Source organism: Streptomyces sp. NPDC025793 (assembly GCF_055558375.1).
On sequence record NZ_JBVHMR010000013.1, the window covers coordinates 127919 to 241218 of the forward strand.

At 72.5% G+C, this 113300-nt stretch carries 103 protein-coding genes and 3 pseudogenes (2 of these 106 running past the window's edge); 59 read left to right on the forward strand and 47 right to left on the reverse strand.

Features of this window, described 5'->3' with window-relative positions:
- Together ACZ4MF_RS24620 and ACZ4MF_RS24625 are read right to left on the reverse strand one after the other, a co-directional pair.
- A protein-coding gene (locus ACZ4MF_RS24620) for an SPDY domain-containing protein (RefSeq protein WP_467494080.1) crosses the window boundary here: on the reverse strand, positions 1–443 show its 5' portion. 148 nt of this gene lie to the left of the window's left edge; 443 of the gene's 591 nt are visible here — the first part of the coding sequence; its start codon is at positions 441–443; its stop codon lies beyond the left edge, outside the window.
- Between the two features lie 265 nt (positions 444–708).
- Positions 709–2231 (reverse strand): annotated as a pseudogene (locus ACZ4MF_RS24625) (penicillin acylase family protein); the annotation flags it as partial.
- A 104-nt stretch (positions 2232–2335) separates the two neighbouring features.
- Between ACZ4MF_RS24625 and ACZ4MF_RS24630 the strand changes: the two are divergent.
- Positions 2336–3832, forward strand: a complete 1497-nt coding sequence (locus tag ACZ4MF_RS24630; RefSeq protein ID WP_467494081.1) for an acyl-CoA synthetase — start codon at positions 2336–2338, stop codon at positions 3830–3832.
- Here the strand turns inward: ACZ4MF_RS24630 and ACZ4MF_RS24635 are convergent.
- The 3 genes from ACZ4MF_RS24635 to paaK all read right to left on the reverse strand — a co-directional run bounded on the left by ACZ4MF_RS24635 (position 3822) and on the right by paaK (position 6703).
- Positions 3822–4751, reverse strand: a complete 930-nt coding sequence (locus tag ACZ4MF_RS24635) for a TIGR03620 family F420-dependent LLM class oxidoreductase (RefSeq protein WP_467494082.1) — start codon at positions 4749–4751, stop codon at positions 3822–3824. The two genes, ACZ4MF_RS24630 and ACZ4MF_RS24635, sit on opposite strands and share 11 nt — an antisense overlap.
- A gap of 178 nt (positions 4752–4929) precedes the next feature.
- Complete coding sequence (locus tag ACZ4MF_RS24640) at positions 4930–5274, reverse strand: ArsR/SmtB family transcription factor (protein WP_467494083.1); 345 nt, start codon at positions 5272–5274, stop codon at positions 4930–4932.
- Between the two features lie 124 nt (positions 5275–5398).
- A complete protein-coding gene (gene paaK, locus ACZ4MF_RS24645; RefSeq protein ID WP_467494084.1) occupies positions 5399–6703 on the reverse strand; it encodes a phenylacetate--CoA ligase PaaK in 1305 nt (434 codons plus the stop codon).
- Positions 6704–6863: 160 nt separating this feature from the next.
- Between paaK and ACZ4MF_RS24650 the strand changes: the two genes are divergently transcribed.
- Both ACZ4MF_RS24650 and ACZ4MF_RS24655 read left to right on the forward strand, forming a co-directional pair.
- Positions 6864–7730, forward strand: a complete 867-nt coding sequence (locus tag ACZ4MF_RS24650) for an alpha/beta fold hydrolase (RefSeq protein ID WP_467494085.1) — start codon at positions 6864–6866, stop codon at positions 7728–7730.
- A 37-nt stretch (positions 7731–7767) separates the two neighbouring features.
- A complete protein-coding gene (locus tag ACZ4MF_RS24655) occupies positions 7768–8532 on the forward strand; it encodes an alpha/beta fold hydrolase (RefSeq protein ID WP_467494086.1) in 765 nt (254 codons plus the stop codon).
- Here ACZ4MF_RS24655 and ACZ4MF_RS24660 read toward each other — a convergent pair.
- A complete protein-coding gene (locus ACZ4MF_RS24660) occupies positions 8450–10129 on the reverse strand; it encodes an alkaline phosphatase family protein (protein ID WP_467494087.1) in 1680 nt (559 codons plus the stop codon). The two genes, ACZ4MF_RS24655 and ACZ4MF_RS24660, sit on opposite strands and share 83 nt — an antisense overlap.
- Positions 10130–10316: 187 nt before the next feature.
- Positions 10317–11933 (reverse strand): acyl-CoA synthetase, encoded by a 1617-nt coding sequence (locus tag ACZ4MF_RS24665; protein WP_467494088.1) that lies wholly within the window; start codon positions 11931–11933, stop codon positions 10317–10319.
- Between the two features lie 157 nt (positions 11934–12090).
- Here ACZ4MF_RS24665 and ACZ4MF_RS24670 point away from each other — a divergent pair, with 157 nt between their 5' ends.
- The 7 genes from ACZ4MF_RS24670 to ACZ4MF_RS24700 all read left to right on the forward strand — a co-directional run bounded on the left by ACZ4MF_RS24670 (position 12091) and on the right by ACZ4MF_RS24700 (position 18029).
- The gene (locus ACZ4MF_RS24670; RefSeq protein WP_467494089.1) at positions 12091–12891 is read left to right on the forward strand and encodes a crotonase/enoyl-CoA hydratase family protein; all 801 of its coding nucleotides are present in this window, start codon (positions 12091–12093) and stop codon (positions 12889–12891) included.
- A 14-nt stretch (positions 12892–12905) separates the two neighbouring features.
- A complete protein-coding gene (locus ACZ4MF_RS24675) occupies positions 12906–13847 on the forward strand; it encodes a Zn-ribbon domain-containing OB-fold protein (protein WP_467494090.1) in 942 nt (313 codons plus the stop codon).
- Positions 13844–14914, forward strand: a complete 1071-nt coding sequence (locus ACZ4MF_RS24680) for a thiolase domain-containing protein (protein ID WP_467494091.1) — start codon at positions 13844–13846, stop codon at positions 14912–14914. Before ACZ4MF_RS24675 ends, ACZ4MF_RS24680 begins: the two co-directional genes overlap by 4 nt.
- Positions 14911–16077: a thiolase domain-containing protein gene (locus ACZ4MF_RS24685; RefSeq protein WP_467494092.1), complete on the forward strand. Its 1167-nt coding sequence runs from the start codon at positions 14911–14913 to the stop codon at positions 16075–16077. Before ACZ4MF_RS24680 ends, ACZ4MF_RS24685 begins: the two co-directional genes overlap by 4 nt.
- 104 nt (positions 16078–16181) lie before the next feature.
- On the forward strand, positions 16182–16424 hold the full coding sequence (locus ACZ4MF_RS24690) for a DUF397 domain-containing protein (RefSeq protein WP_071385297.1): 243 nt from the start codon (positions 16182–16184) through the stop codon (positions 16422–16424).
- Positions 16425–16546: 122 nt separating this feature from the next.
- A complete protein-coding gene (locus ACZ4MF_RS24695) occupies positions 16547–17449 on the forward strand; it encodes a universal stress protein (RefSeq protein ID WP_467494093.1) in 903 nt (300 codons plus the stop codon).
- 82 nt (positions 17450–17531) lie between these two features.
- A complete protein-coding gene (locus ACZ4MF_RS24700) occupies positions 17532–18029 on the forward strand; it encodes a hypothetical protein (RefSeq protein WP_467494094.1) in 498 nt (165 codons plus the stop codon).
- 13 nt (positions 18030–18042) lie between these two features.
- Here the strand turns inward: ACZ4MF_RS24700 and ACZ4MF_RS24705 are convergent, their stop codons facing one another.
- The gene (locus ACZ4MF_RS24705; RefSeq protein ID WP_467494095.1) at positions 18043–20016 is read right to left on the reverse strand and encodes an N-acetylmuramoyl-L-alanine amidase; all 1974 of its coding nucleotides are present in this window, start codon (positions 20014–20016) and stop codon (positions 18043–18045) included.
- A 270-nt stretch (positions 20017–20286) separates the two neighbouring features.
- The gene (locus tag ACZ4MF_RS24710) at positions 20287–21426 is read right to left on the reverse strand and encodes an aminoglycoside phosphotransferase family protein (protein ID WP_467494096.1); all 1140 of its coding nucleotides are present in this window, start codon (positions 21424–21426) and stop codon (positions 20287–20289) included.
- 282 nt (positions 21427–21708) lie between these two features.
- Between ACZ4MF_RS24710 and ACZ4MF_RS24715 the strand changes: the two genes are divergently transcribed.
- Positions 21709–23199 carry a DNA-binding protein NsdB gene (locus ACZ4MF_RS24715; protein WP_467494097.1) on the forward strand — a complete coding sequence of 497 codons (1491 nt, stop codon included), beginning with the start codon at positions 21709–21711 and terminating at the stop codon, positions 23197–23199.
- A gap of 80 nt (positions 23200–23279) precedes the next feature.
- On the opposite strand, the gene ACZ4MF_RS24720 is transcribed toward ACZ4MF_RS24715, so the two are convergent.
- Complete coding sequence (locus ACZ4MF_RS24720) at positions 23280–24734, reverse strand: PP2C family protein-serine/threonine phosphatase (RefSeq protein WP_467494098.1); 1455 nt, start codon at positions 24732–24734, stop codon at positions 23280–23282.
- A gap of 347 nt (positions 24735–25081) precedes the next feature.
- Between ACZ4MF_RS24720 and ssgD the strand changes: the two genes are divergently transcribed.
- Together ssgD and ACZ4MF_RS24730 are read left to right on the forward strand one after the other, a co-directional pair.
- Positions 25082–25495, forward strand: coding sequence for a spore wall synthesis regulator SsgD (gene ssgD / locus ACZ4MF_RS24725; protein WP_467494099.1), 414 nt, complete (start codon positions 25082–25084; stop codon positions 25493–25495).
- 128 nt (positions 25496–25623) lie between these two features.
- A complete protein-coding gene (locus tag ACZ4MF_RS24730; protein WP_467494100.1) occupies positions 25624–27651 on the forward strand; it encodes a phosphocholine-specific phospholipase C in 2028 nt (675 codons plus the stop codon).
- On the opposite strand, the gene ACZ4MF_RS24735 is transcribed toward ACZ4MF_RS24730, so the two are convergent.
- From ACZ4MF_RS24735 to ACZ4MF_RS24745, 3 genes are all read right to left on the reverse strand, one after another.
- Positions 27641–28675, reverse strand: coding sequence for a Gfo/Idh/MocA family protein (locus ACZ4MF_RS24735; RefSeq protein ID WP_467494101.1), 1035 nt, complete (start codon positions 28673–28675; stop codon positions 27641–27643). The two genes, ACZ4MF_RS24730 and ACZ4MF_RS24735, sit on opposite strands and share 11 nt — an antisense overlap.
- Positions 28676–28746: 71 nt before the next feature.
- The gene (locus ACZ4MF_RS24740; RefSeq protein ID WP_467494102.1) at positions 28747–29841 is read right to left on the reverse strand and encodes a baeRF3 domain-containing protein; all 1095 of its coding nucleotides are present in this window, start codon (positions 29839–29841) and stop codon (positions 28747–28749) included.
- 73 nt (positions 29842–29914) lie between these two features.
- A complete protein-coding gene (locus tag ACZ4MF_RS24745; RefSeq protein WP_467494103.1) occupies positions 29915–30355 on the reverse strand; it encodes a PaaI family thioesterase in 441 nt (146 codons plus the stop codon).
- Positions 30356–30434: 79 nt separating this feature from the next.
- Between ACZ4MF_RS24745 and ACZ4MF_RS24750 the strand changes: the two genes are divergently transcribed.
- Both ACZ4MF_RS24750 and asnB read left to right on the forward strand, forming a co-directional pair.
- Entirely contained in the window at positions 30435–30887 is a 453-nt protein-coding gene (locus ACZ4MF_RS24750) for a MarR family winged helix-turn-helix transcriptional regulator (protein WP_467494104.1), read from the forward strand.
- A 278-nt stretch (positions 30888–31165) separates the two neighbouring features.
- The gene (gene asnB / locus ACZ4MF_RS24755; protein WP_467494105.1) at positions 31166–33007 is read left to right on the forward strand and encodes an asparagine synthase (glutamine-hydrolyzing); all 1842 of its coding nucleotides are present in this window, start codon (positions 31166–31168) and stop codon (positions 33005–33007) included.
- Here asnB and ACZ4MF_RS24760 read toward each other — a convergent pair.
- On the reverse strand, positions 33000–33545 hold the full coding sequence (locus tag ACZ4MF_RS24760) for a DUF4232 domain-containing protein (protein ID WP_467494106.1): 546 nt from the start codon (positions 33543–33545) through the stop codon (positions 33000–33002). The two genes, asnB and ACZ4MF_RS24760, sit on opposite strands and share 8 nt — an antisense overlap.
- Positions 33546–33613: 68 nt before the next feature.
- Entirely contained in the window at positions 33614–35248 is a 1635-nt protein-coding gene (locus tag ACZ4MF_RS24765; protein WP_467494107.1) for an alpha/beta hydrolase, read from the reverse strand.
- Between the two features lie 308 nt (positions 35249–35556).
- Between ACZ4MF_RS24765 and ACZ4MF_RS24770 the strand changes: the two genes are divergently transcribed.
- The 3 genes from ACZ4MF_RS24770 to ACZ4MF_RS24780 all read left to right on the forward strand — a co-directional run bounded on the left by ACZ4MF_RS24770 (position 35557) and on the right by ACZ4MF_RS24780 (position 37629).
- Entirely contained in the window at positions 35557–36195 is a 639-nt protein-coding gene (locus tag ACZ4MF_RS24770) for a chaplin (protein WP_467494108.1), read from the forward strand.
- A 133-nt stretch (positions 36196–36328) separates the two neighbouring features.
- A complete protein-coding gene (locus tag ACZ4MF_RS24775) occupies positions 36329–36778 on the forward strand; it encodes a hypothetical protein (RefSeq protein WP_467494109.1) in 450 nt (149 codons plus the stop codon).
- Complete coding sequence (locus ACZ4MF_RS24780) at positions 36775–37629, forward strand: GNAT family N-acetyltransferase (protein ID WP_467494110.1); 855 nt, start codon at positions 36775–36777, stop codon at positions 37627–37629. Before ACZ4MF_RS24775 ends, ACZ4MF_RS24780 begins: the two co-directional genes overlap by 4 nt.
- Before the next feature lie 12 nt (positions 37630–37641).
- Here ACZ4MF_RS24780 and ACZ4MF_RS24785 read toward each other — a convergent pair whose 3' ends face one another.
- Positions 37642–38118, reverse strand: a complete 477-nt coding sequence (locus tag ACZ4MF_RS24785; RefSeq protein ID WP_467494111.1) for a nucleoside deaminase — start codon at positions 38116–38118, stop codon at positions 37642–37644.
- A 191-nt stretch (positions 38119–38309) separates the two neighbouring features.
- On the opposite strand from ACZ4MF_RS24785, the gene ACZ4MF_RS24790 reads away from it, so the two are divergent.
- Together ACZ4MF_RS24790 and ACZ4MF_RS24795 are read left to right on the forward strand one after the other, a co-directional pair.
- Complete coding sequence (locus ACZ4MF_RS24790) at positions 38310–39086, forward strand: GNAT family N-acetyltransferase (protein WP_467494112.1); 777 nt, start codon at positions 38310–38312, stop codon at positions 39084–39086.
- Positions 39087–39275: 189 nt separating this feature from the next.
- Positions 39276–40742 (forward strand): hydrolase, encoded by a 1467-nt coding sequence (locus tag ACZ4MF_RS24795; protein WP_467494113.1) that lies wholly within the window; start codon positions 39276–39278, stop codon positions 40740–40742.
- A 57-nt stretch (positions 40743–40799) separates the two neighbouring features.
- On the opposite strand, the gene ACZ4MF_RS24800 is transcribed toward ACZ4MF_RS24795, so the two are convergent.
- Both ACZ4MF_RS24800 and ACZ4MF_RS24805 read right to left on the reverse strand, forming a co-directional pair.
- Positions 40800–43520 (reverse strand): glycoside hydrolase family 2 protein, encoded by a 2721-nt coding sequence (locus tag ACZ4MF_RS24800; RefSeq protein WP_467494114.1) that lies wholly within the window; start codon positions 43518–43520, stop codon positions 40800–40802.
- A 126-nt stretch (positions 43521–43646) separates the two neighbouring features.
- A complete protein-coding gene (locus ACZ4MF_RS24805; protein ID WP_467494115.1) occupies positions 43647–44834 on the reverse strand; it encodes an ROK family transcriptional regulator in 1188 nt (395 codons plus the stop codon).
- Positions 44835–44972: 138 nt separating this feature from the next.
- Between ACZ4MF_RS24805 and ACZ4MF_RS24810 the strand changes: the two genes are divergently transcribed.
- Positions 44973–46406: an APC family permease gene (locus tag ACZ4MF_RS24810; protein ID WP_467494116.1), complete on the forward strand. Its 1434-nt coding sequence runs from the start codon at positions 44973–44975 to the stop codon at positions 46404–46406.
- A gap of 111 nt (positions 46407–46517) precedes the next feature.
- Positions 46518–47030 (forward strand): GNAT family N-acetyltransferase, encoded by a 513-nt coding sequence (locus ACZ4MF_RS24815; protein ID WP_467494117.1) that lies wholly within the window; start codon positions 46518–46520, stop codon positions 47028–47030.
- Between the two features lie 58 nt (positions 47031–47088).
- On the opposite strand, the gene ACZ4MF_RS24820 is transcribed toward ACZ4MF_RS24815, so the two are convergent.
- A complete protein-coding gene (locus ACZ4MF_RS24820; RefSeq protein WP_467494118.1) occupies positions 47089–47727 on the reverse strand; it encodes a hypothetical protein in 639 nt (212 codons plus the stop codon).
- Between the two features lie 248 nt (positions 47728–47975).
- On the opposite strand from ACZ4MF_RS24820, the gene ACZ4MF_RS24825 reads away from it, so the two are divergent.
- Entirely contained in the window at positions 47976–48743 is a 768-nt protein-coding gene (locus tag ACZ4MF_RS24825) for an ArsR/SmtB family transcription factor (RefSeq protein WP_467494199.1), read from the forward strand.
- A gap of 108 nt (positions 48744–48851) precedes the next feature.
- Here the strand turns inward: ACZ4MF_RS24825 and ACZ4MF_RS24830 are convergent, their stop codons facing one another.
- The 3 genes and pseudogenes from ACZ4MF_RS24830 to ACZ4MF_RS24840 all read right to left on the reverse strand — a co-directional run bounded on the left by ACZ4MF_RS24830 (position 48852) and on the right by ACZ4MF_RS24840 (position 50974).
- Positions 48852–49286, reverse strand: coding sequence for an SPW repeat protein (locus ACZ4MF_RS24830; protein ID WP_356032272.1), 435 nt, complete (start codon positions 49284–49286; stop codon positions 48852–48854).
- 79 nt (positions 49287–49365) lie between these two features.
- Positions 49366–49952, reverse strand: a pseudogene (locus ACZ4MF_RS24835) (FAD-binding domain-containing protein); the annotation flags it as partial.
- A gap of 116 nt (positions 49953–50068) precedes the next feature.
- On the reverse strand, positions 50069–50974 hold the full coding sequence (locus tag ACZ4MF_RS24840) for a LysR family transcriptional regulator (RefSeq protein WP_467494119.1): 906 nt from the start codon (positions 50972–50974) through the stop codon (positions 50069–50071).
- Positions 50975–51117: 143 nt separating this feature from the next.
- Here ACZ4MF_RS24840 and ACZ4MF_RS24845 point away from each other — a divergent pair, with 143 nt between their 5' ends.
- From ACZ4MF_RS24845 to ACZ4MF_RS24880, 8 genes are all read left to right on the forward strand, one after another.
- Positions 51118–51195: a putative leader peptide gene (locus ACZ4MF_RS24845; RefSeq protein WP_467494200.1), complete on the forward strand. Its 78-nt coding sequence runs from the start codon at positions 51118–51120 to the stop codon at positions 51193–51195.
- A gap of 173 nt (positions 51196–51368) precedes the next feature.
- Entirely contained in the window at positions 51369–52496 is a 1128-nt protein-coding gene (gene sfnG, locus ACZ4MF_RS24850) for a dimethylsulfone monooxygenase SfnG (protein WP_467494120.1), read from the forward strand.
- A gap of 75 nt (positions 52497–52571) precedes the next feature.
- Complete coding sequence (locus ACZ4MF_RS24855; RefSeq protein WP_467494121.1) at positions 52572–53801, forward strand: acyl-CoA dehydrogenase family protein; 1230 nt, start codon at positions 52572–52574, stop codon at positions 53799–53801.
- A 62-nt stretch (positions 53802–53863) separates the two neighbouring features.
- The gene (gene ssuE / locus ACZ4MF_RS24860; RefSeq protein WP_467494122.1) at positions 53864–54418 is read left to right on the forward strand and encodes an NADPH-dependent FMN reductase; all 555 of its coding nucleotides are present in this window, start codon (positions 53864–53866) and stop codon (positions 54416–54418) included.
- A gap of 8 nt (positions 54419–54426) precedes the next feature.
- A complete protein-coding gene (locus ACZ4MF_RS24865) occupies positions 54427–55614 on the forward strand; it encodes an SfnB family sulfur acquisition oxidoreductase (RefSeq protein ID WP_467494123.1) in 1188 nt (395 codons plus the stop codon).
- Between the two features lie 46 nt (positions 55615–55660).
- The gene (locus tag ACZ4MF_RS24870; protein ID WP_467494124.1) at positions 55661–56803 is read left to right on the forward strand and encodes an LLM class flavin-dependent oxidoreductase; all 1143 of its coding nucleotides are present in this window, start codon (positions 55661–55663) and stop codon (positions 56801–56803) included.
- Between the two features lie 115 nt (positions 56804–56918).
- Positions 56919–57266 (forward strand): hypothetical protein, encoded by a 348-nt coding sequence (locus tag ACZ4MF_RS24875; RefSeq protein WP_467494201.1) that lies wholly within the window; start codon positions 56919–56921, stop codon positions 57264–57266.
- Entirely contained in the window at positions 57167–57424 is a 258-nt protein-coding gene (locus ACZ4MF_RS24880; protein ID WP_467494202.1) for a hypothetical protein, read from the forward strand. Before ACZ4MF_RS24875 ends, ACZ4MF_RS24880 begins: the two co-directional genes overlap by 100 nt.
- Positions 57425–57440: 16 nt before the next feature.
- Here the strand turns inward: ACZ4MF_RS24880 and ACZ4MF_RS24885 are convergent, their stop codons facing one another.
- Positions 57441–58475: an acyl-CoA dehydrogenase family protein gene (locus tag ACZ4MF_RS24885; protein WP_467494125.1), complete on the reverse strand. Its 1035-nt coding sequence runs from the start codon at positions 58473–58475 to the stop codon at positions 57441–57443.
- 209 nt (positions 58476–58684) lie between these two features.
- Here ACZ4MF_RS24885 and ACZ4MF_RS24890 point away from each other — a divergent pair, with 209 nt between their 5' ends.
- The 6 genes from ACZ4MF_RS24890 to ACZ4MF_RS24915 all read left to right on the forward strand — a co-directional run bounded on the left by ACZ4MF_RS24890 (position 58685) and on the right by ACZ4MF_RS24915 (position 64112).
- On the forward strand, positions 58685–60007 hold the full coding sequence (locus ACZ4MF_RS24890) for an aldehyde dehydrogenase family protein (RefSeq protein WP_467494126.1): 1323 nt from the start codon (positions 58685–58687) through the stop codon (positions 60005–60007).
- 70 nt (positions 60008–60077) lie between these two features.
- Positions 60078–60995, forward strand: a complete 918-nt coding sequence (locus ACZ4MF_RS24895; protein ID WP_467494127.1) for an aldo/keto reductase — start codon at positions 60078–60080, stop codon at positions 60993–60995.
- A gap of 151 nt (positions 60996–61146) precedes the next feature.
- Positions 61147–61527 carry a BlaI/MecI/CopY family transcriptional regulator gene (locus tag ACZ4MF_RS24900; RefSeq protein WP_356032245.1) on the forward strand — a complete coding sequence of 127 codons (381 nt, stop codon included), beginning with the start codon at positions 61147–61149 and terminating at the stop codon, positions 61525–61527.
- Positions 61524–62450 carry a M48 family metalloprotease gene (locus ACZ4MF_RS24905; protein ID WP_467494128.1) on the forward strand — a complete coding sequence of 309 codons (927 nt, stop codon included), beginning with the start codon at positions 61524–61526 and terminating at the stop codon, positions 62448–62450. The genes ACZ4MF_RS24900 and ACZ4MF_RS24905 overlap by 4 nt, the downstream gene beginning before the upstream one ends.
- A 154-nt stretch (positions 62451–62604) precedes the next feature.
- Positions 62605–62997: a VOC family protein gene (locus ACZ4MF_RS24910; protein ID WP_467494129.1), complete on the forward strand. Its 393-nt coding sequence runs from the start codon at positions 62605–62607 to the stop codon at positions 62995–62997.
- Positions 62998–63032: 35 nt separating this feature from the next.
- Positions 63033–64112, forward strand: coding sequence for an adenosine deaminase (locus tag ACZ4MF_RS24915; RefSeq protein WP_467494130.1), 1080 nt, complete (start codon positions 63033–63035; stop codon positions 64110–64112).
- Here ACZ4MF_RS24915 and ACZ4MF_RS24920 read toward each other — a convergent pair.
- The 3 genes from ACZ4MF_RS24920 to ACZ4MF_RS24930 form a co-directional block, all read right to left on the reverse strand.
- A complete protein-coding gene (locus ACZ4MF_RS24920; protein WP_467494131.1) occupies positions 64094–64609 on the reverse strand; it encodes a mycothiol transferase in 516 nt (171 codons plus the stop codon). The two genes, ACZ4MF_RS24915 and ACZ4MF_RS24920, sit on opposite strands and share 19 nt — an antisense overlap.
- Positions 64610–64637: 28 nt before the next feature.
- On the reverse strand, positions 64638–66140 hold the full coding sequence (locus ACZ4MF_RS24925) for a carotenoid oxygenase family protein (RefSeq protein WP_467494132.1): 1503 nt from the start codon (positions 66138–66140) through the stop codon (positions 64638–64640).
- Positions 66141–66208: 68 nt separating this feature from the next.
- Positions 66209–67135 carry a LysR family transcriptional regulator gene (locus ACZ4MF_RS24930; RefSeq protein ID WP_467494133.1) on the reverse strand — a complete coding sequence of 309 codons (927 nt, stop codon included), beginning with the start codon at positions 67133–67135 and terminating at the stop codon, positions 66209–66211.
- Positions 67136–67246: 111 nt separating this feature from the next.
- Here ACZ4MF_RS24930 and mgrA point away from each other — a divergent pair, with 111 nt between their 5' ends.
- Positions 67247–68239, forward strand: a complete 993-nt coding sequence (gene mgrA, locus ACZ4MF_RS24935; protein WP_467494134.1) for an L-glyceraldehyde 3-phosphate reductase — start codon at positions 67247–67249, stop codon at positions 68237–68239.
- 28 nt (positions 68240–68267) lie between these two features.
- Here mgrA and ACZ4MF_RS24940 read toward each other — a convergent pair whose 3' ends face one another.
- Together ACZ4MF_RS24940 and ACZ4MF_RS24945 are read right to left on the reverse strand one after the other, a co-directional pair.
- The gene (locus ACZ4MF_RS24940) at positions 68268–68729 is read right to left on the reverse strand and encodes a DUF5990 family protein (protein ID WP_467494135.1); all 462 of its coding nucleotides are present in this window, start codon (positions 68727–68729) and stop codon (positions 68268–68270) included.
- Positions 68730–68813: 84 nt separating this feature from the next.
- Positions 68814–69194 (reverse strand): nuclear transport factor 2 family protein, encoded by a 381-nt coding sequence (locus tag ACZ4MF_RS24945; protein ID WP_402067490.1) that lies wholly within the window; start codon positions 69192–69194, stop codon positions 68814–68816.
- Between the two features lie 317 nt (positions 69195–69511).
- Between ACZ4MF_RS24945 and ACZ4MF_RS24950 the strand changes: the two genes are divergently transcribed.
- From ACZ4MF_RS24950 to ACZ4MF_RS24965, 4 genes are all read left to right on the forward strand, one after another.
- The gene (locus ACZ4MF_RS24950; RefSeq protein WP_467494136.1) at positions 69512–69922 is read left to right on the forward strand and encodes a hypothetical protein; all 411 of its coding nucleotides are present in this window, start codon (positions 69512–69514) and stop codon (positions 69920–69922) included.
- A gap of 104 nt (positions 69923–70026) precedes the next feature.
- Entirely contained in the window at positions 70027–72369 is a 2343-nt protein-coding gene (locus tag ACZ4MF_RS24955; protein WP_467494137.1) for an ABC transporter ATP-binding protein/permease, read from the forward strand.
- A gap of 66 nt (positions 72370–72435) precedes the next feature.
- Entirely contained in the window at positions 72436–72987 is a 552-nt protein-coding gene (locus ACZ4MF_RS24960; RefSeq protein WP_467494138.1) for a hypothetical protein, read from the forward strand.
- Entirely contained in the window at positions 72987–74009 is a 1023-nt protein-coding gene (locus ACZ4MF_RS24965; protein ID WP_467494139.1) for a serine/threonine-protein kinase, read from the forward strand. Before ACZ4MF_RS24960 ends, ACZ4MF_RS24965 begins: the two co-directional genes overlap by 1 nt.
- Positions 74010–74020: 11 nt before the next feature.
- Here ACZ4MF_RS24965 and ACZ4MF_RS24970 read toward each other — a convergent pair whose 3' ends face one another.
- Positions 74021–75298, reverse strand: a complete 1278-nt coding sequence (locus ACZ4MF_RS24970) for a streptophobe family protein (RefSeq protein WP_467494140.1) — start codon at positions 75296–75298, stop codon at positions 74021–74023.
- 137 nt (positions 75299–75435) lie between these two features.
- Between ACZ4MF_RS24970 and ACZ4MF_RS24975 the strand changes: the two genes are divergently transcribed.
- The 4 genes from ACZ4MF_RS24975 to ACZ4MF_RS24990 all read left to right on the forward strand — a co-directional run bounded on the left by ACZ4MF_RS24975 (position 75436) and on the right by ACZ4MF_RS24990 (position 78342).
- Positions 75436–76743 (forward strand): DUF6777 domain-containing protein, encoded by a 1308-nt coding sequence (locus ACZ4MF_RS24975; protein WP_467494141.1) that lies wholly within the window; start codon positions 75436–75438, stop codon positions 76741–76743.
- Between the two features lie 114 nt (positions 76744–76857).
- The gene (locus tag ACZ4MF_RS24980) at positions 76858–77310 is read left to right on the forward strand and encodes an ATP-binding protein (protein WP_467494142.1); all 453 of its coding nucleotides are present in this window, start codon (positions 76858–76860) and stop codon (positions 77308–77310) included.
- Positions 77311–77377: 67 nt separating this feature from the next.
- Positions 77378–77779, forward strand: coding sequence for a helix-turn-helix domain-containing protein (locus ACZ4MF_RS24985; RefSeq protein ID WP_467494143.1), 402 nt, complete (start codon positions 77378–77380; stop codon positions 77777–77779).
- A gap of 80 nt (positions 77780–77859) precedes the next feature.
- A complete protein-coding gene (locus ACZ4MF_RS24990) occupies positions 77860–78342 on the forward strand; it encodes a VOC family protein (RefSeq protein WP_467494145.1) in 483 nt (160 codons plus the stop codon).
- 81 nt (positions 78343–78423) lie between these two features.
- Here ACZ4MF_RS24990 and ACZ4MF_RS24995 read toward each other — a convergent pair whose 3' ends face one another.
- The 3 genes from ACZ4MF_RS24995 to ACZ4MF_RS25005 form a co-directional block, all read right to left on the reverse strand.
- Positions 78424–79299 (reverse strand): geranyl diphosphate 2-C-methyltransferase, encoded by an 876-nt coding sequence (locus ACZ4MF_RS24995; RefSeq protein ID WP_071385249.1) that lies wholly within the window; start codon positions 79297–79299, stop codon positions 78424–78426.
- 64 nt (positions 79300–79363) lie between these two features.
- Entirely contained in the window at positions 79364–80416 is a 1053-nt protein-coding gene (locus ACZ4MF_RS25000) for a family 2 encapsulin nanocompartment cargo protein terpene cyclase (protein ID WP_376293174.1), read from the reverse strand.
- A gap of 16 nt (positions 80417–80432) precedes the next feature.
- On the reverse strand, positions 80433–81869 hold the full coding sequence (locus tag ACZ4MF_RS25005) for a family 2B encapsulin nanocompartment shell protein (protein WP_467494146.1): 1437 nt from the start codon (positions 81867–81869) through the stop codon (positions 80433–80435).
- 393 nt (positions 81870–82262) lie between these two features.
- On the opposite strand from ACZ4MF_RS25005, the gene ACZ4MF_RS25010 reads away from it, so the two are divergent.
- Together ACZ4MF_RS25010 and ACZ4MF_RS25015 are read left to right on the forward strand one after the other, a co-directional pair.
- On the forward strand, positions 82263–83057 hold the full coding sequence (locus tag ACZ4MF_RS25010; protein WP_467494147.1) for a VOC family protein: 795 nt from the start codon (positions 82263–82265) through the stop codon (positions 83055–83057).
- A gap of 38 nt (positions 83058–83095) precedes the next feature.
- Positions 83096–83800 carry a ribonuclease H family protein gene (locus ACZ4MF_RS25015; protein WP_467494148.1) on the forward strand — a complete coding sequence of 235 codons (705 nt, stop codon included), beginning with the start codon at positions 83096–83098 and terminating at the stop codon, positions 83798–83800.
- A gap of 21 nt (positions 83801–83821) precedes the next feature.
- Here the strand turns inward: ACZ4MF_RS25015 and melC2 are convergent, their stop codons facing one another.
- Together melC2 and melC1 are read right to left on the reverse strand one after the other, a co-directional pair.
- Positions 83822–84643, reverse strand: a complete 822-nt coding sequence (melC2, locus tag ACZ4MF_RS25020) for a tyrosinase MelC2 (protein WP_467494149.1) — start codon at positions 84641–84643, stop codon at positions 83822–83824.
- A gap of 35 nt (positions 84644–84678) precedes the next feature.
- Complete coding sequence (melC1, locus tag ACZ4MF_RS25025) at positions 84679–85068, reverse strand: apotyrosinase chaperone MelC1 (RefSeq protein ID WP_467494150.1); 390 nt, start codon at positions 85066–85068, stop codon at positions 84679–84681.
- A gap of 334 nt (positions 85069–85402) precedes the next feature.
- Here melC1 and ACZ4MF_RS25030 point away from each other — a divergent pair, with 334 nt between their 5' ends.
- The 4 genes from ACZ4MF_RS25030 to ACZ4MF_RS25045 all read left to right on the forward strand — a co-directional run bounded on the left by ACZ4MF_RS25030 (position 85403) and on the right by ACZ4MF_RS25045 (position 89738).
- Positions 85403–86599 carry an FAD-dependent monooxygenase gene (locus tag ACZ4MF_RS25030; RefSeq protein ID WP_467494151.1) on the forward strand — a complete coding sequence of 399 codons (1197 nt, stop codon included), beginning with the start codon at positions 85403–85405 and terminating at the stop codon, positions 86597–86599.
- Positions 86600–86711: 112 nt separating this feature from the next.
- The gene (locus ACZ4MF_RS25035) at positions 86712–87533 is read left to right on the forward strand and encodes a lipase family protein (RefSeq protein ID WP_467494152.1); all 822 of its coding nucleotides are present in this window, start codon (positions 86712–86714) and stop codon (positions 87531–87533) included.
- A 115-nt stretch (positions 87534–87648) separates the two neighbouring features.
- Positions 87649–89145: an MFS transporter gene (locus ACZ4MF_RS25040; protein ID WP_467494153.1), complete on the forward strand. Its 1497-nt coding sequence runs from the start codon at positions 87649–87651 to the stop codon at positions 89143–89145.
- Positions 89142–89738, forward strand: coding sequence for a TetR/AcrR family transcriptional regulator (locus ACZ4MF_RS25045; RefSeq protein WP_467494154.1), 597 nt, complete (start codon positions 89142–89144; stop codon positions 89736–89738). The genes ACZ4MF_RS25040 and ACZ4MF_RS25045 overlap by 4 nt, the downstream gene beginning before the upstream one ends.
- A 96-nt stretch (positions 89739–89834) precedes the next feature.
- Here ACZ4MF_RS25045 and ACZ4MF_RS25050 read toward each other — a convergent pair.
- Positions 89835–90359: pseudogene (locus ACZ4MF_RS25050) on the reverse strand (FAD-binding protein); the annotation flags it as partial.
- A gap of 179 nt (positions 90360–90538) precedes the next feature.
- Here ACZ4MF_RS25050 and ACZ4MF_RS25055 point away from each other — a divergent pair.
- The gene (locus tag ACZ4MF_RS25055; protein ID WP_467494155.1) at positions 90539–91522 is read left to right on the forward strand and encodes an aldo/keto reductase; all 984 of its coding nucleotides are present in this window, start codon (positions 90539–90541) and stop codon (positions 91520–91522) included.
- Between the two features lie 55 nt (positions 91523–91577).
- Positions 91578–92156: a DUF6328 family protein gene (locus ACZ4MF_RS25060; RefSeq protein WP_467494156.1), complete on the forward strand. Its 579-nt coding sequence runs from the start codon at positions 91578–91580 to the stop codon at positions 92154–92156.
- On the opposite strand, the gene ACZ4MF_RS25065 is transcribed toward ACZ4MF_RS25060, so the two are convergent.
- The 9 genes from ACZ4MF_RS25065 to ACZ4MF_RS25105 all read right to left on the reverse strand — a co-directional run bounded on the left by ACZ4MF_RS25065 (position 92128) and on the right by ACZ4MF_RS25105 (position 102322).
- The gene (locus ACZ4MF_RS25065) at positions 92128–92541 is read right to left on the reverse strand and encodes a VOC family protein (protein ID WP_467494157.1); all 414 of its coding nucleotides are present in this window, start codon (positions 92539–92541) and stop codon (positions 92128–92130) included. The two genes, ACZ4MF_RS25060 and ACZ4MF_RS25065, sit on opposite strands and share 29 nt — an antisense overlap.
- A gap of 202 nt (positions 92542–92743) precedes the next feature.
- Entirely contained in the window at positions 92744–93832 is a 1089-nt protein-coding gene (locus tag ACZ4MF_RS25070) for a hypothetical protein (RefSeq protein ID WP_467494158.1), read from the reverse strand.
- A gap of 64 nt (positions 93833–93896) precedes the next feature.
- Positions 93897–95501 (reverse strand): serine/threonine-protein kinase, encoded by a 1605-nt coding sequence (locus ACZ4MF_RS25075; protein WP_467494159.1) that lies wholly within the window; start codon positions 95499–95501, stop codon positions 93897–93899.
- A 146-nt stretch (positions 95502–95647) separates the two neighbouring features.
- The gene (locus ACZ4MF_RS25080; protein WP_467494160.1) at positions 95648–96616 is read right to left on the reverse strand and encodes a threonine/serine dehydratase; all 969 of its coding nucleotides are present in this window, start codon (positions 96614–96616) and stop codon (positions 95648–95650) included.
- 104 nt (positions 96617–96720) lie between these two features.
- Entirely contained in the window at positions 96721–97737 is a 1017-nt protein-coding gene (locus ACZ4MF_RS25085) for a polyprenyl synthetase family protein (RefSeq protein WP_467494161.1), read from the reverse strand.
- Between the two features lie 11 nt (positions 97738–97748).
- Complete coding sequence (locus tag ACZ4MF_RS25090) at positions 97749–98789, reverse strand: tetratricopeptide repeat protein (RefSeq protein WP_467494162.1); 1041 nt, start codon at positions 98787–98789, stop codon at positions 97749–97751.
- A 182-nt stretch (positions 98790–98971) separates the two neighbouring features.
- A complete protein-coding gene (locus ACZ4MF_RS25095) occupies positions 98972–99649 on the reverse strand; it encodes an AIM24 family protein (RefSeq protein ID WP_467494163.1) in 678 nt (225 codons plus the stop codon).
- A 56-nt stretch (positions 99650–99705) separates the two neighbouring features.
- A complete protein-coding gene (locus tag ACZ4MF_RS25100) occupies positions 99706–101052 on the reverse strand; it encodes a CAP domain-containing protein (protein WP_467494164.1) in 1347 nt (448 codons plus the stop codon).
- A gap of 85 nt (positions 101053–101137) precedes the next feature.
- A complete protein-coding gene (locus ACZ4MF_RS25105; RefSeq protein WP_467494165.1) occupies positions 101138–102322 on the reverse strand; it encodes a serine hydrolase domain-containing protein in 1185 nt (394 codons plus the stop codon).
- A 309-nt stretch (positions 102323–102631) separates the two neighbouring features.
- Between ACZ4MF_RS25105 and ACZ4MF_RS25110 the strand changes: the two genes are divergently transcribed.
- The 5 genes from ACZ4MF_RS25110 to ACZ4MF_RS25130 all read left to right on the forward strand — a co-directional run bounded on the left by ACZ4MF_RS25110 (position 102632) and on the right by ACZ4MF_RS25130 (position 111180).
- The gene (locus tag ACZ4MF_RS25110; RefSeq protein WP_467494166.1) at positions 102632–104410 is read left to right on the forward strand and encodes a M4 family metallopeptidase; all 1779 of its coding nucleotides are present in this window, start codon (positions 102632–102634) and stop codon (positions 104408–104410) included.
- Between the two features lie 159 nt (positions 104411–104569).
- Positions 104570–105757: an ROK family protein gene (locus ACZ4MF_RS25115; RefSeq protein ID WP_467494167.1), complete on the forward strand. Its 1188-nt coding sequence runs from the start codon at positions 104570–104572 to the stop codon at positions 105755–105757.
- 37 nt (positions 105758–105794) lie between these two features.
- Positions 105795–107597 carry an alpha-galactosidase D gene (locus tag ACZ4MF_RS25120; RefSeq protein ID WP_467494168.1) on the forward strand — a complete coding sequence of 601 codons (1803 nt, stop codon included), beginning with the start codon at positions 105795–105797 and terminating at the stop codon, positions 107595–107597.
- Positions 107598–107611: 14 nt separating this feature from the next.
- Entirely contained in the window at positions 107612–109963 is a 2352-nt protein-coding gene (locus ACZ4MF_RS25125) for a glycosyl hydrolase family 95 catalytic domain-containing protein (RefSeq protein WP_467494169.1), read from the forward strand.
- On the forward strand, positions 109960–111180 hold the full coding sequence (locus ACZ4MF_RS25130; RefSeq protein ID WP_467494170.1) for an SGNH/GDSL hydrolase family protein: 1221 nt from the start codon (positions 109960–109962) through the stop codon (positions 111178–111180). Before ACZ4MF_RS25125 ends, ACZ4MF_RS25130 begins: the two co-directional genes overlap by 4 nt.
- Positions 111181–111202: 22 nt before the next feature.
- On the opposite strand, the gene ACZ4MF_RS25135 is transcribed toward ACZ4MF_RS25130, so the two are convergent.
- The 3 genes in view from ACZ4MF_RS25135 to ACZ4MF_RS25145 are tightly spaced (at most 36 nt apart) and all read right to left on the reverse strand, a layout consistent with a single transcriptional unit that may run on beyond the window.
- Positions 111203–111562: a UBP-type zinc finger domain-containing protein gene (locus ACZ4MF_RS25135; protein WP_467494171.1), complete on the reverse strand. Its 360-nt coding sequence runs from the start codon at positions 111560–111562 to the stop codon at positions 111203–111205.
- Positions 111559–113013 (reverse strand): ATP-binding protein, encoded by a 1455-nt coding sequence (locus ACZ4MF_RS25140; protein ID WP_467494172.1) that lies wholly within the window; start codon positions 113011–113013, stop codon positions 111559–111561. The genes ACZ4MF_RS25135 and ACZ4MF_RS25140 overlap by 4 nt, the downstream gene beginning before the upstream one ends.
- Before the next feature lie 36 nt (positions 113014–113049).
- Positions 113050–113300, reverse strand: the 3' end of a protein-coding gene (locus ACZ4MF_RS25145; protein WP_467494173.1) for an NAD(P)/FAD-dependent oxidoreductase. It continues 1426 nt past the right edge of the window; the window shows 251 of its 1677 coding nt (coding positions 1427–1677); the start codon falls outside the window, past its right edge — the gene reads right to left on this strand; its stop codon occupies positions 113050–113052.

The window sequence follows — 113300 nt, forward strand, 5'->3', positions numbered from 1 at the left end:
CGCGTTACCTCGACGATGCTCTCTTCGGTGATGGGGCTGCCGTCGGTGTCCCAGGCATCGCCGGAGGCCAGGACGGTGAGCAGGGCTTTCACGATCGGGGCGGGGGTGGCGCCGGTCATGGTGAGGTGCCACATGCGGTGCGAGACCGGTGTTTTGTATCCGGCCACGGTCCAGGCTGTCTCGCGGGGGTGGCTTTCGTGTACGCGTTCGATGCGCAGGGTCTGGGACTCGTGGATCGCGTGAGTGGTGTCGTCGGAGAAGGTCCGCCACTTCTCAAACTCATCGTGTGCGGCGAGGAATTCGTCGAGGACGGCGTCGTGGTCGCCCGGGTCGGCGGCGTAGGTCGGTACGCGATCCGGTTTCGGGGCTGGGGGTTCGGGTTCGGCGGTCGGGGCGCTGAGTGAGGTGCGGGCTTGGGCGGCCTGGCGCTCGCTGTGGGTCATCGGTGCGTCATCCGCACGGCCGCCGTCGCGCCGGACGACCTCACCGGTGATGCCTGGGACTCGATGGAAGAGCGGCTGCGGTTCTCGTCGGGAGTGTCGCGGCCTAGATCGGACATGCCCCGGCTCCGGTACCAGGGGGGATTGCTGCCGGGGCCGTGACGTGCCGCCCAGGGAGAGATTTGTGGAGGACCGCAAGCCCCTGGTGCAGCGGGGTCTCTCTCGGCAGGTTGGCGATGCACAGTAATCACGACTTGATCATGGTCTTGGAGTTCTCGGCGTACGGGGCGTCCTTGAGCGTGGGCATGCGGGCGGGCCCGAAGATGCCGGGCTGGACGGCGTCGGGGTCACTGCCGGGCGCACAGGCGCCGCGCGAGCCGTCGAGCACCGCGAGACCCGCCTGCGGGTAGGTGACCTTGCCGAGGTCGGTGGAGCAGCGGGCCACCAGGTCGTCGGTGATCCGGGGCAGCACCTGCGACTGGGTGTAGAGGCTGTGGCCCGAGGAGTCCGCGGCGATGGTGTTCACCCAGGGCAGACCCTGGTGCCGGCCGAGGGACGCGAGGACGTCCGCCGTCGAGCGCGCCCTGCCGAAGTCGAGGGAGGTGTCCGCGAACCGCATGTTCGCGGCGTTCGCGTCGCTGAGCGCGTAGGCCGTCGTGGTGGTCCACGGCAGCGGCGGCCCGCCGGTCCCGCTGTCGGCGACGACCGGGCCGTAGCGCGTCCACCACTGGGTCCGGGTGACCGGGGCGCCGTGCTCGACGGGCACCGTCACGCTCCGCCTGGTCATCCGCTCCGGCCTGCCGTCCACCCGGTAGACGGTGGGGTCCAACGGGTCCAGGGTCAGCCGGGTCAGGTTGTACGGGACACCGGTGGACACGGTGTGGCTCCACGCCACGTACGCGTTGTAGCCGATGGAGATGGTCGGCCAGCCGAGGAGCGAGGCGCCGGCGACGTTCAGTTCGCCCGGGATGGTCTGCTGTGCCTGCCAGAACCGGCGTCCGCCCTGCCACGGGTAGTGCGGGTTGCCCAGCAGCAGGCCGCGGCCGTTCGCCGTCGCGGCACCGCTGAAGGCGACCGCGTTCGAGCCCATGTCCGCGTCGGCGGTCCGGGCTCGCACGGCCTTGACCAGCGCCTGGGCGTCGGCGCCGCGCGCGTGGGCGGTGGCGCCGGCGGGCGGCTGCGCGCCGGTGATGTCGTCCACGGCGCCGCCCTGGCCGCCGAGCACGGCGATGGCGTAGAAGCGGGCGGCCCGTCCAGCGTCGTGACCGGCCGCACCCAGGCGGCGCCCCGGCACGCCGGGTCGGTGATCCGGTTCTGCCGCAGCCAGGCGTCGTAACCGGCGGCGAAGCCCCGCATCAGGTCCCGCACGTCCTTGCTCGGGCCGAGCGGCGCCGGTGCGGCCATCAACTTCCGTACGGTGCCCGCCTGGTGCACCCCGCGGAAGTACAGGTCGCTGGACAGGTTGCCGGAGGCCGACGACAGCGACCTGTCGGTCGTCGCGTCCGGGCCGAAGAAGCGGGAGCGTTCGCCGCGTACGGTCACGAAGCCGTCGGCCAGGGTGCACACCTGGTCGGCGGCCTGCGCCCAGCCGGTGCCGAAGCCGAGGTCCGCGTAGTTCCCGGCGACGATGTGCGGAATGCCGTACTCGGTGTAGCGGATGACGGCGGACAGCCCGCCCTGTGCGGGGTGTTCCTGGTGGCCCGGCCGCGCGGCCGCGGCGGCCGGCAGCGCGGACGAGGCGGTGAACAGGGCGACGGCGGCGACGGCCAGTCGTCTCAGGTGGCTGCGCAATGGTGCCTCCCAACCTCATTGAGGGAAGGAGCTGTTGAGCCACCGGAGGGCGCGTGCCCCCCGGTGCTTGACCTGCCCCGGTGACGGACCGAGGATCATGAGTCATGACGCAGGGACACGGCAGCACGGTTGACGGGGTGCTGCGGCGCAGCGCCCGGCGCACCCCGGCGCGCCTCGCGCTGGAGTACGGCGAGCGACGGTGGACGTACGAGGAACTGGACGACGCCGTCTCCCGCGCGGCCTCGGTACTGCGCGCGCAGGGACTCGCGCCCGGCGACCGGGTCGCCGCCTACGGCCACAACTCCGACGCCTATCTGATCGCCTTCCTCGCCTGCGCCCGGGCCGGCCTGGTCCATGTGCCGGTCAACCAGAACCTCACCGGCGACGACCTGGCGTATCTCCTCACCCAGTCCGGCAGCACCCTGGTGTTCACCGACCCGGACCTGGCGGACCGACTCCCGGACGGCGTACGGATGTTGCCGCTGCGGGACGCCGAGGACTCGCTGCTGGCCCGCCAGGCGCAGGCACCGCCGTACGACGGCCCGGAACCCCGCACCGAGGACCTGGTGCAACTGCTTTACACCTCCGGCACGACGGCCCTGCCCAAGGGCGCGATGATGACCCACCGGGCGCTCGTGCACGAGTACCTGAGCGCCATCGCCGCCCTCGACCTGAGCGCGGGCGACCGTCCGGTGCACGCGCTCCCCCTCTACCACTCGGCGCAGATGCACGTGTTCCTGCTGCCCTACCTGGCGGTCGGCGCGACCAACGTCATCCTGAACTCCCCGGACGCAGACCGCCTGTTCGACCTGATCGAAGCGGGCCGTGCGGACAGCCTGTTCGCGCCGCCCACGGTGTGGATCGCGCTCGCGGGCCGGCCCGACTTCGCCACCCGTGACCTCGACGGGCTGCGCAAGGCCTACTACGGTGCCTCGATCATGCCCGTCCCGGTGCTGGAGCGCCTGCGCGCACGCCTGCCGGGGCTGGCCTTCTACAACTGCTTCGGGCAGAGCGAGATCGGCCCGCTGGCCACGGTGCTCGCCCCCGACGAGCACGAGGGCCGCCTGGACTCGTGCGGCCGCACCGTGCTCTTCGTGGACGCGCGGGTGGTGGACGACCGGGGCGAGGACGTGCCCGACGGCACCCCCGGCGAGATCGTCTACCGCTCCCCGCAGTTGTGCGAGGGCTACTGGGACAAGCCCGACGAGACCGCCGAAGCCTTCCGCGACGGCTGGTTCCACTCGGGCGACCTCGCGGTCCGCGACGCCGACGGCTACTTCACGATCGTGGACCGGGTGAAGGACGTCATCAACTCCGGTGGGGTGCTGGTGGCTTCACGCCAGGTCGAGGACGCCCTCTACACGCATGAGGCCGTCGCCGAGACCGCGGTGATCGGCCTCCCGGACGACCGCTGGATCGAGGCCGTCACCGCCGTCGTCGTCCCGCGCGGTGAGGTGACGGAGGACCAGCTCATCACCCATGTGAAGGAGAAACTCACCCCCTTCAAGGCCCCCAAGCGCATCGTGTTCGTGTCCGAACTGCCCCGCAACGCCAGCGGCAAGATCCTCAAGCGCGAACTGCGGGACCGCTTCAGCCGCTGACACCGGTGTGCGCCCGGGACGGAGCCGGCAGCAGCGCCTCGGCCAGCAGCCGCCAGTGCGGCAGGGCCGACTCGCCCGGGGCGACGCCGATCACCTGGACGGCGACATGGTCGGCGCCCGCCGACACATGGGCGTGCAGCCTGCGGGTGATCGTGTCCGGGTCGCCCCAGAACACCAGGTCGTCCACGAAGCGGTCGCTGCCGCCGGCGGAGAGGTCGTCGTCGGTGTAGCCGAGGCGGCGGAACTTTGCGATGTTGTACAGGGTTTCGAGGTAGCCGCGCAGATGCGCGCGGGCGGCGGCGCGGGCTCGGGCCGGGTCGGTCTCGAAGAGGACCGCGTGCTCGACGGCGAGGAAGGCGTCCGGCCCGAGGATCTCCCGCGCCTGCGCCGTGTGGGCCACGTTCACGTGGTAGGTCTGGGCGCCGTCGGCGCGGTCGCGGGCCAGCTCCAGCATCTTCGGGCCGTATGCGGCCAGCAGGCGCCGCAGCGGGGCGGCGGGGCGCGGGTTGGGGAGCGCGGCCGGGTCCGCGGTGGCCGACTCGTCCAGCCGGTCCAGGTATTCGGCCATGGCCGCGAGCGGCTTCACCCCGGGCCGGGGCTCGCCGCCGAAGCCCAGGCCGAGCACGTGCCGGCCCGGGTAGGCGTCGGCGAGCAGCAGCGCGGCACCGTACGTCGAGCGGGCGCGGCGGGGCCAGATCTGGGCGATGCCGTTGACCACGCTCAGCCGGCGGCTGGACGCCAGCAGGAAGCCGGCGTGGGTGAGCGCCTCCCGGCCGAGCAGCTCGGGCACCCACAGCGCCGGCCAGCCCAGGTCCTCCAGCTCCTGGACCGCGTCCCGGATCCCGGCGGCCGGCTGGTGCTCGAAGTCGAAGGTGTAGATCCCGAACGTGCCGAGATCCAAGCCGTGCCGTCCCGTCATGTGTCTCGCTCCCCGCGCGTCGGCCGATGTGTTCGTGCCCGATGGCGACCGTGCCCGATGTGATCGATGAGGCGTGATGTCGATGAGGCGCGATCGATTAATCGAAATATCGCAGATTCTCGATATGAGGCGCAAGCGGGCGCGCCCGAGGTGTCCGGGGTCCGACGTGTGCCCTCGGCTAGAGAGCGCGGCCGAGCTCGCTGACCAGGTCGGCGATGCGCCGCTCGTCCCGTTTGTAGTGGGTCCACTTGCCCACCCGGGTGGCCCGGACCAGGCCCGCCCGCTGGAGCTCGGCCATGTAGGCCGACACCGTCGACTGGGCCAGTCCGGCCTTCTCCTGGATGTGGCTCACGCACACGCCCACCTCGGCCGGGTCGGCGATGGCCCGGTCCATCGGGAAGTGCCGTTCGGGCTCGCGCAGCCAGCGCAGCATCTGCAGCCGCATCGGGTTGGAGAGCGCCCGCAGTGCGTTGACCAGGTCCGGGTCCGGGGTGGGGGCGGCGTCCATGTCCGTGTCCGTCATGGCTCCGGAGTATAGGGAGATGCCGACGTTTCGAGGTACGTCGATACGACTGCCCCCTGACCGAAGCCGAAGTCGGAGCCGGAGCCGGAGCCGCAGCCGCAGCCGAAGCCGGAGCCGAAGCCGATCACCCCGCGTCCCGCGACCGCAGGTCGACGATCCGGCGGATCTTGCCCACCGACCGCTCCAGCGACTCCGGATCCACGATCTCCACGTCGACCGAGACCCCGATGCCGTCCTTCACGGCCAGGGCGATGGACCGGGCCGCCGTCTCCCGGGAACGCGCCGGTGCGTCCGGGCGGGCCTCGGCGCGGACGGTCAGCCGGTCCAGGCGGCCCTCCCGGGTCAGCCGGAGCTGGAAGTGGGGCGCCACCCCCGGCGTGCGGAGCACGATCTCCTCGATCTGGGTCGGGAACAGGTTCACCCCGCGCAGGATCACCATGTCGTCGCTGCGCCCGGTGACCTTCTCCATCCGCCGGAAGACCCGCGCCGTGCCGGGCAGCAGCCGGGTCAGGTCCCGGGTCCGGTACCGGACGATCGGCATGGCCTCCTTCGTCAGCGAGGTGAACACCAGCTCGCCCCGCTCCCCGTCCGGCAGCACCTCGCCCGTGATCGGGTCGACCACCTCCGGATAGAAGTGGTCCTCCCACACGGTCAGCCCGTCCTTGGTCTCCACGCACTCCTGCGCCACACCGGGGCCGATCACCTCCGAGAGCCCGTAGATGTCGACGGCGTCGATCGCGAAGCGCTCCTCGATCTCGCGCCGCATCTGCTCGGTCCAGGGCTCGGCCCCGAAGACGCCGACCCGCAGCGAGGTGGTGCGCGGGTCGACGCCCTGCCGCTCGAACTCGTCCAGCAGCGTCAGCATGTAGGACGGGGTCACCATGATCACGGCCGGTTTCAGGTCCCGGATGAGCTGCACCTGCCGGGCCGTCATCCCGCCGGAGGCCGGCACGACCGTACAGCCGAGGCGCTCCGCGCCGTAGTGGGCGCCCAGGCCGCCGGTGAAGAGCCCGTAGCCGTAGGCCACGTGCACGATGTCGCCGGGCCGCGCGCCTGCGGCGCGCAGCGAGCGTGCCACCATGTCGGCCCACATGGAGAGGTCGTCGTCCGTGTAGCCGACCACCGTGGGCAGCCCGGTGGTGCCGCTGGACGCGTGCAGCCGGCGGATCCGCTCCCTGGGCACGGCGAACATGCCGTACGGGTAGTGCTCCCTGAGGTCGGCCTTGGTCGTGAACGGGAAGCGGGCGAGGTCCGCGAGCGAGCGGCAGTCCTCGGGGCGTACGCCGGCCTTGTCGAAGGATTCCCGGTAGAACGGCACGTGGTCGTAGGCGTGCCGCAGCGAGGCGCGCAGCCGCTCCAGCTGAAGTGCTCGCAGCTCGTCGAGCCCGAGCCGTTCGCCCGCGTCGAGCAGATCCGTCGCATCCGTCATCGGGACGTCTCCCTTGCCGACCGTACATTCCGGGCGACCGATCGTTCGGTCGTCCTGTTCGGGGTCAGTAATTCAGGTCATGCGCTCCGAGGCAAGGGGTGCGAGGACTTTCCGCGGAAAGTTGTTGCCCCCACTGCCGCGGACCGAAATGATCGTGCTCATGCTGACCTGCACCGCGACCGATGGCACCCGGCTCGCCTACCACCTGCGGGGCGCGGGCGCGCCCCTCGTCGTCCTGCCCGGCGGCCCCATGCGCGCCTCCGCCTACCTCGGTGACCTCGGCGGGCTGACCACACACCGCCGGCTCGCCCTGCTCGACCTGCGCGGTACCGGGGACTCGGCTGCTCCGGCGGACCCGGCGACGTACCGCTGCGACCGCATGGTCGAGGACGTGGAGGCATGGCGCGCCCACCTGGGCCTGGAGCGCATGGATCTGCTCGCGCACTCGGCGGGGGCCGCCCTGGCGATGCTCTATGCGGCCCGTCATCCGCACCGGGTCGGACGGCTGCTGCTGATCACCCCCAACCCGTCCGCGCTCGGCCTGCGTGCGACGCCCGAGGACCGGCTGGCCATGGCCCGGCTGCGCGCGGCCGAGCCGTGGTTCGCGCAGGCCTTCCCCGCGTTCCGGGCATGGCTGGCGGGCGAGGCGGACTTCGACGACGTGTTCCTGCCGTTCTTCTACGGCCGCTGGGACGACGCCGCCCGGGCGCACACGGACGCCGAGTCGGAGCAGACCAACGACGAGGCGGGGGAGCGGTACTTCGGCGCCGGCGCCTTCACCCCCGACGTGACCCGGGCCGCCCTCGCCCACCTGACCGCACCGGTCCTCGTGCTCGCCGGAGAACTCGACGGCGGCCCCCGTCCCGACCTCGCCCGCCGGGCCGCCGAGGCCTTCCCGAAGGCCGAGTTCAGCGTCCAGCCCGGTGCCGGTCACTACCCCTGGCTGGACGATCCGGAGTGGTTCGCGGGCCGGCTGCTCGCCTTCCTCGACGGGCCTGCGGGCTGCGCTCTGCCCTCGGCAGAGTAGGCGGCCCGGACCTGGCCGCCCGGCTAGCGTGCCGGGCATGGACACCACAGAGCCGTGCCCCGCCGAGCCGCAGCCCACGAAGCTGCCCACCGCCGAACCGCCCATCGCCGACCTGCTCACCGTCGAGGCGAACGGCATCACCCTGGCTTGCCGGACCTGGGGTCCGCCCGATGCCCCGCCCCTCCTGCTGCTGCACTGCCGCGGCGCGGACGGCGCCGACTGGACGCCCGTCGCCGAACGCCTCGCGGCACTCCCGGCTCCGCGCCGCGTGTACGCCCCGGACCTGCGGGGCCACGGGCGCAGCGACTGGCCGGGGCAGTACACCTGGGAGGCGATGTCGGACGACGTGCGGGCCCTGCTGGCCGCCCTCGGTGTCGAGCGCGCGGACGTGGTGGGCCACTCGCTGGGCGGCCACGTCGCGTGCCTGCTGGCGCAGCGCCACCCCGGAGTCGTACGACGCCTGGTGCTGGAGGACGTCTGCGCACCGGTGCCGCTCGACCCGCCCAGGCCGCCCACCCCGCGGCCCGAGGGGGAGCTGCCGTTCGACTGGGCGATGGTGCGGGCCACCGACGAGCAGCGCAACGCACCCGATCCCGTGTGGCGGGACCGCATGGGCCGGATCACCATGCCCACGCTGGTCATCGCGGGCGGCCCCAGCAGCCACGTCCCGCAGGAGCAGGTGGCACAGCTCGCCGGCCTGATCCCGGACGCCCGGCTCGTCACCCTCGACGCGGGGCATCTGGTCCATGAGACCCGCCCGGAGGAGTTCCTGGCCGTGCTGGGGGAGTTCCTCGGCCGGTAGGCCGGGGCCCGTACGCGGTCAGGAAGCGGTCGCGGAAGCCGTCCATCGGCCAGACGGGGGCGTTCGTGGCGGGCTTCAGCCCCTGCGTCCATCCCCAGCCGGAGATCCGGTCCAGCACCGCGGGATCGCGGGCGACGATCGTGACCGGCACGTCCTTGCGGGGGCTGTTCCCGGTGACCGTCGGCACGGGCTGGTGGTCGCCGAGGAAGACCATGACGGTGTTCTCGTCGCCGTAGCGGCGGAGGAACTGGACCAGGCTGCGCAGCGCGTACGCGATCGAGGTGCGGTATGCGGTGCGCACGCTCTCCGGGGTCCGCCAGACCTCCTCCTCGGGCTGACCCGCACGCCTGACCGGCCCGAAGACCGAGCCGTCGCCCAGGTTCTCCCAGTCGACCAGGCGCGGGACGGGAGCCCAGGGGTAGTGGCTGGAGGTGAGGATGATCTCCGCCATCAGCGGGCGGCGGCCCCGCCTGCCGAGCTCCGCGCGCCGGAAGGACTCCAGGGCGAACTGGTCCGGCACCTGCGACCAGCCGAAGTCCGGGCCGTGGTACGCGAGATGACGGCCGTCGTGGACATGGTCCAGGCCGAAGAACCGGCCCTCCGGCCAGGCCGTCAGCACACCCGGCACGATGCCGACCGTGCGCCAGGCACCGGCCCTGCGGAAGGAGCCGGTGAGGGTGGTGCGGTCGCTGGAGGTGAGGCTGCGGAACCGCTGCTGGTTGCTGATCCACAGGCCGGACAGGAAGGTCGCGTGGGCGAGCCAGCTGCCGCCGCCGGTCACCGGCGAGCGCAGCCAGCCGCTGCGCGCACCGAAGCCGGCCGCCGCCAGGCTCGCCGAGCCCTCCTTGAGGACCGCGTCGATCTGCGGCGCCATCGCCGGGTCCTCGATCGCCGAACGGCCGTAGCTCTCGACGAACGTGAACAGCACGTCCTTGCCGCGCAGTCCCGTGAGCAGTCGGTCCGGCGGGGTGTGGGCGAAGGCGTCGACGGCGGCCTGGCGGCGGAAGAGCCGGGCGTCGGCGAGCGAGGTGCGGACCTGCTGGGCGCGGTCGCCGAGCAGGTCGGCGTCGAGTGTGGCGGCGACGGGCTCGCCGGCGCTGTGCAGGCCGAACAGGACGCAGGTGACCCACGCGGTGCCGAGCACCAGGGTGCCGCGGACCGACCGGGCGCGGTGCCGGGCCAGCAGGGTGGTCAGCCGCAGCGTGGCGCCCGTGGTCAGGACAAGGACCGCGACCGCGAGCAGCACGGCACCGGCGATCGCGGCCAGCTCGCCGGACCGCCCGGACGTCTCGCGCAGATAGTCCGCCGCGTTGCCCAGCAGCCCCCAGTCCAGCACCAGGTCGAAGGGGCGGAAAAGTACCGAGTAGAAGCCGATGTCGAGGCACTTGAGCAGGGTGACCAGCCCGATCAGCACACCGAGGGCCACCGCCCCGGCCCGCCGGGCCCGGCCGGGCACCACGAGCAGCAGGGCGGCGAGCAGAACGGCCTCGGCCGGCAGGCGCAGGAACGCGGCGGGGGCGAGCAGGTCGGGCCGGTCCGGCAGGAGGAGCGAGGCCAGCAGCAGGACGGCGGCGAGCACGGTCGTGCCGACGGTCACCCCCCGCCCGATCCGAGGGTGCCGACGGCACCACGCGAGCCAGGAACGAGGCGTGGGGTGCGGCACCTCAGGATCCTTCCGTGCGCAGAACTCCTACGACCAGATGTCACCATGAGTCATCGAATGACGGTGATCGGGCACACAGGGTAATCCTCTGGTGTCGCGGGCGGGGCGGGACACCCCGGGGTCACGGCCGGTCGGCCGCCACCGCCACCTCGCGTGCCCAGCGGTAGTCGGCCTTGCCGCTCGGGGAGCGCCGGATGGAGTCGGTGATCACCAGCTGGCGAGGGATCTTGTAGCCGGCCAGACGGGCCCGGCAGTGGGTCTGGATGTCGGCCAGGGAGGGGAGCGTCGCCCCCGTGCGCAGCTGCACCACGGCCGCCACATGGTTGCCCCACGTGGTGTCCGGCACCCCGGCGACGAGCGCGTCGTACACGTCCGGATGCGCCTTGAGCGCCTGCTCGACCTCCTCGGGGTAGACCTTCTCACCTCCGGTGTTGATGCACTGCGAGCCCCGGCCGAGCACGGTCACCACGCCGTCCGCGTCGACCGTCGCCATGTCGCCGAGCAGCGCCCAGCGCTGTCCGTCCTTCTCGAAGAACGTCTCGGCCGTCTTGCGCGGGTCGTTGTAGTAGCCGAGCGGTACATGGCCGCACTGCGCGACCCGGCCGACCTCGCCCACCGCGACCGGCTCGTGCGTCGCCGGATCCACCACCCGCGTACGGGAGTTGACCCGGATGCGGAAGCCCCGCTCGGGCCCGGAGTCGTCCGTCGCGGTGCCGTTGAAGCCGGACTCGGAGGAGCCGAAGTTGTTCAGCAGCATGGCGTTCGGGACCAGCTCCCGGAACTGCCGGCGCACCGTCTCCGACATGATCGCGCCGGACGAGGACACGCTGAACAGGGCCGAGCAGTCGGTGCCCTTCAGTGGGCCGCCGAGTGCGTCGATCAGCGGCCGGAGCATCGCGTCGCCCACCAGCGACACGCTGGTGACCTTCTCCCGCTCGATCGTCCGCAGCACTTCCTCGGGCACGAACTTGCGGTGCACGACGACGCGTTGGCCGAAGTTGAAGCCGATGAACGCCGTCAGTGTCGAGGTGCCGTGCATCAGCGGGGGAGTGGGGAAGAACGTGATCCCGGTGCCGCCGGCAGCGACCCGCTCGGCCAGCTCCTCCGGCGCCTTCACCGGCTCCCCGGTCGGCGCCCCGCCGCCCAGCCCCGCGAAGAACAGATCCTCTTGACGCCACATCACGCCCTTGGGCATCCCGGTCGTGCCGCCGGTGTAGATGATGAACTGGTCGTCCCCGGAGCGCGCGGGAAAGCCGCGTCGCGGCGACCCGGCGGCCTCCGCCCGGGTGAACGGCACCGCGCCCGGCACCCCGCACGCGTCCGCCCCCACGCACAGCAGATGCCGCAGCCCCGGCGCCCGCGGCAGCGCCCCCGCCACCCGGTCCGCGAACTCCGCGTCGAAGACCAGCGCGACGAGGTCGGCGTCCCGGTAGAGGTACGCCAACTCCTCTTCCACATAGCGATAGTTGACGTTGACCGGGACGACGCGCGCCTTCAGGCAGGCCAGCACCGTCTGGAGGTACTCGACGCCGTTGTAGAGGTGCAGGCCCAGATGCTCCCCGGGGTGGATCCCGCTGTCGATCAGGTGATGGGCGACGCGGTTGGCGGCCGCGTCCAGCTCCGCGTAGGTCAGCCGGCGCTCCGCGCCGGTGCCGGGATGATCGACGTACACGAGCGCCTCGCGGTCCCCGGCCACGTCGACGACCGACTCGAACAGATCGGCAAGGTTGTACTCCACCGCTCCTCCTGACCGTCGCTTCGCCGGTCATCAGAGCAAAGGGCGGCGCAACTGTGAAGGGTCCGCGCCAATAAATCTGACTGTCTGTCAGAAAACCCTTGAAGTGCCTCCCCGCGTACTGCAACCTGTTCTCGTTCTCACCGAGGGGAGAAGGCCCATGGGCGGGACGGAACACCTCACCGTGCGGCGCGAGGGCGCCACACTGGTGCTCACACTCAACCGGCCCGACGCCCGGAACGCGCTCTCGCTTCCGATGCTCGTCGGCCTGTACGACGGCTGGGTCGAGGCCGACGCGGACGACGACATCCGCTCCATCGTGCTCACCGGCTCCGGTGGCTCCTTCTGTGCCGGCATGGACCTCAAGGCGCTCGCCGGGAAGGGGATGGCCGGCGAGCACTACCGCGACCGGCTGCGGGCCGACCCCGATCTGCACTGGAAGGCGATGCTGCGCCATCACCGCCCGCGCAAACCGGTGATCGCCGCCGTCGAGGGGTACTGCGTGGCGGGCGGCACCGAGATCCTCCAGGGCACCGACATCCGGGTCGCGGGCGCCTCCGCGACGTTCGGCCTGTTCGAGGTCCGGCGCGGACTGTTCCCGATCGGCGGCTCCACCGTCCGGCTCCAGCGCCAGATCCCACGCACCCACGCCCTGGAGATGCTGCTCACCGGCCGGCCGTACACCGCCCGGGAAGCCGCGGACATCGGCCTGATCGGCCATGTCGTCCCCGACGGCACCGCCCTCGACGAGGCGCTGGAGACCGCCGAGCGGATCAACGCCTGCGGCCCGCTCGCCGTCGAGGCCGTCAAGGCGTCGGTGTACGAGACCGCCGAGCTGACGGAGACCGACGGCCTCGCGGCCGAACTCGCGCGCGGCTGGCCGGTCTTCGACACCGCCGACGCGAAGGAAGGCGCCCGCGCCTTCGCCGAGAAGCGGCCCCCCGTCTACAAGCGCGCCTGACCCGAGGAGTCACCGTGCCCGAAGTCCTCAAGGCCCCCCTCGTCGTCGAGTTCCCCTTCACCCGCTCCCTCGGCCCCGTCCAGAGCGCCTTCCTCACCGGCCTGCGCGAAGGCGTCGTCCTCGGCGTGCGAACCGCTGACGCACGCGTCCTCGTCCCGCCCGTCGAGTACGACCCGGTCACCGCCGAGGAGATCCGTGACCTTGTCGAGGTAGCCCCGACGGGAACCGTCACCACCTGGGCGTGGAACCACGAACCCCGCCGCGGCCAGCCCCTCGCCACCCCCTTCGCCTGGGTACTCGTCCGGCTCGACGGCGCCGACACCGCCCTCCTGCACGCCCTCGACGCCCCCGGCCCCGACGCCGTGCGCACCGGCATGCGGGTGCGCATCCGCTGGGCCCAGGAGCGCACCGGCGCCATCACCGACATCGCCTGCTTCGAGCCGTACGCCGGAGAGGCCGGGCAACCGAGGGGCCACACCGGCGAGTTCACCGACCCGGTCACCGGGATCGTCACTCCCGCCCGCCTCGACTACACGTACGCGCCCGGCCGCGCCCAGTCCGACTACATCCACGCCCTGTCCGGCCGGCGGACCGTCGGCGAACGCTGCCCCTCCTGCCGCAAGGTGTACGTCCCGCCCCGGGGCGCGTGCCCCACCTGCGGCGTGGCGACGGACGAACACGTCGAGGTCGGGCCGCGCGGCACCGTGACCACCTTCTGCATCGTCAACATCAAGGCGAGGAACCTCGACATCGAGGTCCCCTACGTCTACGCGCACATCGCCCTCGACGGCGCCGACCTCGCCCTGCACGCCCGGATCGGCGGCATCCCCTACGACCAGGTGCGCATGGGCCTGCGCGTCGAACCGGTGTGGACCGAGGGCGCCCGCTACCCCGACCACTACCGGCCCACCGGCGAGCCCGACGCGGACTACGAGACGTACAAGGAGCTGCTGTGACCAGCGAAGAGGCCCGCGCGGGCCGGGACATCGCCGTCGTCGCCTTCGCCCAGACCGACCACCGGCGCTCCACCGAGGAGTCCTCCGAGGTGGAGATGCTCATGCCGGTGCTGCACGAGGTGCTCGCGCGGACCGGCCTGAGGACCGCCGACATCGGCTTCACCTGTTCCGGCTCCAGCGACTACCTCGCCGGCCGCGCCTTCTCCTTCACCATGGCCCTGGACGGCGTCGGCGCCTGGCCGCCCCTCTCCGAGTCGCACGTCGAGATGGACGGCGCCTGGGCCCTGTACGAGGCCTGGACCAAACTGCTCACCGGCGACGCCGACACCGCGCTCGTGTACTCCTACGGCAAGTCCTCACCCGGCTCGGTGCGCGACGTCCTGACCCGGCAGCTGGACCCGTACTACGTCGCCCCCCTGTGGCCCGACTCCGTCGCCCTGGCCGCCCTCCAGACCCAGGCACTCCTGGACGCCGGCCACACCGACGAGCCCGCGCTCGCGGCCGTCGGCGCCCGCAGCCGGGCCGACGCGGCGGCCAACCCGCACGCCCAGCTCCCCGGCCGGACACCGCAAGGGGACTACGTCGTACGGCCGTTGCGCACCGGCGACTGCCCGCCCGTCGGCGACGGCGCCGCCGCCGTGATCCTCGCGGCAGGGGAGCGGGCCCGCGAACTGTGCGCGCGGCCCGCCTGGATCCGGGGCATCGACCACCGCATCGAGGCCCACGGGCTCGGCGTGCGCGACCTCACCGACTCACCGTCCACGCGGCTCGCCGGCGAAAAGGCGGGCGCCTTCGAACGGCCTGTCGACACCGCGGAGCTGCACGCCCCGTTCAGCTCCCAGGAAGTGATCCTGCGCAGGGCGCTGCGCCTCGGCGACGACGTGCGCGTCAACCCCTCCGGCGGGGCGCTCGCCGCCAACCCCGTCATGGCCGCGGGACTCATCCGCATCGGCGAGGCGGCCGCCCGCGTCCACCGCGGCGACTCCGACCGCGCGCTCGCCCACGCCACCTCCGGACCCTGCCTCCAGCAGAACCTGGTCGCCGTACTCGAAGGGGATCCACGATGAGCAAGGAGCCCGTGGCCGTCGTGGGCATCGGCCAGACCAGGCACGTGGCCGCCCGCCGGGACGTGTCGATCGCGGGACTCGTCCGCGAGGCCGCCCGACGCGCCCTGGACGACGCCGAGTTGACCTGGGCCGACGTCGACGCCGTCGTCATCGGCAAGGCACCCGACTTCTTCGAGGGCCTGATGATGCCCGAGCTCTACCTCGCCGACGCGCTGGGCGCCGTGGGCAAGCCGATGCTGCGGGTGCACACGGCCGGTTCGGTCGGCGGATCGACGGCACTGGTCGCCGCCAACCTGGTCGCCGCCCGCGTCCACGGCACCGTGCTGACCCTGGCCTTCGAGAAACAGTCCGAGTCCAACGCCATGTGGGGCCTGTCCCTGCCCGTCCCCTTCCAGCAGCCCCTGCTCGCCGGGGCGGGCGGCTTCTTCGCCCCGCACGTGCGCGCGTACATGCGGCGCAGCGGCGCCCCGGACACCATCGGTGCCCTCGTCGCCTACAAGGACCGGCGCAACGCCCTGAAGAACCCCTACGCCCACCTCCACGAGCACGGCATCACCCTGGAGAAGGTGCTGGCCTCACCCATGCTGTGGGACCCCATCCGCTACTCCGAGACGTGCCCCTCCTCCGACGGCGCCTGCGCCATGGTCCTCACCGACCGCGCCGGAGCCGCCCGCGCGCCCCGGCCGCCTGCCTGGCTGCTCGGCGGCGCCATGCGCAGCGAACCCACCCTGTTCGCAGGCAAGGACTTCGTCTCCCCGCGGGCCGGCCGGGACTGCGCCGCCGACGTCTACCGGCAGGCCGGCATCGCCGACCCGCGCCGGGACATCGACGCCGTCGAGATGTACGTGCCGTTCTCCTGGTACGAACCCATGTGGCTGGAGAACCTGGGCTTCGCCGAGGAGGGCGGCGGCTGGAAGCTCACCGAGTCCGGGGTGACCGAACTCGACGGCGACCTGCCCGTCAACATGTCGGGCGGCGTGCTGTCCGCCAACCCCATCGGCGCCTCCGGCATGATCCGCTTCGCCGAGGCCGCGCTCCAGGTGCGCGGCCGGGCCGGAGAACACCAGGTGGACGGCGCCCGCAAGGTCCTCGGGCACGCCTACGGCGGCGGTTCGCAGTTCTTCTCCATGTGGCTGGTGGGATCCGAGCCGCCCGACGCCTGACCGGCCGGCCGGCGAGCCGCCAAAGTCCTTCCCAGGTGGCCTGTCGGCAGTCGGGACCGGTCGCTAGGCTGAGCCGCGGACGACGAACCGGGAGGAGCACGGACGTGGCCGAGACCACCATCCAGCAGCAGCCGCTCGCGGGCTGGGACAAGCCGGACCTGGACCTCAGCAGCGCCGAATGGCAGTCCAGCAGCCGGGGTCTGGGCGATGTCCAGATCGCGTTTGTCGAGGGCTTCATCGCGATGCGTAACAGCGGTCGCCCGGAGAGCCCCTCCCTGATCTTCACACCCGCCGAATGGGGCGCCTTCGTCTCCGGTGCGCGCGAGGGGGAGTTCGACCTGACCTGAGCCGGGCCCGGAGGCATTCCGGGCGGGATTTCCGGACACGCGACCAGCAGCGCCCCGCCGGGGCCGACCCTGCGTCAGGCTGGCCCCAGCAAGGGGAAGGTCGTGTTCCGGAGGTGAGAACGATGAGCACTGCGCCGGTCATCGCCGCGGTCGACGGTTCGGACGACAGCCTGCGTGCGCTGGACTGGGCCGTCGACGCCGCCCGGCGCCGCGCGGCACCGCTGCGGGTGGTGCACGTACGGCAGTACGCCGCCTGGGGCCAGGCCGACGTGCTGGTCGCCGGTCCGCCCGACGCGGAGGGCGACCCGGTCCTCGACGAGGTCCGCGCCCGGCTCGCGGACAGCGCCGGGAACCTCGCCGTGGAGTACGTCGCCCTGGAAGGCGTGCCGGGCGCGGTGCTGCCCGAACTCGGCACCGACGCCCAGCTGTTGGTTCTCGGCTCCCGGGGCCGCGGCGGCTTCGCCAGCCTGCTGCTCGGCTCCAACGGCCTCGCCGCCGCACGGGACTCCGAGTGCCCGGTGGTCGTCGTACCCCGCCCCGGCCGGGAGGTCCACGGCGAGGGCCCGGCCGAACCCGGGCCGCGCGTGGTCGTGGGCCTGCACGTCGACAGCCCCGACGACCGCACACTCGCGTTCGCCTTCGCCGAGGCCGCCCTGCGCGCGGCCCGCGTCCAGGTGATCACCGCCTACCCGTGGCCGGTGCAGACGTGGACCGCGCCCGGACAGCTGGTGCCGCCCGCGATCGACCAGGACGCCGTCGAGAGCGAGACCCGCACGCTCGCCGAGGGCTTCCTCGCCCCGCACCACGGGCGGCACCCCGAGGTCCGCGTCGCCACCGAGGCGCTGCCCGGCGACGCGGCCGGCCACCTCGTCGCCGCCTCCAGGGACGCCGCCCTGGTGGTGGTCGGCCGCCACCGCCGCCGCCTGCTCGCGCCCGCGCGCATGATGGGCTCGGTCACCCAGGCGGTCCTGCTCCACGCGGCCAGCCCGATCGCGGTCGTACCGCCGGGGCCGCCGCAGGAGTGAGGCGCGCCATCGCGTCCTGGGGGACCTGCCGGCACCCGGTGCCCAGGTCACCCCCTGCGGCCCGGGCACGTACCATGGCCGCATGTCGTTCCTCCGCCGCCGCAGCGCCACTCCTGCCGGACCCGACTTCGACGTGCTGGCCATGGACCCGGGCGACTGGCCGGGCAATCTCGGCGCGGGTCTGCTGCCCGCCCCCGACGGCACCTGCCAGGGTGTCTTCCTGCGCTACGACCTCTTCGGCGGCCGCGGCCCCGCGATGATCATCGGTAACCTCCCCGAGGGCTCCCCGGCCCGCGAGGTCGCCGAGGACGAGATCCCCTTCGAGGTGGGCCAGCTGCTGCTCGCGCTGGACAACGACGAGGACGTCAGCGTCGTCGGCACCGAGGACACCCCCGTCCTCCAGGGCGACAACCTCCTCATCGTGCGGCGGCTGAAGCTCTCCGAGAGCCGGATCTCCTGCGTCCAGTTCGACCGCAGCGACGGCGTGCTCGTGACCATCGCCGCCTGGGACCGCCCCATCACGGACGACCTGTACGCCCTGCTGAAGCCGCTCCCGGCGGAGCTTTTCCAGCAGGGCTGAGGCACCGCGGCCCCTAGTGGGCCGAGCCCTCCAGGGTGACGTCCGCGGCACGGACGTAGCCGACCCGGTGGCCGTACTGGATCTCGTAGTACAGGTCCTTGCCCACCACGACCCGGTGCGCGTCGGTGGTGAAGGTGACCGAGTAGTCGTACTCGCCCGGTACCGCGTCACCGGCCACGTACCGCTGCCCGGCCGGAATCGTGTACGGCAGGGGTACGACCGACTGGACGGGGACGCCCGTCGGATAGGCCTCCTTCTCCGGGTAGGCGCGGCCGTACACCGGGACGCTTGCGAGCCCCTTCTTCGGCGTCACCAGCAGGGCCTTGGCCGGGACCGCCGTCGGCGCCTGCGGCGGGTTGCGGAACCAGGCCTTCTGGCCCAGGTACCAGATCGCCGTCCAGTCGCCCCAGCGGCCCGCGACCGCGTACTGCTGGCCGGTGGAGACCCGCGAGGACACGTCGTTGACATCGATGGTCGGGTCCTTGCCCAGGCCGATGTCCTTGATCAGCGGGGCGCCGGTGTCGTGGTCCGCGTACAGCCGCACCTCGCCGGAGCCGTGCGCGGCACAGGGCTCGCCCGACGCGGTGCAGCCCGTGTACTCCGGCTGGTTCACCGCGTACTCCGGCAGGATGGTCACCACGCCCGACTTCCTGCCCGCGGTGCGCTTGAAGGGGTGGCCCAGCAGTTCGAAGTAGTGCCGCCAGTCCCAGTACGGACCCGGGTCCGTGTGCATACCGGGGATGGTGGACGTGGTCGGGCCGGGCACGTTCTCGTGACCCAGGATGTGCTCGCGGTCCAGCGGGATGCCGTACGTGCGGGCCAGGTATTTCACCAGCCTGGCCGAGGAGCGGTACATCGCCTCCGTGTACCAGGCGTCCGGATCGGCGAGGAAACCCTCGTGCTCGATGCCGATCGAGGCGGCGTTGATGTACCAGTTGCCCGCGTGCCACGCCACGTCCTTCGCCTTCACATGCTGGGCGATCAGACCGTCGGTGGAGCGGACCGTGTAGTTCCACGACACATAGGTCGGGTCCTGGATCAGGTTCAGCACCCCGTTCCAGGTGCCCTCCGTGTCATGGATGACGATGTACCGGATGCGCTGCGACACCGGCCGGTCGCCGAGGTCGTGGTTGCCGTAGTCGTTGTTGCCGAACTGGGCGTACGGCGCCCAGACCGCCTCGCAGGACACCGACTTCGGGCACTCGACGCCGTCCGTGGGCAGCGTGCGCAGGCCGGCCCGCTTCAGCTGGGCGGTGTCGGCGGACAGCCGCGGCTCGGCCGCCAGCACGACCTGCTGACCGTCGTCCGTGGTGCGCTCCTCGCCCGAACGCAGCACGTCGTACACGTCGTTGGCGTACGCCGCCGCGGTCGCCGTGTCGTCCGCGCCGGAGAAGCGGGCCACCGCGGCGTACCAGTCGGCCGGGTCGGTGCTCAGCGGTTCGCCGAGCTGCTTCTGCGCGGCGGCGAGCAGCGCGGCCCCGCCGGCCACGTTCGCCGCCGGGTCGGTGCGCAGCTCCTCGGCGGACCGGCCCGTCAGCTGCGCCGCCTTCGGCAGCGTCTTCAGCCGGGCCGGGACCTGCGACGCGGCCGGCACCTTGACGGCGGGACGGACGGCCGGGCGGGATCCGTCGCCGCGGGCGTCCTCCGCGCCCTCGGCGTGGTGCTCCGTGGTGGCCAACGCGGTCCGGGTGTCGGTCAGGTGCATGGGGCCGTAGCCGCCGGTCACGCTCGGCGCGCCGCCGTGCCAGTCCCAGCGGGACTGGAGGTAGGAGACGCCCAGCAGAACGCTCTGCGGCACGTGGTACTCGGCCGCGGCGCCGGCGAAGGCCTGCTGCAGCCGGTCCGCGGACGAGCCGGAGGCGGTGCTCTGCGCGGGGGCCGCGCCGAGCAGCGGCAGCAGCAGCGCCGCCGAGGCGAGCGGAACGGCAGCCCGCCGTAGATGTCTGTGGCCGGGAGTGGACAGGGAATCGGTGGCGGAACCTCGCAATGCGGCCTCCTGTGACAGGCGGGCGTGCAGGGTCGTACGGCGCCGGGCTCGGTCAGTGGTATCGGCTTGCCGACGATCCGTCAATGATGCATTCGGGCCGTTGATTTCCCCTGCCACGAGGGGGTTTCGGCGAGTTTCGCCACGGCGGGGCACGGGCCTGCGGGGCGTCACTGGCATACACCAGTGGTGGCCCGTGGCGGATGGTGCGCCCGGACGCACGAAGGTCCGCGGTGCGCCGCCGCTCTGGCGCACCGCGGACCTTCGTGCCCGTCAGCGAGTGCCGACCGCCGCTCGGACGGCCTTGCGGGCCAGCTGACAGTCGTCGTGCAGCCGCCGGAGCAGCAGCCGCTGTTCCTCGCCGGACGGCGCGGCACCCGGCTGGGCCGGGGCCGCCGGAGCGGTGTCCTGCATCGAGCGCTGCACCGCGGTCTCGTACGTCCGGATCTCCCGGGTGAGCAGCAGCATCAGGTTCACCAGGAAGGCGTCCCGGGAGGCCGGGCCCGCCGACTGGGCGATCTGGCTGATCTGCCGCCGGGCCACCGGCGCGTCCCCGAGGACCAGCCACAGCGTCGCCAGGTCGTACCCCGGCAGATACCAGCCCGCGTGCTCCCAGTCCACCAGCACTGGACCGGCCGGTGACAGCAGGATGTTCGACAGCAGGGCGTCGCCGTGGTTGAACTGGAGCATGCCGTGCCGGCCGACCTCGTGGGCGATGCCGTGCAGCAGCTTCTGGAGGTCGCCGAGGTCCCGGTCGGTGAGCAGGCCCAGCTCGTGGAACCGGGCGATCCGGGCGCCGTACTCCAGCGGCTTGTCGAACGTACCCGCGGGGGGCCGCCAGGCGTTCACCCGGCAGATCGCGCCCAGCGCGGCCCGGATGTCCGGGCGGGGCGGCGCCTCCACCGGATGCCGCTGGAGCGCCGCCACCCGGCCCGGCATCCGCTCGATCACCAGGGTGCAGTTGTCCGGATCCGCCGCGATCAGCCGGGGCACACGGACCGGGGGCCGGTGCCGGACGAACGAGCGGTATGCGGCTATTTCATGACGGATCCGATCGGCCCAGGCGGGTGAGCGGTCCAGCAGGCACTTGGCCACGGCCGTACTGCGCCCGGTCGTCCCGACGATCAGGACGGACCGCCCGCTGCGCCGCAGCACCTGCACCGGAGCGAACTCCGGGCAGATCCGGTGCACCGAGGCGATCGCGGCGCGCAGCTGGGTCCCCTGGGGACCGGACAAGTCGAGTCTCCCGCTGAGCGGTGGCGTACCGGGCTGCCCCGGCACGCGCCGCAGCCGGCCCGCGACCGGGACGGGTCCGCCCGGACGCGCCACCGGGTCGAGGTACGGCCCGCCGCCCGCCGGGCGGGAGCGCAGCGGCCGGGGCGGGGCGGACACGGAGGACGATGCTGCGTACATGGGAGAAACAGATCCCTTCGTGTGCCTGCGGTGCCTGCCTGTGCAAGTCCTTGCGCGCAACCCGGCCCGATCGCCCGAGGCACCCTGGGGAATGCCCCTGTCATATCGACGTCCGTCGGCTCTCGCCGACTTGGGGTGACCGGGTCGGGGTGGCGCATTCCTACCTGACACCCGATGGGCAGTGGCACACCATCTGGCGCACCCTGGCGAACCGTGGCGAATAGTCGCTCGGCAACCTCCACCGGGCTACTGTCAAGTCAGCCGAGAACCTGGGGGCTTGAAGTGAGCGGACAACCCAACACCCGCCTTTCGGACCTGTTCGGCCTGGCCGGCTGGTCCAAGGGCGAACTCGCGAGGCTGGTCAACAAGCAGGCGGCGGCCATGGGCCACCCCCAGTTGTCGACCGACACCTCCCGGGTGCGGCGTTGGATCGACATGGGAGAGATCCCGCGCGATCCGGTGCCGCGGGTGCTGGCGGCCCTGTTCACCGAGCGTCTCGGCCGTGTCGTGACCATCGAGGACCTCGGTCTGGTGCGGCACGGGCGTAACGGGAAACGGCAGGACGGCGGGATCGAGGAACATCCCGACGGCGTGCCGTGGGCGCCCGAACGCACGGCCGCGGTCCTCACCGAATTCACGGGAATGGACCTCATGCTCAACCGACGCGGCTTGGTGGGCGCGGGTGCCGCGCTCGCCGCGGGATCCACACTCAGCAGCGCCATGCACGACTGGCTGCACACCGACCCGGCCCTGAAGGCCGACGCCCCCGTCCTCGACGACCCCCTGCACGCCGACCCCGCTGGGTTCGACCGCTACGAGGCCGCCCCCATCGGATCGCAGGAGGTGGAGGAGCTGGAGCGCTCGGTCGAGGTGTTCCGTGCCTGGGACGCGGCCCGCGGCGGCGGGCTTCAGCGCAAGGCGGTCGTGGGCCAGCTCAACGAGGTGGGCGGCATGCTCGCCTACCACCATCCACCCCATCTCCAGCGCCGCCTGTGGGGCGTCGCGGCCAACCTCGCCGTCCTCGCGGGCTGGATGTCGCACGACGTCGGTCTGGAGCCCACGGCGCAGAAGTACTTCGTCATCGCCGCCCATGCCGCCCGCGAGGGCGGCGACCGCCCCCGTGCGGGGGAGGCCCTGTCCCGGGCGGCCCGGCAGATGGTGCACCTGGGCCGGCCCGACGACGCCCTGGACCTGATGAAGCTCGCCCAGACCGGCTCCGGAGACCGCCTCCAGCCGCGTACGAAGGCGATGTTCCACACCATCGAGGCCTGGGCGCAGGCCTCGATGGGCAAGGGCCAGGCGATGCGCCGCACGCTCGGTCAGGCGGAGGACCTCTTCGTCGCCGACCGGCACGACGTGGAAACGCCGGACTGGATGCAGACCTTCAAGGACGAGGACCTGTACGGCATGCAGGCCCTCGCCTACCGCACGCTGGCGGACTTCGACCCGAGTGCGGCCGCGCACGCCCAGTACTACGCGGAGAAGGCGCTCGCCCTGCGCGTCGACGGGCGGGAGCGGTCGAAGATCTTCGACCATCTCTCCATGGCGTCGGCCTGCTTCATCGCCGACGACCCGGAACAGGCCGACCGCTTCGCCCGGCTGGCCCTGATGTCGATGGGGTCGAACTCCTCGCGTCGCACCTGGGACCGGCTGCGCCAGATGTACCAGCTCACCGCCCAGTACGCCGAGTACCCGAAGATCCACCAACTGCGGGAGGAGATCAGGAGCGCCCTGCCCAGGCCGAGGGCCAAGGGCAGCAGCGCCGAGGCGTGAGCGCACGGGCGCAGGGGCCCGCGTGCTCAGTTCCCTTACCGGTTACAGCGGTTGTACCGGTTGGTTCGACATACCCGGGTTCACGCGGTGATTCTGGCGACGAGCACGCACGCGTCGTCCTCGCGCCCGGCTCCGCCGAACTCCTCGACCACCGTCCGCACACAGTCCTGCGCGGTGCACGCCGCGGCGAACCGTGGGCCGAGGTCGAGCAGCCGGTCCACGGCCGCCGTCGTGGTCTGCCCGGGTACCAGCCCGTCGGTGTGCAGCAGCAGGACGTCGCCCGGCCGGAGAGCCTCCTCGGCCTGCCCGTAGACGGCACCCGAGGTCGCGCCGAGCAGCACGCCGTCCGGCGCGGTCAGCATCCGCCCCGTCCCGCCGCGGTACAGCAGCGGGGCGGGGTGTCCTGCCTGTGCCCAGACCAGGGTGCGGGTCTTCGGCCGGTAGCGGCAGCAGACGGCGCTGCCCAGGACGGGCTGCACGGTGGCGTCCAGTAACTGGTTGAGCAGGCCGAGGAGTTCACCCGGACCGGTGCCGGCCAGCGCCATGCCGCGCACGGCGCCGAGCAGCATCGCCATGCCCGAGGCGACGGCGACCCCGTGTCCGGTGAGGTCGCCGACGCTGAGCAGGGTCTCGCCGCCGGGCAGGTTCAGCGCGTCGTACCAGTCGGCGCCGATCAGGGTGCTCGCCGCCGCGGGGAGGCGCTGGGCGGCGAGGTCGAGAGGGCTCGGTCCCGGGGGCGGGAGCCGCAGGGAGCTGAGCGAGGGCGGCAGCACGGCCTGTTGCACCTCGGCGGCGATCCGGTGCTCGGTCTGTTCCTGCCTGCGGCGACGGTGCAGCGAGTCACGGGTCTCGCGCACCGTCCGCTGGGTGCGGCGCAGTTCGCTGACGTCGCGCAGCACGGCCCACATCGAGGCGGTGCCGCCGTCGGCGCCGAGCACGGGCTCGCCCATCATGTGCACCGTGCGTTCCGAGCCGTCGGGCCGGGCGATGCGGAACTCGCCGTCGATCGGCCTGCCGTCGACCAGGCAGCCCGTCACCATCCCGGTCAGCTTCGGCCGGTCCTCCTCCAGGACCAGCGAGGGCAGCTCGTCCAGGGTGAGGGCGGGGTCGGCCGGGTCGCGGCCGAGGATCTGGTAGAGCTCGCCGGACCAGGTCGCCTCGTCGGTCAGCAGGTTCCACTCCGCGCTGCCGACCCGGCTGAGCAGCGAGCCGTGCGGGAGGTCGGACGGGGCCGTGCGCGGCCCGGACTCTGCGCCGGGCCGGGCCGGGCCGGGCTCGGCGGAAGCGGACGGCGTGGGGTCCGGACCGTCCCGGAGCTGCGCCAAGTGGGTGTCCAGGTCGTCCAGTTGGTGCAGGGCGAGGTCGTACAGGGCGCGCTGCCAGCGTTCCTCGGGGTCCGCGCCGTCGATCCGGGTGTCCCGCCGTACGGCGTCCACGTCGCCCTTGAGCCGCCGCGTCTGCGTGATCAGCGCCTCGACCGAGCCGCGCCCGGAGGGCTGGGCGGCTGGGCGGCCCGCGGAGACTGGGGACGGCATGACGCACTCCGAAGGGGGACGATACGGCCAGGGCAGGACGGGGGACCGTTACGACTGTTGCACAGCCCGCGACGCCCTGTAAGGGATTTGGCAACACACGATACGGTGGTGCTTCCGGCATATGCCAGAGTCTTCCCGGAGTGATTCGCGGGCACGAATGACGTACGCGTCGGGCAGGGCAAGTCGTAGGAGTGCTACGAGAGTTGACCCGTGTGAGCGATCTTCGTGTCGCGCTCACGCGTGTGTTCGACGCTCGCGTGTTCGCCTGCCTGTCGAGCGGCCTGTACCCATCGAACTCTGACCGGATTTGGCGGCATGCGAAGGGCCCCCGCGCACTCCATATAAACATGGAGACCACTGTCGAACAGCCCGTGCTCGCCCGGCTCGTCACGGCCGAGGATCAGGAGATCCCGGTGTCGGCCACCCTGCGGTACACCGCCGACGATCCGCTGGCCGTCTTCGTCGACTTCCCCGCCGAGGCGTCCCTGGAGGGCGAGGACGTCACCTGGACCTTCGCGCGCTCCCTGCTCGACGACGGGCTGCGCGCCCCGGCCGGTCACGGGGACGTACAGATCTGGCCGTACGGCCGCACCCGGACGGTGCTGGAGTTCCACTCGCCCCACGGGATGGCCCTGCTCCAGTTCCAGACCCCGGCCCTGCGCCGGTTCCTGTTGCGGACCTACGCGGCGGTGCCGCCCGGGCAGGAGGACGTGGCGCGGGTGGTGGAACGGGGACTGAGTGCTCTGTTCGGCGGGGTGTGAGCGACGCCCAGGTCTTTTGACTTTTGTTCACCTCCGCCTCACCGCACGGGTATGGACCCTGACGATCACCCCGTGCACCCTGTCGCGCGGTGTGCCGCACGGGCGCACCGGTGACGAGGACGGGGCGAATGACACCGATCAGCCGCAGAGGCTTCGTGGGACTGGGCGCGTCCGTCGCGGCGGGTGTGGCGCTGGGCGCCGGCACCGCCCGTACGGCGTCGGCCGCAGCGGCCACGGCGTCGGGCACGATCAAGGACGTACAGCACGTGGTGATCCTCATGCAGGAGAACCGCAGCTTCGACCACTACTTCGGCCGTCTCAAGGGCGTGCGCGGCTTCGACGACCGCAGCGGCATCACCCTCGGCGGCGGATACCCGGTCTTCAACCAGCCGAACGGGCTGGGCCGGCAGTACCCGTGGAAGCTGAGCGCGACCCCGTCCGCCGGCGGCAAGGACGGCGAGACGCTGGCCCAGTGCAACGGCGACCTGCCGCACTCGTGGTCCTCGCAGCACTCCGCCTGGAACAAGGGCCGGATGGACAACTGGGTCGCGGGCGTCGGCAACGTCCGCTCGCTCGGCTACCTGGACCGCTCCGACATCCCGTTCCACTACGCGCTCGCGGACAACTACACCATCTGCGACGCCTACTTCTGCTCCACTCTCAGCGCCACCGGCCCCAACCGCACCTTCCTGTGGAGCGGCAAGGTCGACTCCTCCTCCTACGACGGCGGCGACGAGTCCGGCCTGACCTGGCAGACCTACGCCGAGGCGCTCCAGGCCGCCGGGGTGTCCTGGAAGGTCTACCAGAACGCGGCCGACAACTACGGGGACAACGGCTGCGCCTACTTCAAGAACTTCGCGAACGCCAAGGCCGGCGACCCGCTGTACGACCGGGGCATGTCCTCGGTGCCGAGCGTGACCGGCTCGACCCCGGACGACATCGCCGCCGCGATCAAGGCCGACGTCGTCGCGGGCACCCTCCCCCAGGTCTCCTGGGTCGTCCCCAACCAGGGCTTCTCCGAGCACCCCTACGCCCCGCCCGGCGACGGCGCGCACTTCGTCAACCTCGTCTACCAGGCCCTCGCCGCCGACCCGGACGTCTTCGACTCGACCGTGCTGTTCCTCAACTACGACGAGAACGACGGCTACTTCGACCACGTGCCCCCGCCGGCGCCGCCCGCCGGCACGGCCGGGGAGTTCCTGAACGGCGTGCCCTACGGCTTCGGCTTCCGGGTGCCGATGATCGTCGTCTCGCCCTGGACGCGCGGCGGCTGGGTCTCCTCGGAGGTCTTCGAGCACACCTCGGTGCTGCGCTTCCTGGAGACCTGGACGACCGCGCTCGGCACGCCCGTGCGGTGCGCCAACATCAGCGACTGGCGGCGACAGGTCAGCGGCGACCTCACCGGCGTCTTCGACTTCGCCAACCCGGTCCACGGCGCGGTCTCGCTGCCCGCGACCGGCGTCATCGGCATCAACACCTGCGGCCCGCTGCCCAATCCGGTGCCGACGGACAACGCCCTGCCCGCCCAGGAGCCCGGCACCCGGCCCGCCCGCGCGCTGCCGTACCAGCCGAACGGCTACCTGGACCACCTGGAGTTCGACGCGGCAGGCAAGACCCTCGCCTGGTTCACCATGACCAACCAGGGCACCCCGGCCTCCCGCGCCGCCCACTTCTCCATCCACCCGAACGCCTACCGCGACACCACGCCGTACCCGTACACGGTGGACGCGGGCGGCACCGCCTCCGACTTCTTCAACATCGGGACCGGCTTCGGGGGCGGACAGTACGACCTGACCATGGTCGGCCCCAACCGCTTCCTGCGCCGCTTCCAGGGGGACGCCACGAAGGCGGGCAAGTCGGCCGAGGTGCGCGCCCGTTACGCCGTCGAGCCCGGCACCGGCAAGCTCGCGCTCTACATCAGGATGACCAACTCCGGGTCGTCGTCGGTGACGTTCACCATCACCTCGGGCCACTACCGCGGCGACGGCCCCTGGACCTACACCGTCGCCGCGGGCGCCTCGACGGAGGACTTCTTCAACGCCGTCGCGTACCAGAACGGCTGGTACGACTTCACGGTGGCCGTCGACTCCGACGCGACCTGGTCGCGCCGGCTCACCGGGCACCTGGAGACGGGCGCCGCGAGCGTCAGCGGCTGACCCCGGCGCAGACGTCGTACAGCTCCGGGCGCGGGGCGAGGCCGACGGCCACCCGGCCGCCGTGCTCCAGCGCCCGGACCCCCGCCTCGGCGACGGCGGAGGCCGCGTAGCCGTCCCAGGCGCTCGCGCCGGTGACCTCGCCGCGCCGGGTGGCGTCGACCCATGCCTGCACCTCGCGGTCGTAGGCGGCGGCGAAGCGCACGAGGTAGTCCCGCGCCACCTCCTCGCGGGCCGCGCCGCCGGTGGTGACCACCATGGTGTGCTCGTCGCCGATCCGGGCGCTGCCCTTCTCGCACACGGCCTCGCAGCGCACCTGGTAGCCGAAGCCGCAGTTCACGAACACCTCGACGTCCACCAGCGCGCCCCGGTCGGTCTCGAACAGCACGAACTGGGGGTCGAGCAGGCCGGCCGGGGCACCCGAGGAGGGCGTGGGGCGCAGCACGGTCACCGCCGTCAGCTCCTGCCCGAGCAGCCAGCGGGCCGCGTCGATCTCGTGCGAGACCGAGCTGTCGACCAGCATCGCGCTGGTGAAGCCGGGCGGTGAGGAGACATTGCGGTGGGTGCAGTGGAGCATCAGCGGCCGGCCGAGGCTGCCGCCGTCCAGCAGCGTCTTCAGCCGCCGGTACTCGGCGTCGTGGCGGCGCATGAAGCCGATCTGCGCGAGCCGGCGGCCCAGCCGGGCCTCGGCCTCCACGATCCGCAGCGCCCCGGTGGCGTCCGGGACCATGGGCTTCTCGCACAGCACCGGCAGGCCCCGGGCGAACGCGGCGAGCAGCGCCTCCTCGTGCGCCGGGCCGGGTGAGGCGATGAGCACGGCGGCGACACCGGGCGCGTCGAGCGCGGCCTCGGCGTCCGTGTGCACGCTGACTCCGGCGAGGCCGGCCACCGCCTCCTTCGCCCGCTCGCCGTCCGGGTCGGCCACGGCCGCGACCCTGGCACCGCTCACCACCTGATCGAGCCGTCGTATGTGATCGGCCCCCATGTGCCCCGCACCCAGTACCGCCACACCCAGCAGGTCACCCATGCGCGCGCTCCCTTACACCGACGATCACGCCGTAGCGTACGCCGCGCGGGGAGCGCCGCCGGGGGAGTGGTTCAGTACCGCAGCACGCCCGCGATCCCGTCGGCGTCGCCCAGGGCGCCGTCGGGTACGAAGCGGACGTCGGCGCCGGTCTCCAGGCACTGCTCGACGATCTCGTCGACGATGTCCTCGCGGGCCTCCAGGTCGCCGGACACGGCCGGCACCAGATGGTCGCCGAGGTCGTTGACGGTCGCCCGGAAGTTCTCCTCGACGGCGAGCAGCCGCACCCGGCCCTCGCGGGCGCTCTGCCACAGCTCGTCCAGACCGGCCGCGTAGGTCTTGTGACCGCGTGCCGCGGTCAGCTCGCCCATGACGGACGTGGTGTCCCTGCGGGCCTCGGCCTCCAGCACCGGCCGCAGCGCCTGCCACACGGCCTCCGGACCGGCGTGCGCGAGGCCGCCGTGCGGGACCTGGACGGCGTTCCCGGCCACGCTGCCCGCCTCGTCCAGCAGGGACAGCGCCGCCTGCTCGCCGGTGACGTACAGGGGCCGGGGCTGCTCGCGCAGGAGCGCGGCCATGGCGATGTCGGCGTCGCGCAGGAACTGGCGGGTGGACTCGTCGCGGTACGCGCTCGGCGTGTCGCCGATCTGCTCCTGGCGCTCCGGGTCGAAGTTCCGCTCCGGGCGCTGCAGCGGGAAGCCGCCGGAGTCGTCGGCCACCACGCGGCCCTCGCCGCCGCTCCACAGGCTGACGCGGTCCGCGGAGACCGACAGCACCCAGAACGGCCGCTCGGCCGCCTGTGCGGCGACCAGGTTGCGGGTGAGGAAGGTGTCCGAGAGCACCACCCGCTCGGGGACGGTGCGGGCCAGGGACCACACCTGGTGCTCGCCGGGGGCGGCGAAGATCACCAGGCCGTCCTCGGCGTGCGCGAGGTCGACCTCGGACAGGGCCCGGTCGAGCTGGGCCTCGACGTCGTTGCGTCGTTCACGGGTGACGGCGGGGTCGGCCTCCAGGCGTTTGCGCGCCTCGGTGAGGACATTGCGCAGCCGGACGGGATCCTGCCCGTTGTCCGGTTCGCGGCGGTGTGTCGGGGTCAGCACGGACACCGCCGGGTAGGGACGCGGGCGCCGCAGTTCGGCCAGGGTCGCGGGACTCAGTGCGTGCTCCATGACAGCACGATAGGACCGATTCACGGATGGGGCATTCGGGGCAAGCCCGCCGGGCAGGAGGGTGATTCCCGGGTCAGGCCGTGGTGGCGGGGACGGCCGGCACGTCCACCGCGATCGATCCCTGGGCCACCGCGCACAGGGTCCGCGCACCGTCGTCGTCGAGCGTGGAGAGGTCGCAGCGGCACACGACCCGGCTGCGCCCCGCGCGGATCACCCTGGCATCGGCGCGCAGCGTCGCACCCCGCGCCGGGCGCCGGTAGTCGATGCTGTACCCGGCGGTGATCAGCCGGGTCCCGGCCACGCTGCCGGCGGCGAAGGCGAGCGCGTTGTCGGCCGCGTAGCCGAGCACTCCGCCGTGCAGGAAGCCGTACTGCTGGAGCAGTTCCTCGCGGATGTCGACTTCGAGCGTCGCCCCGCCGTCGCCGAAGGCCACGAGGCGGGCCCCGAGCAGTGCGCTGAAGGGCTGTGCGGCCAGGACTTTCCGGGCGACCGACAGGTCAGGGATGTCGTGCACGGCACGCCTCGCTCTCGCGACTCACTTCACTAGTGAAGTGAGGGTGGCGCCGGTCTGCCGCCTCTGTCAACATCGGCCCATGTCCGAGCCCGTCCGGCCCGAGCCCGACCAGCGCCTGTTCTTCCTGCTCCAGCGGGCCGCGCACCAGCTGCGCACCGCCGCGGACCGCCGGCTGCTGGCCGCCGCCGGGATCACCTCGGCGCAGCTCGGCGCGCTGTACGCGGTGCGCGACCGGCCCGGGATCACCCAGCGGGAACTCGCCGCGGACCTGGGCCTGCGCGAGTCCGGCGTCACCGCGCTCGTCACCCGGCTCACCGCCGCCGGTCTGCTCGACAAGCGTGCCCACCCCCGCGAACACCGCGCCGTGGTGCTGGAGTTGACCGAGGACGGTGCCGCGGCGCTGACCGCCGCCGGGCCGGAGGTCGACCGGTTCAACGCGGGTCTGCGCGCCGCGCTCGGCGCGGACGGCTTCAGCCGGGCGGCCGGGGCGTTGCGGACGCTCACCCGCTGGGAGCCGCCCACCGCGCCGTGACGCCGCAATCATGGTGAAGTCTTTGCCCGTGGCCGGTTCGTGGCGGCCGTGGCCCGGCAGGACCGGCCTCACCGGATTTCGCGCGGGCAAAAAGCGGCCGAAAGCGTGGGGTGAGGGGGTCGTCCGTGTTACGCCCGCATTGACTGCCTCGGGCAACTGACGGACGCTCGACTGGTAGGTGCTCGATACAACTGGTTCCTCGACCGGAATCCGTCTCCCATAAAGACAGTGCAGGTGAGCACGGGGTACGGGCGCGAACCGGAGGCAGGAGGTAGCGCATGTGCGGCATCACCGGATGGGTCTCCTTCGATCGTGATCTGACCATCGAGGCCACCACATTGGATGCAATGACCGAGACGATGGCCTGCCGGGGTCCGGACGACCGCGGCACCTGGTCCGAGGGCCCGGCCGCCCTGGGGCACCGCCGTCTTGCGATCATCGACCTTCCCGGCGGCAGGCAGCCGATGTCCCTGTCGACGCCCCAGGGGAACATCGCCATGGTCTACTCCGGGGAGGCCTACAACTTCACCGAGCTGCGCCGCGAACTCGAAGGCCGCGGGCACCGGTTCACCACCGACTCCGACACCGAGGTCGTCCTGCACGCCTACCTCGAATGGGGCGACCAGGTCGCCGAACGCCTCAACGGCATGTACGCCTTCGCCGTCTGGGACGGCCGTCACGACAAGCTCGTGATGATCCGCGACCGCATGGGCATCAAGCCGTTCCACTACTACCCCACCGCCGACGGCGTCCTGTTCGGCTCCGAGCCCAAGGCGATCCTGGCCAACCCGCTGGCCCGCCGCCGGGTCACGCTGGACGGCCTGCGCGAGCTGTTCGTCATGATCAAGACGCCCGGGCACGCGATCTGGGACGGCATGCGCGAGGTGGAACCCGGCACCGTCGTCACCGTCGACCGCACCGGCATCGGCACACGCGTCTACTGGCGGCTGCGGACCCTCGCGCACACCGACGACCGCGCCACCTCCATCGCCACCGTCCGCTCCCTGCTCGACGACATCGTGCGCCGCCAGCTCGTCGCCGACGTGCCGCGCTGCACCCTGCTCTCCGGCGGCCTCGACTCCTCCGCGATGACCGCGATCGCCGCCCGCCAACTCGCCGAACAGGGAGAGAAGGTACGCAGCTTCGCCGTCGACTTCGTCGGCCAGACCGACAACTTCATCGCCGACGAACTGCGCGGCACCCCCGACACCCCCTTCGTGCACGACGTGGCCCGGCTCGCGAAGACGGACCACCAGGACATCGTGCTCGACTCCCAGTCCCTCGCCGACCCCGCCGTGCGCGAGCAGGTGATCCGCGCCCGCGATCTGCCGTCCGGCCTCGGTGACATGGACTCCTCGCTGCTGCTGCTCTTCCGCGCCATCCGCGAGAAGTCCACCGTCGCCCTGTCCGGCGAGTCCGCCGACGAGGTCTTCGGCGGCTACCTCCAGTTCTTCGACGAGGACGCGCGCCGCGCCGACACCTTCCCGTGGCTGGTGCGCTTCGGACGGCACTTCGGCGACGACACCGACGTCCTGCGCACCGACCTGGCCAAGTCCCTCGACCTGGAGACCTACATCGCCGACGGCTACCGTACGGCCGTCGCCGCGATCGACCGGCTGGACGGCGAGAGCGACTTCGAGTACCGGATGCGGCAGATCAGCCATCTGCATCTGACCCGCTTCGTGCGCGTCCTGCTCGACCGCAAGGACCGGATGAGCATGGCCGTGGGCCTGGAGGTCCGGGTGCCGTTCTGCGACCACCGCCTGGTCGAGTACGTCTACAACGCGCCCTGGGCCGTGAAGTCCTTCGACGGCCGGGAGAAGAGCCTGCTGCGCGAGGCGGCCGCGGACGTCCTGCCGCGCTCGGTGTACGACCGCGTGAAGAGCCCGTACCCCTCCACCCAGGACCCGCTGTACGCAGTCGCGCTGCGCGAGCAGGTCAAGGACCTGCTCTCCCGGCCCTCGCACCCCGTCTTCGACCTGCTCGACCGGGAGCGGGTCCGGGCGGCCGCCGAGCGCGACACCCCGGTCAGCAACCAGACGGAGCGGCGCGGTCTGGAGCGCACGCTGGACTTCGCGCTGTGGCTGGACGCCTACGCGCCGGAACTGGTCCTCAACTGAGACCGATGGCCCGGTCCGCGGCCGCCGCGCTCGGCTGCCACCACGTCGTCACCGGCTCCCACACCAGGACCCGCGTCCCGGTGCCGAGCCGGCCGGCGGTGAAGGTGCGGCCCGCGTGCGCGGCCGAGGCGGCCACGGTGAGGCCGTCCGTCCGGCGGGCCTCGGGGTCCGCAGGGTCACGGATGGTGCGCACGTCCGCGTAGGCGCTCTCGCCCGCCGCGAGCCGGTGGTCGCCGGTGCCGCCCGCCGGAACCGGCACGGCCGCCCCGTCCAGGTCCCCGAAGGTCACCGTGGGCACCCGGTCGACGGCACACGCGCGAGTGCCGCGGTTGGTGACGCTGATGCGCACCGTGCCCGGCCGGCCGGGCACGGCCCTCGCCCGGACCGTCAGCGACGACTCGGCGCAGCGGGCGGTCCGCGCGTGTTCGGCAGGGGCCGCGGCGGTCGCGGTGGCGGCCCGGCCCGGCGCCGCGGTCAGCAGCAGGGCCGCCGCGGCGGCCGAGGCGGCGGGTACGGCGAGGGCGGCGCGGATGCGCATGATGGTCTCTCCCTGTCGCGGTCACGTGCGGCGGCGCCGGCGTGCGGGCCGCCGGGGCGCGCCTGTCGTCAGTCGCCGGAGTCCGTGGTGTCGCTCCAGTCCTTCCCGTCGGCCGGGCAGGAGCTGCCGTTCGGTGGCAGCGAGCCGTACAGCAGGAAGTCGTCGACCGTATCGTGCACGCACGTGGAGGAGGTGTACCCGGTGTGGCCGTCGCCCTTGTTGTCCAGCACCACCGCCGGCGACCCCAGCCGCGCGGCCGTCTCCACGGTCCACCGGTACGGCGTCGCCGGGTCGCCGCGCGTGCCCACGAGCAGCATGTCGCCGGTGTCGACGTTCTTGACCCGGTCGCGGACGAAGTCGGTGCCCCTGGGGCGGCCGTAGCACATGAGCAGCTGGGTCAGCCGGTAGCGGCCGAAGACCGGGGAGGCCTGCTCGTACCGGGCCAGCAGGTTCTTCAGGTCCGCGACGATCCGGTTCGCGGTGGGCCGGTCGGGGTCGTCCGCGCAGTTGATCGCCATCAGCGCGGCCGTCAGGTTGTCGGTCGGGACGTCCTGCGGATCGACGATGCCGCCCTTCCTGTGGTGCCCGCCGGAGGCCGCCCACGCCGCCGCGCCCGACCGCACGGGCAGGCTGGAGCCGCTGGTCGCGAAGGCCAGCACGCCCCGGGTGTCGCCCTCCTGCGTCAGCGAGGCCAGCGCCCGCTCCAGCGAGGGCCACAGCTCCTTGCTGTACAGGCCCTGCCCGATGGCGCCCACCAGGTCCTGCCCGGACAGGCTGCCGCCGAGGTCCGTCGGTACCGGGTGTGCGTCGAGCGAGCGCACCAGCCGCACGATCTGCTCCCCGGCGGCACGCCGGTCCTGGCCGAACGGGCAGGCGACGTCCGTCGTACACCAGTCCAGGAAATCGTCCAGCGCGGTCTGCTGACCCTCGGCTCCCGCCACTCCCTGCTCGGACAGCGGCTCCGTCAGGGTGTCCACGCCGTCGAGGGCGAACCGTCCGACCTTGTGCGGGAACTCGGCCGCGTAGACCGCGCCGAGCCTGGTTCCGTAGGAGAAGCCCAGGTAGTTGAGCTTCTTGTCGCCGAGGGCCTGGCGGATGACGTCCAGGTCGCGGGCGGCGTCCACGGTGCCTATGTGGGCGAGCACCGGGCCGGAGTGCCGGGCGCACTCGGCGGCGGCCAGCTTCAACTGCCGCAGCAGCTCCTGGGGATGGTCGAGGCCGGCGCTGTCGTCCGCCGCGTCCGAGGCCTCGCCGGCGCCCTCGCCGCAGCTGACGGGGGAGGAGCGGCCGACGCCGCGCGGGTCGAAGGTGACCACGTCGTAGCCGTTGGTCAGGTCCATGAAGTCCCGCCCGTCCGACGCGAGTTCGCTGATCCCGGCGGCGCCGGGACCGCCGAAGTTCAGCAGCACCGAGCCGTGTGAGGGGCCGGTCGCCCGGTAGCGGGCCAGGGCGATGTCGAGGGTTCCCGAGCGCGGACGGGCGTAGTCGAGCGGGACGGTGACCGCGGTGCACTGGAGGTCCTTCGGCATGTCCGGGCTGTCGCAGGACGACCACGTCGGCTTCTGCCGGTAGAACCGGGACAGGTCGGGCTGCGGCCGGGCGGCGGCGGCCGCGGGCAGTCCGGCGCCGAGCAGCGCCAGGGCGAGGAATCCGGCCCCCGCGCAGCGCCGCACGGCGGACCGTGTGGTCGGCTTGGCCAGCATCGTTCGCCTCCCGGGACGCCTGTCGCGGACCGGGGGACGGCGCCCTCGGATCACCATAAGCGGGCCCTGCGGCGCCCGCCTCCGGGCGAGCGGGCAGTCCTTCGGTGTCGTACGATTCGCGTTTTATGTTGCCTGTTATCGATCATTGAGCGGCTTTACGTGCGGTTCGATAACAGTGTCGCTCGACGGGGTGAAAGACCGATACGCCATAACTCGGATGGTTCACCTGCGTTTTACGGGGTGCGGGTGAGTGCCCGCGACGATGTCTGGAAGGCAGGGAACCTATGAGACGGGCTACCCGAAACGGTGTGATCGCCCTCGTCACCGCCTCCGGAGCGATGGCCGTGGCGCTGCCGGTGTCCGCCGCCTTCGCGGCCGACGGCAGCGCCGCCGACGGCACCGCGGCCGGCTCGCCCGGGCTGATCTCCGGCAACGGCATCCAGCTCCCGGTGGATCTGCCGGTGAACGCGTGCGGCAACACCGTCGACGTGGTCGGACTGCTCAACCCCGCGACGGGCAACCGCTGCGCCAACACCGGCGGCCACACGGAGGACCGCGCGGCCACGTCCGGCGGAGCCGCCGCCCACGGCGCCGCCCATGACTCGCCGGGGGTGCTCTCCGGCAACGGCGTCCAGCTCCCCGTCGACCTGCCGGTGAACATCAGCGGCAACAGCGTCAACGTGGTCGGCATCGGCAACCCGGCCGTCGGCAACACCTCCGTCAACGGCCCCGTCGGCCACCCCCGCACCCCCCGGCACCCGCACACCCCGACCCCGGCGCCCGTGCGGCACGGCACCGTCCCGTCCGCACCCGTGCCGGAGCCGTCGGTGTCCACGCTCGCCCACACCGGCAGCGACGCGACCCTCCCCGCCGCGGCGGGGAGCGCCGCGCTCCTGCTCGGCGGGGCGGTCCTCTACCGCCGCTTCCGCCCGGACCGCACCCGCTGACCTCCCGGCACCCGGCGAGGGCCCCACCGGACGCCGGCCCGGTGGGGCTTGATCGTGTGCAGTACGTTGTCCCGGTGACGGCGGCATACGCGGGCGATGGCGGGCGCTGCCGCGCCGGGCGCGGGCGGCTCTCGTGCTCTACGCCGCGGGGTTCCTGGAGGGCACCGGCCACCAGGCACTGAATCTGGCCCGCGGCGGCCTGCACGTCTATGCCGCCGCCGGCCCACTGCCGTTGCAGGTGTTCTTCGTCGCCCTGGTCGCCCTCGGCCCGCTCGCCGCCGCCCTGATCCTGTGGCTGCGCCCTTGGGGCTTCCGGCTGGCGGCCGCCGTGATGACACTGGACGTCCTCGCCAACTGGTACGTCAACTGGCCCTGGGTGACGGCGCATCCCTGGGCGGTGCTGCGGCCGGTGGGGCCGCTGCCGATCACCCTCTTCGGGCTGTTCGTCGTCGCGACGGCACCCGCGCTGCTGCGCGCGGCGCGTGGTTCCGCAACGGCCGATCTTGTCATGGCGCGGCCCCCGTCGATCCGGAAAGATGCGGGACGGCAGCCCGGCCCCGACGGAAATGGAGCGCACCGATGACCCCTGCAGCCCCCCACGACCTCGTCGTCACGCAGGCCACACTCGACGACTGGCCGATGATCGCCGCATGGGCGGCGGCGGAGGGCTGGAACCCCGGAGTGTCCGACGGGCCCGCGTTCTTCGCGCAGGATCCCGACGGGTTCTTCCTCGGCCGGATCGACGGGGAGCCGGTGTCGGCCATCTCGGTCGTCACCTACGGCCAGGATTACGCCTTCCTGGGCTGCTACCTGGTCCGCCCCGACCTGCGCGGCCACGGCCATGGCCTCACCACCTGGAAGACCGCCCTGGCGCACGCCGGGAGCCGCACCGTCGGCCTGGACGGAGTCGTCGCCCAGCAGGACAACTACCGCCAGTCCGGCTTCGAACTCGCCCACCGCACCATCCGGTTCACCGGCATCGCGCCCCGGGGCGAGGTGCCCGGAGACGTCCGCCCGGCCGGTCCCGGCGTTCTCGCCGCGCTCACCGCCTACGACAGCGTCTGCTACCCGGCCGACCGGCCCCGCTTCCTCACCGAGTGGCTCACCGGCCCCGGCCACCGGGCCTTCGTCCGCCACGACGGCGGGCGTCCGACCGGGTACGGCGTGCTCCGCCCCGGCCACGACAGCCTGCGCATCGGCCCGTTGTTCGCCGACACCGCCGAGGACGCCCGGGCCCTGTTCACCGCCCTCACCGCCGAGGCCGAAGGCCGCGAGGTGGCCATCGACGTGCCCGAGCCGAACGCGGCCGGCATCGCCCTCGCCGAAGAGGCCGGATTCCGCGCCTCCTTCGAGACCGCCCGGATGTACACCGGCCCGGTCCGCGAACACGCCCGGCACCGCGTGTTCGGCGTGACCACGCTCGAACTCGGCTGACCGGCAGGGGACTTACGACCGAAGACGGCGCCGGTGCAGCTCGCGCACCTCGTCCACCGGCTCCGGCACCGGCCCCTCCACGGCCACGCCGGGCGCGACCTCCTGGACGGGCAGCGGCCGCACCGGCGCCTGCGGCGCACCCGACTCGGCCGGCCAGGCGGTGAGTTGGGCGGAGGAGGCGACGTACACGATGCGGCCGAGTCCCACCCACGCGTGCGCGGCCGCGCACATCGGGCTGTGCTCGCCGGAGGTGTAGACGGTGGCGCCCGCCCGCTCCTCGGCCGTCAGATGCGCGGCCGACCAGCGCGCCGGCTCGAACTCGGGATGCCGGGTGTGGTCCCCGCCGGCCACCCGGTTGCGGTCCTCGGCCGGCACCGTGCCGTCCGCCGCCACGAGCACCGACCCGAACGGCTCGTCACCGTTCTCCAGCGCCTCGACGGCCAGCTCCACGCAGCGGCGCAGATGCCGCAGCTCACTGTCCTTCACCATCCTCCACCGACCTCCTGACCGCATGATCTCCGGAGGCACACGCCACGGCCACCGGGACCGGCCCGGCCAGCGGCTCTGCATCCGGGGCAACAGCGCGCCACACGGCCGCACCGGGCGGTCGTACGGCCGCACGGGGCTGTCGTACGGCCAATTCCGTTGCCCGGCCGGAGCCGATCTGCTCAGCTGGGCGCATGGATCACACAGCGGTGCTCGCGCTCTACGACCGGGACGTGCGCGAGCGAGCACGTCCCGACGACCCCGGCGCCCGGGTCGAGCGGGCCGGCGCGGTCGTGCGGCAGGTCGCGGACGCCCATGGCTGGAACGGCGTGCTCTGGAGCGACCTGGACGAGGCCGGTGCCGACCGGGCGATCCGCGACCAGATCGCCCGCTTCACCTCCCTGGGCCGGGACTTCGAGTGGAAGCTCTACGGCCACGACCGGCCGGCCGACCTGGGTGCCCGGCTCACCGCCGCGGGATTCCGGGCCGAGTCCGAGGAGACGCTGCTCGTCGCCGAGACCGCGCGGCTCGCCCTGGACGCCGAACCGCCCGCCGGCGTCCGGCTCGTGGAGGCCGCCGACGAGGCCGGGGTCGACCTCGTCGTGGACGTGCACGAGAAGGCCTTCGGTACCGACGGTACGCGGCTGCGCCACCGGCTGCTGGCGCGGCTGGCCGCCGATCCCGGCACGGTCGTCGTCGTGGCCGCGCTCGCCGGTGACGAACCGGTCAGCGCGGCCCGCATGGAGCTGGTGCCCGGCACCCCGTTCGCCGGACTGTGGGGCGGCGGCACCGTCGAGGCCTGGCGCGGCCGGGGTCTCTACCGCGCCCTGGTCGCCCACCGCGCCCGCGTCGCCGCCGCCCACGGCTACCGCTATCTCCAGGTCGACGCCTCCCCGATGAGCCGCCCGATCCTGCAGCGCCTCGGCTTCCACGCACTGAGCACCACCACCCCATATCTGTACGGGAATTGAGCGCGCTCCCGCCGGGCGGGGGCGGGGAGAGGCCCCGTCCGTTCATTGCCGGGACTTTCTGTTCACCGGGCTGTCATGCCATGTACCTTTCAAACAGTCCACGCGTGTAGAACCCTCAACCCGGCTCTACGCGCGCAGATTTGGCGGCCCCCCAACCGCCTCTCCCCACCCCTCATGGAGGTTCGCCGGATGCTTGGATCCAGGAGATCCCGCCGCAGACTCACCACCGCCCTGGCCGGTTTCGGGCTGCTCCTCACCGGAGCCGCCGTCCAGGTCGGCAGCGGCAGCACCCCCGCCCACGCGGCCACCACGCACCGCGTCCTGTTCGACAACGCCCACGCCGAGACGGCCGGCAACGCCGACTGGATCATCTCCACCAGTCAGCCCGACCCGCTCGGTGAGAACTCCTCCCCGTCCGCCGAGACCGACTGGACCGGCGCGCTGTCCTCCTGGGGCGTGGCGCTCCAGAAGACCGGCGACTACAGCCTGAAGACGCTGCCGTCGGGCTCCAGCCTCAGCTACGGCGGCTCGTCCTCGACCGACCTGTCGAACTTCGACACGCTGGTCCTGCCGGAGCCCAACACGCTGTTCACGAGCGCCGAGAAGACGGCGATCATGAACTTCGTGAAGAACGGCGGCGGCCTGTTCATGATCTCCGACCACACCGGCTCGGACCGCAACAACGACGGCTACGACTCGGTCCAGATCCTCAACGATCTGATGACCAACAACAGCGTCGACTCCAGCGACCCGTTCGGCTTCTCGATCGACTCGCTCAACATCAGCTCGGACCACCCGGCCGCGATCAGCGACAGCACCGACCCGGTCCTGCACGGCTCCTTCGGGACCGTCACCAAGAGCCTGATCGCCAACGGCACCACCGCCACCCTCAAGCCCGGCGACAACTCCGCCGTCAAGGGCCTGCTCTACCGCACCGGTTACTCCGGAAACACCGGCGCCTTCTTCCTCACCAGCACCTTCGGCAGCGGCCGCGTCGCCTACTGGGGTGACAGCTCCCCGATCGACGACGGCACCGGCCAGGCCGGCAACACCCTGTACGACGGCTGGAACGACTCCAGCGCCACCAACGCGGCCCTCGCGCTCAACGCCACCGCCTGGCTGGCCGGTTCGGGCACCAGCAGCGGCGGAGGCGGCGGCACCGGTGGCGGCGGCACCGGCACCTGCACCGCCGCCCAGCTCCTCGGCAACAACGGCTTCGAGTCGGGCAACTCCACCTGGAGCGCCTCCAGCGGCGTCATCACCAACTCCAGCGGTGAGGCCGCCCGTTCGGGCTCGTACTACGCCTGGCTCGACGGCAACGGCACCGCCACCACCGACACCCTCTCCCAGTCGGTGAGCATTCCGTCCGGCTGCACCTCGGCCAAGCTCAGCTTCTACCTGCACATCGACACGGCCGAGACCACCACCAGCACCGCCTACGACACCCTCAAGGTCCAGGTGCTGAACAGCTCCGGCACGGTCCTCGGCACCCTGGCCACGTACTCGAACCTGAACGCGGCCTCCGGCTACACCCAGCGCAGCTTCGACCTGAGCAGCTACGCCGGGCAGACCGTCACCCTGAAGTTCACCGGCACCGAGGGCTCCAAGTACCAGACCTCGTTCGTCGTCGACGACACCGCGCTCGACGTCGCCTGAGCCGAACAGCACCACGGGGGCGGGCCGTTGGAGCCCGTCCCCGCACCGTTGTCCCCTTCATCCCGCCGGAATCGTCCGCTCGGGCGTGTTCCAGCCGGAGAGCCGCACGCCCGGCGCCGAGCCGTGCAGGTCGGCCGTCCGGCAGGTGGCCGTCAGCGTCACCGACTCGCCCGGCCACAGGCTCACCTCGTTGTCCGACCAGCGCACCGGAAGCACCGGCCTGCCCTGCGCGTCCACGAGACGGACGTCCGCCAGCAGGACCGGGGTCCTCCCGCCCCCGGTGCCGCGCAGGGTGACCGTCGTGGTCGAGGTCCCCTCCGAGGCGGTCGTGGCCGCCGTCGCCGACACCGGCACCTGAGGCATCGACGCGAGCCCGGTGAGGTCGGCGTAGCTCGTCGTCGGCGTGTAGTACCAGGTGGTGCCGGACCAGTCGAGGGTGTCGGGGCGGGTGGACAGCCAGTACACGTTCCGGCTCACCTCCCTGCCCGCCGCGTCCGTCAGGTCCAGCCGGAGCAGGTACGTGCGCGCCAGTCCGCTCACCGAGGCCGGGAGGGTCAGCGGGGTCGTGTGGGCGCCGTCGCCGTCCACCGAGACGTCGCGCACCGACGTGGCGTACCTCTGGGTACCGTCGGGGTCGAAGAGGGCGGCCCGTGCGGTGAGTCCGTGCGCGGCGTCGTGCCGGTTGTTCACGACGGCGACCTGGCGGTTGTCGTACCCGTACTGGATGTGCAGCGGTTCGTTCGCCTTCTTCGCGCCGAAGTAGGCGCCACCCTGGTCGAGATAGCGGTCCGTCAACTGCCAGTGCAGGGACGTCCAGCCGCTGTCGAACATCCAGTGGATCACCCCGGTCGCGGGCTTCGAGGCGTCCGTCGCGTTGCGCCCGTACGCCTCGAACTGGGCGCGGACGTCCTCGTACTGGGCCAGCTGGGCCTTGCGGACGTAGTCGACGAGGCTCTTCGGGGCGCCGTAGCGGCCGGTGAGGGCGTAGTCGTAGATCTTCAGCGTGCCGAAGACGGAGGACGGCGAGCGGTGGTACTGCCGGGCGCCCGGATCCTGCCAGAGGGTGTCGAGCTCGGCCGGGGTGAGCATGCGGCGCAGGGTGTCGAGGGTGGGGATGCTCGGGCCCGCGCTGGTCTCGGAGTTGAAGCCGGTGGCCCCGCCCTCGCGCTTGGCGTACCAGTAGCCGGGCGGCACCCAGTCGTACGGTCCGGTCATCTTCAGGCCCGAACGGCCCAGTTGCGGCGAGGAGTTGTCCGAGGCGGCGGAGACGACGGGGTCCGGCCAGTCGGCCGCCTTCAGGGCGTCCAGGTAGGTCTTCTCGATCCTCGCGTCGGGTGCGAAGTCGCTGCCGATCAGGAAGGAGATCACGCTGGGGTGGCCGCGCAGCCGGGCGGCCTCGGCGGCCATGGACGCCTTCGCCACCGGATAGTCGGCGTCGGTCCACGGCTCCCCGGGCTCGTCGGCGCCGTTGACGTTGCCCTCCCACTTGTCGCAGCACTCCCAGCCGGGGAGCGTGAGGACGCCGTAGCGGTCGGCCAGGTCGAAGAACTCGTCCGGTTCCAGGTGCCCTTCGAGGCGGATCGTGTTCAGCCCGAGGTCGACGGCGTACTTCAGCCGGTCCTCGACGTAGCGGCCGTCCCAGCGCAGGAACTCGTCGGGCGACCAGCCGCCGCCCTTGATCAGCAGCGGGCGGCCGTTGATCCGGTACCGGCGGGCGCCGTCGGTGTTCAGCGGTGCCTGGACGTCGCGGATGCCGAAGCTCTCGTGCGCGGTGTCCGACGTCGTACCGGCGACGGACGCGGTGAGGCCGAGGTCGTACAGCGGCTGCCCGCCCATCCCGGCCGGCCACCACACCTTCGGTGCGGTCAGGTGCAGGCCCGGGGTGTCGGCGGGGGAGAAGGTGACCGTCTTCGTCTCGTGCGCGGCGAGCGGGACCCGACGGGTGAAGGTCGTCGTGCCGAGGGTGCCGGTGACGTCGGCCGTGACCGGGCCGCCGGTGTCGTTGCGGGCCTGTGCCGTCACCGTCAGGTCGGCGGCGGCCAGCGACGGCACGGCCAGCCTGGTGTCCACGTGTGCGTCGCGCAGCGCGACCGGGCCGCCCCTGCGCACCAGGACGTCCCGGACGATGCCCATGTTCCGGTCGGGCGGTGGCTGGAGCCAGTCGATCCAGCCCGTCGTGAGGTCCTTGGCCGGGTCGTTGGGCCGGATACGGAAGGCGACCGTGTTCGTGCCGGGCCGCACCAGCGAGGTGACGTCCAGTTCGTGGTGCGTGTAGGCGCCGGTGACGTCCTCGGTGGTCGCGACCCGGTGGCCGTCGACGTACACGTCGGCCGCCGAGACGACCCCGCTGAAGTCGAGGTAGGTGCGCCGGGAGGTGTCCTGGACGGTGAAGTCGGCGCGGTACCACCAGGGGACCCGGAAGTCGGCCGTCGGGATCTTCTGCTGGTTGGTGGAGAAGAACGGGTCGGCGTAGACGCCGTCGGCGAGCAGCGCGGCGAGCACCGTGGAGCGGGCGCCCGCCGGATACCAGCCCGTCGCCGGATAGCCGGGGGAGGAGACCGTGGCGGCGGCGTCGGTCACCTTCGCCGAGGACTGGATGGCGTAGCCCGTGAGCGCGGTACCGGTGCCGGCCGCGGTGGCGACGCGGGTGACCGGGGCCGGTGGCGGCAGTTGCCGGGCACCGGCCCGGGCGCCGCTCGTCAGCGAGCCGCCGAGCAGGCCGAGGACCAGCGCGGTGACGGCGTACCGGCGTGCCGAGGGGATGGGGCGAGGGAACACGGCGGTCTCCAGGCTCGCTCGTAAAGTTAGGAAACTTTACTAACGTCGGTCACGCTAGGGCGCCGCACGGGGCGTGTCAATGACCCTGGCCGGAACGGGACTTCGACCGGGCGGCCGGTCGGATGACTAGTGCGCGCCGGCCGCCCTACGCTCGAACACCAGGTCCCGGGCCGTGTCCAGCGCCGTGGCCACCGCGCCCAGCAGCACCGCGTCCTCGCCGAGCCGGCTCGGGGCGATGCGCGGGCGCAGCGGGGTGAGAGTGCGCACCCGCTCCTGGACCGGCCGCAGCAGCAGGTCGACGCTGTGGCCGACCCCGCCACCGAGCACCACGAGGTCCGGGTCGAGCACGGCGGCGGCCGCCGCCACGGTGTGCGCGATCCGCTCGGCCTCCAGCTCCACCGCCTGCCTGGCCGCCGGATTGCCCTGCCGGGCCGCGTCGAAGACGGTCTTCGCCGTGAGCTGCCCGCTCATCCCGAACCGCCGGGCGGCCTCCACCACGGCCTCCCCGGACACCGCGTCCTCCAGCCGCTCCGGCTTGTGCCGGCCCGGCCACGGCAGGAACCCGATCTCACCGGCCAGCCCGCGCGCTCCCGTGAACAGCCGCCCCTCGCTGACCACGCCCATGCCGAGGCCGGTGCCGATGAGGATGTACGCGAACAGCCGGCTGCCGGTGCCGACGCCGTACGTGTACTCGCCGATCGCGGCGAGGTTGGCGTCGTTGTGCACCTCCAGCGGTACGCCCAGCTCCTCGCGGATCCGGTCGACGAGCCCCGCCCGGCCCCAGCCCGGCAGATGCATCGCGTACCGCACGCGCCGCTGCTTCTCGTCGTAGACACCCGGCGTGCCGACCACCCCGTGCACCACCTCGGCCGGATTCACCCCGGAGCCCGTGATCGCCTGGCGGGCGGTGCCCACGACCAGGTCGGCCAGCGCGCCGGAGGTGCGGGCGCGGTTGCGTACGTCGCAGCGGGCGACGACCGTGCCGTCCAGGTCGGCGACCGCCACCCGCAGCCAGCCCCGGCCGATGTCGACGCCGAGCGCGTGCCCGGCGGCGGGGTCGGGGGCGTAGAGCACGGCGGTGCGGCCGCGCTCCGGGGCGTGGGTGCCGACCTCGTGCACCAGGCCGGCGCCGGCGAGCGAGGCCAGCGCGCTGGACACCGTCGGCTTCGACAGGCCGGTCTCGCGCGCCAGTTGGGCGCGGGAGGCGGCGCCCTGGGCGCGCAACCGGTCCAGCAGCAGCCGCTCGTTGGTGCTGCGCAGCCGTCGGCGGTTCCAGGGCTGTTCCCGCTGCTCTACGACATCGCTCCCGGCCATCGCACCATTCTCGTGCATTCTTCACGCCTACTTGACGCCGCTAGTAAGGCTCCTTAACTTTATCGCCCAGTCAGCCCGGCCCGGGCGGAGTCGTCGCGCAGGAACGCGGGCCGCGCGCCCGTCGCGTCAGGAGTCCCCATGTCCGGTAGCCCGCCGCCCCCGGGCGGTTTCGTCCGCCGTGTCGGTCTGTTCCAGGCCACGGCCATCAACATGAGCCAGATGTGCGGCATCGGCCCGTTCGTGACGATCCCGCTGATGGTCGCCGCCTTCGGCGGGCCACAGGCGGTCATCGGCTTCGTGGCGGGCGCGGTCCTCGCGCTGTGCGACGGACTGGTCTGGGCCGAGCTGGGCGCCTCGATGCCCGGTTCCGGCGGGAGTTACGTCTATCTCCGCCAGGCCTTCCAATACCGCACCGGACGGCTGATGCCGTTCCTGTTCGTGTGGACGGCGATGCTCTTCATTCCGCTGATCATGTCGACCGGTGTGGTCGGTTTCGTGCAGTACCTGGGCTATCTGGCCCCCGGTCTCGGGCAGACGGCGGGCGATCTGATCGGTCTCGGCGTGATCGTCCTGGTCGTGCTGCTCCTGTGGCGCGGTGTCGAGCACATCGCCCGGATCACCGCGGTCATGTGGACCGTGATGATCGCCTCGGTCGTCCTGGTGATCGTCGCCGCGGCCACCGACTTCAGCCCGCACCGGGCCTTCACCTACCCGTCCGGCGCCTTCGACCTGACGAGCGACCACTTCTGGCTCGGCTTCGCCGCGGGCCTGACCATCGGCATCTACGACTACCTCGGCTACAACACCACGGCCTACATGGGCGCCGAGATCAAGGACCCGGGCCGCAACCTCCCGCGCTCGATCCTCTTCTCCATCCTCGGCATCATGGCGATCTACCTGCTGCTCCAGATCGGCACGCTCGGCGTGATCGACTGGCACCGGATGACCGACCCGCACGACATCGCCTCGACCTCGGTGGCCTCGGCGGTACTGGAGGAGACCTGGGGCAAGGGGGCCGCCGACGTGGTGACCGCGCTGATCCTCGTCACCGCGTTCGCCTCGGTCTTCACCGGACTGCTCGGCGGCTCCCGCGTCCCCTACGACGCCGCCCGCGACCGCGTCTTCTTCCGTCCCTACGAGAGGCTGCACCCCAGGCACCGCTTCCCGATGCTCGGCCTGGCCACCATGGGCGTGATCACCGCGGTCGGCTTTCTGATCGGCCGCCACACCGACCTTGCGACCCTGATCCAGTTGCTCACCACGGTCATGGTGATCGTCCAGGCGCTCGCCCAGATCGTCGCGCTGACCGTCGTGCGCAAGCGACAGCCGGACCTGCGCCGCCCCTACCGGATGTGGTTCTACCCGCTGCCGAGCATCGTCGCCTTCGCCGGCTGGTGCGTGATCTACGGCTACGCCGACAAGAACTCCCCGGGCCGCCACCCCATCGAGTGGTCCCTGGCCTGGCTGGCCCTCGGCTGCGTCGCCTTCGTGGTCTGGGCCCGGCTGGAGAAGGTGTGGCCGTTCGGCGCGAAGGAGATCACCGAGGAGTACAAGGTCCTCGAACCGAGCTGAGCCGGCCGGCTGCGCTGGGCAGCACAACACCCTTGTGATGAGCTAGAGTTGCATCAGTCTTTGTGAGCCTCCCCGGACCGGACGCCATGTCCGCCGGGGAGGCTTTCGTTCATGAACGACACATTCCCGGCGGACGTGACCGTCCGCCCCACGATCCCTGAAGACCGGCCCACCGTCGAGCGGCTGTGGCTGATGTTCCATCACGACCTGTCCGAGTTCCGCGGGACGCTGCCCGGCGTCGACGGCACCTTCCGCAACGAGCGGGTAGAGCACGCCTTCACCCGGCCGGGCTGGGCGCCGTACCTCTTCCTCACCCACGGCCGCCCGGCCGGCTTCGCGTTCGTGCGCGCGCTGGACACGCCGGTGCGGGTGCTGAACGCCTTCTTCGTCGTGCGCGGTGCGCGGCGGCTCGGGCTCGGGACGCGGGCCGTACGGGACGTGCTGCGCCGGCATCCCGGGAACTGGGAGATCCCCTTCCAGGACGAGAATCCGGCCGCCGCACGGTTCTGGGCGCATGTCGCCCGGGACATGGCCGGGGACGCCTGGACGCGCGAGCCCCGGCCGGTGCCGGACCGGCCGGGGCTTCCCCCGGATGTGTGGATCTCGTTCGCCGTGACCGGCTGAGCCCGGCCCGGTCACCGGGCCTGGTCACCGGGCCCGGATCGGCCGGAACCGGGCCTGGTTACCGGCCCTGCGCGTGGTCCGACGCGCCCTCGACCCAGGAGACCAGCCGGCCGTCCGGGTTGAGGACCACGTGCAGGCCGTTGTTCTCGCCGTGGGCGGCGCGGCCCTTGGCGGCGAGGGTGTCGAGCTTGTGGCCGTGGGCGTAGATGTCGGCCTCGTAGTGATGGGGGCCGAGCTTGTAGACCTTGCCGGTCGAGGTGTCGTCGGCCAGCGTGCTGACGGAGACGAGGATGCGCTGGGCGACGGGCTGCGGCTTGGGCTTCGGCTCGGCCCGCTCGACCCAGGACGTCACCTCGCCGTTCGTGCGCAGCGTGACGTGCAGGCCGTTGTTCTCGCCGTGGGCGGGCTTGCCCTCGGCCACGAGGGTCCCGAACTTGGTGCCCTTCGCCCAGATCTCCGCCTCGAAGTGCTGGTGGTGCTTGCCGGTCTTGTAGAGCTTGGCGACGGAGACCTTGTCCGCGAGCCGGACCGTCTTGACGAGGACCCGCTTGTCCTTGCAGTGGTGGTGGGCCGCGGCGTGGGCGACGGGCGCCGACTGGGGGGCCGCGGCGGCGAACGCGCCGGAGGCCGAGCCGGCCAGGACGGCGGTGGCGCCAGCGGCGACGAGGGTGGTGCGCAGGGTGCGACGTGCACGCATCGGTGAACAGTCCTTCGATCGGTTTCGTTCGTCGGTGTGTCTTCGACGCTACGGACCGTCCATCAAGGTCACCCATACGACATGTAACAGATGTTCGTATCGTTCCCCTCGAATCACCTCATATTCCATCATTGAACGGGTGGATTCGCAGGAGATTCCAAGGGTGTGCCTGCGAATCTGCTGGTCACCTTGACATGCAAGTAATTGCCTGCATAACGTTGGGTGTGCGATCAGAGGACGACACCGGGATGGACAAGGTCTTCAAGGCGCTGGCCGACGACACACGCCGACGCCTGCTGGACCGGCTCCACGAGAACAACGGCCAGACCCTGGGCGCGCTGTGCGAGCACATCGCCATGACGCGCCAGTCGGTCACCCAGCACCTGGCCGTCCTGGAGGCCGCGAACCTGATCAGCGTGGTGCGGCGGGGGCGGGAAAAGCTGCACTACCTCAACCCCGTGCCGCTCCATGAGATCCAGGAGCGGTGGATCGAGAAGTTCGAGCGCCCGCGCCTGAGCGCGCTCGGTGCCCTGAAGCGACGAGCCGAGGAAGCCATGACCGACAAGCCCAGCTTCGTGTACGTCACCTACATCGCGAGCACGCCCGAGAAGGTCTGGGAGGCGCTCACCGACGCCGACCTGACGGCCGCCTACTGGGGTCACCGCAACGAGTCCGACTGGCGGCCCGGCTCCCGCTGGGCACATGTGCGGACCGACGGTTCCGGCGTCGAGGACGTCGTCGGCCGCGTCGTCGAGAGCGAGCCGCCGGCCCGGCTGGTCACCACCTGGGCCGCGCCCGCCGACGAGGACCGGGAGGACCGGCACTCCCGGGTCACCTTCGAGATCCAGCCGTACGAGGACATCGTCCGGCTGACCGTCGTCCACGAGGAGCTGGGCGGCGAGGAGGAGCGCTCGCAGGTCGGCGCAGGCTGGCCGGCCGTGCTGTCCAACCTCAAGTCGCTGCTGGAGACCGGGCGCGCCCTGCCGCAGGAGCCGTGGCTGGTGCCGAGCCGCTGAGCGGGCGCGGTGCGGCCGGCCCGCTCGGGCGGACCGGCCGCACCCGGTCGGCTGTCCCTCCTTGTCCCTCCGTGTCTGCTCGCTCTCTCCTGCCGCTCGCGGCTCCTGCTACGGCCTGGGTGTGCTCCTCGCCGCCGTGCCGGCGCAGACCAGTCCGAGCACGAGCGCCAAAGCGCCGATGACGATGTTGTTGATGATCACGCCCCGGTCGGGGCTCGTGCCCACGATCCACGGCGCGATGATCATCCAGATGCCCAGGGCGCACATGGCGTAGCTGAGGCCGTACATCCGCTCGGGGGCACGCGTGAAGCCGAGAGCCAGCAGGCCTATCGCTATGCCCATGATCAGGTTGTGGGCCACGAGCGAGGGCTGGCTCGTCGTGTAGTGCACGATCCACGGGGATGCCGCGCAGTACAGGCCGAGCAGGAAGACCGGCCCGTCCACGAGCGCCACATCGCGACCGCCGAGCATGCGGGCGTAGCGTTCCCGCATTTCGGAGACATCGGGGTGGGTCGTCATATCACCCCTGTGCAGGTTGGCCATGACTCGTCTCCTTTGACTTCGCAGGCCAGGCCGTGTCTGGTGCGGCGTGAGATAAGCGCCGCTTGCTTCCATTTTGCCCTTATTTCGGCTTTATGTGTAGGGCTCGGCGGTCGGGCTCCGTCCCGGGCGGAGGCGGGGCCCACCGGAAGCGGGCCGGACCGTCGGCGAGGTCGGCGATCGGGTCCGGGTAGCCCCCGAGGCGGGGGCGGGTGCCGGTGCCGGCCACCCACTGCCGGTTCGGCTGGTCGTTCGCCAGGTCCCCGTCGGACTGCAGGCCCAGGAAGTGGCGCGCCCCCACACGCCGGTCGACGTACGGCGTCTTCGTCGGGAAGCCGCAGTCAGCACGCCCGCGGTGGTGCGTCCAGCCGTCGTGGCGCAGTTGGCGCAGCGCCGCGTCGATCACCGGATCGCCGGTACGGCCCTCCCGCCACGCCTCGATGTCCGCCGTGACGGGCCGCGCGTCGGCACCTGACAGTGGGAGTCCCGCCAGGCGAGCTGCCGGACGAACGCCTCCTCGCCGGATCCGCCCGCCTTCCGCGCGCGGTGGGCGAGTTCGACGGGCGAGAGCGTGCCGCAGTGCAGACGGGGCGACCGCCGTGAGGTCGCGTCGCCGGCCGGGTCCTCGTCCCGGTCCTCGTACGCGGCGACGCCCGAACGGAGCCACGCGGTCGGTGGGTGGTCGTGCAGCCGCAGATCGGCGGTGAACAGGACGATCGAGACGGTCATGACGCGGCTCAAGTGCGCGGGCGACGACGAAGGCGGCGCGGGGCGCGCTCCGCCGGTCAGCCCGCCGTCAGTTCCCGTGCCCGCCGCACGAAAGCCGCGTGCAGGTCGCGTGCCGCCTGTGGTATCGACTCCGCGCGGCGGCGCTGGAGTGTCAGCAGCACCCTGGTCGTGTCGTCGGTCAGCGGCCGGCTGGTGAGGACGCCGGAGCGCTCCAGGGGGTCACCGGCGACGCTGAAGTCCGGCAGTACGGTCGCCCCGAGCCCCTCGGCCACCATCAGCTTGCCCATCTCCGCGCCGTCCGTCGAGTACGAGAACGCCGGGACGCGGCCCGACAGCAGCCGGTGGACGTACCGGTGCATCACGTACCCGGCGCGCATCGCGATCAGCGGGACGCCGAGCAGGTCCTCGACGCCGACCACCGCGAGCGTGGCGAGCGGGCTGTCCGGGCGTACGCACACCACCGGGCGCCCCCGCAGCAACTGTGTGCACTCCATGCCCGCGGGGGCGTCGTCGCCGTCCAGGTGGTTGACCAGGCCCAGATCGAACCCGCCTTCCGCCAAGCCCCGTTGGATCTCCGTCTGCTGCGCGCCGACCACCTCGACCTGGGTGACGGGATGTGCCGCCCGGAACGCGCGCAGTACGGGGATGAGCAGCGGCACGGTCGCCGCGTTGACCGTGCCGACCCGCACCATGCGGCTGATGCGGTGCTGCTCGCCGGCCGCCGCTCGCAGCCGGTCCACCGCCTCCAGCACGCTCACGATGTGCGGCAGCAGCTCCCGGCCCGCCGCGCTCATCTTCGCGCCCGACCGCTTCCGCTCCAGAAGGTCGACACCGAGTTCCCGTTCCAGGTTCCGCACCGTCTCGCTCAACGCGGGCTGGGACAAACGCAGTTCGTCGGCCGCTCGGCGCAGGGAACCCAGCCGGGTCACGGCGGCTATGTATTCCAGCTGTTCGGTACGCACCGCCGCAGAATGCGGGGCCGGGTGGAACAGGTTCAAGGGTTTTCCTGTCACACCTTCGTGAAATTCAATGGTCCGCGATACGAGACCGGTCGGGTTCTCCTTGACGGCTGTCGCCGACGGCTGCCACGATCGACGGCATGACGATGCGACTGGACCTCACGCGGCGACGCCACGTCGACCTCGTACGCGTCTCCAGCGCCTCCTGTTGCGCCGCGGCCTGATCACCCCTCCGCGATCCGCCGCGCTTTCCCCTTCTCCTCGCTCTCGGCTTCCTCTTTCTCGCCTGAATTCACCGCGCCCGCACCTTCGTTGAAGTGCGCCCGCGCCCTTTGCGGCGACCGTGCCTACGCCTGAATTCGGCGTGCCCGAAAGCATGACGCACCAGGAGTTCCGCATGCCCGCAGCACCCCTGCAATTCGCCTACTGGGTCCCCAACGTCAGCGGGGGACTCGTCACCAGCACCATCGAACAGCGCACCGACTGGGGATACGAGTACAACCGCCGGCTCGCCGTGCTCGCCGAGAACAACGGGTTCGACTACGCCCTCAGCCAGGTCCGGTACATGGCCAGCTACGGCGCCGAGTACCAGCACGAGTCGACGAGCTTCAGCCTCGCCCTGCTGCTGGCCACCGAGCGACTGAAGGTCATCGCCGCCGTCCACCCCGGCCTGTGGCACCCTGGCGTCCTCGCCAAGCTCGGCGCCACCGCCGACCACCTGTCCGGCGGGCGGTTCGCCGTGAACGTCGTATCGGGATGGTTCAAGGGGGAGTTCACCGCGCTCGGCGAACCCTGGCTGGAGCACGACGAGCGCTACCGGCGGTCCGAGGAGTTCATCACCGCCCTGCGGAAGATCTGGACCGAGGACCACACCGAACTCGCCGGAGACTTCTACCGGTTGCGGGACTTCACCCTGAAGCCCAAGCCGCTGGACGTCCCCGGGCGCGCTCACCCGGAGATCTTCCAGGGCGGCAACTCGACCGCCGCCCGGCGCATGGCGGGCCGGGTCTCGGACTGGTACTTCTCCAACGGCAAGGACTACGACGGCGTCGTCGAGCAGCTCGCCGACGTCCGCGCCGCCGCCACCGAGGTCGGCCGCGGCGCACCGAAGTTCGGCCTCAACGGCTTCCTCATCGCCCGCGACACCGAGGCGGAGGCCCGCGAGACCCTGCGCGAGATCGTCGCCAAGGCCGACACCGAGGCCGTCCACGGCTTCCGCGCCGCCGTCCAGCAGGCCGGTCGGTCCACCGCCGACGGCAAGGGCATGTGGCAGGACTCCGCCTTCGAGGACCTGGTCCAGTACAACGACGGCTTCCGCACCGGCCTGATCGGCACTCCCGAGCAGATCGCGGAACGCATCGTCGCCTACAAGAAGCTCGGCGTCGACCTCTTCCTCCTCGGCTTCCTCCACTACCACGAGGAGGTCGAGTACTTCGGCAAACGCGTGCTCCCCCTCGTACGGGAGCTGGAGGCACAGCTTCCCGGGAGCGAGCCCGAGCCCGTCCCGGCACCCGCCCACACCTGACCGTCCCTTCCCCCCGCCTTTCGCGCCGCACCGGAAGAGCACCGGGCCGCACCGCGAGAAAGAGGTCACCCCCGAATGAGCAGCACCGACGGCACCGACGCGCACACCGACTGGACCACCCGCCCCGCCCCCGCCACCGCCGAGGACTGGATCGCCCGTGCCACCGAGGTGGCGGCCGTCCTCGCCACCGACGCCGCAGCCCGCGACCGGGCCGGTGCCACCCCGCACGCCGAGGTCCGGCTGCTGAAGGACTCCGGCCTCGTCACCCTGCTCGGCCCCGTCGAACACGGTGGCGCGGGACAGGACTGGCCCACCGCCTACCGGGTCGTCCGCGAGATCGCCAAGGCCGACGGCTCGATCGGACAGCTCCTCGGCTACCACTACCTGTGGTTCTGGGCCGCCCGGCTCGTCGGCACCCGTGAGCAGTGGGAGCACGTGGAGGCCGAGGCCTCCCGTGACCGCTGGTTCTTCGGCGGCGCCGTCAACCCGCGCGACAAGGACGTGATCGTCACCGAGGACGGCGACGACCTGGTCTTCACCGGCCGCAAGTCCTTCTCCACCGGCAGCAGGGTCTCCGACGTCACCGTCCTGGAAGGCGTCCTGGAGGGCACCGAGAAGCATGTCTTCGCCATCGTGCCGTCCGACTCCGAGGGGCTGACCTTCCACGACGACTGGGACAACATCGGCCAGCGGCTCACCGAGAGCGGCGGCGTCACCCTCGACGGGGTCCGCACCCCGTGGTCCTCCGCCGCCGGGTACGTGGACAAGGAGTTCCGGCCGCGGGTCTACAACACCCTCAACGTCCCCACCATCCAGCTGGTGTTCGTCAGCTTCTACCTCGGCATCGCCGCCGGCGCGCTGGACACGGCCATCACCTACACCGGCACCAAGTCCCGCCCCTGGCTGCACGGAGGCCACGAGCGCGCGGTCGACGAGCCGTACGTCATCGACACCTACGGAGACCTCACCGCCAAGCTCTGGGCCGTGGAGGCGCTCGCCGACGCGGTCGCCGCCGAGGGACAGAAGCTGCACGACGACCCCGACGCGGTCACCGCCCGGACCCGCGGCGAGTTCGAGGTGCGGGTCGCCGCGGTCAAGGCCCGCGCCACCGAGGTCGCCCTGGAGATCACCAGCCGGATCTTCGAGGTCACCGGCGCCCGCGCCACCGCGACGGCGGAGGGCCTGGACCGCTTCTGGCGCAATGTGCGCACCCACACCCTGCACGACCCCGTCGCCTACAAGCGACGCGAGGTCGGCCGCTGGGTCCTCGAGGGCGAACTGCCCGAACCCACCTGGTACTCCTGACCGCCCTCCGCCCGGGCGCCCGTCCTCGCCCGGGCGCCCGGCGCACCAGAAACGAGGCACGCATGGCCACCGTCCTGTCCGTCTCCGGCAGCCCCTCCGCCACCTCCCGCACCGGCCGCCTGCTGCGCCACCTGGACCAGCAGCTGACCGCCCACGGGCACGAGGTGATCACGCTCGACGTCCGCGCTCTGCCGGCCGAGGCACTGCTCGGCGCCGACGTACGCCACCCGGCCATCGCCCGGGCCGCCGAACTGTTCGCCCGCGCCGACGGCGTCCTGATCGGCACGCCCATCTACAAGGCGTCGTACTCCGGCGTGCTCAAGGCGCTCCTCGACCTGCTCCCGCAGTACGCGCTCACCGGCAAGACCGTGCTGCCGCTGGCCACCGGTGGCTCCACCGCCCATGTCCTCGCCATCGACTACGCGCTGCGCCCGGTGCTGAACTCCATGGGCGCCGCACACATCGTCCAGGGCTGGTTCACCCTCGACAAGGACATCACCGTGCGCGAGGACGGCTCACTGACCGTCGCCCCGGCCACCGCCGAGGCGCTCGGGCAGGTGGTGGACCAGTTCTCCGCCGCCCTCGGCCGGACCCCGCTGCTGGCGGCGGCGAGCTGAGCCGTCCCATGACCGCCGCACACGTCATCGCCGACGACGCCGAGGCGCTCGCCGTCGCGACGGCCCTGGCCGCGGAGTTCCGCGCCGGGGCCGCCGAGCGGGACGCCGAACGGCGCCTGCCCCGGGCCGAACTGGACCGGCTGTCCCGCTCCGGGCTGCTCGCCGTCACGGTGCCCGCCGACCACGGCGGCGCCGACGTCACCATGGGCACCCTCGCGGAGATCTTCCGGCTGCTCGGCACGGCCGACGCGAGCCTCGCCCAGATCCCGCAGAGCCACTTCGTGTACACCAATGTGATCCAACGTCAGGGAACCGAGCGGCAGCGGAAGTTCTTCTTCGCCGAGCTCCTGGCCGGACGCCGGTTCGGCAACGCACAGTCCGAAGCGGGCACCAAGCACGTGCAGGACATCCGCACCCGCCTGGAGCCCCGACCCGACGGGTCGTACCGGCTGACCGGCGTCAAGCACTACTCCACCGGCGCCCTGTTCGCCGACTGGATCCCGGTGCTCGCCCGGGTCCCGGACGACACCCTGCACGTCGCCTACGTCCCCCGGGACGCCCCCGGACTGAGCGTCGTCGACGACTGGGACGGCATGGGCCAGCGGACGACGGCCAGCGGCACCGTCCGCCTGGACGCCGTACCCGTGCCTGCCGACCGGGTGCTGCCTCACCACCTCACCTTCGAGGGGCCGCAACTGCACGGCGCCGTGGCGCAGTTGCTGCACGCCGCCATCGACACCGGCATCGCGGGCGGGGCGCTTGAGGAGGCCGCGGAGTTCGTCCGCACCAAGAGCCGCCCGTGGTTCGAGAGCGGTGCCGACGCCGCCGTCGAGGATCCGCTGCTCGTCCAGCGCTTCGGTGAACTCGCCCTCCGGGTGCGGACGGCCCAGGCGCTGCTGAAGGAGGCGGCCCGCGCGGTCGACGCGGCCCGCGGTCGGCTCACCGACGACACGGCGGCCGAGGCGTCCCTCGCCGTCGCCGCCGCCAAGGTGCGTGCGGGAGAGGCCGCGGTGGAGGTGGCGGGTGCCCTCTTCGAAGTGGCCGGCACCCGTTCCGCGCTCGACTCCCTCAATCTGCACCGGCATTGGCGCGACGCCCGCACCCACACCCTGCACGACCCGGCCCGCTGGAAGATCCAGCACCTCGGCCGGTACGCGCTGACCGGCACCCCGCCGCCCCGGCACGGCCTGCTCTGACGGGCCGCACGGCCCGCTGCGACGGACACCAGAGAACGGAGCCCACGTGTCCCTCACCTTCCACTGGTTCCTGCCCACCAACGGCGACAGCCGCCATGTCGTCGGCGGCGGCCACGGCACCCCGGCCACCGCGTCGGGCCGGGACCGGCCGCCCACGGTCGCCTACCTGAGCCAGATCGCCCGCGCCGCCGAGCAGCTCGGCTTCGCCGCCGCGCTCACCCCGACCGGCGCCTGGTGCGAGGACGCCTGGCTGACCACCGCCATGGTCAGCCAGAACTCCGAGCGGCTGAAGTTCCTGGTCGCCTTCCGGCCCGGCTCCGTCTCGCCCACGCTCGCCGCGCAGATGGCCTCCACCTTCCAGCGGCAGAGCGGCGGCCGGCTGCTGCTCAACGTCGTCACCGGCGGCGAGAGCCACGAACAACGGGCCTACGGCGACTTCCTCGACAAGGACGCCCGGTACCGCCGTACCGGCGAATTCCTGCACATCGTGCGCCAGTTGTGGGACGGCAAGAGCGTCGACCTGGACGGCGAGTTCCTGCGCGTCGAGGACGCGAAGCTCAGCCGGCTGCCCGACCCGGTGCCCGAGATGTACTTCGGCGGCTCCTCGCCTGCCGCGGGAGAGGTCGCGGCCAAGTACGCCGACGTGTACCTGACCTGGGGCGAGCCACCCGCGCAGGTCGCCGGGAAGATCGCCTGGATCCGCGCGCTGGCCGCCGAGCACGGCCGTACCCTGCGCTTCGGCATCCGCCTGCACGTCATCACCCGCGACACCGCCGCCGAGGCCTGGGCGGAGGCGGACCGGCTGCTCGCGGGCTTCGACCCGGAGACCGTCCGGGCCGTGCAGGCGGGGCTCGCGCGCAGCGAGTCCGAGGGCCAGCGGCGCATGCTCGCGCTGCACGGCGGCAGCCGGGAGAGCCTGGAGATCCACCCGAACCTGTGGGCCGGCATCGGCCTGGTGCGCGGCGGCGCGGGCACGGCGCTGGTCGGCAGCCACGACGAGGTCGCGGAGCGGATCAAGGAGTACCACGCGCTCGGCATCGACGAGTTCGTCCTCTCCGGCTATCCGCACCTGGAGGAGGCGTACTGGTTCGGCGAGGGCGTGCTGCCCCGCCTCGCCGCCCAGGGGCTGTGGACACACCCCGACGACCCCTCGGCCGTCCCCTCGGCGCAGGTGCCGTTCACGAGTTGACCAACTCGCCCTGGCGGACTGCTGGTTCATGACGCGGCAACCGAACGAGGCCTCCGCCGCAGTCACGTGGGGCCTGCCGGCGGCCTGGGCGCTGCACGACACCGAGGAACTGGTCATGGTGCCGCGCTGGGTGCGCACGCAGGTGCCCGAGCTGCGGCGGCGGTTCCCCCGGGTGCCGGAGGCGGCGTGGCGGCGGCTGGAGTCCGTGGACGCGCGGGAGTCCGCCACGGCGGTCGCCGCGATGGCCGTCGCGGCCGCCGAGGTCACCGGACCGGGGGCCGTTGCGCCGCGTACCGGACCGCGGTCAACGCCTGCGGTCCGCACGGCCTGGTCCATCTGGCGCAGGCGGCCACGCCACCATGCGTGGCTACACCGCGGCCCAGGGCCTGTCGCCACATTTCCGTCGTCCGCCCGTACGGCAGGCGGGAATGTGACGACAGCCCCTGGGGGACCACACCCCTGATCGTCCTGCCCTTCACCGTGTGGGCCCGCGGCCGGCTGCGCCGCTCCGGCGTCCTGCGCCCCACCCGGCCCCGTGACCTGGCCCAGGGCGTCGGTTTCGTCGCGGCCGCCGCGGTCGTCACGCATGCGCCGGCCCAGGGGACACTGCGACGGCGCTGACGCCCGCTCGCGTGCCTCAGCCGGCCACCAGCGCGCGCAGATGCGCCGTACGGGTCTCCGTCGTCTGCCCCTGGACCAGCAGGAACAGCGCCTCCCGGGCGAGGCGCTGGGCCCGGCTCGACAGGGCCATCGACCGGCCGCCCCCGACGACCACCGCCGCCGTGGTGGCCCTGCGCAGCACCTCGTACGCCTCCGCCCGCACGGCCAGCCGCTCCTCGGCCCGCTCCCGCGGCACCGGATGGTCGGCCAGGGCGTAGGCCCGGCGGCGCACATCGTCGAGCCGGGCGCGCAGCGGGGCGGCCGGCTCCTCGTCCAGCAGGTCCAGGGCGGCGCGCGCGACGCCGAAGACCGCCGGGTTGGCGTTCAGCGTCCGGGCCCGGTCGCCGGGTGCCCAGCGTGCGTACGGCATCCGCAGGGCGACCGCGTCCTCGGGCAGCCGCAGTCCGGACAGTTCCAGCGACACCGTGCGCGCGGCGGTGAGCGCGGCGAGGCGCATCGGCTCCGAGGCGCGCAGTCCCGGCTGCTCGCGGGCCTCGGCGAAGGCGAACAGCACCTCGCCGGCCTCGGTCACCCCGGCGAGCAGCAGCACGTCGTTCAGCCCCCACCCCGTGTACCAGGGCACGGTCCCGTCGAAGCGCAGGCCGCCGGCCTCCCGTCGGACCCGCACCGGCGTCCGCGGATACGACCGCAGATGCGCGTACGCCACCCCGGCCAGCAGCTCGCCGCGCGCCAGCGGGCCCAGCAGGCGTTCGCGGACCGGGAGTTCGCTCTGCGCGAGGGTCTGCACCGGGGAGTGGTGCTGGGTCTGCACGAACCACGTCGAGCAGCAGGCACCGGCCAGGATCTCGGCGGTCTCGCGCAGCACCGCGGGCGGCGCGCCGGAGCCGCCGTACGCGACGGGTGCCCCCACGCCGAGCAGCCCCGACCGCTTCACCGCCGCGATATGGCTCGCGGGCACCCCCTGCTGGTCCACCCGCTCGGCCTCGGGGACGAGCAGCTCGGCGGCGAGCCGGCGGGCGCGGGTGACGAGCGGATGCGCGGTGGTGGTCATGGTGAGGATTCTTCCGGACCATTCCGGGCGATCCGTGGACGGGGGCCGATCCGGGCGGGCGTATCGGGGCGGCGCGGGGGTGGCCCGGGCGTGTGAGCGTGATCACTTCTGCCCGCCGGAATCAACTTGAGGACCTGAAAGGTTGGCGACTACATCCAATGAGTCCTAGGCTCGGGCCGTAACCGCCCGGCACCACCAGCGAGGCATCCGTGAACCACCCCGCCATCGAGCAGCCCGCCGACATCGTGGCCCGGCTGCGCGCCACCTTCGCCACCGGCCGCACCAAGCCCGTCGACTGGCGCACCGAGCAGCTGCGCCGCCTGCGCGCGATGCTCACGGAACGCGGCGCCGACCTCGCTGCCGCCCTCCACGCCGACCTCGGCAAGAGCGGCACCGAGGCCTATCGCACCGAGATCGACTTCACGATCCGCGAGATCGACCACACCCTGGACCACCTCGCCGACTGGCTGCGCCCCGAGCCCGCGCCCGTCCCGGCCCACCTCGGCGCCGACGCGACGGCCTGGACGCAGTACGACCCGCTGGGCGTCGTCCTCGTCATCGCCCCCTGGAACTACCCGGCGCAGCTGCTGCTCGCCCCCATGGTCGGCGCGCTGGCCTCCGGCAACGCGGTGGTCGTCAAGCCCAGCGAGCTGGCCCCGGCCACCTCGGCCGCCCTCGCCGAGCTGATTCCGGCCTACCTCGACACCGACGCGGTCGCCGTGGTCGAGGGCGGTGTCCCGGAGACCACGGCCCTGCTGGCCGAGCGCTTCGACCACATCTTCTACACCGGCAACGGCACCGTCGGCCGCATCGTGATGCGCGCCGCCGCCGAGCACCTCACCCCGGTCACCCTCGAACTCGGCGGGAAGTCACCGGTGTTCGTGGACCGCGACGCCGACCTGGACGTGGTCGCGGACCGGCTCGCCCGCGGCAAGTTCCTCAACGCCGGACAGACCTGTGTCGCCCCCGACTACGTGCTGACCGACCCCGAGACCGCAGCCGCCCTGGAGACCAGCCTGGTGCGGGCGGTCGAGACGCTGTTCGGCACCGACCCCGCGCAGTCCCCGGAGTACGGCCGTATCGTCAACGAGCGCCACTTCGACCGGCTGTCGACGCTGCTCGGCTCGGGCCGGGTGGCCGTGGGCGGCGCGAGCGACCGTACCGCCAAGTACATCGCCCCGACCGTCCTCTCGGACGTCGACCCGGCGTCGGCGGTCATGCAGGAGGAGATCTTCGGCCCGATCCTGCCGATCGTCACCGTGTCCGGCCTGGACGAGGCGATCGCCTTCATCAACGACCGCGACAAACCGCTCGCGCTGTACGTCTTCAGCGAGTCCGAGCAGACACGCGGACGCATCGCCGCCGAGACCTCCTCCGGCGGCCTCGGCTACGGCCTGCCCCTCGCCCATCTCACCGTCTCCGACCTGCCGTTCGGCGGCGTGGGGGAGAGCGGCATGGGCAACTACCACGGCCGCTACTCCATCGAGACGTTCAGCCACCGCAAGGCGGTCCTGGACAAGCCGCTCGGCTGAGAAGGCACCGGCGCGGCCGCCCTCGCTCAATTCGCTTGCGTGGACGGCCGGATGTGCGACACTCCGCCGAATGACCGCTGAAACGATCACTGCGGAAGCGTCCGGCACCGTCACGCTCGGCGATCTGCCCGTCCACCGCATCGGCTTCGGAGCCATGCGGCTGACGGGCAGCGCCGCGTTCCACCTGGGCACTCCCAGCAGCCGGGAGCGCTCCCTGTCCGTACTGCGCCGGGCCGTGGAGCTGGGCGTGAACCACATCGACACCGCCGCCTTCTACTTCTCGGCCACCCGCTCCGCGAACGAGCTCATCAACACCGCCCTCGCGCCGTACGCCGACGACCTGGTCATCGCCACCAAGGTCGGCCCCTTCCGCGACTACTGCGGCGAGTGGGGCACCTCGGCCCGGCCCGACCAACTGCGCGGCCACGTCGAGGAGAACCTGCGCCAGCTCGGCCGCGACCACCTCGACCTCGTCTATCTGCGCCGGATGCGCCAGGACTCCGTCGCCGAGCACTTCGGCGCCCTCGCCGAACTGCGCACGGCCGGGCTCGTCCGCCACCTCGGCATCTCCGGCGTCGAACCGCGCCACCTCACCGAGGCGCTGGAGATCGCCCCGGTGGTCAGCGTCCAGAACCGCTACGCCCTGGACCGGCCGGATCCCGTCGACGACGAGATGCTCCGCCTGTGCGGCGAGCACGGCATCGCGTTCGTCCCCTTCTACGCCGTCGCCGGAGAGGCGGGCGCCCACGCGGCGGCCGACACCCACGACGAGGAGGTGCGCGCCATCGCCCGCGCCCACGGCGCGACCCCCGCCCAGATCCGCATCGCCTGGACCCTCCACCAGGGCCCGCACGTCCTCGCCATCCCCGGCACGGGCAACCCCGACCACCTCACGGAGAACGTGGCCGCGGGGGCGCTGCGCCTGACGGCGGACGAGACGGCGCGGCTGGACGCCCTGCACACCGGGCCGGGCACCGGGGCGAGCTGACGCGGGCGGGGGATCCGGCCCGGCCACTCCGGGCCCACCCATAATGGGCGGGTAAGGGACAAGGCGGGCGCACAGCCGTACGAAGGCGGTTGACTACCATCGTGTAGACGGATTCCCTGGCCGCATACGTAGACGGGGTGAGGATCGTTCCATGACCGAGGCGAAGGACGAGCGCCGGCCGGCCGGTGAGCTCGAGGCGAGTGTCATGGCCACGCTGTGGGCCGCCGGGGGGCCGCAGACGCCCGGCCAGGTCCAGTCGCGCCTCGGCGCGGACCTGGCGCGGACGACCGTGACGACGATCCTCAGCCGGCTGCACGACAAGGGGGTCGTGGAGCGGCACCGCCAGGGTCGCGGTTTCGCCTACGTCCCGGTGCGCGACGTCCAGGACGCCCAGGGGCTCACCGCGCGCCGCATGCACAGCGAGCTGGACCGCGACACCGACCGCGAGACCGTGCTCGCCCGGTTCGTGGCCCAGCTCAGCCCCGACGACGAACGTGTCCTGCGGGACCTGCTCGAACCCGAAGAACGATGACCGCACTGCTCCTGCTGCCCCTGCTGCTGCCCTTCGCCCTGCCGGCCCTCGCCCGCCGGGCCCTGGGCCGGCTGACCCCGGTCGTCGCGCTGTGGGTCGTCACCGTCTGTGCCGTCGTCCTCGCCGGCTGCTCGCTGGCCGCGCTCGGCTCGTTCGTCCTGATCGGGCTGTTCAAGGTGCCGCTCTTCGCCGCGCTCGGCGAACTGGTCCGCCCGCTGCACACCGCCTCGGACCTCGTCGTCCTGCCCGCCGCCGCGACCTCCGTCGGTGTGCTCGCCGTGTGCGGCTGGACCCTGGTCCGGTCCGTGCTCCGCCAGACGCGCGCCTTCCGCGTCGCGCGTACACAGGCCGGGCGCGGCCCCGCCGCGGGCGACCTGTGCGTGGTGGACTCGTCCCGCCCGGACGCCTACGCGCTGCCGGGCCGCCCGCACCGCATCGTCGTCACCACCGCGATGCTGCGCAGCCTGGACGGCCCCGAGCGCGAGGCGCTGTTCGCCCACGAGCGGGCGCACAACGACGGCGGCCACCACTACTTCCTCGCCGCCGCAGAACTCGCCGCACACTGCCACCCGGCGCTGCGCCCCGTCCGCGAGTCGATCCGCCTCGCCGCCGAGCGCGCCGCCGACGAGGCCGCCGCGGCCCGGGTCGGCGACCGGCGGCTGACCGCCCGTGCCATCGCCCGCGCGGCCCTCGCCGGGCACTCCGCGCCCGCCGAGCGCCCCGACTTCGTGGCCGCCGCGACCTCCGGTCCCGTCCCGCAGCGCGTCCAGGCCCTGCTGGCCGCCCCGCGTGCCCCGCGCACGGGCCGCACGATCGCGGCCCTCCTCCTCGCCTGCACCGCCGTCTCCTGCGTGGCCTCGGTCGCCGGCATGGCCGACTTCCACCACCGTGTGGAGATCGCCCAGGGCGACGAGACGCCCTGACCCGGACCACCGGCCGACCACCGGCCGACATCCCGCGGCAGCCCTGAGGCGACGCATGGAAGCACCCGAGGCGCAACGCGCGTAGAACGGGACTGGCGCCCGCAAAGTTTTACGTATAACCTCACCCGCTAACCAACCCCACCGGAAGGTCCCGATGCGACGCGTCGCCCTGGTCACCCTCGTCGTCGACGACTACGACGAGGCCATCCGCTTCTACACCGAGGCCCTCGGCTTCCGGCTCGCCGAGGACGCCCCGCGCCCCGACGGCTCCCGCTGGGTCGTCGTGGAGCCCGGCGGTGCCGGAGCCGGCACCGGTCTGCTGCTCGCCCGCGCCAAGGGCGAGGACCAGCGCGCCCGCGTCGGCGACCAGACCGGCGGACGGGTCGGCTTCTTCCTGCACACCGACGACTTCGCCCGCGACCACGCCCGCATGACCGCGGCCGGAGTGACCTTCCTGGAGAAGCCGCGCCACGAGCCGTACGGCACCGTCGCCGTCTTCCAGGACCTGTACGGCAACCGCTGGGACCTGCTCCAGCCCGCCGCCTGATCACCGCTGAACCACTCGCCGAGGAACGCCCTGCCATGACCGTGTCCCGCATCGACACCGAGACCCTCCGCCGGCTCCCCAAGGCCGTGCTGCACGACCACCTCGACGGCGGCCTGCGCCCCGCCACCGTCGTCGAACTCGCGGCGGAGATCGGTCACACCCTGCCCACCACCGACCCCGACGAACTGGCCGCCTGGTACTTCGAGGCCGCCAACTCCGGTGACCTGGTCCGCTACATCGCCACCTTCGAGCACACCCTCGCCGTCATGCAGACCCGCGAGGGCCTGCTGCGCGCCGCCGAGGAGTACGTGCTGGACCTCGCCGCCGACGGCGTCGTCTACGCCGAGGTGCGCTACGCCCCCGAGCTGAACACCAAGGGCGGGCTGTCGCTCGCCGAGGTCGTGGAGACCGTCCAGGAGGGCCTCGCCGCCGGCATGGCCAAGGCGGCCGCCGACGGCACCCCCGTCCGCGTCGGCACCCTGCTGTGCGGGATGCGGATGTTCGACCGGGTCCGCGAGGCCGCCGACCTGGCCGTCGCCTACCGCGACGCCGGGGTCGTCGGCTTCGACATCGCCGGCGCCGAGGACGGCTTCCCGGCCGCCGACCACCTGGCCGCCTTCGAGCACCTGCGCCGCGAGAGCGTGCCGTTCACCATCCACGCCGGCGAGGCGCACGGCCTGCCCAGCATCCACCAGGCCGTCCAGGTGTGCGGCGCCCAGCGCATCGGCCACGGCGTCCGCCTCACCGAGGACATCCCCGACCTCGCGGCCGGCAAGCTCGGCCGGCTCGCCTCCTGGGTGCGCGACCGCCGGATCGCGCTGGAGATGTGCCCCACCTCCAACCTCCAGACCGGCTGCGCCACCTCGATAGCCGAGCACCCGATCACGGCCCTGAAGGACCTCGGCTTCCGGGTCACCCTCAACACCGACAACCGGCTGGTGTCGGGGACGACGATGACCCGGGAGATGTCCCTGCTGGTCGAGGAGGCCGGCTGGACCGTCGAGGACCTGCGCACGGTCACGGTGAACGCCGTCAAGAGCGCGTTCATCCCGTTCGACGAGCGCAGGGCCCTCGTCGAGGACGTGGTCCTGCCGGGTTACGCGGCCGCGCTCTGAAGCAGCCCCCTGAGGTAGGCGGCCTGTCCGACGTGCTGGAGATCGTCGGACAGGACGCTCACCAGGCGGACCCCCAGCGTGACCGGGGGATCCCAGCCCTCGTCCACGACCCGTTCCAGATCCTTGGCGGCGAGCCCCTTGAGCGCCCCGAGGGTCTGCTCGTGGACGGCGTCGTAGTACCCGGTCAGCAGGTCCGCGGCGTCGACCCGGACCTTGGCGACCTTCGCCGGGGTGTGCCCGTAGCCGTGGTCGCGGGGCGGCAGGTCGAGGCCGAAGCGCTTCTCCCAGCCGTCGCTGAGCCAGACCTGCTCCAGGCCGAAGGCGTCGGCGACGTGGTCGTCCTGTACCCGGGTCAGGTGCCAGACCAGCCAGGCGAGGGAGTTGGCGTCGGGCGCCGGACGGTGGTTCAGCTCGTCCGGTCCGAGGCCGTCGAGGGCGGCGTGGACTTCTTCCTGGATGCGGCCGTAGCCGTCGATGAGGATGTCCTTGGCATGCATACGGTCCACGATCGCGTATCCGGCGCCCTCACGCGTCCGGAATCCAGCTTCCGTGGAAGCCCAGCGGCACCCGCCCCGGCAGCTGGATCCGCGCCACCGGCTCGCCGGTGAAGTCCTGCGCCGCGAGGATCACCAGGTCGGCCAGGCCGCGGTCCGGGTTGTGGACGTAGGCGAGGGTGTACCCGTCGTCCTCCGCCGCCCGCCGGTCGTCCGGGTCGCGCGGGACGAACACGGCCTCGCCCGCCGCCGCGCCCCTCGGCAGCCGGTGCACCTGGGTGGTGCCGCGCAGCAGGTCGTGCTTGACCAGCGCGTCGGAGAAGGCGTCGTCGGGCGGGGCGGCGCCGTCCGGCGTCAGATACGCGGCGGTCATCCCGGCGGCCGCCGCCGTGTAGCCGTAGCGGTGCCGCCGTGCCACCCGCGCCTCGTTGACCCGCGGGAACTCCTGCGGCCGGTCGTCCAGCACCCGCTGCCGCACCCGCCCGTGGCGCAGGTCGACGGTCCAGCGCTCCAGCCTGGCCGTGCGCGCGTCGTACGGCCCGTCCGAGCCGCGCCCGGCGACGTAGAACGGCGCCGGGTAGGCCATCAGGTCGATCACCACCGACTCGCCCTCGTCGTAGGCGTTGAGGGTGTGCGAGTAGAAGACCGGATCGATGCCGAACCAGCGGACCGGGCCGCCGGTACGCGGCATGACACCCACCCGGGTCGGGTGCTTCCGGTTCCAGACGTACGGCACCGGGGCGCCGGCCCCGGCCGCCGCCGCGTCGAAGGTGACCGGCAGGTCGAAGACGACGACGTACCGCTCGGTCAGCGCGAAGTCGTGCATCATCGGCGCGCCCGCCACCGGGATCCGGTGCGTCCGGGCGATCCGGCCGGAGCCTTCCACGACCAGGTGTCGGACGTGGTCCCAGTCCGGGTGGTAGGCGATCGCGTGCAACTCGTCCGCGAACGCGTCGTACTTGGTGTGCGCCGCGAACGCGCCCTCCAGTGTGCCCCGGAAGTCGTACGTGCCCACCGTGCCCAGCTCGCCGTCGAGTTCGTACGGCAGCGGGCCGCTCTCCTGGAGCGCGAGGATCCGCCCCCGGTGCGGGATGACGTGCGTGTTGCAGGCGAAGTCCTCCGCGGGCACCGGGCCGGGGTACGTCTCGCCGAGCTTCCGTGCGACCTGCGAGGAGCGCACCCAGCGGTTGCGATACCACTCGGCCCTGCCGTCGCGCAGCCGCACACCGTGCACCATGCCGTCGCCGAGCATCCAGTGGTGGGCCCGGGGATCCTCCAGGCCCAGCACGTTGGGGCCGTTGCGCAGGAAACGGCCGTTCAGCTCGCGCGGGACGCGGCCGCTGACCGGCAGGTCGAAGGCCGTCAGTTCCTCGGTGACCGGGGCGAACACCCCTTCCAGAAAGGGGTAGTGACGTTCCGTCAATTCCCTTGCGGGGTCCGCCGCTACGGCGCTCGCGCCCGCGCCCACGAGTGCGCCCGCCGCCGCGAGCCCCGCCGTGCCGCGCAGCACGTTCCGCCGTGTGTGTTCCGCCATGACATGTCTCCCTGAACCGTCGTCAGTCGTGCCGACGGTTCCGAGTCTGCGGCGGCGGGCGGCCCGGATCAGGAGGCCTGGGGCCCCTCCTGGGGTGGTGCAAACCCCCCTGTCCCGCCTCCCGTTTCGAGGAGGGTGACGAGCGCGCGGGCGGCGGGGCTGGTGGCGCGGTCCGGCGGCAGCAGGGCGACCGTCTCGTACGCCGCCTCGCCCGCGCCCTTCAGCGGGAGCGCGGTGAGCGCGGGCCGCTTGTGCCGGAAGTGCCGGGGCACGACCGCGATCCCCAGGTTCTCGTCCACCAGGTCCAGCAGGCTGTGCACGTCGTTGACCTCCAGCGCCACCGTGCGCCGTACGCCCGCGGCGGCGAACGCGGCGTCGGTCGTGCGGCGCGGGCCCCAGTCCGGATGGAAGTCGACGAAGACCTCCCCGGCCAGGTCCTCCGGGGTGAGCGCCGCGCCCGCCGACGCCAGCCGGTGGCCGGGATGGCACAGCACGGTCATCGGCTCGCTCGTCAGCGCCACCGAGCGCAGCTGATCGGAGTCCGCCCGGGTGCGGTAGGCGAAGGCCAGGTCCAGCCGCCCGGCCGCGACCTCCTCGGCCAGCGCGCCGGAGCCCGCCTGCCGCAGCCGGATCTCCACGTCCGGATGCCGCCCCCGGAAGCCCGCCAGCAGCCGTGCCACGTGCACCCCGGCGATGCACTGCTCGGTGCCGAGGGCCAGCGTGCCGCGCAGCACGCCCTGCACCGCCGCCACCGCCTCGTGCGCCGAGCGCACCTGCGACAGGATCCGCTCGGCCTCCGTCAGCAGCGCCCGCCCCGCCTCGGTGAGCGTCACCCGGCGTGTGGTCCGCACGAACAGCGGCGCCCGCAGCTCCCGCTCCAGCGTCCGGATCGAGGCCGACAGCCCCGACTGGGACACCATCAGACGCTCGGCGGCCCGGGTGAAGTGGCGGTCCTCGGCGACCGCGACGAAGTGCTGGAGATGGCGCAGTTCCATGATTGAGAAGCCTAGCCGCACAATTCCATCGGATTCTCCTGTTGGACCGCTGCGTGCGGTACGCGCAAGAGTGGTCCCGGCAGACCATGTGCCCATCCCTCTGGAGTCGCGTTGTACACCGCACACCCCGACCGCTACGACGGCATGCCCTACCGCCGCACCGGACGCAGCGGGCTCAAGCTTCCCGCGCTGTCCCTCGGCCTGTGGCACAACTTCGGCCCGGACCGGTCCGTCGAGACCCAGCGCGCCATCCTGCGCCGCGCCTTCGACCTGGGCGTCACCCACTTCGACCTCGCCAATAACTACGGCCCGCCGCCCGGCGCCGCCGAGTCCGCGCTCGGCGAGGCCCTGAAGGCCGACTTCGCGCCGTACCGCGACGAGCTGGTGATCTCGACCAAGGCCGGCTACCTCATGTGGCCCGGCCCGTACGGCGAATGGGGCTCGCGCAAGTACCTGCTCTCCTCGCTCGACCAGAGCCTCACGCGGATGGGCCTGGAGTACGTCGACGTCTTCTACTCGCACCGCCCCGACCCGGACACTCCGCTGGAGGAGACGATGGGCGCGCTGCACTCGGCGGTGCGGCAGGGCAAGGCGCTCTACGTCGGTGTCTCCAACTACTCCGCCGAGCAGACCCGGGAAGCCGTCCGCATCCTGGCCGACCTCGGCACCCCGCTCCTCATCCACCAGCCGCGCTACTCGATGCTGGACCGGCGCCCCGAGGACGAGGGCCTGCTCGACGCCCTGGACGAACTCCAGGTCGGCTCCATCGCCTACTCCCCGCTGGAGCAGGGCCTGCTCACCGGCCGCTACCTCGACGGCATCCCCGAGGACTCCCGCGCCGCCGGCGACAGCCCCTTCCTGAACTCCGACGCGGTCACCGAGGACCTCGTCGCGCGGCTGCGCGCCCTGGACGAGATCGCGAAGTCCCGCGGCCAGACCCTGGCCCAGCTCGCCCTGGCCTGGGTGCTGCGCGGCGGCCGGGTCACCTCCGCGCTGGTCGGCGCGAGCAGCGCGCAGCAGGTCGAGGACAGCGTCGGCGCGATCCGGAACCTGGACTTCGACACGGAGGAGCTGGCCCGGATCGACGCGATCGTCCGTCCGTAGCCCCGCCGCAGGGCAGTGGGACGCGGGCTCACGTCTGCGCCGGCTCGCCCGCGCTCCACACGATCGCCGGGGGCACCACCCGCCCGCACAGCGGACGGCCCTTGGCGTCGGTGAGGGCGAGCCGGCCCACCAGCGTGCCCCGCCGCCGAGCCTCGGCGAGCACCTCGGGCGGAACGTCCGCGAGCATCAGTTTGGCGCGCCTGAACATCCGGGACGCCTCCTCCTGCGGCTGCCTGCCGACCCAGGAGAGATAGACGAAGCGTCCGCCGAGCCGGTTCCGCACGTACGGGCCGCGCAGCTCGCCGTCGGCCGTGAACGTGCACGGGAGCGTCCATGTCGCCGTCGCGGCGTCGCCGGGCTGCGGATCGAGCAGCTCGGCCGGCCGGTCCTTGCGCTGGACCGCCACCTCGATCGCGCTGACCCCGTGAAAGTCCCGCCCGGGCCCGCAGTCGCGGCCGGGCAGGGAGTGGGCTTCGATGCGCAGGTGCATGCCACTCAGTGTGGGGGGAAGCCGGGCGGGAGGGCAGCCCCTCGCCCAGGCCGCCGGCCGGCCTAGGCCATCGGCCGGCCGGCGTCAGGCGCCCTCCGGCACCCGGTCCAGGAAGCCCAGCACCTGCCGGATGCGGCCCTCCTCGTCCAGGGTGACCACGTCGAACCCGGCGACCGGAGTCGAGCCGTCCTCGCTCACCAGCTCCCAGCCGAAGCGCGCCGTGTCGTGGTGGCCGTCCACCGTGCCGAGCGGGCGGAAGACGAACCCCGGGAACTGCTCGTGGGCGGCGGTGATCACGGCCGCGACGCCCTCGTGGCCGCGAACGTCGGCGAGGGGGTCGGTGTAACCGCCGTCCGCGGTCCACGCGGCGGCGACCGCCTTCTTCAGCGCCTCCGGCTCGGTGGCGTTCCAGGCCTCGAAGTAACGGGCGGCCGCGGTCTCGTAACGGTCGGTGTTCACGGACATGGTGAATCAGCCTCCATCGAGGTCGTCAGTGCTGGTCGGGCCCGGACCCGGTGCTTCGCCGATCCGGTGTGACCACCATGCCGGAGGCCGGCGGGGCGGGTCGATTACCTCTCCGGTAATGCCGCAGGCCCGCGCACACCTCGGTGCATTCCGGTCACAACGGGCGCCGAATATGCCAACAGGCTGGCCGGAAAGGCATGGTGACAGTGTTTCGGGAGAGGCGATACTCGAACGCCAGGGGCACTTCACCGCACAGGAGCCGCACGGGAAGGCGGGGCTTCGGCCGGCACACCAGCGAGGCGACGGGGGAGTGAGACGTGCACGACGAATTCCTGTGCCATGTCACGGCGTACGGCATGTGCGACGGCCGCCGCATCGGCGTACCGCTCGGCACCTATCGCGCGCCGACACTGGCGCTCGCCCTGTGGTGGTTACGGGACCGTGCGTCCTGGATCGCCGAGCGGCTCGACCCGAGCCCCGGGCATCCCTCCTTCCCCGTGGGCGCGCTGGTGCCCGTCGCCGAGACGGTCGCCGACGTGCCCACGCTGCTGCGCGCCTGGTGCGCCGACGACGTCGGGCAGGAGCGGGTGGCCGACGAACTGGCGGTCGGCCGGCTGGTGCGGATCGCCGCCAGCGACGACACCACCGAGTACGAGCTGCTCGCCGAGTCCGTCGACGCGCTCCGGATGCAGCGCACCCTGCCCGCCCTCGTCGTACCCGTCGCCTGACACGTGTCCATGCGCCGCGGGCGGGGCTGCGGGGAGACCCGAGCGGGGGGAGAGCGGAGGGAGCGGAGAGGCCTATAGCGGGGCTAATCGGTAGAATTCTGGCCATGGCGGAGCGGCCGGTCGCCCCGACGGCGCCCGAGCTCGTCCTGGAGACCGACACGGGTTCCACGGTGATGAGCCCGGGGCGTGACTACCACGTCGGACGCGACCCGTTGAGCGACATCGTCTTCGACGATGCCCGGGTCTCGTGGCACCACGCCGTGCTGCGCTGCGACCACGACCGCTGGACCCTGGCCGACCAGCACAGCACCAACGGCACCTACGCCGACGGCCGCAGGATCGAGCGCTGGGACGTCCGCCCCGGCAGCGAGATCCGCTTCGGCAGCCCCGCCGACGGCCCCCGCGTGATGCCCGCCGACGCCCCGGAACCGGCCCCCGACCGCCCCTCCGCCGTGTCACAGCCCCGGCTGACCGGCACCTTCCGCCGCCCCACCAGCGTCCGCCCGCTGCCCCCGCGCACCGTCCGCATCGGCCGGGCCCCCGACAACGACCTGGTGGTGGACGACCTGACCGTCTCCCGCCGGCACGCCGAACTGCGCGCCCACCCGGACGGCACGTACGAGATCGCGGACCTGGACAGCCACAACGGCACCTACCTCAACGGCCGACCGGTCACCGGCGGCGCCCGTGTCGGCCCCGGCGACATCATCGGCATCGGACACTCCGCGTTCTGCCTCGTCGGCACGGAACTCCAGGAGTACGTCGACACCGGCGAGGTCTCCCTCGACGTGCAGGAGCTCACCGTCGCCGTCGACGGCGGGCGCACGGTGCTCCTCGACCACGTGTCCTTCCCGGTGGGCGAGAAGTGCCTGCTCGCCGTGGTCGGGCCGAGCGGCGCCGGCAAGTCCACGCTGCTGAACGCCCTGACCGGACAGCGGCCCGCCGACCGCGGCACCGTCCTCTACGACGGCCGCGACCTCTACCGCGACTACGCCGAACTGCGCGGGCGCATCGGCCTGGTCCCGCAGGACGACATCCTGCACCCCCAGCTCACCGTGCGCGCCGCCCTCACCTACGCCGCCGAACTGCGCTTCCCCGAGGACACCGCCCCCGCCGAGCGGCAGGCCCGGGTGACCGAGGTCATCCGGGAACTCGGTCTCGAACACCGCGCCGACCAGCCCGTGCACCGCCTGTCCGGCGGACAGCGCAAGAGGGTCAGCGTCGCCCTGGAACTGCTCACCAAACCCTCGCTGCTCTTCCTCGACGAGCCGACCTCCGGGCTCGACCCCGGCATGGACCGCTCGGTGATGACCATGCTGCGCGGCCTCGCCGACGACGGCCGCACGGTCGTCGTGGTCACCCACAGCGTGCTCAGCCTCGGCGGCTGCGACCGCCTGCTGGTCCTCGCCCCCGGCGGCAGAGTGGCGTACTACGGTCTGCCCGACGACGCCCTCGCCTTCCTCGGCCACGAGCAGTGGCCGGAGGCCTTCGAGGCCTTCGACCGCGAGCCGGACCGTGACTGGGCCGGGGAGTACCGCGCGTCGCCGTTCCACCGGCACTACGTCACCGAGGCCACGACCCAGCCCCACCACCCCGGACCGGCCCCCGTCACCCCGGCACCGCCGCCCCGCCCACGCGGCTGGGGCGCCCAGCTCGGCACCCTGGTCCGCCGCTACACGGCCGTCCTGAGCGCCGACCGCACCTTCCTGGTCGTCATGACCGCCCTGCCGTTCGTCATGGGCGCCATGGCCCGTGCCCTGGCGGGCGGGCGCCTCACCCCGGACACGGCGATGAACGCACTGCTCATCCTGTGTGTCGGCGCCGTGCTGACCGGCGCCGCGAACGCGGTGCGCGAACTCGTCAAGGAACGCCCCGTCTACCGGCGGGAACGCGCCGTCGGCCTGCCCAGATCGGCGTACCTGATGTCCAAGATCGTGGTACTCGGCACGGTCACCGTCGCCCAGGCCGTCGTCCTCACCCTGGTCGCCCTGCTCGGCGTCGACCTCGACGCCCCCGGCGGCAAGGGCGTCCTGCTGCCGCCGCTCGCCGAGATCGCCCTGGCCGTCGCCCTGCTGGCGTTCACCGCCATGATGTTCGGCCTACTCGTCTCCGCGCTGGTGCGCAAGGAGGAGGTGACGATGCCGCTGCTGGTGCTCCTCGCCATCGTGCAGGTCGTCTTCTGCGGGGCCCTGCTCACACTCCACGGTGTGCCCGGTCTGGAGCAGCTGTCCTGGCTCGTGCCCTCGCGCTGGGCGCTCGGCGCCATGGCCGGCACGGTCGGGCTGTCGCGGCTCGTGCCCGGCAAGCCGGCCGCCGACCCGCTCTTCCGGCACGCGCCGGGCGTCTGGCTGCTCGACCTGGCCATGCTGCTGGTGCTGTCCGCCCTGTGCGGCCTCGCCGTCGCCCGGCTGCTGCGCCGGCAGGAGCCCGCCCTCATGCGGAAGTAGCCGGAGGCAGAGCACGACGACCCGCACCCGCAGGCATCACGAGCCCCACGCGGAAGGAGGCGCCCGATGAGCAGAGCGCCCGGTCCCGGATTCCGGCCCACGCACGTCGTCCCGCCGCGCGGCATGCCCGCCTGGGAGGCCCCCGACCCGGCCCGGCCCACCGTGCCCCTCGACCCCCTGCTGCCCGTCCAGCTCCTGGAACGGCGCGGCGACTGGGCGCACATCGGCTGCGCCAACGGCTGGGCCGCCTGGGTCGACGGGCGCGGGCTCGTCGCCGTACCCGAGGACCCGCCCGTCGCCGGCGGACCGGCCGGCGCCGCCGACCCCCGGCCCCTGCTGGCCCGCGCCGCCGAGGCCCTCGCCGCCTACCGCTCCGCCGTGGACGAGCTGGCGGCCGGCTCCCTCGCCGGCGAGGACTTCGCGGACCGCACCCACGGCCTGCGGATCGGGATCGTCGTCGACGGCGAGGCCGTCTGGCTCTACGACCCCGAGGAGAGCCGCTGGATGTACGGCGACGGACGCCGGCTGACCACCTACGCCACCGACCACGCGGTCACCGGCGACACCGGGCCCGGGCACGCCCCGACCCGGCTGGTGACGCCCGACGGTGAGCGCTGATGGCCCGCGAGACCAGCCTGTTCTCCGGTCGGCCCGCGGAACTGATCGGCCGGACGGTGGCGAACTACCGGGTCGAGAGCGAGGTCGGGCGCGGCGGCATGGCCGTCGTCTTCCGCGCCCACGACCTGCGCCTGGACCGCACCGTCGCCCTGAAACTGCTCGCGCCCGAACTCGCCCGCAACGACACCTTCCGCAAGCGGTTCACCCACGAGTCCCAGGTGGCCGCCGCGATCGACCACCCGCACATCGTGCCCGTCTACGACGCCGGCGAGACGGACGGCGTGCTCTACATCGCCATGCGGTACGTCTCCGGCAGCGACCTGCGCCATCGGCTGGACGTCCACGGAGCGCTGGCCGTGCCGGACGCCGTCCGCATCGCCGGACAGGTGGCCTCCGCCCTCGACGCCGCCCACGAACACGGTCTGGTCCACCGGGACGTCAAACCCGGCAACATCCTGATCGCCGAGGGCACCGACCGCGACCACCCCGAGCACGTGTACCTCACCGACTTCGGGCTCACCAAGAAGTCGCTGTCCCTGACCGGCTTCACCAGCGTCGGCCAGTTCGTCGGCACCCTCGACTACGTCGCGCCCGAGCAGATCTCCGGCCGCCCCGTCGACGGCCGCTGCGACGTCTACGGGCTGGCCTGCGTCGTCTACGAGACCCTCACCGGCCGCCCGCCCTTCCGGCGCGAGGACGACATGGCGCTGCTGTGGGCCCACCAGTACGACGAGCCACCCCCGCCGAGCGCGGCCCGCCCCGGACTCGCCCCGGCCGTCGACGCCGTCTTCGCCCGGGCCCTCGCCAAGAGCCCGGACGAGCGGTACGTCACCTGCCTCGACTTCGTCGCCGCGCTGCGGGCCACCACCGCCACCCCCGTGCACCCGCCGGCCGACGGCCCCCGGGCGACCGAGACGGAAACGGAGACGGAAAGGGAGACGGACGCGGGCTCGGGCTCGGGCCGCACGATGACCGACACCCGGCGGCCCCCGCACTGGGCCGACCCGATGTTCCACACGTGAGCGAAGAGCGCTCAGGGCCGAGGCTGTTCACCGACATCGCCCCGCCGCCGCACCGGCAGCGCGAGCAGCCCGCCCAGCAGCCCGGCGACCAGTCCCCACAGGGCGCCCAGGCCCACCGCCTGCCAGAGCCGCGGCTCCAGGAACAACTCGCCGGACAGTCCGCCGCCGAGGTTGCCGATGCCGAGCAGGGACAGGCCGTAGTGCGCCGAGACACGGCCCGTCAGGCAGATCATCAGCACGGTCAGCGCCAGCGCGACGGCCAGGTGCAGGGCGTGCTGCCACAGCCGGATCCGGGCCGGTGAGCGCGCCGCCATCCGGAACGCGACAGCCAGCAGCAGGACCGCGTCCACGACCGCCAGCCACCACCAGCGGCCGTCGTGGGCGGTGAGCGTGCGCAGATTCAGCTCCGATGCGCCCGGGGTGCGCAGCAGCTCGTCCAGGACATGGGGCACCGGCAGCCCGAACGGCCCGTCCACCCGGCCGTTCCAGGTGGCACCCAGACCGACGGTGAGGGCCAGCCAGGCCAGGTTGGGCAGGCCGAGCAGGATCAGCGCCAGGGTCGCGGCGACGTGCCCGCGGGTGGCCGCGGTGATCAGCGCGATGACGAGGCCGACGACGACGTAGCCGAGGAGCAGCACGACCACCGCGTGCGCCGCCGGGCGCACCGACTCCTGGAAGCGCAGCAGCCGCCCCGGCAGCGGAGCTCCCCGCGCGACCAGCACCGCCAGCAGCAGCACCCCGGCCAGCCACAGCAGCCCGAACAGCACGGTCAGCGGCACGTCCGCGGTGAACCCGACCTTCGGCGCGGCGTTGAACAGCCCGGCCAGATCGCTGAGGGTGCCGCTGCCCACGTCGACGGCGAAGGTCTGCCGGGCACCGAGGGCCAGCCCGATCAGCGCCAGCAGCCACAGCACCGCGAGCCGCGCCGCCCACCCGGCCAGTTCCGTGGCCGAGGCCACCGCCCGGTGCCGCAGCGGACGCAGAAAACCCGTCCCGATCGCGAGGGCGCCGACGAGTGTCACCGACAGCGGGATCACGGTCAGACCGGCGTGGCTCTCCGCCAGCACCCCCGCGTTGCCCGACAGTGCGACGGTGCCGCCGACGGCCGTCACCAGCGTCGCGACCACCACCCTCGGGAACGCGCCGTCCGGCAGATCCGCCGCGCCGGCCGCCCACAGCCCGAGTGCCGCCACGAGTGCCATGACGGCCAGTCCGGTCAGCACCGCGCCGAGGGCCTGCGCCCAGCCGTGGCGGGCGGCGGGCCGCGCGGGGGCGGTCGGAGGGCTCACACCGTTCACGCTAAGCAGCGGCCGTGCGTCTCGCCCGTCGGCTTGCGACCGCCGCGACTCTGCGACACACAATGGGCTCAATGTGCAGCCGAACGAACTAAAGGCACCGAACGGTACTGCGACGGGAAGAGGTGCTCGTGAGCGTCGAACCTCCGTCCTCCGGCCGCCCCTCCGGCCCGCCCCCCGGCCCGCTGTCGGGTTCCTCCCAGCCGCCCTCCGGCCCGCCCGGGGGACCCTCGGGCGGCGCCGGCGGGCCCAAGGAGCCGCACGGGCCGTGGTGGAGGTCCGTACCGGGCATCGCCGCCCTCAGCGCCGTCGTGGTCGCCGCCGTGGTGCTCGCCGTCGTCTTCACCCGTTCGGGTGGCGGCTCGTCCGCCAAGGGCGGCGAGGTCTTCCTCCAGCCGGCCGCCAGCGCCGGCCAGGACCCCTTCACGGCATCGACGGCCAAGCGGAGTTCCGTCCCGCCCCCCGCCTCCGCCTCCGCCGCGCCCTCCGCGCCGACGGGCACGGTGCAGGGCGTGCAGGGCGGGGCGCCCGGCCTGTACGGCGGCACGCAGAACGTGGCCGCCTGCGACGTCGGGCAGCAGATCAAGGCCCTCCAGGCGGACTCGGCCAAGACCCGGGCGTTCGCCTCCGTGGCCGGCGTCCAGCCGTCCGGCGTACCCGCCTATCTGCGCTCGCTCACCCCGGTCCAGCTGCGTGTCGACACGCGCGTCACCAACCACGGCTACCGCGACGGCGCCGCCACCAGCTACCAGTCCGTGCTCCAGGCGGGCACCGCCGTCCTGGTGGACAGCCACGGCGTCCCCCGGGTGCGCTGCGCCTGCGGCAATCCGCTGACCTCGCCCGTCGCCGAGAAGAACACGCCTCGGCTGGTGGGCCCGCGCTGGCCGGCGTACCGGCCCTCGAACGTGGTCGTCGTGACGCCCGCGCCGACGGTCGTCGACGTCTTCGTGCTCTACGACCCCCACCACGACGACTGGATCCACCGCCCGCACGGCGACCAGGGCTGGCAGCACGACCAACACGCCAGGCCGCCGAAGGACCCGCACCCCTGGAACCCGCCGCCCTCGCCCTCGCCGTCGGCGTCGCCGTCGTGCCCGCCCGGCGCGCGCCACTGCCCGTCCCCGTCGGGCAAGCCGAGCCCCTCGACGGCGACCTCGTCCCCGACCTCGCCGAGCGCGTCCCCGACGTCCCCGTCGCCCCCCTCGTCCTCGCCGTCCGCCTCCCCCTCGTCGACTCCTGCGTCGCCGAGTACCTCCCCGCCGATCTCCCCGTCGTCCTCCCCGTCGTCCTCCCCGTCGTCGTCTCCGCCCTCCTCCGGCGCGTCGCCGGAGTCGGCGTCGGCCGGGTCGCCCCCAGCGGCGTCCTCCTCGCCCCCCTCGACCTCCACGCCCTCCTCCGCCGGGCCGGTATCACCGTCCCCGAGCCCGTCCGGAGGGTGACCATCGCCACTGTGCGCGCTCGGCGAACGCTTCGGGGGACTGCCGAGCCCGGCTCGGGGTACGAGATCTGGTGCAACGGACGAAAGGCCGGATCCGGCATTCGAGAGAGACAGCATGACCGAGTACGTGGGCGGGGACGTGATACCGACTGGTTTCGATGTACCCGTGGAACCGCTGCGGCGCGCCGAGCACTACACCGGCGAACCCGGCTCCATAGCGGAGGCGCGGGCCTTCGCGGCGCGGTTCCTGGAGCAGCTGAAGACCGAGTGGTGCGCCGTGCCCGACCGCGGCGCCGACGGCGAACTGCTCCTGCTCGTGAGCGAGCTGGTCACCAACGCCGAGCGGCACAGCAACGGCCCCTACATCCTGGAGCTGGAGGGCACGGACAACGCGGTCACGGTGTGTGTCTACGACAGCAGCTCCGCGCTGCCCCTGCGCTACCCCAGGGACCCGGCACGCGTCGGACGGCACGGCCTGGAGATCGTCGACGCCCTGGCCGTGGAAGTGACCGCCGAGCGCGTCCCCGTCGGCAAGCGGGTGCGGGCCCGCTTCGTGCTCAGGCGCTGAGCCGGTTTCCCTCAGGGCGCAACGCCGGGCCCTTGCCCCGTGGCCTGCGGCTCCTAGGCTGACGTGGGTGACCAACCAGGTGAGCAACGAAGCCCGAGTGATCCCGCTGCGGCCCGCGCCCGTCCGTCCGCAGGCGCCCGAGACGCGACCGGCGGAGGGGGCCGGCAGAGAGCCCCTCTGGCGTGATCTGGTCGGAGAGGTGCTGCGGCGCGAGCGGCGGGCGCAGGACCGCACGCTGAAGGACGTGGCCGACACGGCCCGGATCTCGCTGCCCTACCTCTCCGAGATCGAGCGCGGTCGCAAAGAGGCCTCCTCGGAGGTCCTCGCGGCCGCCGCACACGCCCTCGGACTGGGTCTCGGCGACCTGCTGTCGCTGGTACACGGCGAGTTCACGCGGCGCACCGGCGTGCACCGACGCCCGGCCGTCGCACCGTACCGGCCGTCCAACGCGCTCTGCCTGGCGGCCTGACCGGCTCCGCCCTGGCCGATGAGTTTCGCCGCGCGGTCCGGTCGGTACTGATGACCGCGTTCCCCGCCCAGGAGGTACTCATGACCACCGACGGTTTCACCACCTGTCTCTGGTTCGACGGCAAGGCCGAGGAGGCCGCCGAGTTCTACGTGTCGGTCTTCAAGAACTCGTCCATCGGCCACGTCACCCGCTACACCGAAGCCGGGCCCGGTCCGGCCGGATCGGTGCTGGTGGTCGAGTTCACGGCCAACGGCCAGAAGTTCATCGCCCTCAACGGCGGCCCCCAGTTCACGTTCAACGAGTCGATCTCCTTCCAGATCTCCTGTGCCGACCAGCACGAGATCGACTCCTACTGGACCAGGCTCACCGAGGGCGGCGGCGAGCCCGGCCCCTGCGGCTGGCTCAAGGACCGGTACGGCGTCTCCTGGCAGGTCGTCTACGACCGGATGACCGACCTCCTGAACGACCCGGACCCGCAGAAGGCGGCCCGCGTCACCAACGCCATGCTGAGCATGGGCAAGCTGGACGTCGCCGCCCTGGAGAAGGCGTACGCGGGGGAGTAGGGCAACAGCCTTACGACCGGTCGGCGGGGCGTCGGGGCACACCTCCGCGTGCCTCGACGCCCCGCGCTGCCGACCTCGGGATCAGACCCGGTCGGCCACGATCAGCAGGTACTGGAAGCTGCCGTTGCGGTAGGCGTCCAGGAACGCGTCCTCGATGCCCGTCACCAGGTGGTCGGCCTGCTTGCGCAGTTCCCAGTACGGGATCGTCGCCGCGGTCAGGTCCTCCACATGGACCGGCACCAGCCGGTTCTTCGCCATCGACCGGAAGTACTCCGACCTCGGGTGGATGTCGCAGATGTAGTGCGCGTTGATCAGCGACACCTCGCGCGATGCCCGGCCGTAGGTGTCGTTGTAGCAGCCGGTGACCGTCACATAGCGTCCGCCGCGGCGCAGCAGCCGGGCGTGCTCGGCGAACAGCAGCTCCAGCTCGACGTACATCGTGGACTCGTTGTTCCACGAGGCCGCGTACGCACCCGTCTCGAAGCCGGTGTCCAGCATGTTGCGGTGGTGGTAGCGCACCTTGTCGTCGACGCCCCGCTTGCGGGCCATCTCGTTGGCGAAGTCGCACTGCTTGGCCGAGATGGTGACTCCGTCGGCGTGGCAGCCGTGGCGCAGGTTCGCCACGATGCTGCCGCCGCCCCGGCCGCAGCCGGCGTCGAAGACCCGGTCGGCGGGCGTGAGCGGGCCGAGGTGGGAGGCGAGCAGCTCCGCCTGGGCGTGCTCCAGCCGGTGCAGCTCGCTGGTGATGCGCTCCTTGCGCAGCTCGGGGTCGGGCTCCTCCAGCACCGACCGGTCGGCCTCACCGATGCCGTAGTGATGGTGGTACAGGTCGTCGATCCTGCCGAGTTCGAGGTTGACCGGATTCTCCTCGGCGTTCCAGTAGTCCGCGACCCGGGTCTGGTAGATGGACTGGGTCGGGACCGGAACGGTGGTGGTGCGGGCGGGGGCGGTGGTCAACGAAGACTCCTCTGGATAATGTGACGGCGTTGCGGTGCGGCCGGACTGCCGGTGATCGGGTGATTCACCAGTAGTCGGGCAGGTGGTAGCGGTTGGTGTTGGTGGCGTGCCACTCGTGGTTGCCGGAGACCCAGGCGGCCAGGCCCTCGGCGTAGCGTGCGATCACGGGTGAGGTGGCGGACAGGGCGGCCGACTCCTCCTCGAAGGCCTCCATGACCTGGTTGTGGATCTCGACGGACTTCAGGTAGGCCGCCTTCAGCCCGCGTCGGTCGTTGGCGGCGACCACCTGGGGCAGGTTGAGGTGGTCCGGATCGCTCGCCAGCTCCTTGGTGAAGGAGTACAGGTCGTTCACGATCGTCGTGGCGTTGCACGCGAGGGCCGTGATCCGCTGGATCTCCGGGCGGGCGTAGACCTGCTCGGGCAGCTCGTAGCCGTCCACCGCGTCCACCAGCGACAGACAGGGGCGGAAGTTGTTGAACTGCCGCATCACCAGGTACTCCCAGATCCGCGGCATGTACCGGGACTCCATCCAGGCGGCCTCGCCGAGATAGCCGAGGTGCAGCCGGGCGATGTCGTGGACGAACCGGTCGGTCTGGCTGGGGGTGGCGAAGGTGGCGTAGTCCGCGAGGGCGTGGTGGTACGAGCGCAGCGGGCCGTCGGCCTGGATGCCCTCGCGCCACTCGGCCTCCAGCTCCGGGATGCCGTGGTAGGGGTCGAGGGCCGACTGGGCGATGATCAGCGGGCCGCCGAGGCCGCTGCGCGATCCGCCCCGCCCCTCGTCCTCCTCGCAGTAGCAGGAGTCCACGATGTTCTCGGCGAGCAGCAGCTTGCCGGCCGCGGTGAGCCGGTCCAGATCGAGGCCGCCCGGGTGCTGCAGGACGACGGCCCGGCCGAACTGGAAGCCGGAGAAGTCCCCCGTCCAGGACTCGGGGAACAGGTCCAGCTCCCGGGCCCATTCCTCCAGTCGGCGGTCGATCTCGGCGGCCTTCTCCGGGTCGGCGGGCACGGCCGGTCGGCAGCGCAGGCCGGGGATCACGCCGGTGCGCCGCACCGGGCGCAGGGCCTGGGCGAGGTTCGGCGGTCCGGGCAGCGTGTAGGCGGTGGTGGGTGTGCTCATGGCGCGCTCCAGGCCGTCAGTCGGCGGTCCGGCCGAGCTGGACGTTCTCCAGGATCCCTGCCGCGTCCGGGACGAGGATGGCCATCGAGTAGTAGGCCGTGACCAGGTAGTTGATGACGGCCTGTTCGTTGATGCCCATGAAGCGGACGTTCAGGCCGGGCTGGAACTCGTCCGGGATACCGGTCTGGTAGAGGCCGATGACGCCCTGGTCGGCCTCGCCGGTGCGCAGCGCGAGGATGCTGGTCGTGTGGTCGTCGCGGATCGGGATCTTGCTGCACGGGTAGATCGGCACCCCGCGCCAGGCCGGCACCTCGTGCCCGTCGACGCTCGCGGTGCCGGGCACCAGACCGCGCCGGTTGCACTGCCGGAAGAACGCCGCGATCGCCCTCGGGTGGGCGAGGAACACCTTGGTCTTGCGCCGCATGGACAGCAGCTCGTCCATGTCGTCCGGGGTCGGCGGGCCGGTGAAGGTGCTGATCCGCTGGCCGTAGTCGACGTTGTGCAGGAGCCCGAACTCCCGGTTGTTGACCAGCTCCCATTCCTGGCGCTCGCGGATCTCCTCGACCGTCAGGCGCAGCTGCTGCTGTGTCTGGTCCATCGGGTCGTTGTAGAGATCGGCGATCCGGGTGTGCACCCGCAGCACGGTCTGGGTGAGCGACAACTCGTATTCGCGCGGGGCGAGTTCGTAGTCCACGAAGCCGCCGCGCAGGGTCGGCTCGCCGACATGGCCGGCCTGCACCGGCACCTCGGCCTCGCCCTTGCGGTTCATGGGCATGCGCTGCTGCTCGACGTACGCCTGCAGATGCGCGGCGAGGGCCGGCACTCGCCGGGTGACCTCCTGGATGGCGGTCCAGGGCAGTGAGAGCACCACGCCCGCGGTGTCGGCGCGCACCGAGGACAGCCACAGCGGGTCGGACTGGCCGACCGCCTCGTCGCCCATCTGGTCGCCGGCGGAGACGATCCCGGTGATCTCCTCGGCGCCGTACTTGCCGTTGGTGTAGCGGGTGAACCGGCCGTGCACGACCAGGTACGCCTCGGTCACCGGCTGGCCGGCCTCGAACAGCACCTGCCCGGCGCGCACCTCGCGCGGCTGGAAGCGGCCCGCGAGCTCCCGCAGCACCTCGCCGTCGGGATAGCCGCGCAGGACCGGCAGTTCGGTCAGGGTCTCCGGAACCACCCGGATGTCGTCGGCGCCGTTGTGCTCGAAGTGCACCCGGCCGCGCCCGGTGCGCAGCTGGAGACGGCGGTTCACCCGGTAGGTGCCGCCCTTCACGTCCACCCACGGCAGCGTCTTCAGCAGCCATCGGGAGGTGATGGCCTGCATCTGCGGTTCGGACTTGGTGGTCGTGGTGAGCTGGCGTGCCGCCCGGGTGCTCAGACTGCTGAGCTGCCCGTCCGGGTCGGGGGCGGGTTCTTCGACGACGGAACCGGTGGCGCTGTCCGGTGTGGACACTTTCCCTCCAGGCAGGGCGGAACGGGGGTGACGGGATGGGGCAGTGGTGTGCCAGTGGCGTTGCGCACGCCCAGCCAAACAGGCCGGATGATCACCGGGTAAGGCGTGAAAGGGGGCGGGTGTGCGCGCGGGTTGTGCAAACCCGCCGTTTGTGTCAAACATGCGGCGCGCTGCTGAATGCACGCTTCCGCTCGCCGCCGCAGCTGGGTTTCTTCTGCGTCGTTCACTCTCAAGGGCGACCTGAAGTGTCCAGACCACTACTTTCCGTGACCGGTCGGTGTCCCGCTTCGGTCCCGGTCGCTCGGCGCGCGGGCCGACGGCGGCATGGCTAGCGTGAGCAGCGGGGCGGCAAGCGCGAGTGTCCGGACATACCGCACCAGGAGGGTCGTCAGCATGGCCGTGCAACCCGAGGGAACGCCCTGTTGGGCCGACGCGATGTTCAGTGACGTCGAGGGAGCCAAGCGCTTCTACGGCGACGTCCTCGGCTGGACCTTCGGCGAGTCGTCGTCGGAGTACGGCAACTACACACAAGCCTATGTGGACGGCAAGGCGGTGGCCGCCGTCGTCCCGCCCATGCCGGGCCAGGAGGGGCAGTCGCAGTGGTGCCTGTACTTCGCCGCGCCGGACGCCGCCGCCACCGCGCAGAAGGTCCGGGACAACGACGGGGAGGTGCTGATGGAGCCCATGCAGGTCGGGGACTTCGGCACGATGTGCCTGGCCCGGGAGCCCAGCGGGGCCGTGTTCGGCGTCTGGCAGGCGGGCAGTCACGGGGGCTTCGAGGCGACCGGCACCCCGGGCGCGTACTGCTGGGCCGAGGTCTTCACGCGGGAACCGGAGAAGGCCGACACCTTCCTGTCCGCCGTCTTCCCGTACCGGATGAAACAGATGGAGGACCACGCCGTCGACTACCGGATGTTCGACGTGGGCGGCGACCCCGTCCTCGGGCGGATGAAGATGACCGACGACTTCCCGCCCGAGGTGCCGTCGTACATCAACGTCTACTTCACCGTGGACGACTGCGACCGGGCGGTCGAGCGTGCCGTCAAGCTCGGCGCCGTCCTCCGCTTCGGGCCGATGAGCAGCCCCTTCGGCCGGTTCGCGGCGCTGAGCGATCCGCAGGGCGCGGACTTCTCGGTGATCGACGTCACGACCACCGAAGGAGAGATGCCGTCGGTCAAGGACGTGTGAGGTCAGGGCGCCGGAGAGGCCGCCCGCGCGCCCATGGCATGATCGTGCGTATGCGTGAACGTGTGGTGGCCGCGTGCGACGGGGCTTCGAAGGGAAACCCCGGACCGGCCGGATGGGCATGGGTGGTCTCCGACGACGAGCGGACCCCCGCCCGCTGGGAGGCCGGCCCGCTCGGCCGGGCCACCAACAACGTCGCCGAACTCACCGCTCTGGAGCGGCTGCTCGCGGCGATCGCGCCGGACGTGCCGCTGGAGATCCGCATGGACTCCCAGTACGCCATGAAGGCCGTCACCACCTGGCTGCCCGGCTGGAAGCGCAACGGCTGGAAGACCGCCGCCGGCAAGCCGGTCGCCAACCAGGACCTGGTCGTGCGCATCGACGAGCTGCTCGACGGCCGGTCCGTGGAGTTCCGCTACGTCCCGGCCCACCAGGCGGACGGCGACCCGCTGAACGACTTCGCCGACCGCGCCGCCAGCCAGGCGGCCTCCGTGCAGGAGGAGGCCGGCAGCGCGCTCGGCTCCCCGGCGCCGCCGCCCTCGCCGGACACCCCGAAGGCCGCGGCCCCGCGCAGGAAGGCGCCCCGCCGCACCGGCGGCGGGGCGGCCGGCGGCACGTCCTCGCGCACGATCAAGGCGAAGTTCCCCGGCCGCTGCCTGTGCGGCCGCTCCTACGCGGCCGGCGAGTCCATCGCCAAGAACGCGCAGGGCTGGGGCCACCCGGAGTGCCGCACCGCCGAGGCCTGACCGGGCGTCGGCGGCCGGCCGTCAGCTGTCGAAGGTGTAGAACTTCGTGTGGTCCAGCAGTTCCGCCGGACGCACGTCGTTCCACGGCTTCATCGTCTCGTTCAGGTCGACGACGTCAGGCGTCCCGCCGGTCGGCACATAGCCCGCGCCCGGGTGCCGGCTCTGCCACTGCGCCCACAGCTTGTCGACATAGGCGTGGTGCAGCCAGAACACCGGGTCGTTGGGGGAGACGCCGGTGGCCATCTGTCCGCCGACCCAGACGTGGACCCGGTTGTGCAGGTTGACCCCGCGCCACCCCTCCAGGTTGTTCCGGAAGCCGTCCGAGGCGCTGTTGTACGGCGCCATGTCGTACGTCGATATGGACAGCACCGACTCCACCTCGGCGCGGGTCGGCAGCTCGCGCACGCCCGTGCCGAGCGAGCGGCGCAGGAACGTACGGCCGTCGACCCGCACGGTCAGCGGCCAGTTGCCGGCCGCCGCGGCGAACGGGCCGTCCATCACCCGGCCGTCCGAGCTGCGGCCGGTACCGCCGAGGAAGTCCGGTGCCCACAGCGAGGCGCGCGGGGTGCGGTCGGTGCTCCAGTCCCAGTACGGCAGGGCGACCGACGAGTCCACCGACTGGAGCGCCCGCTCGAAGTCGAGCAGGAATCTGCGGTGCCAGGGCAGGAAGGACGGGGAGCGATGGCCGGTCCGCTCGCCGGTGTCGGTGTCCGACATGATGAACTCGTTGTGCGTGCGGACGAATTCGTCGTAGCGCCCGCTGCGCTTGAGCGCGAGGACGGCGTCGACGAACCGCTTCTTCTCGTCGGCGGTCAGGGCGGCCTGGTTCTTGCGTACGGTCATGGTGCGCGATGCTCCGAAAGTCCTTGTGCGGGCGGTCAGTTGGCGGGGAAGGGCAGCAGCGGGGCGCCCTGGAGCTCGTCCACCGCGGCGCGGGCGGCGGCGCGCGGGGTGGCCACCGGGTCGTAGTGGCTGACGACGCTGATCCAGGTGCCGTCGGCGTTCCGCATCACGTGCAGCTCGACGCCGTCGATCAACACCTCGAATCCGCCGCCGTGTTCGGCGTGGTGGCCGCCTCCGCTCATCGGACGCCCCTGTATCCGGCGGCCCTTGTAGACCTCGTCGAAGGTGTCGGGGTGCGGCGGCATCGGCATGGGGTGCTCGTGGCCGGCGGCCGAGGCGGCGGGTGCGACGAGGGTCGCGGCGGTGGCCGTCGCGGCCAGGGCTGCCGCGGCGGTGAGCGCGCGGCGACGGCTGATGTCGGGCATGCGGGTCCTCCTGAAGGGTGCTTTTGGTGGTGACGACGCATGCCTATCGAGGGGGTGGGTACGGGGAGAAATCTCCCGGAACCGGTTGGCCGTGATCCGGACAATTGGCCACATGTCATACAGGGTTGAACGAAGTTGATCTTGTCGCGTCGGGAGGTGGATCTTCTCCGGAACGGCCAATTCCTTGCCGCGCCGACCGCCTTTTCGACGATCTTTCGCTGGTTCCGTCTGTCCGAGTGGTGCTGCTCACCACGCCAAACTGACGCGATCGAAAGGCTTGCCCGCACTGCTACCCTGCGGTCCCGTTCGACCACGTTCAGTGACAGACAGGGGTATGGCTGTGAAGGTCGTCTGCGCCGGAGGCGGGCCCGCGGGCCTGTGTCTCGCCATCCTGCTCAAGCGGCAGGACCCGTCCCACGACATCACCGTCCATGAGCGCAACCCCGAGGGGTCGACGTACGGCTGGGGTGTGACGTACTGGCGCGGCCTCCTCGACCGGCTCCAGGTCCACGACCCCGACGCCGCGCGGGCGGTCGAGGACGCCTCCGTCCGCTGGAGCGACGGAGTCGCCCACGTCCGGAACCTGACGACCCGTCATCATGGGGACGAGGGCTTCGGCATCGGCCGCCACCGGCTGCTCGACCTGCTCGCCGAGCGGGCCCGCGCGCTCGGCGTACGGCTGGAGTACGAGAGCGAACTCACCGAACCGCCCGCGGACGCCGACCTCGTCGTCGCGGCCGACGGGGTGCACAGCGCGCTGCGCACCCGGCACGCCGACGCCTTCGGCACCGAGATCGCCGCGGGCCGCAACCACTACATCTGGCTCGGCACCACCAAGGTCTTCGACGCCTTCACCTTCACCTTCGCCGAGACCCCGCACGGCTGGATCTGGGCCTACGGCTACGGCTACAGCGACGCGCACAGCACCTGCGTCGTCGAGTGCTCCCCACACACCTTCACCGGCCTCGGCCTGGACCGGATGGACGAGGCCGAGGGACTCTCGCTCCTCGAAAAGCTCTTCGAGGACGTGCTCGACGGCCACGGGCTCATCGGCCGCCCCGGCGCCGGCTGGCTGAACTTCCGCACCCTCACCAACCGCACCTGGCACCACGGCAACCTGGTGCTGCTCGGCGACGCCGCCCACACCACCCACTACTCCATCGGCGCCGGCACCACCCTCGCCCTGGAGGACGCCATGTGCCTCGCCGACGCCCTGCGCACGCACCCCGGCCTGCCCGAGGCGCTCGCCGCCTACGAGCGCCGGCGCCTGTCCGAGCTGCTGTCCGTCCAGAGCGCTGCCCGCTACAGCGCCCGCTGGTACGAGAACCTGCCCCGCTACATCCACCTGCCCCCGCACCGGATGTTCGCCCTGCTCGGCCAGCGCCACTCACCGCTGCTGCCGTACGTCCCACCGCAGCTCTACTACGGCCTCGACAAGGCGGCCGGGCAACTGGAGGTGCTGCGCCGGTTCAAGCGCTGGCTCGGCCCGCGCGCGGCCCGCGCGCTGCACGTCCGTGCGCGGGGCCGCTGAGACTCGGCACGTCGGTCCTCCGCGCCCCCACCGCATTCCCCCACCCGCCTCTCCCTGAATTCCCCCCCGCCCGCCTCTCCCTGAATTCCCCCACCCGCAAGGAGCCCCGCCCATGGCCATGCCCGACACCTTCGACCAGACCTCGACCGGCTACAGCGTGCGACGCGCCTACTGGCTCGCCCGTGCGTCCGACCTCGCGTACAAGGACGAAGCCACCATCGAGGAACAGGCCGCGAAGTGGGGCTTCGATCAGGTGCGGCACCATCGGACCCGGTTCACCCCGCCGTTTCCGTTGCAGGACACCCAGGCCTACACGATGGCCGGCGACCGGATGATCGTCATCGCCTTCCGCGGCACCGAACCCACCCAGATCAAGGACTGGCTCACCGACGCCTCGACCCCGCCCGTCACCGGCCCCGGCGGCAGCGGGCACGTCCATCACGGCTTCGCCGCGGCGCTGCGCTCGGTGTACCCGGACGTCGAGGCGACCCTCAAGGACCTGCGCACCGACGGACAGATCCTGTACTTCACCGGGCACAGCCTCGGCGGCGCCCTCGCCATGCTCACCGGCGCCCGGATGTACCTGGAGCACCCGAACCTCGCGGCGGACGGCATCTACACCTTCGGCCAGCCGCGCACCTGCGACGCGGTCCTCGCCGAGGCGTTCCACCAGGGACTCGGGGGCCGCACGTACCGCTTCGTGAACAACAACGACATCGTGCCCCAGCTGCCGCCCGAGCCCGTCTTCACCCATGTCCGGGCCCTGCGCTACATCGATTCCAAGGGCAAACTGCACGACAGCATGCCGATGTTCTCGGCACTCACCGACCGGATCGCGGGAGCGAGTGCGGACGTCTTCGCGCCCGCGTCCGACGGAATCCGCGACCACTTCATGCGCAACTACCTGAAGGCGCTGGAGCAGAACCTGGGCTGACCGGAGCGCGGCTCGGGCCGGGGCGAAAGGCGTCGGTGAAACATCATTCACTCGATACGGTGAATGGGTATTCACTCTTTCTCACCATGCCCTCGCACCGTCCCCGGGAGCGCCGATGGACCAGCCTGCCCCGATACCCCAGCCGTCCGGCACCCCGGCCGCGCCCCGCGCGCCGCGGGACCGGTGCACCATCCCGGTGCTCGCGTCGGGCGGCATCCTCATGGCGGTCATGCAGACCGTCGTCGTCCCCCTGCTGCCGGACCTTCCCCGGCTGACCGGCGCGTCCGCCGCGGCCGTCTCCTGGACGGTCACCGCGACCCTGCTCTCCGGCGCCGTCCTCACCCCGGTGCTCGGCCGGGCCGGCGACATGTACGGAAAGAAGCGGGTCCTCACGGCCGCGCTCGTGCTGATGACCCTCGGCTCGGTGATCTGCGCCCTGACCTCGGACATCGGCGTGCTCATCGCCGCCCGCGCGTTCCAGGGCGCCGCAGCCTGCGTCGTCCCGCTGTCCATCAGCATCCTGCGCGACGAACTCCCGCCGGAGCGACGGGGCGCGGCGGTGGCCCTCATGAGCTCCACGGTCGGCATCGGCGCCGCGCTCGGCCTGCCGCTCGCCGCGCTGGTCGTCCAGTACGCCGACTGGCACACGATGTTCTGGCTCACCGGCGCCCTCGGCGCGCTGGGCGTCGCGGCGACCTGGTGGGCGGTCAGGGAGTCGCCGATGCGCGAGCCCGGCCGGTTCGACGTGCTCGGCGCGCTGGGACTCGCCGCCGGGCTGGTGTGCCTGCTGCTGGGCGTCTCGCAGGGCGGCACCTGGGGATGGGGCAGTGCACAAATCCTCGGGCTGTTCCTCGCCGCCCTCGCGATCCTCGCCCTGTGGTGGTGGCAGCAACTGCGCACCGAACGGCCGCTGGTGGACCTGGGGCTGGTCAGCCGGCCGCGGGTGGGGCTGTCGCACGTGGCCGCCCTGCTGACCGGGTTCGCCTTCTACGCCAACTCCCTCGTCACCGCCCAGCTGGTGCAGACGCCGAAGACCACCGACTACGGCCTCGGCCTGTCAATCGTCGCCACCGGTCTGTGCCTGCTGCCCGGCGGAGTGACCATGCTGCTGTTCTCGCCTCTGTCGGCCCGGATCTCCGCCGCCCGTGGCCCGCGCATCACCCTCGCCCTGGGCGCCGCCGTCATCGCCTGCGGCTACGCCGTGCGCATCGCCGACAGCCGCGACCTGTGGATGATCATCGTGGGCGCCACGGTGGTGGCGACCGGCACCACCCTCGCCTACTCGGCGCTGCCGACCCTGATCCTGCGCGCGGTCCCAGCGGGGCAGACCGCCTCCGCCAACGGCGTCAACGTCCTCATGCGCACCATCGGGCAGGCCGTCTCCAGCGCCGCCGTCGCCGCCGTCCTCGTCCACCACAGCAGCCCCGTCGGCGGCGTCCCGGTCCCCACCCTGCACGGCTATCTGCTGGCGTTCGCCATGGCGGGCGCCGTCGCCCTCGCCGCCTGCGCGGCCGCCCTGACCATCCCGGACGACGGCGGCCCCGCCGACGGGACCGGCCGGGCCCGGCGCGCCACCTGCGGCGCGCGCGACGGGGTGCCGGCGGGAACATGAGTACCGTGAGCACCCCACCCGGGCCGGACACCCGCGCCCCCGGCCGCCGTGACGCCGAGGTCACCAAGGCCGCCATCGTCAAGGCCGCCCGCCACCTCCTGGCCCGGCAGGCCCACGCCGACATCACCCTGAAGGCGGTGGCCGAACGGGCCGGTGTCAGCCCGCCGTTGATCCTGAAGTACTTCGGCAACAAGGACGCCCTGTTCGCCCGCGTCATGTCCTTCGACACCGACGCGGACGCCCTGCTCGACGCGCCGCTGCCCGACCTCGGCCGGCACATGGCCCGGCACGTCCTGACCGGCCAGCGCGACCGCGGCGCCGACCCGCTGCTGCGCATCGCCTTCGCCCCGCTGCACGGCGACCGCGGCGAGATCCTGCGCGCCAACTTCCGCGGCCAGGTCACCGAACGCCTCGCCGCCCGGCTCACCGGTCCCGACCCCGGACTGCGCGCCGAACTGGCCGTCGCCGCGCTCGTCGGCCTCGGCGTGATGTACGGCATCGCCCGCGGACCGCACCTGCGCGCCACCGACGCCGACGCCGTCGCCGAGCGCTACGGGCCACTGGTCCAGGCCCAGTTGACCCCGCAGGGCTGAGCCGGCACGCCTCGTCCGGCCCGGTGAGCAGGGCCCCGGCGGCCCTGCGGATGGCGGCGACCAGCGGGCCGTCGCCCCCGGCGCGGGTCGCGAAGGCGTCAGGTCGCCGGGCGCGGGCGTCGCCGTGAGGCCCAGCCCGTGGCCCTCCAGGAAGGTGAGCAGGGTCTCCATGGTCACGCCCGCGCCGGCGCGGACCGCCGAACCGGACTCCAGGGCCAGACCGGTCAGATGGAGGGCGGTGTCGACCGGCAGGGTCCGGGTGCCGGTCGTCGTCCCCTCGGTGATCGTCAGTGGCGACCAGCCGTGCGAGCGGCCCCGTGCGCGGACCCGCCAGCCGGCGCGCCAGGCCCAGTCGACCACGGCGAGCACCTGCTCCGGCCCGGCCGGGGCGCAGGCCCACAGCCCGTCGGCGGTGATCTCGCCCGCCCGGTTGCGGTACGCCGAGCGGTACAGCCTCACCTCGGCCGGAAACCCGGGGAGTTCGGCCGCGGCCGCCGCCGGGTCGGCCGCGAGCGGCACCGGCGCGGCGGCCCACGCGGCGGCTCCGGCCGCTCCGCGCAGCAGGCCACGGCGGCTGACGGGCCATGAACTTCCGTATGGAGAAGGAGAGTTGCCAGGCACGTCCGTAGAGCGTTCGATCACGGGCTCACGGTAGGGTCGCGCTGTACGCCCACCGCGCTTTCGTCCACCGCTATCACCCGAGCGGGTGAAAAGCGCACAGTCCACGCCCAGGTGCGCCCAGGAAGCCTGCCGGAGCGGCCTGTTCCGCGCGGGCCGGTGCCGGATGACACACTGGCGCCATGGACGAACGCGAATTCGGCAGGTCGGGCCAGTGGGCCTCGGTGGTGGGTCTGGGCACCTGGCAGCTGGGCGCCGACTGGGGCCGTGTGGACGAGAAGGAGGCCCTGTCCGTCCTGGAGGCGGCGGCCGAGGCGGGAGTCACGTTCTTCGACACCGCCGACGTGTACGGCGACGGACGCAGCGAGGAGGCCATCGCCTCCTTCCTGCGCACCCGCCCCGATCTGCATGTGCTGGTCGCCACCAAGATGGGCCGCCGGGCCGAGCAGCTCCCCGGGAACTACGTCCTGGACAACTTCCGTGCCTGGAACGACCGTTCGCGCCGCAACCTCGGCGTCGACCGCATCGACCTGGTCCAGCTGCACTGTCCGCCGACCCCCGTCTACTCCTCCGACGCGGTCTACGACGCGCTGGACACGCTCGTCGCGGAGGAGCGGGTCGCGGCGTACGGGGTGAGTGTCGAGACCTGCGCCGAGGCGCTGACCGCGATCGCCCGGCCGAACGTGGCGAGCGTGCAGATCATCCTCAACCCGTTCCGCATGAAGCCCCTGTACGAGGTGCTGCCCGCCGCCCGCGAGGCCGGTGTCGGCATCATCGCGCGCGTGCCGCTCGCCTCCGGCCTGCTGTCCGGCAAGTACACCAAGGACACGGTGTTCGCGGCCGACGACCACCGCACCTACAACCGGCACGGCGAGGCCTTCGACCAGGGCGAGACCTTCTCCGGCGTCGACTACGCCACCGGTGTCGAGGCCGCCGCCGAGTTCGCCGCGCTCGCCCCCGAGGGATACGCCCCGGCCCAGCTGGCCCTGCGCTGGATCGTCGAGCAGGACGGCGTGACGACGGTCATCCCCGGCGCCCGCAGTCCGGAGCAGGCCCGGGCCAACGCGGCCGCCGCCAAGCTGCCGCCGCTGCCCGAGGACACCGTCACCGCGATCCGCGCGCTCTACGACCGCCGGATCAAGGACCAGGTCGAGCAGCGCTGGTAGCCGCCGCCCGGACGGCGGTCGTTTGAAGGAACGGCCGGACGGTTACACGGACCCCATGGCGGAGGAAGGCCGGCGCACGGGGCGCGACGAGACCGAGGACGAGCGGGCCGACCGGATGTGGGGTGAACTCATCCAGGAGGTCCGCGTCGCCCAGACGGGCGTGCAGATCCTCTTCGGCTTCCTGCTGACGGTCGTCTTCTACCCGAAGTACGCCACGCTGCCCCACAGCGAGCAGGTCATCTACATCGTGACCGTCGTGCTGGGTGCCGCCGCGACCGGAGCCCTCATCGGGCCGGTGTCGCTGCATCGCCTCGTCTCCGGCCGCAGGGTCAAGCCGCAGGCGGTGCGGATCGCCTCCCGGCTGACCTTCATCGGCCTGCTCCTGCTGGTCACGACGACGACGTCGGCGCTCCTGCTGATCCTGCGGGTGGCCACGCACGGCAGCGAGGTGACCTGGCTGGTCGCGGGCATCGTCGCCTGGTACCTGGTGTGCTGGTACGCCCTGCCCCTGTGGATCCGGTGCCGCCACACGATCCGCCCGGACACCGGGGCCGCGCCGCCGCGCCGAGAACCCGGCAGCGGCGGCGAGGACGGCCGTACAGGGCCTAGGGACGGACGTAGGGCCGGGTCATGATCTCCATGTTGTGGCCCGACGGGTCGGCGAAGTAGGCTCCGCGGCCGCCGAAGAGCCGGTTGATCCGGCCCGGCTCGCCGTGGTGCGGATCGGCGTAGTACGGGACGCCGAGTGCGTCCAGCCGGGCGATCATGCCGTCGAACCGCTCGTCGGGCACGAGGAACGCGTAGTGCTGCGGCTGGACCGGCTCGTCCCGCTGCTCGTAGTAGTCGAGCGTGACCCCGTTGCCGAGGTCGACGGGGAGGAACGGGCCGAAGGGGGCGCCGACCTCCAGGCCGAGGACGGCGGCGAGGAACTCGGCCGACAGCCGCCGGTCCCTGGCGAGCACGGCGGTGTGGTCGAGGCGGACGGCGGGCGTGGGCGTGTGCTGTGCGGTGGTCTGCATCGGTGGGTGTGTCTCCGGGTGTCGGGATTCGCTGGAAACGGCGCCGTACGGGCGCCGGGGCGGGAACACTCGGAGACGGCGGCGGGCCTCTCGCCCGCCTCGCGCTCACGCCGAGGCCGGGACCCTCACTCGTGCATGGCCCAAGGCCGACCCGGCAGTCACCCGGCCGACTCTAATGATCATCGTCGGCCGGGGCAACCGTTCAGTCCCGCGGCTGCTGTCCCCCGCGCGCTCCCCGCAGTGCCGTCAGACACGTGCCGATGGCCTGCTGGAGTTCCTCCAGACGCTGGACCGCTTCGTCCATGTCCTCCTCCTGGAAGTCCTGGGCGTCGTCGAAGGTCAGCTCCTCGAACGCATGGGTGGCCTTCTGGAGGCTGTTGTAGAACCTGGTCCGCTGCTCCTGGACGCGCAGTTCGGGGTCGGCCTCGACCGCGTCGGCGACCAGCGACTTCATCGTGTCGTAGGCCTCGGTGGCCCACTCGCCGGTGTCCTCGTCGTCCGTCAGCTCGTCGATGAGCGACAGATGCCGCTCGGCCTCCTCGCGCAGCTCGACGGGGGCGTCGACGGTCTGCCCGGCAGGGGTCTTGATCTGCCCGGACTCGGCGATCCGGCGGACGTAGCCGATCCGGTCGGCCGCCCGGCTCTCGGTCGCGACGGCCTTCTTCAGGTCGTCGGTGCGTACGACGTCACGCGCCAGCTCGGCCTGCAGCTCGGGATCGTCGCGGAGCCGGTCCAGCAGGGCGCTGCGGGCCGCGCGGGCGGTGGAGGGGTCGGCGAGGATCGCGGCGCGCAGCGCGGTCGGATTCTCGGCGACCTCCAGCGCCTTGGTGGGACGGATGCCCTCGGACTGCGCGGCCTCGGCGATGGCGGTGCCGCGCTCGGAGGTCGCGCTGTTTCGGGAGACGTAGTAGTTCAACCACGCGTCCGCGTCCGGCAGTTCGATGTCCTGGCCGGGTTCGAGGGTTTCGAAGTGCGGCACGAGTGCGTCGTCGGCGGCCCGGTCCCAGGCCCTGTAGTAGCGCATGACCCGCTCCGGGGAGCAGTCGGCCAGCTGCGCGAACTCCTTTGCCGACACCTTCGGCGTCTCACCGGCGGCCTGCCCGCCCGGCCGCACACTGCGCGCCACCATCAGCGCGAAGGCCCAGCCTCCGGTGCGCGCGTAGACGCCGAACTCACGGGCGTCGCGCGCCACGAGGTCGGACAGCGGCGCCGCGGCCGGGGCGGACGGCTCGGCCACGGCGCTGCTCTCGGACGTCTCCGACGTCCCGGACGGGTCGATGACCAGGGTCACGGATGTCTCTCCTGCAAGGATGACTCGACGGACCGCACCCGGGAGCGGGCGCGGACAGGAAAGCCTATCGGGACATATCGGCCGCGCGGAACGTGGCCAGGAACGTCTTCAGCGCCAGCCGGTTCACCGCGTCGTCCCAGGCCGAGGCGGGGGTGGTGAAGCGCAGCGAGAAGCTCCGGTCGCCGCCGATCAGGAAGCCGCGGCCGAAGGTGTGCACCCGGGCGTCCCCGGTCCCCGCCAGCCACTCCAGGTCGGCGGCTTTGTCGCCCTGGTAGGTGGTGGCCCGTAAGGCGCCGACGCGCTGGTAGCCCGGGAGTCGCACCAGGGACGGTTCGACGTCGTTGCGCCAGACGGCGACCGGGTCCGGGCCGACGTGCTCGCTGTAGGTGACGGCCAGGGTGGGGGTGGCGCCGCCCGCGCCGAACGTGATGCGGTACCGCTCCCCGGCGTGCTCGGTGAGCAGCCGCTTCCAGCCGTTCGGCAGCGCCACCGAGAAACCCTCCGGTGCGGTGTAGCGGTGATAGCCGGCGGGCAGCGCGGACGGAGCCGTTGCGGAGGAGGAGGGGGACGGGGAGGGCGAGGTGGACGCCGTCGGGGTGGCCGTGGGTGCGTCGGCAGGGGTGGGAGGGGCGGCCGAGGTGATGGGGCGTGCCGGTGCGTGCGCCGTGCCGGTGGCGGTGCCGGGCAGTTGGTGGGTCACGGCCAGGGCGGCGAGTGCGACGGCGACCACGGCCACCGCGCTGCCGGCGGCCAGCGCCCGCCGGCTCCGCTCCGGCCCGCCGAGCCGCAGCAGACTCGGGTACCCACCGCGCAGCCGGGGCTCGGGGCCCGTCGGCAGGCCGGTGTCGCCGTCCTCGTCCAGAGCCCGGGTCAGGGCCTCGCGGGTCACCGGCCGCGGCAGCCGTTCGCGCGAGTTCTTGCGCAGCAGCCCCTGCACGGCCTGGGTGAGCGGGCCCGCGCGCAGCGGGGTGCGCAGCGGCAGCCGGTCCACCGCCTTCAGCGTGGCCTCGGGCCGGCCCCGGTCCCGGAACGGCGGCCGGCCCTCCACCATCGTGTAGAGCAGCGCGCCCAGCGCCCACAGGTCCGCGGCCGGGCCGATCCGCTCGTCACGGGCCTGCTCCGGCGAGGCGTACGACGGTGCCGTGAGCCGTGGCACCAGGGTCGCCCCTGCCAGCCCGAACCCGGTGACGACGACCGGTCCGCCCTCCGGGACGAAGACCTGGCCGGGGCTCAGCTCGCCGTGCGTGATGCCCCCGTCGTGCGCGGCCTGGAGCACCTCCAGCACCTCCAGGCCGATCCGCGCCGACCGCGCCGGGCTGAACGAGCCCTCGTGGTCGAGGAGTTCGGTGAGCGGCGTGCCGTCGATCCACTCGGTGACCGTCCACAGCGCGCCGGCCTCGACCACGGCGTCCACGACCACCGCGACCCGGCCGGGGCACAGCAGCCGCATCGTCTCCGAGGTCCGCACGACCCGGGCCGTGACCCGGCGCAGGGTGTCCGCGTCGCAGTCCGCCGGCAGGGTGGTCCGGGCCACCAGCCGCGGCTGCTCGGCGGTCACGTCCTCGGCGTACCACCACAGGCGGTTCGTCTCACGGGAGAACACCTCCAGGAGCCGGTACCGGCCTGCGACCAACTCGTGTGCGGAGACGTGCGCCTCGACCATGGTCATCCCTCGCTGAAACCCCTGTCCCGTGTCTCCCAGGGGTACGCAGGGCGCGCGGGGGTGCGTTCAAAGAATTCCCGGATGCGCCCCCTTTTTTCCACGGATTCCGGGAGCGCCCCGCTCCGGGGCTTCCGGAACGCGCTCCGCCGCGCTCACGTCAGCCCGAACCGGTCGGCCCAGCCCATGAGTTCGCGGGGTGTGGTGTTGCCCCCGCACACCACGAGGCCGAGCCGGGCCTCGTCGCCGACCCGGGCCAGCACCTGCCGGGCCGCCGGCAGGAGACAGCCCGCGGCCGGCTCGGCCCACACCTTGGCGTGCTCGGCGAGGTCCAGACAGCCCTGCACGGCGTCCCGGTCCGGAACGACGAGCACCTCCTCGACCAGCGTGGCGACATGGTCGTACGTCAGCTGGGACACGGAGGGCGCGCTGAGCGTGGTGACCAGCGACGACAGCGGTACCGGCACCGGTTTGCCCGCCTTCAGCGCGCCGGACATCGCCTCGGCGCCCTCGGTCTCCACACCCCACACCCGCACCCCGGGGCGCAGGGCGGCGAGGGCCGCCGCGACGCCGGCGATCAGCCCGCCCCCGCCGATGCTGACGATCACGTCCGTCAGCCCGGCGGTGTCGCGCGCGTCCTGCGCCAGCTCCAGTCCGACCGTGCCCTGCCCCGCGATCACGACCGGGTCGTCGAACGGATGGACCAGGGTCAGCCCCTCGTCCCGCAGCCGCGTCACCAGCTCGAACGCGCTGTCCATGCCGTCGGTCAGCCGCACCGACGCCCCGGCGGCCTCGGCGAGCGCGAGGGACCGGGCGGGTGCGGTCCGTGGCATCACCACGGTCGCCTTCACGTCGAGGGCCGCCGCCATCACCGCGAGCGCGATGCCGTGGTTGCCGCCGCTGACCGCGACCACGCCCGCCGCCCGTTCGGCCCCGCTCAGCGACAGCAGCTTCGCGGTCGCGCCGCGCGCCTTGAACGAGCCGGTGCGCTGGAGCAGTTCGAGCTTGGCGGTGACCGGGACACCGAGCAGCTCGGTCAGCCCCGGGCTCGGCACGGTCGGCGTCCGTACGACGTGTCCGGCGATCCGCTCCGCCGCCGCTTCGATGTCCGAGATGCCGATCACGGTGCTCCACCCTTCCGACGCGGGGGTGGGAACCCGCGTCCCTCGCACCCTTTCCCGCGTGGACTGCCCAGGTCAACACCGTTTCGCGGCCGGCCCGCGGGGCCTCACAGCTCGCGGCCCGCCAGATGGTCCAGCAGCGTGCGCAGCTCCCCGGCGGCCTTGGGGGCGAGGGGCACGTCCGCGAGGATCGCCCGCGCGGCGCCCGTGTGTCTCCGGGCCTGCGCCAGCGCCGCCGTACGGCCGCCCGCCGCCTCGATCAGCGCGGCGGCCTCCTCGGCCCGCTCCGGGCGGCCGAGCAGCTCGGGCAGCCCGCGGGCCACGGGGGAGGCGAGCGCCGCCAGCACCGGGTACGTCATCTTGCGCTCGCGCAGGTCACCGCCCGCGGGCTTGCCGGTGACGGCCGGATCGCCCCAGATTCCCAGGACGTCGTCGACCAGTTGGAAGGCGACGCCGAGCTGCCGTCCGGCTTGTTCCAGCGCGCCGACCGAGGCCTCGGGTGCCCCGCCGAGCGCGGCGCCCAGCGCGACGGCGCAGCCCAGCAGCGCGCCCGTCTTGCCCTCAGCCATCGCCCGGTACTCCTCGGGGGTCACCCGCTCCGGGCCGGTCGGGGGCCGGGTCGCGAACAGCAGGTCGTCCGCCTGCCCGCGGACCAGATCGGCGAGGGCCGCCGACAGCAGCCGCACCGCGCCCGGACCCTGGGGAGCGCGTGCCAGGGTCTCCACGGCGAGGGCGAACAGGGCGTCCCCGGCCAGCACCGCCGGTCCCGTGCCGTACGCCTTCCACACTGCCGGGCGGCGGCGCCGGGTCCCGTCGCCGTCCATGATGTCGTCGTGCAGCAGCGAGAAGGCGTGGACCAGCTCGACCGCGACCGCCGCCGGGACACCGGCCCGGCCGTCGGCGCCGGCCGCCTCGGCGCCGAGCACCGCGAGCGCCTGCCGTACGCCCTTGCCGCCGGACGCGGCCGCGGGTGCCCCGCCGACCTCGCACCAGCCGAAGGAGTACGCGGCCATCTCGGCCACCCACGGATGCAGCCCGGCCACCGCCTCCTGGAGCGCGGGGAGGACCAACTCCCGGCAGCGGACGAGGACTTCGGGAGCGGAGGGCGGTGCCTGCACCGCCACGGGCCACGCGCTCACCGTACGGCCGCCGCGTCGAGGCGGAACTCCTGCTGCGCCCGGGCCACCATCTCCCGCGCGTGCTTGAGTCCGCTGCGCTCCAACGTCCGGGCCAGGTCGGCGAGTTCGGCCGCCGTCTCGGCGTGGTCCCGGCCGAGCCGGGCCAGCGACTTGGCCAGGCCCAGCCGGGCCAGCGCCTCGCCGCGGGGTTCGCTCATCGCGCGGAACTCCTCCAGCGCCAGCTCGTACAGGTCCCGGGCCTCGGTGTAACGACCGGCGCGGTACAGGACGTTGCCGCGCATCTTGTGGTTGTAGGCGAGCGCGGAGGACAGGTTCATCGCCCGGCACCCGGCCTCCGCGCGGGACAGCAGCTCCAGTGCCCGCTCGGTGTCCTGGTCGCGGACCGAGAGGATGTCGGCCAGGCCGCGCAGCGCCCACGCGTGCCCGCGCCGGTCCTCGGCCCGCTCGGCTATCTCCGCCGCCTCCTCGAACAGCGCGTACGCCCGGTCGTGGTCGCCGGTGTTGCGGTGCATCTGCGCGATGCCCTCCAGCGCCCACACCGTGTGCCGGGCCTCCCCGCGCTTGCGGGCCTCGGCCAGCAGTTGTTCGTGCAGCCGGCCCACCGCGTCGTAGTCGCCCTGGATGCGGCCGGTCTCCGCGAGGCCCGCCAGCGAGTAGCCACGGACCACGATGTCCCCGCCGCGCTCGCCGAGTTCGGCCGCGAGCCCGAGCAGCCGCCAGGCGAGCGGGAACGCCCCGCGCTGGCGCGCGAGGGTGCCGCCGCTCCACAGCGCCCAGGCCATCGCGCCGGTGTCGCCGGCCTCGCGTGCGGCGCGGTAGCTCGCCTTCCAGGTCCGGTCGGCGTCCTCGATCCGGCCGAGCCGTCGCTGTGCCTCGGCGACGGCCAGCCCGCAGCGGGCCGCCTCGGCGGGCTGCCCGGACCGCTCGGCCGCGCGCAGCCGCTCGGTGCCCTCGGCCAGCACGTCGACCAGCGAGGAGTTCACGGAAAGGGAGGTCAGGGCGCCCTGGTACTCCGGGGCGAAAGCCTTGCCGTACATACGCACCTTTCTACACACGGCGTGTATACACTCCGTGTATAACCCCCGGGTATACATCCCGTGCATAGGGGTTGGGAAGAGAGCCCCGGCCCGGAGGCCGGGGCGCCATCGGTCTGTTGTCGATCAAGACGCGGGTACGGCGGCGGGGGTTGCCCGTGCGACGCGGATCACGTTGTGAAGGTTCAGTGTTGCTGTGTCTTCTGCGGGGTCGCCTCGCTCGGCCGCACCACGACGAAGCCCTCGCCCCGGAGCATCAGCTGCACGGCTTCGCCCGAACCGCCGCGGAGCATCGAGCCGATGGACTGGGAGCGGTGCAGCGAGGTCTCCAGGTGGGCGGTCCAGCCGACCACCGCGTCCGTGTCGACGAACACCGGGGACTGCGCGGAAACCGGGATGACCAGCGGATTGCCCTCGCAGACAAGCCCGAGCCGGCCCTGCCCGGCGAACACGCTGTTGAACAGCCCGCCGCCGGCGATGCCGGACCCCTTCACCGTCTTGATCTCGTACGACAGCGAGGGGTCGAAGCACAGCACGTTGCGCCCGTTGACGGTGAACCGGTCGCCCGGCTCGATCTCGACGATGAAGCAGTTCTGCGCCTCGTGCGCGAACCAGGCCTCGCCCTGCCCGCGCACCGCCATGAGCGGCAGCCCCTCACCGGTGACCGCGCGCTTCAGCATGCCGCCCACGCCCTGGCCCTTGCGCTCGAACCTCAGGTCGCCCCGGTAGGCGACCATCGCGCCCTGGCGGGCGTACATCTCGCCGTTCACCGTGTACCGGACGCACTTGGCGTTCTCGACGGACATGCCCGGCTGCGCGGCGGGCTGCACCACGCGCTCACTGGAAAAGAGGTCACCCTTCATGCCGGGCATCGTGTCCCGGAAGCCATCATTCCGCCAAGATGACGGAAAGTGCCCGGTCAGCCACCGAACAACTGGGCCCAGTAGGTACCCGCCCGCCCGCCGCCCGCGAATCCGATGCCCAGGTGAGCGAAGTCCCGCTTGAGGATGTTGGCGCGATGCCCGGGGCTGTTCATCCACCCCTCCACGACCTCGGCGGGCGAGCGCTGGCCGCAGGCGATGTTCTCGCCGATCGTGCGCAGCCGGGAGCCCGCGGCGGCGGCCCGGTCCCAGGGGCGGGTGCCGTCGGGACAGACGTGGTCGTAGAAGTCGCGGGCGATCATGTCCGCGCAGTGCGCCTGCGCGGCCGCCGTGAGCAGCGGATCGACGGCCAGCGGCGGCAACCCGGCCCGGCCCCGCTCGGCATTGGTGAGCGCGAGCACCTCGGCCGCCGTACGGGACAGCGCGTCCGGCGTCAGCGGAGCGGCCCAGAGCGCCGTCCAGTACCGGTCGCCGGCATCGGTGTGGGCGAGGGCGGCATGCCGGAACCGGGGATCGAGGAGCGTCCGCCGAGCCTGCTCGGACCCCAGGCAGTACTCCACGAACTCCGTCGGTGAACGCGGCCCGGAGACCAGGTGCTCGCCGACGCCGATGTACGCGTACCCGGCGCCGGTGATCCGCTGGTGCACGGACACCCCGTCCCGCCCCTCGGCCCCGAGCCGCCCGGCCTCCGCCATGGCCCGGGCGTGCGAGCGCGCGGCGGTGAGGAGCCGTGGATCGAGGGCCACGTGGGGCGAACCGGCCTGTGCGCGGGCCGAGTTGACCAACTGGAGGAAGCGGTCGTCGGCGGGGGAGACGGAGACCGCGGCGGGGCGGGGACCGGGCGAGCGCGGCGCGGGTACGGCCGCCTCGGTGCCGGTGCCGGTGCCGCCGTGCCCGCCGTCATCGGTGACGTCCACCCCGAAGTCCCGGGCGAGCCCGGCCAGCCCGTCCGTGTACCCCTGCCCGATCGCCCGCAGCTTCCAGCCGGTGCCGGCCCGCGGATACAACTCGGCGAGCAGTAGTACGGTCTCCGGTCCGGGGCGGGGCGGCGCGAACCGGGCCACCGTCCGCCCGGTGCCGTCGCTGACGTCGAGCCGTGGAGCGGGCAGGCGGCCGAGCGCCGTACCGGGTTCGGCCGCGCTGACGACGACGGTGACCCGGCACGCACCGCCGCGCAGCCGCCCCGGCTCGACGGTCAGGGTGTCACCGAGCAGCCGAACCCCAGGCGCCTGCGGCTGGTTGTAGAACACGAGGTCCGCGTCGGACCCGACCTTCCCGTCGGCACCGGTGACCAGCGCGGACACATCGAACGCACCGGCCACCCGAAGCCGGACCGGACCGTCGGGCAGGACCAGATTCCCGCCGGGAACCAACTCGGACGTCATGCCCGGGAGAACGCCGCGCGCCCACGAGGAGGTTCCCGCATCCCGGACGGGCCCCCAGCTCCTTCCCGCTTCTTACTCCTGCCTCCTACTTCTTCCTGCTCCTCTCGGTCGTCTTCGCGGTCTTCCCGCAGAACGCCGCATCCAGCACCGCCCCCATCGCCTCCTGCACCTTCCCGTTGTTCGACGTGTTGGCGACGGCCGCGAGACTGCGCGAGCCGTCCTTCGTGGCGAAGGCGTAGGTGTAGTACCCCTGCACGATCCCGGTGTGTCCGTACACGGACACGCCGCACGGCAGTGAGCGCCTGCGCAGCCCCAGCCCGTACGCCGTCGTGCTGTCGACCCGGCTGAACCTCTCCATCTCGCCGAGCCGTGCGGGGGACAGCAACGCGCCGCGCAGCAGGGCGGAGTAGAACGTGTCGAGGTCCCGCGTGGTGGAGATGATCGCGCCCGCGCTCTGCGCCCACGACACCGTCTGTTCGGTGGCGTCGACCAGCGGGGCGCCGGCCCGGCCGGGGGTGAGGTAGCCGCGGGCGTAGCGGCCCGGGATCGTGGTCCTCGGGTGGACGTAGAACGTGTCGCGCAGCTTGAGCGGCTTGAAGATGCGGTCCTCGTACGCCGTCCGCACGGAGTGCCCCGTGATCTTCTCGATGAGCATCCCGGCGACGACGAAGTTGGTGTTGGAGTACGCGTACGCGGCGCCGGGCGCGTTGGTGCGGGGCTTCTTCAGGGAGAGGGCGACCAGCTGGCGGTAGGTGAAGACCTTGTTCCGCACCGCCTCGAAGCCGGACTCGCTGTCCGCGAACATGTCGTTGGTGTAGTCGTACAGGCCGCTGCGGTGGCTCAGCAGATGGCGGACGGTGATCCGGTCGTCCGGCAGCAGCTTCGGCAGATAGCGGTTGACCGGCGCGTCGAGCGACAGCCGGTGTTCGTCGACGAGCTGGAGCAGGACCACGGCCGAGAAGGTCTTGGTGACGCTGCCGATGCGGAACCGGTCGTCGGCGCTCAGGGTCCGCCGGGTGCTCCGGTCGGCGAGGCCGCGCGTCAGGCCGTACGCCTTGCCGTGGTCGTCGATCCGCGCCATGGCGCCCGGCGCGCCCGCGTCCACCGCCGACCGCAGCGCCGCGGCCACGCCCGCGGTGTCGGGCGCCGGGAGCGCCGCCGCTCGCGCCGGGGTGTCCGGCTCCGCCGTCGCGGCCCGCGCCGGAACCGCGAGGAGCGAGAGCGCGACCACACCGAGGACCGCGCCCCGCCCCACCGTTGCTGAGACCATCCGGCACCCACTTCCCTCCGTACGACATGTGATGCGACATCGATCACATTCCGGCCCTGGAACCTAGGGGATTGGGGAGCCGTCTCCACAGCCGACACACAGTTGGTCATCTTGTGATCACTCTGTGGCGCATGTTCGTAAAGGATTGTCATGGAATATAGAGAAATCGATCATTCCGTCTTTACGTGCACATGACTGATCCGTAAGGGTTACCCCTCGGGGCCGGTCCGGCCCCCGTGGCGCCGAACCGTGCCACGCCGCAAGGCGGTTGGCGATCCCGGCCGCCTTCGAACGAAGGAACCCTGATCAGTGCGTAGACCGCACATACGCAGCGTCGCCGTCGCCATCGCGGTGACGACCGCTGCCACGGGCCTGGCCGGTACGGCTTTCGCGGGCCCCGACACGGGGGTGGAGCGGTCCGCCGCGTCCGCCGGCACGAACACCTCGGCGGCGGTGGTGAAGGCGGCGCAGACCGCGGCCTTCGCCCACGCCATTGCGACCGGCGTCGCGCAGGGCGACGAACTGCACGCCCAGGACGTGATGATCGACCCCGAGGGCGCGCGGCACGTCCGCTTCGAGCGCACCCACAACGGCATGCCGGTGCTCGGCGGCGACCTCGTCGTCCACCTCGACGCCAAGCTGGCCTACACGGGCGTGACCCGCGCGGCCGCCCACGCCGTCACGCCGGCGACCACCCGGGCCGAGCTGACCGCGGAGCAGGCCGCCGCCAAGGCCGCCCAGGCCGCCCACGGCGACGCGGGCAGCGCCCAGCTCGTGGTCGACGCCCGCGCCGGCGCCTCCGCCCTCGCCTACCAGGTGACGGTGACCGACCAGCAGGGCACCAACACGGTCGTCGTCGACGCCGTCACCGGCAAGGTGCGCAGCAACACCCCCGACAGCGACGAGTTCCTGTCCCCGAAGCTGCTCGCCGACCTGCGCAAGCAAGGCCAGACGCTGGACCCGGCCACCGGCACCGCCGCCGCGTCCGACTCCGCCCTGGCCGCCTCCGGCGTCGCCCCCTACCCCACGGCGGGCAAGGGCACCGGCAAGACCCTCTTCGTGGGCAGCGTCGGCCTGACCACCACGGCCACCTCCAAGGGTCACTACCTGCTCAAGGATCCGACCCGGTACGGCACCGAGACGCGCGACGCCAAGGGCTCGACCACCGAGAAGTTCAGCGCGGGCGCGCCGTTCACCAGCACCACCGACGTGTGGGGCAACGGTACGACGAGCAACCGGGCCAGCGCCGCCGCGGACGCCCAGTACGGCATCACGAAGACGCTGGACTTCTACCGGTCCACCTTCGGCCGCAAGGGCATAGCCGACAACAGCAAGGCCGCCCAGGGCATGGTCCACTGGGGCAGCAAGGTCGCCAACGCCTTCTGGGACCCGACCTGCAACTGCATGCTGTACGGCGACGGCGACGGCAAGACCTTCAAGAAGCCGCTCGTCGTCCTCGACGTCACCGGCCACGAGCTGACCCACGGCGTCGTCGACGCGACCGCCAAGCTGGAGCCGACCTACGTCGACTCCGACGGCAACCAGTACGGCGAGCCCGGCGCGCTGAACGAGTCCCTCGCGGACATCTTCGGCTCGAACGTCGAGTTCTACGCCAACAACAAGAACGACACGCCGGACTACCTCATCGGCGAGAAGCTGGGCCTCGCGCAGAAGTTCCTGCGCCGCCTGGACCACCCCTCGCTCGACAAGCTCGAGGGCACGATCGACTCCTGGTCGCCGGACACCTACTACACCGAGGTGCACGCCGGCTCCGGTGTCTCCTCGCACGCCTACTACCTCCTCGCCGAGGGCAGCGGCAAGAAGACGATCAACGGTGTCGCCTACGACTCGCCGACCTCCAACCACTCCACGGTCAAGGGCATCGGCCGCGCCAAGGCCACCGCCATCTTCTACCGTGCGCTGACCCGCTACATGGTCTCCACGACCGACTTCCACAGCGCGCGCGTCGCGACGCTGAAGGCGGCCAAGGACCTGTACGGCGCGAACAGCACCGAGTACAAGACGGTGGACAAGGCGTGGGCCGCGGTCAACGTCACCGCCGCCAACACCCCGGCCGCCCGTCACTGACGCGGCCGAAGTGCCTACGGATGCCCCGCCTCGTGCGGGGCATCCGCAGGTCCGGGCCGCGCGGCTGCCGGCAGTCGCCCGCGACTGCCCCAACTGCCTCCGTAACAGCCCCTGTTTCTTTTATTGACAGCGGAAAATAACGGCCCTAGGTTCCCGGCCATGCGCTCGACCCCGCACGCCGAGACGTTCCCCGCCCACACGCCGGCCGCCGCACAGGTCTTCACGGCGGTGCTGTCCCACGGCCCGCTGACCCGGCTGGAGGCGGGCCGCCGGGCCGGGCTGTCCGCGGCCGCCGTCACCAAGGCCGTACGCCCCCTGCTGGCCGCCGGATACCTCGCCGAAGACGCCGACGGCGAGGCCCGGCCCACCCCCGGCCGCCCCGCGACCCTGGTCCGGGTCAACGGCGAACGGGCCCTGTTCCTCGGGGTGAAGGTCACCGGCGGCGAGCTGATCGCGGTCCTCACGGACCTGTGCTGCCGCATCCGCGTCGCCCGCCGCCGCCCCCTGCCCGACCGGGCGCCCGGATCCGTGCTGACCTCGATCGCGGACCTCGTCCAGGAACTCCTCGCGCACGCGGCCGAGTCGGACGCGCCGGTGGCCGGGCTCGGCATCGCCGTCTCCGGCGACGTCGACCGGGCCGAGGGCGTCGTACGCTACTCGCCGTTCCTGGACTGGCGGGACGTGCCGCTCGCTGAACTCGCCGCGACCACCACCGGACTGCCGGTCACCGTCGACCACGACGTGCGCGCGCTCACCGTCGCCGAGCAGTGGTTCGGCGCCGGCGCCGGGCTCGCGGACTTCGCCCTCGTGACCGTCGGCGCCGGCATCGGCTGCGGGCTCGTCGTGCACGGGCGGGTGGTCGCCGGCGCCCATGGCGTGGCCGGGGAGATCGGCCACGTCGTCGTGGACCCGGCCGGACCCGAGTGCCACTGCGGAAACCGCGGCTGTGTCGAGGCGATCGCGGGCGAGTCCGCGATCGTCGCCCGCATGCGTGAGGTGACGGACCGTCATATCGCTGGCAGCGCACAGGCGGTCGCGCTCGCGCACGAAGGCGTGCCCGGTGCCAGGGAGGTGTACGAGCGCGCCGGGGACGCCATCGGCCGGGGCATCGCCACCGTGGCCAACCTGCTCGGCCCCGAGCGCGTGATCATCTCCGGCGAGGGGCTCGCCGCCTACGACCTCTTCGCGGACCAGATCCGCCGGGCGTTCACCACGGCCGCCTTCGGCTCCGCCGCCCGGTGCGACGTCCTGACCCGCCCGCTGCCCTTCGAGGAGTGGGCGCGCGGCGCCGCGGCCGCCGCGATCCAGTCCTTCATCACGCAGACCCCCGGCACCGGAAGGGGCTGAACCGCCCCGACCCGAACCCACCCTGGAGGTACGGCCCATGCGGTCACCCTCGTACTCCGTCCTGCCCGCCCGCGGGCTCAGAGCCGCCGTCGTCCTGGCCCTCACCGCGGGCCTCGCGACCGCCGTCCCGGCCACCGCGCACGCGGCGCCCGAGCCGGTCACGGCGGCCAAGCCCTATATGGGCTGGTCCAGTTGGAGCATGCAGTCCTCCAAGTACCCCGGCCTCAACCCGTACGGCGACTACAGCTACCTCACCGAGGCCAACGTCCTGAAGCAGGCCGGCGCCCTGGCCGGCAAGCTGAAGCCGTACGGCTACGAGTACGTCGACATCGACTCAGGCTGGTGGCGGGACGACAGCTGGAAGCCCGAGTACGACGGCTACGCACGCCAGCGGGCCGACCCGGTCCGCTTCCCGCACGGCATGAAGACCGTCGCCGACCGCATCCACGCGCTCGGCCTGAAAGCCGGGATCTATCTGCCCGTCGGCCTGGAGAAGGAGGCCTACGGCGACGGCAAGGTGCCCGTCTGGCACGCCGACGGCTGCACCACCGCCGACGTCGTCTACGACGACCTGCGCACGACCAACGGCTGGGACAGCGCCTACAAACTCGACCTGGCCAAGCCCTGCGCCCAGAAGTACATAGACTCACAAGCCCAGTTGCTGACCTCCTGGGGCTACGACTTCCTCAAGCTCGACGGCGTCGGCCCCGGCTCCTTCAAGAGCGGGGACAACTACGACAACGTCGCCGACGTGGCCGCCTGGCAGCAGGCCTTGGCCGCCACCGGCCGCCCCGTCCATCTGGAGCTCTCCTGGTCCCTGGACATCGGCCACGCCGCCGACTGGAAGAAGTACTCCAACGGCTGGCGCATCGACACCGATGTCGAGTGCTACTGCAACACCCTCGTCACCTGGGAGAACTCCGTCGACGACCGCTTCGACGACGCCCCCGGCTGGACGCGGCACGCGGGCCCCGGCGGCTGGAACGACCTCGACTCCCTCGACGTCGGCAACGGCGCCATGGACGGCCTGACCAAGGCCGAGCGGCAGAGCTACGCCACGCTGTGGGCCATCGCCAAGTCCCCCCTCTACACCGGCGACGACCTCACCAAGCTGGACGACTACGGCGTCAAGCTCCTCACCAACCGCGAGGTCATCGCCGTCGACCAGGGCGACACCCCGCCCGCCCGGCCGGTCACGCCCTCCGACCCGCAGCAGGTCTGGTCCGCGAAGAACCCCGACGGCACCTACACCGTCGCCCTGTTCAACCTCGCCGACCGCCCCGCCGCCGTCACCGCCGACTTCTCGGCCCTCGGCTTCACCGGCAGGGCGGCCGTACGGGACCTGTGGAACCACGAGAACCTGGGCTCGTACAAGAACAGGATCACCGAGGCGCTGCCCGCCCATGGCTCCCGCCTGTTCACCGTCACCGCGCACGGCGGCGCGGTGAGGACCACCGGGCGCGAGGCCGAGTCCGCCGCCAACACCCTGACCGGCAACGCCTCCGTCGCCGACTGCTCCGCCTGCTCCGGCGGCAAGAAGGTCGGCAACCTCTACCTCGGCGGCGCCCTCCGCTTCAACGACATCGTCGTGGACCGACCCGGCACGTATCTCGTCAAGGTCGCGTACGTCAGCGGGGACGCCCGGTCGGTCAACATCTCGGCCAACTCCGGTGCCGCGGTGTCCCATCGCTTCCCCTCGACCGGCGACTGGAGCACCGTCGAGACCGTGAGCGTCCCCCTCACCCTCAAAGCAGGCGCCAACACCGTGACGTTCGACAGCGGTTCGGACTACGCACCGGACATCGACCGCATCGACGTCCCCGTATCCCCGCGCCAGTGAGATCGGAGCCCGCCATGGACACCCCACCCAGCAGACGCGGCTTCCTCGCCCTCGCAGCCGCCACCGGAGCGCTCGTCACGCTGCCCGCCTTCACCGCCACCGCCGCGCCGCAGCGCCCTGCCGAGGGGCCTGTGCCGGATCCCCGGCACCAGCTCTGGTGGCAGGCGCCGGCCGACGAGACGTCGCTGATCACCCAGGGCCTGCCCGTCGGCAACGGCCGGCTCGGCGCACTCGCGACCAACGACCCCGGCCGGGAACTGCTGCTCGTCACCGACGCCACGATGTGGACCGGCGGCCGCAACGACACCCTCGACTCCGACGGCCAGTTCCCCTACGGCCGCGACGACTTCGGCTCCCTCACGCTCCTCGCCCGGCTCACCGTCGACCTGCCGGACCACGACCTGTCCGCCGTCTCCGGCTACCGCCGCACCCTCGACCTCGCCCAGGGCGTGGTGACGACGTCGTACGTCCGCGCCGGAGTCACCTACCGGCGGCAGCTGTTCGCCAGCCGCCCCGACGACGTCCTCGTCCTGCACTTCACCCAGAGCGGCGGCGGACAGTACACCGGCACCCTCACCCTCGACGGCACCCACGGAGAGACCGGGGGAGCGGCCGACTCCTTCGCCGGGGCGTTCCCCAACGGGCTGAAGTACGGCGCCGCCGTCGCCGCCCGCGGCAGCGGCGGCAGCGTCCGCGTCGACGGCTCCCGCATCGCCTTCTCCGGCTGCCGGGAGCTGACCGTGGTCCTCAGCGGCGGCACGAACTACGCGCCCGACCCCGCTTCCCACTACCGCGCCCCGTCCCTCGACCCCCTGACGCTGGCCCGCACCAAGGTGCGCGCCGCCGCCCGTCACTCCGCCGGCACCCTGCTGCGCACGCACACCGCCGACCACCGTGCCCTCTTCGACCGGTTCGGCCTCTTGCTCGGCACCTCGACCGCCGAGCAGCGCGCACTCGACACCTGGGAGCGGATCCGGGCCCGCGCCCGGGACGGCGAACCGGATCCCGAACTGGAGGCGGCCTACGTCCAGTTCGGCCGGTATCTGATGATCTCCGGCTCCCGGGGCAGCCTGCCGCTCGGCCTCCAGGGACTCTGGCTCGACGGCAACGACCCCGACTGGATGGGCGACTACCACACCGACATCAACCTCCAGATGAACTACTGGATGGCCGACCGGGCGGGCCTCGCCCCGTGCTTCGACGCCCTCACCGACTACTGTCTCGCCCAGCTCCCGTCCTGGACCGACCTCACCCGGCGCCTGTTCGACGATCCGCGCAACCGCTACCGCAACTCCAGCGGAAGAAGCGCCGGCTGGACTCTGGCCATCTCCACCAACCCCCATGGCGGGGGCGGCTGGTGGTGGCACCCGGCCGGGAACGCCTGGCTGGCCAACACCCTGTTCGAGCACTACGAGTTCACCGGCTCCCGCACCCATCTGGCGAAGATCTACCCGCTGTTGAAGGGCGCCTGCGAGTTCTGGGAGGCCCGGCTGCTCCCCACCACCCTGCCCGGCACCGGCCGGGAGGTCCTGATCGCCGACAGCGACTGGTCCCCGGAACAGGGACCGCTCGACGCCAAGGGCATCACCTACGCACAGGAACTGGTGTGGGCGCTGTTCGGCAACTACCGGCAAGCCGCCGCCCGGTTGGGACGCGACGCCGACTACGCGGCCACCATAGGCGGCCTGCGCGAGCGGCTGTACCTGCCGGTGGTGAGCCCGAAGACCGGGTGGCTGGAGGAGTGGATGTCCCCGGACAACCTCGGCGAGACCACGCACCGGCATCTGTCCCCGCTGATCGGCCTCTTCCCCGGCGACCGCATCCGGCCCGACGGCTCCACCCCCGCCGAGATCGTCGCCGGTGCCACCGCCCTGCTCACCGCGCGCGGCATGAACAGCTTCGGCTGGGCCAACGCCTGGCGGGCCCTGTGCTGGGCCCGGCTGAAGAACGCCGCGAACGCCTACCAACTCGTCGTCACCAACCTGCGCCCCTCCGAGAACGGCGGCAACGGCACCGCCCCCAACCTCTTCGACGTCTACGAGGTCTCCCAGGGCCGGGGCATCTTCCAGATCGACGCCAACTTCGGCACCGCGGCCGCCGTCGCCGAGATGCTGCTGTACTCCCGCCCGGGACACCTCGAACTGCTCCCCGCCCTGCCGGACGCCTGGGCGGCGGCCGGGTCGGTGACCGGGGCGGGGGCCCGCGGCGGGTTCGTCGTCGACCTCGCCTGGCGGGAGGGCAGACCCACCGAGGTGCGCATCCGCAGCGTCGGCGGGACGATGACCTCCGTGGGGTACGCAGGCACGTCCCGGACCGTCCGCGTACGGCCCGGCGAGTCCGTCACGCTCCGGGACCTCGCGCGATGAGCGGCAGGATCGGACGCGGCTGCCGCGTCGTCGCCGCCCTGCTCACGGCCGCCGTCTGCCAGTCCCTGCCCGCCCAGGCCGCCGCCCCGCTGCCCGCGTCCGTCACCCGCGCCACCGGAGTCGTCACCTGGGCCGCCAGCGCCGACCGCATGAGCGAGGGCGCGGCGGACGAGGGCTACCGGATGATCGTGCACACCAGCGTCGGCGGAAGCGGTCTGCGCGTCCGTGTGACCAACGCCTTCGGCGACCGCCCGCTGACCCTGGACAGCGTCTGGGCCGGTCGGCGCGACCACGGCGCCGCCCTGCGCCGCGGCAGCAACCGGCGGCTGACCTTCGGCGGCGCCCGCACGGTCACCGTGGCGCCCGGCGCCGTCGCCTGGAGCGATCCGCTGCCCGGCACGCTGCCGCCCGGCACGGACCTGGCCGTCAGCCTGCACACCCCGGACGCGGCCGGCCCCGCGACCGGCCACGGGATGGCGATGCAGACGTCGTACACAGGGCCGGGCAACCACACCGCCGAGGAGAGCGGCGCCAACTGGACACGGGTGACCGGCTCCTGGTGGTATCTCGACGCCGTGTCCGTACGGCCGTCCCGCGCCGCCGTACGGGCCGTCGCCGCGCTCGGCGACTCCATCACCGACGGCTGGCACTCCACCACCGACCGGAACCGCCGCTGGCCCGACTACCTCGCCCGGCGCCTGAACACCGCCCGCACCGACCTCAAGGGTGTCGCGAACGAGGGGATCTCCGGCAACCAGGTCCTCGCGGACGGAGCCGGCCAGAGCGCCCTGCACCGGCTGGACCGGGACGTGCTGTCCCTGCCGGGCGTGCGCACCGTGTTCCTCTTCGAGGGCGTGAACGACCTCAAGGCGCACACCGGTGTCACCGCGGCCCGGCTCATCGCCGGCTACCGGGAGATCGCCCGGCGGGCGCACGCGGCCGGGAAGTGCGTCGTCGCCGCCACCGTAGGCCCGTTCAAGGGCTGGCCCGAATGGGACGCGGCCGCCGAGACCGTGCGCCAGGAGGTCAACCGGTACCTGCGCACCACCCGTGACGTCGACGCCCTCAGCGACTTCGACCGGGTGCTGCGCAGCCCCTACGACCCGGAACGGATCCTGCCGTTCTTCGACGGCGGCGACCATCTCCACCCCAACGACAAGGGGATGCAGGCCATGGCCGACGCCGTCGACCTGGGCCGCCTGAACTGCGCCCGCTGAACCCGCCGGGCCCGCCGGCCGTTCAGCGCAGTGTCTCGGCCCAGTTCGCCGGTACCCGTCCCGCCGGGCCGGGTACCGGCTGGTCGGCGGGGTGGCTGGCCGGCGGGGCGAGTTCGGGGCCCGAGACGTACAACTCGTCCTTGGCGTAGTCCCAGAACCACTCCTCGCCCGGCTCGAAGCTCCGGATCACCGGGTGTCCCGTGGCGTGGTAGTGGGCGGTGGCGTGTTTCTCGGGGGAGTCGTCGCAGCAGCCGATGTGCCCGCACTGCGCGCACCGGCGCAGATGGAACCACCAGCCGCCGGCCTTCTCGCACTCCACGCACCCGGCGCCGCTGGGCGGGACGGCCGGGTCGATCGCCTCGGTTCCGTCGGTCGCGCTCATACCGTCTCCTCCTCGTCAGGTGTCTCGGCGGTCAGCGGCAGCAGCACCTGGAACCGGGTGTCGCCGGGCACCGACTCGACGCGCAGCGTGCCGTGGTGCTTGTTGACGACGATCCGCCAGGAGATGTCCAGACCCAGCCCGGTGCCCTCGCCGACCGGTTTCGTGGTGAAGAACGGGTCGAAGATCCGGTCCTTGTTCTCCGGCGGCACGCCCGGCCCGGTGTCCCGGAACTCCACCAGCAGCCGCTCGTGGTCGAGCGCCGTGCGCACGGTCAACGTGCCCGTGCCGCCGGCGCTGTTGACGGCGGAGACCGCGTTGTCGATCAGGTTGGTCCACACCTGGTTGAGCTCCGCCGGATAGGCGGGCACCGGCGGCAGCGTACGGTCGTACTCCTTGACGACCTCGATGCCCGCGCCGATCTTGCCGGAGAGCATCAGCAGGGTGCTGTCGAGGAGTTCGTGCACGTCGACCACCCGGTACGGTGCCCGGTCCAGCTGGGAGTACTGCTTGGCGGCGTCCACGAGATGCGAGATCCGGGTGGTGGAGTCCTCGATTTCGTTCATCAACAGTTCGGTCTCGATGGTGTAGTTGAGCCAGCCGACCGCCCCGGGCAGGATCTCCGTGTCCACGGCCGCCGCGACCTGCTCCAGCCAGTCGACGTCGAGCCCGGCCTGCACGAAGACCGGCGCCAGCTGCCAGCCGTTGCCGATGCCGTGGTCGTCCAGCCAGTCGGTCAGCAGGTCCTCGCGGTCGGCGGCCTCCATCGGGCTGAGCACCGGGGCCTTGGCGACCCGCTCGGCGGTGCGCTCCTGGACCTCGATGAGGCTCGCCAACGCCTCGCGGGAGAAGGGGCCTTCGGCGATCACGGCCAGCTTGTGCCGCATCTTCGCGACCCGCTCGCGCAGCGTGGCCGTGGCCCGCACGGCCGCCGCCGCGGGGTTGTTCAGCTCGTGCGTGAGCCCCGCCGACAGCGAGCCGAGCGCCAGCAGCCGCTCCCGCTGCCCGATCGCCGCCTGGGCGCTCTTCGACCCGAAGAACAGCCCCTCCAGCAGATGCACGGCCATCGGGAACCAGTCGTTCATGACCTCCGCGAAGACGTCCGCCGGCAGCACGAAGAAGCGGGTCGGCACCGTCACCCGCATCGAGTTGTTGTAGACCTGCCGCACCCGGTCGCCGATGTAGGCCTGCATCGCGCCCGCGTACACCCCGGACTGGGAGGTGCGGGTGACCTCCACGTCGTCGCCGCCGACCCGGCGGGACAGCACCACCGTGCCCTCGATCATCACGAAGAAGCAGGTGGCGGCGTCGCCCTCGGTGTACACCGGGCCGGGTTCGAACAGCTCCACCCGCCCGTCGCTGCACAGCCGCCCGAGCTGCTCGGGGCTCAGCTTCTCGAAGAGGAACAGCGAGCTGATCTCCTTCGGGCTGCACGGCATGATCCGACCGCTCATGACCTCTCCAGACCGCTCATGACTGCTTCAGACCGTTCATGACTGTTCGAGATAGCGATGGACGAGCATCACGGCCATGGCTCCCTCGCCGACGGCGGACGCGACGCGCTTCGCGGACTCGGCGCGCGCGTCACCCGCCACGAAGACACCGGGCACGCTGGTCTCCAGGTGGTACGGCGGCCGGTCCAGCTCCCAGCCGGCCGGCGGACGCCCGTCGGGGCTCAGGTCGGGCCCGGCCAGGATGAACCCGCGCTCGTCGCGCAGCACGGAGTCGCCCAGCCAGTCCG

Bases quoted from the DNA above. Each gene is read 5' to 3' on its own strand.
- ACZ4MF_RS24630 (WP_467494081.1), top strand. From the start codon at position 2,336: ATGACGCAGGGACACGGCAGCACGGTTGACGGGGTGCTGCGGCGCAGC.
- ACZ4MF_RS24635 (WP_467494082.1), bottom strand. From the start codon at position 4,751: ATGACGGGACGGCACGGCTTGGATCTCGGCACGTTCGGGATCTACACC.
- ACZ4MF_RS24640 (WP_467494083.1), bottom strand. From the start codon at position 5,274: ATGACGGACACGGACATGGACGCCGCCCCCACCCCGGACCCGGACCTG.
- paaK (WP_467494084.1), bottom strand. From the start codon at position 6,703: ATGACGGATGCGACGGATCTGCTCGACGCGGGCGAACGGCTCGGGCTC.
- ACZ4MF_RS24650 (WP_467494085.1), top strand. From the start codon at position 6,864: ATGCTGACCTGCACCGCGACCGATGGCACCCGGCTCGCCTACCACCTG.
- ACZ4MF_RS24655 (WP_467494086.1), top strand. From the start codon at position 7,768: ATGGACACCACAGAGCCGTGCCCCGCCGAGCCGCAGCCCACGAAGCTG.
- ACZ4MF_RS24670 (WP_467494089.1), top strand. From the start codon at position 12,091: ATGGGCGGGACGGAACACCTCACCGTGCGGCGCGAGGGCGCCACACTG.
- ACZ4MF_RS24685 (WP_467494092.1), top strand. From the start codon at position 14,911: ATGAGCAAGGAGCCCGTGGCCGTCGTGGGCATCGGCCAGACCAGGCAC.
- ACZ4MF_RS24695 (WP_467494093.1), top strand. From the start codon at position 16,547: ATGAGCACTGCGCCGGTCATCGCCGCGGTCGACGGTTCGGACGACAGC.
- ACZ4MF_RS24700 (WP_467494094.1), top strand. From the start codon at position 17,532: ATGTCGTTCCTCCGCCGCCGCAGCGCCACTCCTGCCGGACCCGACTTC.
- ACZ4MF_RS24710 (WP_467494096.1), bottom strand. From the start codon at position 21,426: ATGTACGCAGCATCGTCCTCCGTGTCCGCCCCGCCCCGGCCGCTGCGC.
- ACZ4MF_RS24720 (WP_467494098.1), bottom strand. From the start codon at position 24,734: ATGCCGTCCCCAGTCTCCGCGGGCCGCCCAGCCGCCCAGCCCTCCGGG.
- ssgD (WP_467494099.1), top strand. From the start codon at position 25,082: ATGGAGACCACTGTCGAACAGCCCGTGCTCGCCCGGCTCGTCACGGCC.
- ACZ4MF_RS24730 (WP_467494100.1), top strand. From the start codon at position 25,624: ATGACACCGATCAGCCGCAGAGGCTTCGTGGGACTGGGCGCGTCCGTC.
- ACZ4MF_RS24735 (WP_467494101.1), bottom strand. From the start codon at position 28,675: ATGGGTGACCTGCTGGGTGTGGCGGTACTGGGTGCGGGGCACATGGGG.
- ACZ4MF_RS24740 (WP_467494102.1), bottom strand. From the start codon at position 29,841: ATGGAGCACGCACTGAGTCCCGCGACCCTGGCCGAACTGCGGCGCCCG.
- ACZ4MF_RS24750 (WP_467494104.1), top strand. From the start codon at position 30,435: ATGTCCGAGCCCGTCCGGCCCGAGCCCGACCAGCGCCTGTTCTTCCTG.
- asnB (WP_467494105.1), top strand. From the start codon at position 31,166: ATGTGCGGCATCACCGGATGGGTCTCCTTCGATCGTGATCTGACCATC.
- ACZ4MF_RS24760 (WP_467494106.1), bottom strand. From the start codon at position 33,545: ATGCGCATCCGCGCCGCCCTCGCCGTACCCGCCGCCTCGGCCGCCGCG.
- ACZ4MF_RS24765 (WP_467494107.1), bottom strand. From the start codon at position 35,248: ATGCTGGCCAAGCCGACCACACGGTCCGCCGTGCGGCGCTGCGCGGGG.
- ACZ4MF_RS24780 (WP_467494110.1), top strand. From the start codon at position 36,775: ATGACCCCTGCAGCCCCCCACGACCTCGTCGTCACGCAGGCCACACTC.
- ACZ4MF_RS24785 (WP_467494111.1), bottom strand. From the start codon at position 38,118: ATGGTGAAGGACAGTGAGCTGCGGCATCTGCGCCGCTGCGTGGAGCTG.
- ACZ4MF_RS24790 (WP_467494112.1), top strand. From the start codon at position 38,310: ATGGATCACACAGCGGTGCTCGCGCTCTACGACCGGGACGTGCGCGAG.
- ACZ4MF_RS24795 (WP_467494113.1), top strand. From the start codon at position 39,276: ATGCTTGGATCCAGGAGATCCCGCCGCAGACTCACCACCGCCCTGGCC.
- ACZ4MF_RS24805 (WP_467494115.1), bottom strand. From the start codon at position 44,834: ATGGCCGGGAGCGATGTCGTAGAGCAGCGGGAACAGCCCTGGAACCGC.
- ACZ4MF_RS24810 (WP_467494116.1), top strand. From the start codon at position 44,973: ATGTCCGGTAGCCCGCCGCCCCCGGGCGGTTTCGTCCGCCGTGTCGGT.
- ACZ4MF_RS24815 (WP_467494117.1), top strand. From the start codon at position 46,518: ATGAACGACACATTCCCGGCGGACGTGACCGTCCGCCCCACGATCCCT.
- ACZ4MF_RS24820 (WP_467494118.1), bottom strand. From the start codon at position 47,727: ATGCGTGCACGTCGCACCCTGCGCACCACCCTCGTCGCCGCTGGCGCC.
- ACZ4MF_RS24825 (WP_467494199.1), top strand. From the start codon at position 47,976: ATGGACAAGGTCTTCAAGGCGCTGGCCGACGACACACGCCGACGCCTG.
- ACZ4MF_RS24830 (WP_356032272.1), bottom strand. From the start codon at position 49,286: ATGGCCAACCTGCACAGGGGTGATATGACGACCCACCCCGATGTCTCC.
- ACZ4MF_RS24845 (WP_467494200.1), top strand. From the start codon at position 51,118: ATGCGACTGGACCTCACGCGGCGACGCCACGTCGACCTCGTACGCGTC.
- sfnG (WP_467494120.1), top strand. From the start codon at position 51,369: ATGCCCGCAGCACCCCTGCAATTCGCCTACTGGGTCCCCAACGTCAGC.
- ACZ4MF_RS24855 (WP_467494121.1), top strand. From the start codon at position 52,572: ATGAGCAGCACCGACGGCACCGACGCGCACACCGACTGGACCACCCGC.
- ssuE (WP_467494122.1), top strand. From the start codon at position 53,864: ATGGCCACCGTCCTGTCCGTCTCCGGCAGCCCCTCCGCCACCTCCCGC.
- ACZ4MF_RS24865 (WP_467494123.1), top strand. From the start codon at position 54,427: ATGACCGCCGCACACGTCATCGCCGACGACGCCGAGGCGCTCGCCGTC.
- ACZ4MF_RS24875 (WP_467494201.1), top strand. From the start codon at position 56,919: ATGGTGCCGCGCTGGGTGCGCACGCAGGTGCCCGAGCTGCGGCGGCGG.
- ACZ4MF_RS24885 (WP_467494125.1), bottom strand. From the start codon at position 58,475: ATGACCACCACCGCGCATCCGCTCGTCACCCGCGCCCGCCGGCTCGCC.
- ACZ4MF_RS24895 (WP_467494127.1), top strand. From the start codon at position 60,078: ATGACCGCTGAAACGATCACTGCGGAAGCGTCCGGCACCGTCACGCTC.
- ACZ4MF_RS24900 (WP_356032245.1), top strand. From the start codon at position 61,147: ATGACCGAGGCGAAGGACGAGCGCCGGCCGGCCGGTGAGCTCGAGGCG.
- ACZ4MF_RS24905 (WP_467494128.1), top strand. From the start codon at position 61,524: ATGACCGCACTGCTCCTGCTGCCCCTGCTGCTGCCCTTCGCCCTGCCG.
- ACZ4MF_RS24910 (WP_467494129.1), top strand. From the start codon at position 62,605: ATGCGACGCGTCGCCCTGGTCACCCTCGTCGTCGACGACTACGACGAG.
- ACZ4MF_RS24915 (WP_467494130.1), top strand. From the start codon at position 63,033: ATGACCGTGTCCCGCATCGACACCGAGACCCTCCGCCGGCTCCCCAAG.
- ACZ4MF_RS24920 (WP_467494131.1), bottom strand. From the start codon at position 64,609: ATGCATGCCAAGGACATCCTCATCGACGGCTACGGCCGCATCCAGGAA.
- ACZ4MF_RS24925 (WP_467494132.1), bottom strand. From the start codon at position 66,140: ATGGCGGAACACACACGGCGGAACGTGCTGCGCGGCACGGCGGGGCTC.
- ACZ4MF_RS24930 (WP_467494133.1), bottom strand. From the start codon at position 67,135: ATGGAACTGCGCCATCTCCAGCACTTCGTCGCGGTCGCCGAGGACCGC.
- ACZ4MF_RS24940 (WP_467494135.1), bottom strand. From the start codon at position 68,729: ATGCACCTGCGCATCGAAGCCCACTCCCTGCCCGGCCGCGACTGCGGG.
- ACZ4MF_RS24945 (WP_402067490.1), bottom strand. From the start codon at position 69,194: ATGTCCGTGAACACCGACCGTTACGAGACCGCGGCCGCCCGTTACTTC.
- ACZ4MF_RS24955 (WP_467494137.1), top strand. From the start codon at position 70,027: ATGGCGGAGCGGCCGGTCGCCCCGACGGCGCCCGAGCTCGTCCTGGAG.
- ACZ4MF_RS24960 (WP_467494138.1), top strand. From the start codon at position 72,436: ATGAGCAGAGCGCCCGGTCCCGGATTCCGGCCCACGCACGTCGTCCCG.
- ACZ4MF_RS24965 (WP_467494139.1), top strand. From the start codon at position 72,987: ATGGCCCGCGAGACCAGCCTGTTCTCCGGTCGGCCCGCGGAACTGATC.
- ACZ4MF_RS24980 (WP_467494142.1), top strand. From the start codon at position 76,858: ATGACCGAGTACGTGGGCGGGGACGTGATACCGACTGGTTTCGATGTA.
- ACZ4MF_RS24990 (WP_467494145.1), top strand. From the start codon at position 77,860: ATGACCACCGACGGTTTCACCACCTGTCTCTGGTTCGACGGCAAGGCC.
- ACZ4MF_RS25000 (WP_376293174.1), bottom strand. From the start codon at position 80,416: ATGAGCACACCCACCACCGCCTACACGCTGCCCGGACCGCCGAACCTC.
- ACZ4MF_RS25010 (WP_467494147.1), top strand. From the start codon at position 82,263: ATGGCCGTGCAACCCGAGGGAACGCCCTGTTGGGCCGACGCGATGTTC.
- ACZ4MF_RS25015 (WP_467494148.1), top strand. From the start codon at position 83,096: ATGATCGTGCGTATGCGTGAACGTGTGGTGGCCGCGTGCGACGGGGCT.
- melC2 (WP_467494149.1), bottom strand. From the start codon at position 84,643: ATGACCGTACGCAAGAACCAGGCCGCCCTGACCGCCGACGAGAAGAAG.
- melC1 (WP_467494150.1), bottom strand. From the start codon at position 85,068: ATGCCCGACATCAGCCGTCGCCGCGCGCTCACCGCCGCGGCAGCCCTG.
- ACZ4MF_RS25030 (WP_467494151.1), top strand. From the start codon at position 85,403: ATGGCTGTGAAGGTCGTCTGCGCCGGAGGCGGGCCCGCGGGCCTGTGT.
- ACZ4MF_RS25035 (WP_467494152.1), top strand. From the start codon at position 86,712: ATGGCCATGCCCGACACCTTCGACCAGACCTCGACCGGCTACAGCGTG.
- ACZ4MF_RS25040 (WP_467494153.1), top strand. From the start codon at position 87,649: ATGGACCAGCCTGCCCCGATACCCCAGCCGTCCGGCACCCCGGCCGCG.
- ACZ4MF_RS25045 (WP_467494154.1), top strand. From the start codon at position 89,142: ATGAGTACCGTGAGCACCCCACCCGGGCCGGACACCCGCGCCCCCGGC.
- ACZ4MF_RS25055 (WP_467494155.1), top strand. From the start codon at position 90,539: ATGGACGAACGCGAATTCGGCAGGTCGGGCCAGTGGGCCTCGGTGGTG.
- ACZ4MF_RS25060 (WP_467494156.1), top strand. From the start codon at position 91,578: ATGGCGGAGGAAGGCCGGCGCACGGGGCGCGACGAGACCGAGGACGAG.
- ACZ4MF_RS25065 (WP_467494157.1), bottom strand. From the start codon at position 92,541: ATGCAGACCACCGCACAGCACACGCCCACGCCCGCCGTCCGCCTCGAC.
- ACZ4MF_RS25075 (WP_467494159.1), bottom strand. From the start codon at position 95,501: ATGACCATGGTCGAGGCGCACGTCTCCGCACACGAGTTGGTCGCAGGC.
- ACZ4MF_RS25090 (WP_467494162.1), bottom strand. From the start codon at position 98,789: ATGTACGGCAAGGCTTTCGCCCCGGAGTACCAGGGCGCCCTGACCTCC.
- ACZ4MF_RS25095 (WP_467494163.1), bottom strand. From the start codon at position 99,649: ATGAAGGGTGACCTCTTTTCCAGTGAGCGCGTGGTGCAGCCCGCCGCG.
- ACZ4MF_RS25100 (WP_467494164.1), bottom strand. From the start codon at position 101,052: ATGACGTCCGAGTTGGTTCCCGGCGGGAATCTGGTCCTGCCCGACGGT.
- ACZ4MF_RS25105 (WP_467494165.1), bottom strand. From the start codon at position 102,322: ATGGTCTCAGCAACGGTGGGGCGGGGCGCGGTCCTCGGTGTGGTCGCG.
- ACZ4MF_RS25115 (WP_467494167.1), top strand. From the start codon at position 104,570: ATGCGCTCGACCCCGCACGCCGAGACGTTCCCCGCCCACACGCCGGCC.
- ACZ4MF_RS25120 (WP_467494168.1), top strand. From the start codon at position 105,795: ATGCGGTCACCCTCGTACTCCGTCCTGCCCGCCCGCGGGCTCAGAGCC.
- ACZ4MF_RS25125 (WP_467494169.1), top strand. From the start codon at position 107,612: ATGGACACCCCACCCAGCAGACGCGGCTTCCTCGCCCTCGCAGCCGCC.
- ACZ4MF_RS25130 (WP_467494170.1), top strand. From the start codon at position 109,960: ATGAGCGGCAGGATCGGACGCGGCTGCCGCGTCGTCGCCGCCCTGCTC.
- ACZ4MF_RS25135 (WP_467494171.1), bottom strand. From the start codon at position 111,562: ATGAGCGCGACCGACGGAACCGAGGCGATCGACCCGGCCGTCCCGCCC.
- ACZ4MF_RS25140 (WP_467494172.1), bottom strand. From the start codon at position 113,013: ATGAGCGGTCGGATCATGCCGTGCAGCCCGAAGGAGATCAGCTCGCTG.